The organism is Alicycliphilus denitrificans (genome assembly GCF_044792555.1).
Lineage (GTDB): Bacteria > Pseudomonadota > Gammaproteobacteria > Burkholderiales > Burkholderiaceae_C > Alicycliphilus > Alicycliphilus denitrificans_A.
Window position 1 is genome coordinate 225,199 of record NZ_CP126238.1, and the last position, 113,205, is coordinate 338,403.

Consider the following 113,205-nt stretch of genomic DNA (forward strand, 5'->3'; position numbering starts at 1 on the left):
GCAGCCTGGCCCACGCGCCCGATCACCTTCGTCGTGCCCGGCGCGGCTGGCGGCACCACCGACACGCCCGTGCGCTTCATGGCGCAAAGGCTTAGCGAGCGCCTGGGCCAGCCCATCATCGTGGACAACAAGCCGGGCGCCGGCGGCTCGCTGGGCAGCAACCTGGTGGCGCGCGCTCAAGCCGACGGCTACACCGTGCTGGTGGGCAACACCGGCTCCAACGCCATCAACTACACCGCCTACCAGAAGCTTCCGTACAAGGCCGAGGACTTCGTCGCGCTGACCGACATGATCTCGTTCGCCAACGTGCTGGTGGTGCCGGTGAAGTCGCCCATCAAGAGCCTGGGCGATCTCGTCGCCGCCGCCAAGCGCGAGCCCGGCAAGCTGGCGTTCTCGTCCGCGGGCGTGGGCCAGACCACGCACCTGATGGGCGAGCTGCTGCGCCAGCGCGCCGGCGTGGATGTGGTGCATGTGCCCTACAAGGGCTCCGCGCCCGCCACCCTGGCCATCGTGGCGGGCGAGACGCAGTTCATGTTCGACAACCTCACGGGCTCGCTCGGCCATGTCAAGGACGGCAAGCTGCGCGCCCTGGCCGTGACCGGCGCCACGCGCGAGCCCGAGCTGCCCGACGTGCCCACCATGACCGAGCTGGGCATGAAAGACTTCGACAAGGTGGGCTGGATGGGCTTCTTCCTGCCCGCCAAGACGCCGCCTGCCGTCGTGAAGAAACTGACCGACAACCTGATCGCGGTGCTCAAGGACCCGGCCGTGGTCCAGCGCTACCGCGAACTGGGCGGCCGCCCCGGCGGCATGCCGAGCGCGCAGTTCACGCAGATGGTGGAGCGCGACCGCCAGGACTGGGGCGAGCTGATCCGCAGCCAGAAGCTGCAGCTCGATTGACGGCCCATGCAGACTTACCTGACCCAAGGCCTGCACCGCGCGCTGCAGCAACACCCGCAGCGCACCGCCACCATCTGTGGAACGCGCCGCCAGGACTGGCGCACGCTGGTGCACCGCGTGGCGCGCCTGGCCGCCGTGCTGCGTGCCCAGGGCGTACAGCGGGGAGACAGGGTGGCGCTGCTGGCGCACAACAGCGACCATTGCGTCGAGGCCTTCCTCGCCACCTGGTGGGCCGGCGGCGTGGTCTGCCCGCTCAACACCCGCTGGAGCCGCGCCGAGATGCAGCACGCGCTGCAGGACGTGCAGCCCCGGCTGCTGCTGGTGGATGCCGCCATGGCGCCAGCGGCCCAGGCCCTGGCACCGCAACGGCCGGGGCTGACCGCCCTGTGGCTGGGCGCGGGCCAGGCCCCGGACGACATGCCACGCACCGAGGCGCTGCTGGCCGTAGCCCAGCCGATGGAGGACTGCCGCCAGGGCGGCGACACGCTGGCCATCGTGCTGTTCACCGGCGGCACCACCGGTTTTCCCAAGGGCGTGATGCTCTCGCACGCCAACCTGTGGTCGGCCAGCGTGGCGCGGCAGGCGCAGCTGCCCGGCACCGGCACCTCGCTGCTGGCCACGCCGCTGTTCCATGTGGCTGGCCTGGGCCGGCTGGTGGGGCAGATCGTGCAGGGCAGTACCTGCGTGATCGAAACCCAGTTCCGCCCCGCGCAGGTGCTGGCCGCGATTGCCGAGCATGGGGTGAGCGAGATCATGCTGGTGCCCAGCATGCTGCAGATGCTGCTGGACGACCCCGTGTTTGACGCCGCGCGCCTGCCCTCGCTCAAGCGCATCGTGCATGGCGCCGCGCCCATGCCCCAGGCGCTGCTGCTGCGCGCCATGCAGGCCTTGCCGCAGGTGGAATTTGCCGCCGCCTACGGCATGACCGAAACCGCCGCCAGCGCCAGCCTGAACGGCCCGTACACCCTGGCCAGCCATGGCGCGCACCTGGCGCACCTGGCCTCGGTGGGCCGCGCCAGCTGGGGCAGCGAGCTGCGCATCACCGGGCCTGGCGGGCAGGCCCTGCCCCTGGGCGAGGTGGGCGAGATCTGCGTGCGCGGCCCCAGCGTGATGCAGGGCTACTGGCGCCAGCCCGAGGCCACGGCCGAGGTGCTCAAGGACGGCTGGATGCATACCGGCGACGGCGGCTTTATGGATGAGGGTGGTCATGTGCACCTGGTCGATCGCCTCAAGGACATGATCATCAGCGGCGGCGAGAACGTGTACTCGCTGGAGGTGGAGTCCGTGCTGATGCGCCATCCCGCGGTCGCGCTGTGCGCCGTGGTCGGCGTGCCGGATGCGCAATGGGGCGAGGCGGTGCACGCCGCCGTGGTGCTGCGCCCGCAGCAGGCCTGCACCCCCGAGGCGCTGCGCGAACATGCCCGCACGCAGCTGTCGGGCTTCAAATGCCCGCGCGTGGTGCATGTGCTGGACGCGCTGCCGCTGTCGCCCACCGGCAAGATTTTGAAGAACCGCCTGCGCGAGCAGCTCGCCAGCCTCACACCCTAGCTTTCAGGAGTCTCCCATGCGCCCAATGCAGCGTGCCGTCCATGTCGTCGGTGTCGGCATGATCCCCTTCACCAAACCCGGTGCCAGCGAACCCTACCCCGTGATGGGTGCGCGCGCCGCACAGCTCGCGCTGCAGGACGCGGGCGTTGACTACGCCGAGGTACAGCAGGCCTATGTCGGCTACGTCTATGGCGACTCCACCTCGGGCCAGGCGGCGATCTACGGCGTGGGCCTGACCGGCATTCCGGTGTTCAACGTCAACAACAACTGCGCCACCGGCTCCAGCGCGCTGTACCTGGCGCGCCAGGCGGTGGAAAGCGGCATGGTGGAATGCGCCATCGCGCTGGGCTTTGAGCAGATGCAGCCCGGCGCGCTCAAGGGCGCCTGGGACGACCGCCCCACGCCCATGGCGCAGTTCGTCGACGTCATGGCCGCGTACCAGGGGCGGGACCCGGCAGCGCCGCGCGCCGCGCAGTTCTTCGGCGGCGCCGGGCTGGACTACATGCGGCAGTACGGCATCCGTGCCGACACCTTCGGCCGCATCTCGGTGAAGGCGCGCCAGCATGCGGCGCGCAACCCGCTGGCGGTGTTCCGCCAGACGCTGACGCTGGATGAAGTCATGGCCTCGCCCCAGGTGTTCGGCCCGCTCACGCGCTACCAGTGCTGCCCGCCCACCTGCGGTGCGGCGGCGGCCGTGCTGTGCTCGGCGGACTTCGCGAAGAAGCACGGCCTGGACCAGCGCGTCACCATCGCCGCCCAGGCCATGACCACGGACACCGCCAGCACCTTCGACAGCGGCGACATGCGCCGCGTGGTCGGCTACGACATGTCGGCCGCGGCGGCGCGCCAGGTGTACGAGTCTGCAGGCGTCGGCCCCGAGGACGTGCAGGTGGTCGAGTTGCACGACTGCTTCACCGCCAACGAACTGATCACCTACGAGGCCCTGGGCCTGGCCCCCGAGGGCGGGGCCGAGAAGTTCATCCTCGACGGCGACAACACCTACGGCGGGCGCGTGGTCACCAACCCCTCGGGTGGCCTGCTGTCCAAGGGCCACCCGCTGGGCGCCACGGGCCTCGCGCAATGCGCCGAGCTGACCTGGCAGCTGCGCGGCCAGGCGGGCGAACGCCAGGTCGAGGGCGCGCGCCTGGCGCTGCAGCACAACCTGGGCCTGGGCGGCGCCTGCGTGGTCACGCTGTACCAGGCGGCCTGATACGGCAGGGCACAGCATGAGCACCTTGCACACCGGCGCCACGGTGGCCGAAGTCTTTCAAACGGCGCTGCAGTCCTTCCCCGAACGCGTGGCCCTGGTGCTGCCCGATGGCAGCCACTGGACCTACGCCGAGCTGCAGCGGCGCGTGCATGCCATGGCGCGCTACCTGCGCGCACGCGGGCTCAAGCACCAGGACGGCCTGGCGGTGCTGGCCGGCAACCAGCCCGAGGCCCTGGTGGTCATCATGGCCTGTGCCTGGCTGGGCCTGCGCCAGACCTCGCTGCACCCCCTGAGTGCGCTCGATGACCAGGCCTTCGTGCTGCAGGATGCGGACATCAGCGCGCTGGTGGTGGGCGCGCAGCATGTGGAGCGCGGCCAGGCGCTGAAGGAGCGCGGCGTCGTGCCCCTGGTGCTGGGCCTGGGCTTGTCGGCGCTGGGCGAAGACGCCATTGCCGCCAGCCTGGCTTTTGATGGCGGCGAGCTGCCCATCGCCGCACGGCCCGATGACATCTACCGCATCACCTACACCGGCGGCACCACCGGGCGGCCCAAGGGCGTGATCCATCGCAGCCGCACCACGCTGACCATGCTGCTGCAGCAGCTGGCCTGCTGGGAATGGCCCGAGGAGCTGCGCTTTCTCATCGCCACCCCGATATCGCACGCCGGTGGCGCCATGGTGCTGCCCACGCTGCTGCGCGGCGGCACGCTGGTGCTGCTGGACAAATACTCGCCCGACGCGTTCCTGCAGGCCGCGCAGCAGCACCGCATCAGCGCCACCTTTCTGGTGCCCACGCAGATCTATGGCCTGCTGGACCACCCTGGCCTGGACCAGTGGGACCGCTCCAGCCTGCGGTACGTGCTGTATGGCGCCTCGCCCATGGCGCCGGCGCGGCTGGCCGAGGCGCTGCAGCGCTTCGGGCCCATTTTTGGCCAGCTCTACGGCCAGGCCGAGGCGCCCATGACCATCGCCTACCTGCGCAAGGATGCGCATGATCTGGCGCACCCCGAGCGGCTGCAGTCCTGCGGTCAGGCCTTGCCGGGCAACCAGGTGCGGCTGCTGGATGCGCAGGGCCGGGAGGTGGCCGCTGGCGAGGTGGGCGAGCTGTGCGTGCGCAGCCCGCTGGTGATGGAGGGCTACCGCAACCGCCCCGACGCCACCGAAGAAGCCTTTGCCGGTGACTGGCTGCATACCGGCGACATGGCGCGCCGCGACGAGGGTGGCTACCTGTACCTGGTGGACCGCGCCAAGGACATGGTCATCACCGGCGGCTTCAACGTCTATTCCAGCGAGGTCGAGGGCTGCCTGGCGCTGCATCCGGCCGTCGCGCAATCCGCCGTCATCGGCATGCCCGATGCCAAATGGGGTGAGGCGGTCGTGGCCCTGGTGGTGCTCAAGCCCGGCGCCAGCGCCGAGCCCCAGGCGCTGATGGACTTCGTGCATCAGCGCAAGGGCGCATTGCACACGCCCAAGCAGCTGTGGCTGGAGCCGGAACTGCCCGTGACCCCGCTGGGCAAGATCGACAAGAAAGCCCTGCGCGCCCGCTTCTGGGACGGGCAGGCGCGGCAGGTGGGCTGACGAGGTGTGCCGCGGGTTGATCAATGCCCCAAGCCCATCAGCGAAAAACCCCAACCACAACCGCTGCAAGAGGCGGCGTAGAAAGAAACCACCCATGTCTGAATCTCCCTCCTTCATCGGCCGCCATGTGTTTGTCGCCGGCGGCACCAGCGGCATCAATCTGGGCATCGCCCGGGCATTTGCGCGCGCGGGCGCCCATGTCACCGTGATCAGCCGCTCGCCCGACAAGGTGCAGCAGGCCGCCGAAGGTCTGCGCGCGCTGGGCGCGCAGGCGCTGGGCATCAGCGCCGATGTGCGCGACCCGGCCGCCGTGGAGGCGGCGCTGCGCCAGGCGCATGAGCGCTTTGGCGACATCGATGTGCTGGTCTCCGGCGCAGCGGGCAACTTCATCGCGCCCGCGGCCGATCTGTCGCCCAACGGTTTCAAGACCGTGATCGACATCGACCTGAACGGCACCTTCCATGTGTTGCGCCTGGCCTACCCGATGCTCAAAAAACCTGGTGCCAGCGTCATCAACATCTCGGCGCCGCAGGGCGTGAACCCGACCATGTACCAGGTGCATGCCTGCGCGGCCAAGGCCGGCATCGACATGATGACGCGCGTGCTGGCCATGGAGTGGGGCGAGGTGGGGGTGCGTGTGAACGCCATTGCTCCCGGCCCGATCGGCGACACCGAGGGCATGCGCCGCCTGGCGCCCTCGGCCGAGGCGCTGGCCAATGCGGTCGCCAGCGTGCCGCTGCAGCGCATGGGCACGCTCGACGACATTGCCAACATGGCGCTGTTTTTGTCGTCGCCGCAGGCGGGTTACGTGACGGGTGCCGTCATTCCCGTGGATGGCGGCTCCTCGCTGCGCGGCGGGCGCGACATGCGCGCCTCTTACACGCCCCGGAGCGCGGCATGACCCGCAGCTACGAACGCATCGTTTTCGACGTGCAGGACGGCGTGGCCACGCTGACCTTGAGCCACCCCGAAAAGCGCAACGTCTTCGACCCCGTCATGCGCGTGGAAATGGGCGAGGTGGTGCGCCAGGTGCAGGCCGACCCGGCCATACGCGCGCTGGTGCTCACCGGCGCGGGCACGCATTTCTGCTCGGGCGGCGACCTGGGCAACATCGCGGCCAGCGGCCTGGACAACGGCGGCTGGCGCCGGCGCCTGACCAGCCTGCACGACTGGCTGAAAGACCTGATGCTGCTGGACAAGCCGGTGGTCGCGGCCGTCGATGGCGCGGCCTATGGCGCGGGCTTCAGCCTGGCGCTGGCGGCGGACTTCATCATCGCCAGCACGCGCGCGCGCTTTGCCATGTCCTTCATCCGCGTCGGCGTGGTGCCCGACTGCGCGGCGTTCTACACCCTGCCGCGTATCGTCGGCGTGCAGCGTGCGCGCGAGCTGATGCTGTCGGGGCGCGAGGTCTCGGCCGAGGAGGCGCTGCGCCTGGGCATTGCCACCGAGCTGGTGGCGCCCGAGGCGCTGCAGGCGCGCGCCCAGGCCATCGCCCGCAGCTTTGTCGGCGCCTCGCCGGTGGCGCTGAGCCTGATCAAGCGTTCGCTGGCCCTGGCCGCCAGCGACCTGCCATCGCTCCTGGAGCAGGAGGCCAACGCCCAGGCCCTGGCCATGGGCACGCCCGAGCACCGGGAGGCGGTGCGCTGCTTCCTGGAGAAAAGGCCCGCGCCCTTCCAGTGGCCGCAGGCCTGACGCTGAAACCAGCGAAAATCTCCGGTTTTTTCGAGGCCCATGTGAACGTGAATGCAGATCCGGACGGCAAACTGGTCAGCGCCCTGGTGCGGGGTATTTCCATCCTGCGCTGCTTCTCCAACAAGTGCCAGGAGCTCAGCGCCAAGGAACTGATGGATCTGACGGGACTGCCCAAGCCCACGCTGTTCCGCCTGACCGAGACGCTGTGCGAGCTCGGCCTGCTGCGCTATTCGGAGCGCCTGTCCAAATACGTGCCGGGCCTGGGCCTGCTGCAGCTGTCCTCGCCGGTGCTCACGCGCATGGCGCTGCGCCAATTTGCGCGAGGGCACATGCAGGCCCTGGCCGATCTGACCGAGGGCCAGGTGCAGTTGGCCGTGGGCCACCGGCGCGATCTGTGCCTGGTGGAGCTGGCCAATGGCATGGGCAACACGGTGTTCCGCCAGGAGGTCGGCGTGACCATCTCGCTGTCGCGCACGGCCACGGGCCGCGCCTACCTGCTGGGCATGGCCGAGGAGGCGCGCGCGGCCTATCTGCGCGATCTGCAGGCGCGCAACCCGCAGCGCGCAGACTGGCTGGAGCAGCGCCTGGTGACCGCGCGCGAAGACCTGGCGCGCCATGGCTTTTGCCGCAGCCATGGTGACCTGCACAGCGATATCGAATCCATCGCCGTGCCCATGAGCCAGGCGCAGGACGGCGAGCTGTGGATCTTCGCGGTCTCGGTGCCGGTGTTCAGCCCGCATTACAGCAAGCTGGAAACCGACCTGGGGCCGCGGCTGCGCACGCTGGTGCGCTCGGTAGAAACCGTGGTGGGCGGGGGCCTGCCCTGAGATGAAGCAACGTACCCCATGAAAAGATCATGAACATGCTCTGAGACGTTGCGCGCCTCGCTTGGGGCGTGCCAGTTTCATGCGATGTGGGTGGCGTGCAGCGCAATGGATGATTGATACGACAAGGAGAATTGCAATGAAAGTGCTGGATAGCGTGCGTGTGCTGGAGATAGGTGGCCTTGGACCGGGGCCGTTTTGTGCGATGCACCTGGCCGACCTGGGCGCCGATGTGATTTCCGTCGTGCGCAAGGGCCAGGGCGATACCCCGACCGGCAGCCTGCTCAACCGCGGCAAGCGCTCGGTGTTCGCCGACCTCAAGACCGAGGAGGGCCGCCAGCTGGTGCTGGCGCTGGTGGCCGAGGCCGACGCGCTCATCGAGGGCATGCGCCCCGGCGTCATGGAGCGCCTGGGCCTGGGCCCCGAGGAGTGCTTGGGCGCCAACCCGCGCCTGGTCTACGGCCGCATGACCGGCTGGGGCCAGAGTGGTCCCCTGGCGCCGCGCGCCGGGCACGACACCAACTATGCCGCCCTGTCGGGGGCGCTGTGGGGCTGCAGCCCGGCCGATGCGCGTCCCGTGTCGCCCTTTGCCGTGCTGGGCGACATCGGCGGCGGCGCCCTGTACCTGATGACGGGGCTGCTGTCGGGCATCGTGCAGGCGCGGGTCACGGGCCGCGGCACGGTGGTGGACGCGGCCATCGTGGATGGCGCGGCCCACATGCTGAACCTGAACCTGAGCGCGCGCCAGCGCGGCGTGGTGGCCGACGAGCGTGGCCACAGCATGTACGACAGCTCTCCCTTTTATGAGACCTATGTCTGCGCCGACGGCAAGCACATCACCCTGGGCGCGATCGAGCCGCAGTTCTATGCACTGCTGCTGGAGACGCTGGGTCTGCAGGGCGATGCCGATTTCGTGACCGATCAGTGGGACAAGGCCGCCTGGCCACGGCGCCGCGCGCGCCTGGCGGCGTTGTTCCTCGGTCAGCCCTGCGCCCATTGGCAGGCGCTGCTGGAGCCCACCGACGTGTGCTTTGGCGCCGTACTCAGCCCGCCCGAGGCGGCAGAGCATCCGCACATGCGCGCGCGCAGTGTCTATGTCGAGCAAGGCGGCACGCTGCAGGCCGTGCCTGCGCCGCGCTTCGATGGGGCCGCGTATGCGCCGGGTGAGGCATGCGCAGCGGGCGCGCACACGCAGCAGGTGCAGGCGCAACTGGCCGCACAAGGCGCCAGGGCCGTGTGGCGCAAGTGAGCCGTGCCCGCAAGCGGGTGCGGCTGGGCTCGGTGCAAGAAAATGGCCCACGGCGTTCGCCGTGGGCCATGGCTGCGCCCCGCGCCGGGCGCCTCAGTTCGAGATGTTCTTCTCTTTGATGATGCGTGACCACAGCGCCAGGTCGGCCTGCATCAGCCGGGCTGCGTCCTTGGGGCTGGAGCTTCGGGGCTCGACGTTCTGGGCGCGCATGGCCTGCACCAGCTCCGGCTTGGCCAATACGCGGGCAAGGGCTTTGGCCATCGTGGCAGTCTGCGCCTCGCTCATGCCCGCAGGGCCTGCCAGTACCACCCAGGGTACCCCGGCGACTTCCTTGAAGCCCTGTTCCTGGATGGTGGGTACGTCCGGCAGCGCAGGCATGCGCTGGGGGTAATTCACGGCGATGGCGCGCACCTTGTCGGACTTCAAATGGGGGGCGACGACGGTGGAGTCGGCGATGAGCACGCCGATGTGCCCGCCCAGCAGGTCGGCCATGGCCGGCGAGCCGCCCTTGTAGGGCACGGCCTGCATCTTCACGCCGGCCAGGCTGTTGAGCCACTCCATGGTCAGGTGCCCCGTGCTTCCCACGCCCATCGGGCCGTAGGTCATGCCCGGCTTGGCCTTGGCCACCTGCAGCAGATCCTGCAGCGAACGCACATTTTCCAGGCCGGGAACCTGGGGGTTGATGACCACGAGGGTGAACTGTTCGTAGAGCAGGGAGATGGGCGTGATCTTGTCCAGGTCGGGGTTCTGGCCCGCGAGCACCTTGCCCAGCATGGTCATCGTCGGATACAGCACATAAGAGGGTTGCTGGGGTGCGCTGCGCTCCACTGCCTTGGCGGCCAGCATGCCCGAGGCGCCGGGCAGGTTCTCCACGATGAAGCTTTGCCCCAGTTCGCTCGACAGGGCGGGCGCGATCAGGCGTGCAAGGGTGTCGGTGGCGCCACCGGCGGCGAACCCCACATACAGCTTGCTCACCTCACTGCCGTAGGCGGGCAGGGTGCCCGCGGCAAGCACGGTGGCCGCGCCCAGCAGCAGGGCGCGGCGCGAGGACTGGTGAATCTTCTTCAGTGCTCCTGGCATGGCGTTGTCTCCTTTTGTCGTTGATAAACGGGTTGCCGCTCGGGGGCTTGCGGGTCCTACGCGCTGCCGCGCGAGGCCAGCATGCTGCGTAGTCACTCCAGCAGTGCGAACTGCGGCAGCGCCAGCTCTTCGGATACGGGCTCGAAGAGGACCTTCACGCGCCTGCCGATGGCTGCGTCGAGGGCGCCTTCGCCCTGTATGTTGGCCATGAGTCGCGGCCCCTCATCCAGCTCGACGATGGCCACCACGTAGGGCAGGCGCAACTTCATGAAGGCATTGGGTGCGCGGTGGTTGATGGTGTAGGTGTAGATGCGCCCCAGGCCGGAGACCGCGCGCCACTGCAAGGTCTCGGCCTCGCAATGGATGCAAAACGGCCGCGGGTAGAACTGCCACTGGCCGCAGGCACCGCAGTGCTGCATGTGCAATTCCCCTTGGGCTGCGGCCTGCCAGTAGGGGCGGGTGAGGTCGGTGGGTTGCGGCAGGGGGCGTGCCGGTGCTTCGCTCATCTCAGACTCCCAGAATCATGGTGGTGTTGCATGAAAAGACCAGGCCGGGGGCGTGGCACAGCGCGAGCTCCGCCTTGGGCAGCTGGCGCTCGCCACATTCCCCGCGCAGCTGGCGCACGGCTTCGATGGCCACGAACATGCCGAACATGCCCGGGTGGCCATAGGACAGGCCACCGCCCGAGGTATTGATCGGGAACCGCCCGCCTGGGCCGAGCGCACCGTCCGCGACGAAGGCGCCTCCCTCACCGCGTGGGCAAAAGCCCAGCTCCTCCAGCGACTGCAGCACGCCAATGGTGAAATGGTCATAGATTTGCACCACATCGATGTCGGCGCGACTCACCCCCGCCATCCGGAAGGCCTGGTCTGCGGTGGCCGCCACGCCGGTATCCAGCCAATCGGCGGTATTGAAGGGCGTGTAATGGTGGGCATGGGTCTCTGCCGCCCCCAGCACATAGACCGGCTTGCGGCGCAGATCCCGCGCGCGCTCGGCAGACACCACGACCATCGCCCCCCCGCCGTCGGTCACCAGACAGCAATCGCGCTGGCGCAGCGGCGAAGCCACCACGGGAGAGGCCATCACCTCGTCGATGCTCGTGGGTTCGCGCCGGTAGGCCTTGGGGTTGAGCTGCGCCCAGCGCCGCGCCGCCACCGCGACCTCCGCCAGGTCCTTGTGCGTCGTGCCATAGCGGTGCATGTGCAGCTGCGCCACCATGGCGTAATAGCCGATCGGGCTCAGGTGGCCGTAGGGCAGGATGAACTGGCCACGCGGCGTGTGCGAGCCGTCCGCCGCCACCGCACCGCCCTTGCGCGAGCCATCGGACAGCTGCGTGCTGCCGTAGGTGATCAAGGCCACCTCGCACATGCCCGCGTGGATCGCGGCCATCGCGCGCTGCACGTGCAGCAGGTTGGACATGCCGCCGACGTTGGTCGAATCGACGAACGCCGGCCGGATGTTCAGGAATTCCGACAGCTGCAGGCTGGAAAAGCGGTCGTCCGTGTGCGCAAAGACCGCGTCCACGTCGCGCAGCTTCAGCCCCGCATCCTCCAGTGCCAGCCTGGCGGCCTGGGCCTGCAATTCCAACGCCGACTTGCCCGGTACCTTGCCCAGGTCCGACTCGGCCACACCGGCGATTGCCACCGATCGGGACAACGAAGACTTCATGCCCGCCTCTCCTTTTGATTGCTTACAAGCTGCGCGCGATCACTTCGCGCATGATTTCCGATGAACCGCCGTAAATCCGGTTCGGACGCACGTCCGCATAGGCGCGGGCGATGGGGTATTCGCGCATATAGCCGTAGCCGCCGAAGAACTGCATCAAGTCGTCGATGGCGCGCGTCGCCTCGCTGGCCCACAGCTTGGCCATGGCGGCCCCATCGGCCGTGAGCGTGCCCTGCAGATACTGCGCCAGGCAACTGTCCACAAACGCGCGGGTGGCGCAGGCCTGGGTCTTGATGTCCGCCAGCCGGAAGCGGATGAACTGGTTGTCGATCAGCGCTTGGCCGAAGGCCTGGCGCTGCTTCACATAGTCCACGGTCCAGTCCAGCGCCACCTCCAGCGCCACGGCGCAGCGCAGCGCGATCAGCAGGCGCTCGCGGATCAGCCCGCTCATCGCGTAGCCAAAACCCGCATTGAGCTCGCCGATCACCATGTCGGCCGGCACGAAGACCTTGTCGAAGAACAGCTCCGCCGTGTCCTGTGCCAGCTGTCCGATCTTGTCCAGCACCCGGCCGCGCGAAAAGCCGGGGCTGCGGGCATCGACCCAGAACAGGCTGATGCCGCGCGCGCCGGCCTCGGGGTTGGTCTTGGCAAAGACGATCACGCGGTCCGCATGGTGGCCGTTGGTGATGAAGGTTTTCTGGCCCGTCAGCTCGAACCCGCCCTCCACCGCCCTGGCCGTGGTGCGAATGGCCTTGAGGTCGCTGCCCGCGCCCGGCTCCGTCATCGCGAGCGATCCCACCACCTCGCCGCTGGCCATCTTCGGCAGGAACTCGCGCTTTTGCGCCTCGCTGCCAAATTCCAGCAGATAGGGCGCAACGTTTTCCGAATGCGTGGTGAAGCCGGTCACGCCCGTCGCCAGTGCCCGGGCGATTTCCTCGACCACGATGGCGCTGAACAAGAAGTCGCCGCCTCCACCGCCGTACTCCTCGGAAATGCCGGGTAGCAGCAGCCCCGCGGTTCCGGCATCACGCCACAGTTGACGGGGCACCAGCCCCTGGCGCTCCCACTCGGCGTGCGACGGAGTGATCTTGTCGGCGATGAAGCGGGCGACGCTGCTGCGGTAGAGCTCATGGTCTGCGCCGAACATCGGGCGGGCGCTGCCGGCGTGCGATTGGGTCGAAGTCATGCCTTGCTGTCCTTGGAATTCATTGGGGGTCTGTGTGCTCGCCTGCCATCAGTGGGCGATGCGCTGCGCGCCAGCCCAGTACTGGGCCTTGACCAGGCGCTTGAGCAGCTTGCCGGATTCGGCGCGGGGTAGCGCGGCCACAAAGTCCACGCTGCGCGGGCATTTGAGGGCCGAGATCCGGTCGCGGCAATACGCGATCAATTCGGCCTGCAACGCCGCACTGGCCTGGTGTGGCGGCTGCAACTGCACCACCGCCTTCACCTCTTCGCCGAATTCGGCGTTGGGCACGCCAATCACGGCCACGTCCGCCACCGCGGGATGGGTGTGCAGCACGTTCTCCGCTTCCTGCGGGTAGATGTTGACGCCACCGGAGACGATGGTGTTGGCCAGTCGGTCGGTCAGGTAGAGATAGCCTTCCGCGTCCAGGTAGCCGATGTCGCCGTACGTGGCCCAACCGTTTTCGTTGTACGCCTGCGCGGTCTTTTGCGGATCGTTGTGGTATTCGAACCGTGGGCCGCCAGAGAAGTAGACCACGCCGTTGTCTCCCGGTCCGAGCTCCTGGCCGTCCGCGCCGACGATATGCACCCGGCCGATTTCGGCCCTGCCGACCGAGCCCTTGTGCGTGAGCCACTCGTGCGAATCCAGCGAGGTGCGTCCCACCAGCTCGGTGCCGCTGTAGTACTCGTACAGGATGGGGCCCCACCAGGCGATCATCTGCTCCTTGACCTCGACCGGGCAGGGCGCCGCCGCATGGATCGCGTAGCGCATGCTGGACAGGTCATGGCGTGCCCGCACCGCGTCGGGCAGGCGCAGCAGGCGGATGAACATGGTGGGCACCCACTGGCCATGCGTGACCCGGTAGCGCTCGATGGTCTGCAGCGCCAGCTCGGCATCGAACTTCTCCATCATCACGCACTGCCCGCCGGCGCGCATCACCGCCATGTTCCAGCGCACCGGGGCCGTGTGATAGAAGGGCGCGGTCGAGAGATAGACGGAGGCCTCGTCGAAGTCCTTCCAGTGCGTGCGCGCATTGCCCTTGCTCGCGAAATGCTTGCCGGCCTCCGCCAGCGGACGCTTGATGCCCTTGGGCAGGCCGGTGGTTCCCGAGGAATAGCAGAAATCCAGCCCTTCCATGCGTTGATCGATCACCACGTCGTCGCTCTGGGCGCCGATCAGCGATTCATATTCGATGAAGCCTTCGTGCGGGCCATCGAGCACGACGCATTGCGTTGGCAGCTGGCGCAGCGCCTCGGCATCCAGCTCGGCCAGGGTCTGCACCGAGCACAGCAACATCTTCGCCCCGCAGTCGCGCACGATATGGCTCACCTCCTCGGTCTTGAGGTGGCGGCTGATCGGCGTGTAGTACAGGCCGCTGCGCTGCGCGGCCCACAGGATCTCGAAGTAGCGCAGATGGTTTTCCAGCATCACCGCGATGCCGTCGCCCGCGCGCAGCCCGGCGCCGTGCATCGCCGCTGCCAGCTTGCGCGAGCGCAGCTCCAGCTCGCGCCAGGTGACGGTGCGGTCTGAGGGAATCAAGCGATAGGCCACGCCATCCGGTGTGCGTCGGGCATGGATTTCCAGGGGAGACATCGTGGGGCTCATCGGACAGGTCAGGGGCGTTGGGGGCGTAAATGGGTAAAAAACTCAGGCGTTCAGGATGTCCGCCAGGCCATGGCTGAGCACCATGCGCCGGCGCTCCTTGGCCCAGACCGCAAAGCGCACCTGACCCTCTTCATGCCAGAGCTGGGCCGTCAAGGTATCGCCAGGCACCACCGGCGCCGAAAAGCGCGCGGCGATGCTGCCCAGCCGGCCGGCGTCGTTGCCGCAGGCCAGGCGCACGATGGCGCGCGCCGCCATGCCGTAGGTGCACAGGCCATGGAGGATGGGCTGCTCGAATCCGGCCTTTCTGGCCGCGGCAGGCGAGGCGTGGATGGGGTTGCGGTCGCCGTTGAGGCGGTACAGCAAGGCGGCGCTGGGCAAGGTGGGCATGTCCCAACTGGCGTCCGGCTCACGCTGTGGGACGGCGGGCAAGGCGGGCAGGGGCGCGTCGCCCGGGTGCTGCGCCGTAGCAAAACCACCGTCGGCGCGGCAAAAGGACACATGCTCCACCGTCGCCAGCAGCTGACCGGTGGCCGCATCGCTGGCGCTGCGCCGCGTGACCACCAGCGCCCCCTTGCCCGCGCCCTTGTCCACGACGTGGCTCACGGAAGTCTGGCTCAGCACCTGCGCGCGGGGCGCCAGCGGCGCGTGAAAGCGCATGCGGTGCTCACCGTGCAGGATCTGCATCCAGTCGATGCCCGTGCCGGGGGCCGTCGCCCAGGCGCCCGGCGCGCCCACCACCGACAGCAGCGTGGGCATGACGGCCATCGGCGCGCTGCCATCGCCTTCAAAGACGTAGCGCAGGTCCGCTTCATCCATCGGATCTGCTCCCATGCCCAGGCTGAGTGCGTAGCGGATGCAGTCGGTTTCGTCATAGTGATTGCGCTGGTCGGCGATCTGCCATTGGCGCAGGCTGGGGTAGTGGATGGCCATGGCGGATCAGACGGGGTCCCAGTTGAACACTTCAGGGGAGCGCTCCAGCGGTGTGAAGGCGCGCTGGAGCGCAGGCATGGCGCGATCGGCCAGCGACTGTGCGTCCCAACCCACGCCGCTGTGCACCGAGGCCACCGGGCGTGGTTGGCTCATGACCATGACCTCGTTGCCGCGCACAGCAAAGATTTGCCCGCTGACGTTCCGGGCCGCGTCGCCGAGCAAGAACGCCGCGACCTGCGCCACCTGTTCGGGCTTCATCGACTGCATGCGCTCCAGGCGTTTTCTCTCGGCCTCGGTCTCGCTGGGCAGGGTGCCGATCAGACGGCTCCACGCAAAGGGCGCAATGCAGTTGGAACGCACGTGAAAGCGCGCCATGTCCAGCGCTATCGACTTGGACAGCGCGGCAATCCCCAGTTTGGCCGCGGCGTAATTGGCCTGGCCGAAATTGCCGACCAGGCCCGAGGTGGACGTCATGTGCACGTAGGCGCCGCCTTCCTGATCCTTGAAATACGGCGCCGCGGCGCGGCTGACGTAGTAGCTGCCGTTGAGGTGCACATCGATCACGGCCTGCCATTCCTCACGGTTCATCTTGTGAAAAATCCGGTCGCGCAGGATGCCGGCGTTGTTCACCACGCCGTCGATGCGGCCGAAGCGTGTGATCGCCGTCCCGATGATGGCGTTGGCCCCCTCGGGTGTGGCCACGCTGTCGGTGTTGGCCACCGCCACCCCCCCGGCCGCCGTGATTTCATCGACCACTTTCTGCGCCGGCCCGGCATCGCTGCCCTCGCCGCTGCCACTGGCTCCCAGGTCATTGACCACGACGCTGGCGCCTTGCGCCGCCAGCAGCAGGGCGGTGGCCCGGCCGATGCCATTGCCAGCTCCCGTGACCACCACCACCTTGCCCTGCATGGGGCGTGCTTGTGTATTCATCTTCAGTCCTTCTGTGCGCTCAGGGTTTGATGTTGCCGGCGCGAATCACCTCGGCCCAGCGCGTGGTTTCATTGCGTACAAAATCGGCAAATTCCTTGCTGCTGCCGCCAGTCGCCGTGCCGCCTTGCTGTGCTATGGTTTTTTGCACCTGGGGATCGGACAGCGCCTTGTTGAGCGCCGTGTTCAAGGCCTGCACCGTGGCCGCCGGCGTCTTGGACGATACGAACAGGCCCAGCCATACCGACACGTCGAAATCCTTGTAGCCCAGCTCCATCAGCGTGGGGGTGTCGGGCAACTCCACGCTGCGCTCACGCGTCGTGACCGCAATGGCGCGCAGCTTGCCTGCGCGCACCAGGGGCAGGGCGGTGATGAGGTTGTCCACCATGTAATCCACCTGCCCTCCGACCAGATCGGTGAGTGCCGGCGATGCGCCTCGGTACACCACCTCGACCGCCTTGATGCCGGCGCGCTGATTCAGCATCGCGCCCGCCAAGTGCCCGGACGAACCGCTGGTGGACACCGCCATGGACACGCCATTGGGGTTGTTTTGTGCGTAGGCCTTGAGCTCGGCAATGCTTTTCACCGGCAGCTTGGGGTTGACCACGACCACGTCGGGCATGGACAGCACGCGGATCACCGCCGTCATGTCGGCGGCCGTGTAGGGCAGTTTTTCCTGCAATGTGTAGTTGGCGGCATTGGGCCCCAGGCTGCCCATCACCAGGGTATGCCCATCGGGCTCGGCGCGCAGCATGGTCTGGATGCCGATGGTGCCGCCGGCCCCCGGGTGGTTATCGACGATGACCGGCTGGCCGACGATGTCGGTGAGCGCCTTGGCCACCAGCCGGCTGGTCTGGTCCAGGATGCCGCCCGGTGAACTGGGCGCCACGATGTGCATGGCCTTGGTGGCCTTGAAAACCTCGCCCTGGCTGTGAGCGGACAGTGGCAAGGCCAACGACACGGCCGCAATCACCGGCGCACCCAGCTGAAAAATCCTGGTCCACATGGTTTTGTCTCCTTGTTTGTTGCTGTACGATTCGGTTTGTCCGCTAAGCGGATTTATAAATTCGCTTAACGGTCATTACAGGCCGAAAAAAACATCATGTCAACCATAAAACCCCCTTCTTTCAGCCCCTGGGGGCTTCGTTTCCCATGAACCCCCTCTCTCAGATCGCAGCAAATGCGCCATGCTTGCGCTGCACGCCTTCCTTGAGGAAAAGAAAGAAACACCACCATGGCCACTCCCGACAGTGAGGGTTTTGTTCGCTCGTTTGCACGCGGCCTGCGCGTGATCGAAGCCATGGGGCACACCGGTGCGCACACGGTCAGCTCGATCGCGCAGGACACGCAGCTGCCGCGCACCGTGGCGCGGCGCATCTTGTTGACGCTGTGCGAACTGGGCTACGCCTGCCCGACGCCCGACAAGGGCTTTCGGCTCACCCCCAAGGTGCTCAGCCTGGGCTTGACCTACCTGACATCGCAGCCCTTTTGGGGGCACGCCCAACGGGTGCTGGAAACCGTGTGCCTGCAGCTGCGCGAGTCCTGCGTGCTGGCCGTGATGCAGGGCAACGAGGTGGTGTTCGTGCTGCGCATTCCATCGACCAAGGTGATGTCGCCGCACCTGGGAATGGGCAGCCGGCTACCGGCCTATGCCACGGCGCCCGGTCGCGTATTGCTCGCCTATCAGAGTGCCGACTACCAAGATCAGTATTTCAGCCAGACGGCTCTGCGCCCACTCACCGGGCAGACGCAGACGGACCCCGCCGGGCTGCGCCATGAGTTGGGACTCATTGCCCAGCAAGGCTATGCCTGGGTCGAGGGGGAATATGACGCGCATGTCAGCGGGCTGTCGCTGCCCGTTTACGATGAGCGCCGCAAGGTGGTGGCTGCGCTGGGCGTGAGTCTGTTGATGTCTGATTTCGACCGCGCACGCGCCGAGCGGGAGATACTGCCCACCCTGCGCTCCGCGGCCGAGCAACTGTCCGGTTTGGCGCCGAGCTTCCTGGCGCCGGTGCTGTGACCCCTGGGCCAACCGCGGTGCAGGGCTGGCCTGCACGCTGCCGCTCAACGCCGTAACAGGGGCGAAGAGGGCAGAAACCTGAACGCCAGCGAGGCCAGCGCCAGCCAGGCGGCAATCGCCAGCAGCACCGCGCGGTAGGGCTCCAGATCCAGTACCGCGGCCCAGCCCGCCACGACGCCGGTCAGCGATTGCATCAGCGCCACGCCCAGGAACATGGCCATGGTGAACAGCGACAGGGCGCGCCCGGTCAGCTCGCTGGGGTAGGAGCTGCGCACGTCGGTGTATTGCAGCACGCTGTAGCCCGACAGCAGCGCCATGGCGATCATCAGCCCCACCGTGGCGCTGGCATGGTGCAGCAGGGCCATGAGCACGAACAGCAGCGCCATCAGCAGCGAGCCATTGGCCACCCAGGCGCGCCGCCGCAGGGGGCCGGGGTCCACGCGGCCAAACGCGCCGGGCGTGAACAGAGCGATGAAGGACAGCACCAGGGCCACGTTGCCCGTGTCCACGAGGGAAAAGCCATAGCGCTCGATGAGCAGCGGCCCCAGCCACAGGCCGCGCAGCGACAGAAAGGCCGCGTAGCTGGACATGCCCAGCGCCAGGATGCCCCAGGTGTGGGGCAGGGTGAACAGCGCGGCAAAGCCGCGCAGGGCCTGGCCCCAGCTTTCCTGCGCACGCGGCGGCGCATCGGGCGATGCGGGCTCGTGCACCAGCGCAAAGATCAGCAGCCACGACAGCGCGCTCAGGGCCGCCAGCAGGCCAAAGCCCGTGCGCCAGCCCCAGTGCTGCACCACCCAGGCCATGGGTGTGCCCGTGAACAGCAGGCCCAGCCCGCCCATGCCAAGGCACAGGCCTGAGAAGAACGCAAAGCGCTCCGCCGGGAAATGCCGCGCAATGAACAGCGTGCAGGCCAGAAAGGCCGGTGAGCAGCCCACGCCGATCAGCAACTGCCCCACCATGAGCCAGCCGTGGCCGGGCGCCAGCGCCGACAGCGCGGCACCGGCGATGGACAGCGGGGCGGACGCCAGCACCACGGCGCGCAGGCCGTAGCGGTCGAGCGCAATGCCCATGAGCAGCTGCGCCACGCCGAACGACAGGCCGAACAGGCCGGCAAACGCGCCCAGCGATGAGGCCGACAGGCCGAAATCCTGCTGCAAACCCTGGGCCACTATGGCGGTGATGGTGCGGTAGGACTGGCTCAGGGCAAAGCCCGACAGCAGCGCCAGCAGCATCACCCACAGCGGGTGCGTACGGGAGGGAACGGGTGGGGGAGGCGTAGGAGATGCGGTCACGGGAAATTGTGGCGCGCGCCCGGCGCGTTCCGGGCGCGTGAGACTGTCTGGGCTTCAGTGGCCGGACTGGCGCCGCAGCGCCCGTGCGTGGCGCTCCAGGGTCTGGCGCGCCTGCGCCAGCACGGGCGCGTCCACCATGCGGCCATCGAGCACGCAGACGCCGCCGCCGGCCTCCTGCAGGGCCTGCTGCACGCGGCGCGCGTGGGCCACGCTGGCTTCGTCGGGGTCGAAGGCGGCGTGCAGCACCGGCACCTGCGCCGGGTGTATGCACAGCTTGCCGCCAAAGCCCATGCGGCGCGCGCGCGCCGCATCAACGGCCATGCGCTCGGGATTGCGCGTGTCCACCGTCACGCCGTCCAGCGGCGCGGCCATGCCGGCGCGCCGCGCCGCCAGGACCACGGCCATGCGCATGGGCAGCAGCTCGGCCTCGTCCGCGCCGCAGGCCATGCCGGCATCGACCTGGAAGTCCAGATGGCCAAAGGCCAGGCGCGCCACCTGCGGCGCGGTCGCCAGCGCGTCCACGGCGTACAGCCCGGGCACGGACTCCACCAGCGCCAGCAGCGCTGCCTGCGGGCCTGCGGCCTGGGCCACGGTCTGCAGGGTGGCGATGCTCTCGGCCTTCGGCACCACGGCGCCGGCCAGGCCCTGCGCCATGAGTTGCGCCAGGGCCTGCAGGTCATCGGCAAACCAGGGCGTGCCCTCGGCGTTGATGCGCACCAGCACGCGCGCGCGCTGCGCGCCGTCGAGCGCGGCCACGGCCTGTATCAGGGCGGCGCGCGCCGCCGGCTTGTCGGCCGGCGCCACGGCGTCCTCCCAGTCGGCGATCACCATGTCGGCGCCGCTGGCCAGGGCCTTCGGTAAACGCTCGGGCTGCGTGGCGGGAACGAAAAGAAAGGAGCAGGCCTGGGCCAGCAGATTGGACATGGATGCTTTCCTTCAGTCGGCGCTCACGCCTGCCGCCTTGATGACCCTGTCCCAGCGCGCCACCTCGGCCTCCAGGTGCTTGCGCAGGCCCTCGGGCGTGGCCTTGTCGGCAGAGGCCAGGTCGGAGCTCAGCTCGGCAATGCGTTTTTTCACGGTCTCGTCCTTGATGGCCGCGTTCAGCGCCTTGTTGAGCTGGTCGATCACTTCCTTGGGCGTGCCCTTGGGGGCGTACATGCCGTGCCACACCTTCACGTCAAAGCCCTTGAGGCCCTGCTCATCGAGCGTGGGGATGCTGGGCATGGACGATAGGCGCTGCGGCGTGGTCACGCCGAACACCTTGGCGCGCTTGCCGTCCTGGATCACGGGGGCGGTCTGCGTGGTTTGGTCGCACAGCAGATCCACCTGGCCGCCCATCAGGTCGTTCATGGCCGGGCCCGAGCCCTTGTAGGGCACGGTGGTCAGCTTCACGCCGATCTGGTGCATGAGCAGCATGCCGCACAGCTGCGACACGGCGCCTATGCCCGCGTTGGCCAGCGACACCTTGTCCTGGTTCTTCTTCACGTAGTCCAGCAGCTCGGGGAAGGTGCTTACGGGGAAGTCCTTGCGCGACAGCAGCGTCATGGGCACGTCCAGCACCTGGCCGATGTACTCGAAGTCCTTGAGCGGGTCGTAGGGCAGCTTCTTGTACAGCGCCGGCGCCGTGGCCATGCCCATGTGGTGGATCAGGATGGTGTAGCCGTCGTTCTTCGCCTTGGCCACGCGGTTGGGCGCGATGGTGCCGCCCGCGCCCACGGTGTTTTCCACCACCACCGTCTGCCCCAGGGACTGGCCCATGGGCACGGCCAGCAGGCGCGCGACCACGTCGGTGGGGCCGCCTGCGCTGTAGGGCACGACCAGGGTGACGGGCTTGTCGGGCCAGGCGGCCTGGGCCGCGCCGGCCAGGCCCAGGGACAGCAGGGCACAGGCGCTGGCGATGGTGCGCCGGGAAATCAGGGGGCGGGGGGCAGTCATGCGGTATCTCCTCGTTGCTTGTGACGAATGGGGCGCAGCTTGCGCCCCCAGTGGGTTGCCGATCGTGGCGGCACCCGTCACGACCGTGGATCAGGCCAGCAGGTTCTCCACCCGCGGCCACGCTTGCACTTGCCACAGACGCTGCACGGCCGCCTCGGCCTGCGCAGCTTGCACCGCGCCGCCATAGGCCGCCAGGCGCAGCGCCTTGGCAGTGATCTCGTCGCGCGAGAGGGTGTTGCCGGGGTCGCCCTTGGGCTCATCGACTCTGCCATGCAGCTGGCGGCCGTCCGTGGTCTGCACGGTGACCTTGCCGATCCAGCGCTGCGGGTAGGCGGCGTCCACTTCGGCGTCCAGCTCCATGCGCACCTTCTCGCGCAACATCACAGTGTCCGGGGCCAGGTACTCGGCGTCGAATTCGGTCAAACCCGCATGGCCAAAACGTGCGGCCAATGCCAGCACCGTGCCCATGGAGAACTTGCTCTGGTGCACCGTGGCGGGCGAGACCACGGGGCCCAGCACGTCGATGGCGCCCTGGTGCACATGGCAGGTCACCTGGGCGATGTCGGCGGGCGCCAGGCCATGCTCGCGCATCACCTGCTGCAGCGCATCGGCCGCCGGGTGCGTGTGGCGGCACGAGGCATGCCACTTGAAGCTGGTCTCGGCCGTGGCCCAGCGCGTGCCCAGGCCGTCGGTCAGCTTGGCCGGGTTGGAGTCTGTGGACATGCCGGCCGCCAGGCCCTGCGGCCCGGTGAAGATGTCCTGTGCGCCCGTGAAGCCGTCCTGGGCCAGGTGGGCCGCCATCAGGCCGGCGGTGGCGGCGTGCGCCGTGTGCAGCTGCTTGCTGTCGGCGGCGGTGCGCAAAAACTCCCACAGCCCGGCCGACTGCGTGCCGGCCGAGCCGAAGGCATGCTGCATCTGCGCGGGCGTGAGCTTGAGCAGGCGCCCCACGGCGGCGGCGGCGGCCAGCGTGCCGGCCGTGGCCGTGGTGTGGAAGATACGGTAGTGGCTGCGGCCCAGGAATTCGCCCACGCGTATGCCGACCTCGTAGCCCGCCACGCAGGCCGCCATGAGCTCGGCGCCGCTGGCGCCGATCTGCTGCGCCACGGCCAGCGCGGGCGGGAAGACCACGGCGGCAGGGTGGAACACCGAGCCGTTGTGCACGTCGTCCTGTTCGGCAAAGTGGCTGGCCGCGGCGTTGGCCAGCGCCGCCATCATGGGCGAGCTGCTGGCGCCATGCGCGATGACCTCGCTGGGGCCTTGCGCCGGCCCTTGCGACAGCGCAAAGCGCGTGATGCTGGCCACGGGCCGCGCCTTGCAGCCGGCGAGCACGGAGCCGAACCAGTCCACCCACAGGTCTTCGGTGCGGCGCTGTACGGCTTCGGGCACATCGCTCCATTGCAGCTGGGCGGCGAACTGGGCCAGGGGGTGGATGGCAACGGCGGTTTCTTGCTTCATTTTGGGCTCCAAGGCAGACGGGGTAAGCGTTACCAGCTATGTTTATTAATCAAATGGCTTGTGGGGTCTGCAGCGCGTCGATCTGCTCGGCGCTCCAGCCCAGCTCGGCCAGGATGGCGCTGTTGTGCTGGCCCACGGCGGGCACGGCATCCATGCGGTAGTCGAAGGCGCTGTTCACGCCCGGCGGCAGCAGGGCCGGAATGCGGCCCACGGGGGAGTCCACTTCGCTCCAGCGCTGGCGCGCCTGGAGTTGCGGGTGCGCCCACAGGTCGGCCATGTCGTTGACGCGGGCGTTGGCAATGCCGGCCACCTCCAGCCGCTCGACCACCTGGGCCGCGGTCAGATCGGCAAAGACTTGCAGGATCAGCGCCTGCAGCGCGTCGCGGTTGGCATTGCGCTTGGCGTTGGAACAGAAGCGCGCATCGGTGGCCACCTCGGGGCGCTGCAGCACGGCCTCGCAGAAGGCCTGCCACTCGCGCTCGTTCTGCAGGCCCAGCATCACCGTGCCGCCGTCGCCGGCCGCAAACGGCCCATAGGGGTAGATGCTGGCGTGCGAGGCGCCGGTGCGCGGCGGCGGCGGGGCGCCGTCGAAGGCGTAGTACATCGGGTAGCCCATCCACTCGCCCATGGCTTCGAGCATGGACACGTCGATATGGCTGCCCTCGCCGGTCTTGCCGCGCAGCAGCAGGGCCGAGAGGATGTTGCTGTAGGCATACATGCCGGCGGCGATGTCGGCCACCGAGATGCCGGACTTGGACGGCGTCTCGGGCGTGCCCGTCACCGACAGGAAGCCCGCCTCGCTCTGGATCAAGAGGTCATAGGCCTTCTTGTCGCGGTACGGGCCGTCGGCGCCATAGCCGCTGATGTCGCAGACGATGAGCTTCGGGTTGTGCGCCTTCAAGGCCTCATATGACAGCCCCATGCGCGCGGCGGCGCCGGGCGCCAGGTTCTGCACCAGCACGTCGGCGGTCTTCAGCAGTTGCAGCAGCGCGGCCTTGGCCTGGGGGTGCTTCACGTCCAGCGCCAGGCTTTCCTTGCTGCGGTTGATCCAGGTGAAGTGCGACGACTGGCCGCGCACGCGCTGGTCATAGCCGCGCGCGAAGTCGCCGCTGCCGGGGCGCTCCACCTTGATGACGCGCGCGCCCAGGTCGGCGAGCTGGCGCGTGGCAAACGGCGCGGCGACGGCGTGTTCGAGCGAGATGACGGTGATGCCGTCGAGGGGGCGGGTCATGGCGTGCACCTCAGAACGAGCGGGGCAGACCCAGGATGTGCTCGGCCACGTACGAATAGATCAGGTTGGTCGAGATCGGCGCCACCTGGTACAGGCGCGTCTCGCGGAACTTGCGCTCCACGTCGTATTCGCAGGCGAAGCCGAAGCCGCCGTGGAACTGCAGGCAGGCGTTGGCCGCCTCCCACGACGCCTTGGCCGCCAGGTACTTGGCCATGTTGGCCTGGGCGCCCATGGGCTCGTGCTTGTCGAACAGCTCGCAGGCCTTCCAGCGCATCAGGTTGGCGGCCTCGACCTCGATGAAGGCGTCGGCGATCGGGAACTGCACGCCCTGGTTCTGGCCGATGGGGCGGCCGAACACCTGGCGGTCGCGCACATAGTTGGTCACGCGGTCCAGGAACCAGTAGCCGTCGCCGATGCACTCGGCGGCGATCAGCGTGCGCTCGGCATTCAGGCCATCGAGGATGTACTTGAAGCCCTTGCCCTCCTCGCCGATCAGGTTCTCCTCGGGGATCTCCAGATCCTCGAAGAACAGCTCGTTGGTCTCGTGGTTCACCATGTTGGGAATGGGGCGCACGGTGAGGCCCTTCTTCTGCGCCTCGGCCAGATCCACCATGAAGATGGACATGCCCTCGCTCTTCTTCTTCACCTCGGCCAGCGGCGTGGTGCGCGCCAGCAGGATCATGAAGTCGCTGTGCTGCACGCGGCTGATCCAGACCTTCTGGCCGTTGACCACGTAGCGCCCGTCCTTCTTCACGGCGCTGGTCTTGATCTTGGTGGTGTCGGTGCCGGTGGTGGGTTCGGTCACGCCCATGGACTGCAGGCGCCATTCACCGCTGGCGATCTTCGGCAGGTACTTCTCCTTCTGCGCCTTCGATCCATGGCGCAGCAGCGTGCCCATGTTGTACATCTGGCCGTGGCAGGCGCCGGAGTTGCCGCCGCAGCGGTTGATCTCCTCCATGATCACGCTGGCCTCGGTCAGGCCCAGGCCCGAGCCGCCGTACTCGTGCGGGATCAGCGCGGCCATCCAGCCGGCCTTGGTGAGCGCGTCGACGAACTCCGCCGGGTAGGCGCGCTGCTCGTCCACCTTGCGGAAGTATTCGTCGGGGAACTCGGCGCACAGCGCGCGGATCGCGTCGCGGATCTCGTGGTGGTTGTCGGAGCCGGTGTGTTGGATCATTGTGTTTCCAGTGTTTTATGGTTCCAGCGCCCGTCCATCAAGCGCTGTTAGCTATTAATTAAGGAGTGATCAGGCCAGTGTGGCCGTGCCCTGCATGGTGAGGAAGCCCTCGTGGTCCTGGGCCCACAGCTCGATGGTTTTGCCGTCGGCGGAGGGCTTGCCATGCACGCTGAACGGGTGCAGGTCGAAGGTGGGACGCACGGCGCGGAAGTCGAAGCGCGCCACTTGGGCCTGGGGCAGCTCGCGGCGCAGCAGGTCCAGCAGCAGCGTGGCGATCAGCGGGCCATGCACGATCAGGCCGGGGTAGCCCTCGACCTCGGTCACGTACTTGCGGTCGTAGTGGATGCGGTGGCCGTTAAAGGTCAGCGCCGAATAGCGGAACAGCAGCACGTCATCGGGCACGATGCTGCGCGACCAGGCCTGCTGGCCGGCCAGCGGGGGCTGCTGTGGCGCCGGCGCCGGGTCGCCGGGCTGGGCGGCGGAGCGGTAGACGATGTCGTGCTCCTCGGTCAGCGCCAGGCCGCGGGCATTGTGGTACTGGTGCTCGACCTGCACGAACAGCAGCTCGCCCGAACGGCCGGCCTTGTGCTTGACGGACTGGATGGTCGAGCGGCGCTGCACCTGCTGGCCCACGCACAGCGGGTTGGCCGGCTCCCAGGAGAGGCGCCCGCCGGCCCACATGCGGCGCGGCAGCGGCACGGGCGGCAGGAAGCCGCCGCGCCTGGGGTGCCCGTCGGGCCCGATCTCGCTGGCGCGTGCCAGCGGCAAAAAGTACAGCCAGTGCCACAGCGGCGGCACCACGGTGCCGATGGCGGGCCGTGGGTCGTCGCGGTCCAGCGTGGCCGACAGCGCGGCCACGGGCATGACCGTGAAACTGTCGCACAAGGCCTCGCTCTTGCCCTGCCAGGTCTGCAGGTGGGCCAGCAGGGTGGCGTCTATGGTGGTGGTGTCTGTCATGGCCGCCATCGTCGGGGCTGGCGCGCGCTCGCGCAATCCACGTTTCTGAAAGCGTGTCTTTGGAGCCCATGAAGCCCCCGGCCTGCTTTCATGCAGCGAAAGCCCGGCCTAGCGATTGCCGAATGGCGCCGGCGCATCTTTGGGTTCATGCTTGCGCGCTTATCGACAACGAAACCGAAGGATGACGGACATGGCGCAGAAGATGGTGCAGGACAAGGTGGTGGTGGTCACGGGCGCGGGCGGCGGCATTGGGCGCGACATGGCCCTGGCCCTGGCGGCGGCGGGCGCCAAGGTGGTGGTCAACGACATCGGCACCTCGACCACGGGCGAGGGCACGGACGCCGGCCCCGCGCAGAAGGTGGTCGAAGAGATCAAGGCCGCCGGCGGCCAGGCCGTGGCCAACATGGACAGCGTGGCTGAAGGCCCGGCCGCCGGCCGCATCGTGCAATGCGCGCTGGACCATTTCGGCCGCATCGACGGCGTGGTGAACAATGCCGGCATCCTGCGCGACCGGTTCTTTCACAAGATGAGCCTGGACGAGTGGGACGCCGTGCTCAAGGTGCACCTGTACGGCAGCTACTACATGGCGCGCGCGGCCGCCAACCATTTCAAGGAGCAGGAGAGCGGCGCCTTCGTGCACATGACCTCCACCTCGGGCCTGATCGGCAACTTCGGCCAGGCCAACTACAGCGCGGCCAAGCTGGGCCTGGTGGCGCTGTCCAAGTCCATCGCGCTGGACATGCAGAAGTTCCACGTGCGCTCCAACTGCATCGCGCCCTTTGCCTGGAGCCGCATGATCGGCTCCATTCCCACCGACACGCCCGAGCAGCAGGCGCGCGTGGCCAAGATCCAGCAGATGACGCCCAACAAGATCGCTCCGCTGGCCGTGTACCTGCTGTCCGACCAGGCCAAGGACGTGAACGCCCAGGTGTTTGCCGTGCGCAACAACGAGATCTTCCTGATGAGCCAGCCGCGCCCGCTGCGCTCGGTGCACCGCAGCGAGGGCTGGACGCCCGAGTTCATCGCCGAGCACGGCATGCCCGCGCTCAAGGCCTCGTTCGTGCCCATGGAGCGCTCGGGCGACGTGTTCAGCTGGGATCCCGTCTAAGGACCGGCGCATGGCCATCGACTACCAGCATCTGAAGAACCGGGCCTTCGCGCCCGTGCACCAGCACTACACCGAGCGCGACACCATGCTGTATGCGCTCAGCCTGGGCCTGGGCAACGACCCGCTCGACGCGACGGCGCTGCCCTTCGTCTACGAGGGCCTGGAAGGCGGCCTGCGCGCCCTGCCCACGCAGGCCGTGGTGCTGGGCTACCCCGGCTTCTGGGCGCGCGAGCCGGACACGGGCATCGACTGGGTGAAGCTCTTGCATGGCGAACAGCGCGTGCGCTGGCACCAGCCGCTGCCCGCCGACTGCGAGGTGGTGGGCAAGAGCCGCATCACCCACCTGATCGACAAGGGCGAGGGCAAGGGCGCCATCCTGATCACCGAGCGGCGCCTGGAAACCCAGGCCGGCGAGCTGCTGGCCACGCTGCAGCAGGTGACCTTTCTGCGCGGCGACGGCGGCTACAGCCAGCGGGGGGGCGGCCAGCCCAGCGACGCGCCGCTGCCCGCGCTGCAGCCCACGCCGCAGGATCGCGCGCCCGACTTCAGCGACACCCAGGCCATCCGCCCCGAGGCGGCGCTGCTCTACCGCCTGATGGGCGACTACAACCCGCTGCACGCCGACCCGGCCGTGGCGGCCAAGGCGGGCTTCGAGCGCCCCATCCTGCACGGGCTGGCGAGCTACGGCCTGGTGGCCCATGCGCTCTTGCGCCAGTGCGCGGGCGGCGACCCGGCGCGGCTCAAGGCGCTGGACATCCGCTTTGCCTCGCCGGTCTACCCCGGCGAGACCCTGGTCACCGAGATCTGGCGCGTACCCGGCCAGCCGGGGCAGCTGCAGCTGCGCGCCCGCGTGGCCGAGCGCGGCATCGTGGTGCTGAGCCACGGCTACGCCGAGCTGGTTTGAGCTATTAAAAAATGAGCTTTTGGCGCTTTATAGGTAAGCGCTAAAGCTCATTTTTGTTATAAATATTCCCTGGAGTACGCCATGAGCGAATCCCCCGTGTTGACCGCCGTGCAGGACGGCATAGGCACCATCACCCTGAACCGCCCCGAGGCGCGCAACGCGCTCAACCAGGCCATGCGCCCGGCCCTGGCCGCGGCCATTGCGCAGATGCGTGACGATGCCAGCGTGCATGCCGTGATCCTCACCGGCGCGGGCGGTGCGTTCTGCTCGGGCGGCGACATCTCGGCCATGCTCGACACCAGCCGCACCGGCCTGACCTTTCGCAAAGGCATGCGCGAGCTGCACCAGTGGTTTCCTGAACTGGTGGACCTGGAAAAGCCCGTCATCGCCGCCGTGGACGGCCCGGCCTTTGGCGCCGGCCTGGGCCTGGCGCTGGCGGCCGACTTTGTGCTGGCCACGCGCCGCGCCAAGTTCTGCGCCGTGTTCGGCCGCATCGGCCTGGTGCCCGACCTGGGCGTGATGCGTCTGCTGCCGCGCATCGTGGGCCAGCAGCGGGCCAAGGAGCTGGTCTTTACCGCCCGCACCGTGGATGCGCAAGAAGCCAGGCAGCTGGGTATGGTGTTCGACATCGTGGAAGACGCCGCCGCACTGACCGCGGCCGCACAGGCCCTGGCGCGCCGCTTTGGCGCGGCCTCCACTGCCGCCATCGGCATGGCCAAGACCGTGATGAACCAGGCCTTCGAGCTGGACGCCCACGCCATGGCCGAACTGGAGTCCTACGCCCAGTCCCTGTGCCGTGGCTCCGACTACCACCAGGACGCGGTGCGCCGGTTCAAGGACAAAGAGCCGCTGCGCTTCGACTGGGACAAGCCGGCATGAGCGAACACGATCTGGCCCGCCAGCTGCAGGACCTGATCCGTCCCGGCGACACCCTGTGGTGGGGCCAGGCCACGGCCGAGCCGCTCACGCTCACGCGCGCCGTGGTGCAGCACCGCCATGCGCTGGCGCAGGGTGGGCGGCTGCGCGTGTTCGTGGGCATGGGCGCATCGGACACGCTCGCGCCCGAGCAGGCCGACGTGCTCGACTTTTTTGGCTACGCCGCGGGCGGGCCGCACCGCAGCCTGGCCGATGCCGGCGTGCTGGACATCCTGCCCAGCCACTATTCGCACCTGCCGGGCCTGATCGGCACGGGCGTACTGCCCGCCGACGTGGTGCTGCTGCAGGTATCCCCGCCCGATGAACAAGGCCGCTACAGCCTGGGCCAGGTGCAGGAATACCTGCCTGCCGCGATCGGGCGGGCGCGCGTGGTGATCGGCGAGGTCCACCCGGACGTGCCCTGGACGCACGGCGGCCTGCACCTGCAGGCCAGCGACTTTGCATTGCTGATAGCCGCCCAACACCCGCCGCTGGAGCAAAGCCGCGGCGCCCCCGGTCCGGCCGAGCAGGCCATTGCGCGCCACATCGCCGCCCTGATCGAAGACGGCGCCACGCTGCAGCTGGGCGTGGGCAACCTGCCCGAGGCCGTGCTGGCCGCGCTGCACAGCCACCGTGACCTGGGCCTGCACAGTGGCGCGGTGGGCGACGGCGTGGCGGCCCTGGCCGAGGCCGGCGTGCTGACCAATGCGAAGAAGAGCCTGGACACCGGCGTGGGCATTGGCGGCATCCTGATGGGCAGCGGCAAGCTGCGCCGCTGGGCGCACCGCAACCCGGCGCTGCAACTGCGCGGCACCGACTACACGCACAACCCCGAGGTGCTGGCCGCCAGCCACAAGCTGGCCGCCATCAACGCCGCCATCGAGGTGGATCTGACCGGCCAGATCAACGCCGAGGTGGCCGCTGGCGTGTATGTGGGTGCCGTGGGCGGCGCGGTGGACTTCCTGCGCGGCGCGGCCCGCAGCAAAGGCGGCCTGCCCATCGTCGCGCTGCCCGCCACGGCCAAGGGCAAGACGCGCATCGTGGCGCAGCTGGCCGGCCCGGTCAGCACGCCGCGCAGCGACGCGGGCCTGATCGTCACCGAGCACGGCGTGGCCGATCTGCGCGGCCAGACCCTGTCGCGCCGCGTGCGCCGGCTGATCGACATCGCCGCCCCCGAACACCGCGAGGACCTGGAGCGCCAGGCCCATGAACTGCTACGCCGCTGTGGCGCCGCATTTGGGCATGCCTGATGGCGCCATGCCTGAAATTTCCGTCATTCCGGCGAAGGCCGGAATGACACCGAAAAACGATAGCTGTTAACGTTTGTCAGATAAGCGTTTGAAGCCTTTTTTATCTATATCCCAAGGAGAACCAGCATGCGCAGAGCCGCCATCGTCACCCCTGTTCGCACCCCCGTCGGCACCTTTGGCGGCAGCCTGCGCCCCGTGCCTGTGGAAGAGCTGGCCGCCACCACCGTGCGCGCCGTGGTCGAGCGCAGTGGCATCGACCCCGCACGCATCGACGACGTGGTCATGGCCCAGTCCTACGCCAACAGCGAGGTGCCTTGTGTGGGCCGATGGGCCGCGCTGCAGGCGGGCCTGCCGGTGTCGGTGCCGGGCATGCAGCTGGACCGGCGCTGCGGCGGCGGCCTGCAGGCCATCGTCACCGCGTCGATGATGGTGCAAAGCGGCGCTGCCGACGTGGTCATCGCCGGCGGTGTGGAGAGCATGAGCAACATCGAGTACTACAGCACCGACATGCGCTGGGGCGCGCGCTCGGGCAATGTGCGCTTCTTCGACCGCCTGGACCGCGGCCGCGAGCGCTCGCAGCCGGTGGAGCGCTTCGGCAAGATCAGCGGCATGATCGAAACCGCCGAAAACCTGGCGCGTGACTACGGCATCACCCGCGACGAGGCCGACGCCTTCGCCGTGCGCAGCCACCAGCGCGCCGCCGCCGCCTGGGCCGCCGGCCGCTTCGCCGACGAGATCGTCCCTGTCACGGTACCCCAGCGCAAGGGCGACCCCGTTGTTTTCAGCAAGGACGAAGGCTTTCGCGCCGACGCCACGGCCGACAGCATGGGCAAGCTGCGCGTGCTGATGCCCAACGGCACCGTCACGGCCGGCAATGCCAGCCAGCAAAACGACGCATCGGCCGCCTGCCTGATCGTGGCCGAGGACAAGCTGGCCGAGCTGGGCCTGACCCCCATGGCCACGCTGGTGGGCTGGGCCGCCGCGGGCTGCGAGCCCTCGCACATGGGCATAGGCCCGGTGCCCGCCACGCAAAAGCTGCTGGCGCGGTTGGGCCTGAAGATCGACGACATGGATCTGGTGGAGTTGAACGAGGCCTTTGCCTGCCAGGTGCTGTCCGTGCTCAAGGGCTGGGAATGGCAGGACCAGGGCGCGATTGAGCACAAGCTCAACGTCAACGGCTCGGGTATCTCGCTGGGCCACCCCATCGGCGCCACCGGCGTGCGCATCCTGGCCACGCTCTTGCACGAGCTGCAGCGCCGCCAGGGCCGCTATGGCCTGGAAACCATGTGCATCGGCGGCGGGCAGGGGATTGCGGCGGTGTTCGAGCGCGTGTGATGCCGTTGCGCGACATGCGCCGCCGCATCACGGCGCATCGTGCAGGTCCCACTGCGGCGCCATGGCGCGGATGGATGTGGTCAGCAAATCGATGAAAGCCACCGTGGCGGCCGAGGGCTGGCGGTTTGATGCCCGCACGACGTACAGCGCATTGCCCACCCCCTTGACCGCATGCCGCGGCAGCACGCGCACCAGGCTGCCGCGCCCGACCGCTTCGCATACGGCATAACTGGGCAGCAATGCGATGCCCAAGCCCTGCGACGCGGCGTTGAACAGGAACTGGTAGTCGCCCGACTGAATGGCGGCGCTGTGCTGTACCAGCACCGTGCCTGGGCCGTCCGGTCCGGTGAACTCAAGCCTTTGGCCCAGCGCCAATGGCGTGATCAGCCGGGCATGCTTCAGGTCCGCCGGCTGGTGCACGTGCAGTGCGTGCTGCTGCAGGTACTCCGGCGTGCATACCAGGCACCAGCGGATGTCGCACACCTTGGTCGCAACATGATCGTTCAAGGGCGCGGAGGTGATGTGGATCGCCAGGTCGACCTTGGATGCCACCAGATCGTGGATCTGGTCGTTGATGACCAGGCGCAGTTGGAGCTCCGGGTAGTTTCTGCAGAACTGCAGGATCAGGGGCTTGAGATGGAAATGCCCGAGCCCGGTGGGGATGCGCACCCGTATCTCGCCGCTCACGGTCTGGTGCATCTGCTCGATCTTGCGCCGCGCATCCTGTAGCTCGTTCATGGCCTGCTGGCAGTGTCCGTAAAGGAGGCGTCCGGCCTGCGTCAACTCCGCGTGCTTCGTCGTGCGGCGCAGCAGCTGTGCGCCGTACTCCCTCTCCAGCGCCTTGAGGCGGCGCGAGACATTGGAGCGCGTCATGCCTGAGCGCTCCGCGGCGTCGGTGAGGTTCCTGGACTCCGCGATCGCAATGAACATGCGCACCAGATTCAGATCCATACGAGCTTTCGGGGCTTGCTGTAGCCCATGCGTTGAAAACGCTGATTGTTGAGCGCAAATCAACATCGCTGGCTATTTCTTGTGAATTCCCAGCGCCCACTCCGCCGCCTACCATGCCCTCACACATGACGTGGAAGGCGGTTGCGGCGCGGCGCCGCAGTCTTCCCAACAAAAGGAGACAAAGGGTGACTGAAACGCCATTGCAAGGCGCCATGCCGCTGCAGGGATTTACTGTGCTGGACCTGAGCCAGGGTATCGCCGGCCCCTACTGCGCGCAGCTACTGGCCGACCAGGGCGCAAGGGTGATCAAGGTCGAACCGCCTCAGGGGGACTGGGGGCGCCATGTCGGTGTCGCTAGAAACGGGCACAGCACCATCTCCAGTACCTACAACGGCGGCAAGCAAAGCTTGGCCATTGATGCCAAGCACCCGCAAGGCAGGGCAGTGATCCTGCAATTGGCGGAGCAGGCCGACATCGTCGTCCAGAACTTCCGCCCACAGGTCGTGCAGCGTCTGGGGCTGGATTACGAGAGCCTTCGGGCGCGCGGACTCGCGCCCGTGTACGTGTCCATCAGCGGCTATGGGCCGGACGGACCCTTCGCGGACTATCCGGCCACCGATTCCGTCATGCAGGCGGACTCAGGCCTGATGTCCACCAACCGGGATGCCGAGGGAACGCCGCAGCGCATCGGGCTGCTGCTGGCGGACATAGCCGCTGGCGTGTACGCGGCACAGGCCTGTACCGCAGCGCTGTTGCATAAAGTGCGAACCGCAGAGGGGCGCCACGTGCAGATCAATCTGTTCAACGTCTGCTGTGCCTTGCAGTCCACGGTCCTTTCCGAGGAGGTCACAGGCATGCAGACCACCCGGCAGGCCGTCAGCGCACCCAACGGGGTTTTTGACGCGGCGGATGGCAAGCTGACCATACTGGCTTTGAACAATGAGCAGTTCTTGAGGATCTGCAGGGCCTTCGAGCTTGGGCATTGGGAAACCGACCCGCGCTTCGCCAGCAACGAGCTGCGCCTGAAGCACAAGGCGCAGCTGCATGCCGAGCTGTCCCAGAAGGTTGCGCACCAATCGCTGGAGCAACTGGAGGCATTGCTGGGGCGCCACCAGGTCCTGCATGCCCGCGTTCGCGCGGGCCGGGACGTGGTCGAGCATCCCCAGGCCAGGCATCTGCGCACGTTCCAGTCCATCGATCAGCCGGACTTCGGGCCGCTGGTCTGGGCAGCGGCGCCATGGGCATGCCATGCGGACGCTGCGCGGCCGGCGCCCCGCATAGGCGAGCACAGTCAGGCTCTCCTGCACAGCCTTGGCCTGGACGTACAGGACATCAACGCCCTCGTCGCGCAGCAGGTCGTGGCGATGGGACCCGACGCCAAAGGATGAACACCATGAAAGCTCTTGTCTGCCGGGAATTCGGCCCACCACAGGACGTGCTTGCGCTGCAGGAGGTCGCGCCGGCCTCGCAAATCGGCATGGATGAAGTGTTGATCGAGGTACATCACGCGACGGTGAGCCACGCCACCGGGCTGCTGATCGAAGGCCGCTACCAGAAGACCCCGCCGCTTCCGTTCGTGCCTGGCACAGAAGGCGTGGGCCGGGTGCTTGCCTGCGGAAGCAACATCGACCACGTCAAGCCGGGGGATTCGGTGGCCTTCATCTGCGACTGGGGGGCCTATGGCGAGCAGCTGGCGGTGCATGGCGCCACCATATATCCCATTACGGACGGCATGGATGCACTGCAGGCGCTCGCCGTGCCGATCTCCTACGGAACGGCCTACGCCGCGCTGCACTGGCGGGCACGGCTGCAGGAGGGCGACACCGTGCTGGTGCTCGGCGCGGGCTCGGGGGTCGGCGCCGCGGCGGTCGAGCTGGCGCGGCTGGTCCCGGGTGTCACGGTCATCGCCTGTGCCAGTAGCGAGCAAAAGCGCCAGGCCACGCTGCACCGCGGCGCGCACCACGCCGTCGCGCCGACAGGCCTGGTCGAGCAGGTCAAGCAACTCACGCGGGGGCGCGGGGCGAATCTGGTGTTTGATCCCGTCGGTGGCGATTTGCTATTGCAAGCGCTGCGTTGCACGGCGCAAAACGGAAAAATCGTCAGCATAGGCTTTGCCAGTGGAACGATTCCCCAGGTGCCCATGAACATCCTGCTGGTCAAGAACCTTACGGTGTTTGGCTTTTTCTATGGCCAATACATCGGCTGGACGCCCGCCAACGAACGCGTGAAATATGCGCCGCAGATGCAGGCCATGATGGCCGAGCTGTTTGCGCTCGCTCGGCGTGGAGCCATCCATCCGGCCGTCACCCAGGTTTTCCCCATGGACCAACTCTGCCAGGCATTGAGTGCTCTGCATGGCCGTGACGTGGTCGGAAAAGTCGCACTCGCAATCAAAGGAGACAAACCATGAAGCAGCCCTTTCCCAACTCCGGTACCGCGCCGCATGGCGGCAGACGCGCGGCCCTGCGGACCCTGGCCTCCGTGGCCTGCATGGCAGCCATGGGCGCCACGGCGCTGGTGCCCGCGGTGGCGCATTCGGCGACGGACTACCCCAAGGGGCCGATCAGACTGGTGGTGCCCTATCCCCCGGGAGGCCCCACGGATCTGGTGGGGCGCGTGGTCGCGGTCGCCATGGGCGACATACTCAAGCAGAGCTTTTTCGTCGACAACAAGCCAGGGGCCAGCGGCATGGTGGGCGGGGCCATGGTGGCCAAGGCGCCGGCGGACGGGTACACGCTGTTGAGCAACGCCTCGTTGCACGTCATCAATCCCGCGGTGTACGAAAAAGTGCCGTATGACGCCTTCAACGACTTTGCGCCCATCACCCAGATCGTCGATGTGCCTCTGGTGCTGGTCGTCAAAAGCGATCTGCCCGTCTCCAACGTGCAGGAGCTGATCGCCTACCTGAAACAGAGCAAGGCAGCGGTGAACTTCGCCTCGGCGGGCAATGCGTCGTCGCAACATCTCTCGGGGGAACTGTTCAAGATACGGACGGGTATTGCGATGCAGCACGTGCCCTACAAGGGCAGCTCGCCCGCGCTCACCGACCTGATGGGCGGGCAGGTGCAGCTGATGTTTGACTCCATGCCCTCGGCCATGCCGTTCATCGCATCGGGAAAGCTCAAGGCCCTGGCCGTCACGACCCGAAAGCGCTCCCGCTCGCTGCCGCAGACGCCGACCATGCAGGAGGCCGGGGTTACGGGTTTTGAAACCAGCACCTGGTACGGTCTGTGGGCTCCTAAGAATACGCCCGCAGACGTGGTGGGAATCCTGGCAAAAGCCGCGCAAGAGGCCCTCAGGAAGCCCGAGATCGCGGCGCAGTACCACCGCATGGGCGCAGAGCCTGTCGGCTCAAGCCCGCAGGAGTTTGAGGCCTACATGAAATCCGAAGAGAAGAAGTGGGCCGAAATCGTGCGGCTGTCCGGCGCCAAGGCCGACTGAATGTGCGCATGTGTGCGCGCATGCCCTCAAGGCAGCGGCTTGCGGTCCTGAGGCGCTGCGGCGGTGTTCGAGCGGGTGTGAGTGCGCCGCAGTCGCCCGCAGGGCAGGCATCACGACGCAGCCGCCAGCGCCTCCCCGAAGTGGCTCCATGCGTTGAAGGGCGCCACATCCGGCCGGCGTGCCGCAATCAGCACGATGCGCGAGCGGCGGTTGTTCTGTGGCGTGCCGGGGTTCCCGATGCTCCAGCGCCGGCCGCACAGCTGTAGCACGCGCGGAGCGTCCTCGCCCTCCAGGAACACCATGCCCTTGGCGCGCAGCACATGCGCGGGCAGGGCGTTCAGCGCCCCCTCCAGGGCCTGGCGCTGCAGGGGGTAGGGCGTGGCAAAGGTATGGCTCACGAACCGGGCCGCGTGGTCGATCACCGGCCCTGCAGGTGCTGGCGCGTCCCCGTCCTCCTCGGGCGCCGCGCCAATGGCCGGGCCCAGGATCAGGCGCGGATCCACTTCGGCCTGGCGGCTTTCCAGCACCGGCACGCCGGGGGCCTGCGCGCCCAGCCAGGCGTGCAGCCCGGCGAGGTCTTCGGGCGTGACGAGGTCGGTCTTGTTGACCAGCAGCAGGTCGGCGGCGCGCAGCTGCGCCTGCACGGTCTCGCCGACATAGCGATCCTGGGCCAGTGACCGTACCGCCTGGGCATCGACGACGGTGATGACGCCATCGCCGCGAAACCGCCCCCCCGATCGGCCCATGGCCGCGATGCGCGCGGGGTCGCCCACGCCACTGGCCTCCACCACGACACGGTCGGGCAGTTCGGGCAGTGACAAGACTTTCAGGAAGGCCTGCATCAGATCGCCACCGATGGCACAGCAGGCACAGCCGTTGGCCAGGTTGATGATGCCGTCGGGCAGGTCGGGGGTGCTTTGCGCGATCAACTGCGCGTCGATATTGATCGCTCCGAAGTCATTCACCATCACCAGCACGCGCTCGCGGTGCTGGGTGCGCAGCAGGTGGTTGAGCAGCGTGGTCTTGCCGGCCCCCAGGAAGCCGCCCAGCACCGTCAGGGCGATGGGATGCTGCGGTTTCAGCATGGGTGCGCGGGCGCCTGGAAGACCTGGCCGCCAAGCACGGTGCCCCACACCGGCACGTCGCGCAAGGCCTGGGCCGGTACCTCCAGCGGGTCTTGTTTGAGCACCGCAAAGTCGGCGAACTTACCCACCTCGATGCTGCCGATGCAATGGTCCAGGCGCAGGGTATGTGCGGCGCCCAGGGTGACCGCATGCAGGGCGTCATAAACCGAAATGCGTTCGTTGGCGCCCAGTACACGGCCGCTCGCCGTCTGCCGGTTCACCGCACACCAGGCGGTGAACAGCGGAGAGATGGGGGTGATGGGCGCGTCGGAATGCAGGGAGAAGGGCACGCCGTGGCGCAGGGCCGTGCCGGCCGCATTCATCCGGTTGGCGCGGTCCGGGCCGACGGTGATGCTGTAGTGGGCATCGCCCCAGTAATACAGATGGTTGGCGAACAGGTTGACCGACATGCCCAGCGTCGCCATGCGCTTGAATTGCGCGGCATCGGCCAGCTGGCAATGCTGCAAGGTATGGCGGTGGTCCCAGCGCGGGTGCTGGCGCAGCACGGTTTCCACCGCGTCCAGCACCATGTCCGTGGCCTCGTCGCCATTCGTGTGGATGTGGATGGTGAAACCGGCGCGGTGGTATTCATCGACCAGTTCCAGTGTTTTCTGCGGCGGGATCACCCAGATGCCATTGGCGCTGCCGTTGTAGTAGTGCGGCCAGCGCAGGCGTGCGGTAAAGCCCTGGATGGAGCCGTCCACCACCATCTTGATGAGACCGAAGTGCAGCTTGTCGCTGTTGTGCCGCATCGCCTGGCGCACATGCTCCGGCCCACCCTGGGCCGGGCCGCGCATCGGGTTGAAGGCCGGGACCAGGCGCAGCGGAAACTGCGATTCAGAGGTGATCTTCACCAGGTTGGCGACGGTATTGTCGGCAAGGCTGTTGGACAGGTCGGCCGCCGTGGTCACGCCGGCCAACTGGGCCAGGCGGCCGAAGTTGCGTATGCCTTCCTCGGTCTGGCCGGCTTCGAAATACACGTTGCCAATGGTGGCAAAGACCGGAAACATGGCCGCCATTTCCTGCAGCTCGCCGGTGGGCTCGCCGCGGTCGTCCTTGGCCACGCCCTCGGTCTCGGTGGCGGCATCGATGCCCGCCAGCCGGAGCATGGCGCTGTTGACGTTGAGCAGGTGCACGCTGGCATGCAGCACCACCACCGGGCGGCTGGTGGAGACCTGGTCCAGCTCCCGGACCGTCATGCGGGCGGTGCCGAAATGGATGGGGTCGAAGCCCCAGGCCAGCAGTGGCTGCGCCGGGTCGGGCAGCTGGGCCTCGGCCTCGCGCAGGCGGGCGATCAGCGCCTCGAAGCTTTGCACCCCAGGCCACAGGGTGCCATCCGGGCCACGGCGGTCATGAAAGCCGGTGTAGACAAAATTCCACATGCCGCCATCGAGCAAATGCGCATGGCCCTCCACCAGCCCGGGCATCAGCACCTTGTCGGCAAACCGGTAGTCGATGGTGGCCGGTCCCCAGCCCTGGAGGTCCGCGGCGCTGCCCACGCCCAGGATGCGGCCAGCGCGCACGGCGACATGCGTGGCTTCGGGCTGCATGGGGTTCATGGTGATGATTTTTCGAGACTCGAAAATCGTCGTCGCGGTGGATGCCTGTGTCATGTCGCTGTCTGGGGATGTTTTTACGAATGGATCTGGCAATTCATTGCCAGGGGGTAGGAGGTATAAAAACACCTCCGGGTAGATGGAGTTGAATTTCCAAGAATTCGGGAGTGGTAATCATCAAAACCCCATCTTGGCATTGGCAAAAATGCCGAGATGGGTTGGCCATATTCACGAAAGATTATTGTGTTGCCCGGAAGCCCGATTTTTCAACAATGGGCCGCATCGCCTCGCGCTGGGTCTTGGCCAGCGATGCGACATCGGCGCCGGGCCTGCCCGTGGTGACGATACCCATCTGGGCCATTTTTGCGGAAAAATCGGGATCGCGGACGATGTTGATCATCGCCTTTTCCAGCTTGCTCACCACGGATGGAGGTGTGCCGGCCGGAACGAAGGCCGCATACCAACTGGCGGCATTTTCAAACCCTGGAACCCCCTGCTCGAGAAAGGTGGGGACATGGGGAATGAGTTTGGAGCGTTCCAGGCCAGGAACCCCTAGGTACTTGATTTTCCCAGCCTTCACCAGTTCGCCCGCAGAAGCCACCGTATCCATGCCGACGGGAAGCACGCCGCCGATTTCATCGGTCAGCATGGGCGGCGCGCCCTTGTAGGCGATGGGCGTCAAGTTCAACCCTAATTGCTGATTCAACTGCAGCAGGCCGAAGTGGAATATCCCGCCCAAGGTCACCATGCCCACGCCGGTGTCCTTGGGGTTCTTTTTCACCCAGTCCAGATATTCCCGCATCGAGGCAAAGGGGCTGTTGGCCGAGGTTGTCGCCACCAGGGGCGTGTCGGCCAGGTGTGCCACCGGGATCAGGTCCTTGTCGGGATCGAATGGCAGCTTGTCGTATGTCAGGGGTTGCGAGACAAATGCTGGGGCCGGGCTGATCAGGATGGTGTTGCCATCGGCCGGCGAGCGTTTCACCGTCATCAAGGCAATCTGGGTGCTGGCCCCGGGCTTGTTGTCCACGATGACCGTCTTGCCCAGGTCGGTGCGCAGCTTTTCGGCCATGGCACGCGACATGTTGTCCAAGGCCCCGCCCGCAGGAAAGCCGATGACGATCTTGAGGGCGGAACCAGGCTGGTCTTGTGCGCTGGCAGTGCCGCCCAGCAACGAGGCGGCGCAGGCCATGGCGGCAATTTTGGCAATGGATGAGTTCAACATGTCTCCTGACTCCTTGGGTGTGGAGGTTTTGTAATGGTGTTATTTGATTTGGAGGAAAAATGGTTAATTTCTAATGCATGGAATTTTTATTGTTTATTGAATTAATTGCGCGAGATACGTGCAGCATGGATATGGCAGCGCCCCCGCATATCGCCATGCCAGGACGTGGGGCGCTGCCAGGATTATTGCGTTGCCCGGAAGCCAGATTTTTCAATGATGGGCCGCAGCGCCTCGCGCTGCGTCTTGGTCATCTTGCTGACTTCGGCGCCCGGCTTGCCTGTGGTAACCATGCCGATCTGGGCCATTTTTGCCGCAAATTCGGGATCCCGGACGATGTTGATCATCGCCTTTTCGAGCTTGCTCACTACTGATTGAGGTGTGCCGGCGGGAGCGAATGCCGCATACCAGGCGGGTGCGTTTTCAAATCCAGGTACTCCCTGTTCGTGGAATGTGGGAATATTGGGAACGAGTTTCGAGCGTTCCATGCCAGGAACACCCAGGTATTTGATTTTTCCACCCTTCACCAATTCGCTCGCAGAAGCCACAACGTCCATGCCGATGGGAAGCACGCCGCCAATTTCATCCGTCAGCATGGCTGGTGCACCCTTGTAGGCGATGGGTGTCAAATTCAATCCCATTTGCTGATTCAACTGCAACAAACCGAAATGGAATACTCCGCCCAAGGTCACCATGCCCACGGCGGTGTCATTGGGGTTCTTTTTCACCCAGTCCACATACTCGCGCATCGTGGAAAAGGGGCTGTTGACAGCGGTCGTGGCTACCAAGGGCGTGTCGGCCAGGTGTGCCACCGGAATCAGATCCTTGTCGGGGTCGTATTGCAGTTTGTCGTAGGTCAGGGGGGCTAAGACCAACGGTGAGGCGGGGCTGATGAGAATGGTGTTGCCATCAGCCGGCGAGCGCTTCACCGTCATTAAGGCAATCTGGGTGCCGGCCCCGGGCTTGTTGTCCACGATGACCGTCTTGCCCAGGTCGGTGCGCAGCTTTTCGGCCAAGGCCCGCGACAAGTTGTCCATTGCACCGCCCGCAGAAAAGCCGATGATGATTTTGAGGGGGGTGCTGGATGGGTCTTGTGCGCTGGCAGCGCCGCTCAGCAGGGTGGCGGCGCAGGCCACGGCGGCAAATTTGGTGATGGCTGAATGCAACATGTCTCCTGACTCCTTGGGTGTGGAGGTTTTTGTGGTGGGAGACGCAGTCTAAAAACGGGTCAATTTAATGTCTAATATATAAAAAGTATTTCGTTATATATAAAATATATGAACTATCATTGCCTGAAATGCGTGATGGGGTGTGGGCATGGGCAAGGTGCGGAGTCTCCTGTTGTCGCCATGCCTGGCCGCGGCGGGAGGCTGTCGGCGTTGCGTTGATTCGCGTTCTTAACGACACCCAAACCGGTACTTTGGGAAAAGCAGATTCACACGCTGCAAGGGGGCATCCATCATCGTGTCAACGGCCTGCATGCAGCAGCCGCCATGACACATACCGGAGATACCCATGCCCATGACTTCCCGCCGCCTGGCCATTGCCGCCCTGGCTTTGGCGCCGCTCACCCTGGCCGTCACCCCCGCCGCCGCGCAAGACGGCCAGCCGGTGCGCCTTATCGTCGGCTATGCCGCCGGCGGCCCGGTGGACCAGGGTGCGCGCCTGTTCGCGCCGGTTCTGTCCAAGGAGTTGGGCCAGCCCGTCATGGTGGAAAACAAGACTGGCGCCAACGCCACCATTGCCGGCAACGAAGTGGTGCGCGCCAAGCCCGATGGCCTGACGTTGTGGTTTGCCGCCAGCCCCACCATCACCATCAGCCCCAACGTGATGACCAAGATGCCGTTCGACCCGGCCAAGGACCTGACGCCCGTGGCGCCCATCCTGAGCTACTACAACGTGCTGGTGGTCAACAACAACGAGCCCTACAAGAACGTGCGCGAGCTGGTGGCGACCGCCAAGGCCAACCCCGGCAAGCTGGCCTATGGCTCGGCCGGCGTGGGCGGCTCCAACCATCTGGGCGCGCTGCTTTTTGCCACGCGCAGCGGCATCGAGATGAACCACATTCCCTACAAGGGCAACGCGCCGGCGATGACCGACGTCATCGGCGGCCAGCTCAACATGATGCTGGACATCATCAGCACCGCCAGCACCTACATCCACAGTGGCAAGGTGCGCGCCATCGCCGTCACCTCGCCGCAGCGCAATGCCTCGCTGCCCGACGTGCCCACCTTTGCCGAGTCGGGCATCGAAGGCCTCAAGGGTTTTGACGTGGGCGGCTGGTACGGCGTTTATGGCCCCAAGGGCATGGCGCCTGAGCTGGTGGCCAAGCTCAACAAGGCCGTGAATGCGGCACTGCAGCAGCCCGAGCTGAAGAAGCGCTACAAAGAACTGGGCTACGACGAGTGGACCGGCAGCCCCCAGAAGCTGGCTGAACGCGGCGCCAAGGAACGCGCCATGTGGGCCACGGTGACCCAGGGCATCACCGTCGATTGACATGGAAGATCGCATCCACCAGCTGCTGGACCGTTGGCTGGCCGAGGCGCCCGGGCAGCCGTTCATGCACCTGCCGGGTGGCCGCAGCCTGAGCTTTGCCGACCTGGGCGCGCTCACCGATGCGGCCGAGGCCGAGCTGCGTGCCCTGGGCGTACGCGCCGGCGACCGCGTGCTGGCCGTGGCCGAGAACTGCCCCGAGCATGCTGCGCTGATCCTGGCCTGCAGTCGCGTGGGCGCCTGGTCCTGCGGCGTGAACGCGCGCATGGCGCCGGGCGAGGTCGATGCCTTTGCAGAGAAGGCCGATGCCCGCGTGCTGTACTTCACCGCCAGCAGCTCGCGTGCCGCCGCTGCCCATGCCGCACGCCATGCGGCCGTGGACAGCGTCCTCTCCGGTATGCAGCATGGTGCGGTGCGCGTGGATGCAACCGTGGAGCCGCCGCCGCTGCAGGGCGACGTGGCGGCGCTGATCTTCACCTCCGGCACCACCGGCGCCCCCAAGGGCGTGATGGTGACGCACGAGGCGCTGCTGCACTTCGCGCGCGTGTCCGCGCAATCGCGCAGCCTGGGCCCGCAGGATCGCTGCTACGCCTTCGTGCCCATGACGCATATCTTCGGCCTGGCCACGGTGCTGCTGACCTCGCTGCACGCGGGTGCGCAACTGGTGCTGCGCCCGCAGTTCGACCCGGCGGACCTGCTCGACGCGCTGGCGCACCATGGCGTGACGCAGCTGCAGGGGCCGCCGGCGCTGTTCTCGCGCCTGCTGGCCCACCTGCAGGAGAGAAGCATCGCCCACCTCGAGGCGCCGCTGCTGCGCTATGTCTATACCGGCGCGGGCCCGCTGGATCTGACGCTGAAACAACGCGTGGAGGCCGCCTTCGGCCAGGTGCTGCACCACGGCTACGGCCTGTCGGAATACGCCGGCTCGATACACCTCACGCGCCTGGGCGAACAGCGCCCCGACACCAGCGTGGGCTATGTGGTCGAGGACGCCGAGGTCCAGGTCACCGACCCGGCCAGCGGTCGGCCCCTGCCCACGGGCGAGCGTGGCGAGCTGTGGATGCGCGGGCGCGGCCTGATGCGCGGCTACTTCCGCGACCCGCAGGCGACCAGCGCTGTGATGCGCCCGGGAGGCTGGTACGCCAGCGGCGATCTGGGCGAGCTGCATGCCGATGGCGCGCTGTTCGTCGTCGGGCGCCTGAAGGAAATGATCATCCGCTCGGGCTTCAACGTCTATCCGGCCGAGGTCGAACTGGCGCTGAACCAGTTGCCCGGTGTGCAGCGCAGCGCCGTCGTCGGCCGTCCCGAGAAGGACGGCAACGAGGAGGTCATCGCCTTCGTCGAGCTTGAGCCCGGCGCCAGCTTCGACGAAGCCGCCGCACGCGCGCGGCTGCGCGAGCAGCTCGCGCCCTACAAACAGCCCAGCCACATCGTCACCGTGGCCGAGCTGCCCACCAGCACCAACGGCAAGGTGCTCAAGCGCAAGCTGCAAGAGCAGGCCGCCCAACTTCAAGGAGACATCACATGACCATTCACCTGACGCGCCGCAGCCTGGTCGCCGGCAGCCTGCTGGCCGCCGCCACGCAGCCCTTTGCCGCACTGGCCGCGGACGACTGGCCCACCAAGCCCGTGCGCTTCATCGTGCCCTTCCCGCCCGGCGGCCCCGTGGATACCACGGCGCGCGCGGCGAGCCAGAAACTGGCCGAAATCTGGAAGACGCCCACCGTCATCGACAACCGCGCCGGCGCCGGCGGCGTGGTCGGCGCCCAGGCCGCGGCGCGCGAGGCGCCCGACGGCTACACCCTGTTCATGGGCGCCATCCACCATTCGGTCAACCCCTCGTTGATGGGCAAGCTGCCTTACGACATCGAGAAGGACTTCGCGCCCATCAGCTTCGCCGCCATGTTTCCGGTGTTCGTTGTGGCCCACCCGTCGGTGCCTGCCAACAACCTCAAGGAACTCATCGCCCTGGCCAAGAAGCCCGGCAGCAACCTGAGCTATGGCTCCTCGGGCAATGGCGGCGGCACCCACTTGGCGGGCGAGCTGTTCAATATGGAAGCTGGTACCAAGCTGCAGCATGTGCCCTACAAGGGCAGCGCCCCGGCGATGAACGACCTGCTGGGTGGCCAGGTGCAGCTGATGTTCAGCGACGCGCCCACGGCGCTGCCGCAGATCAAGGCCGGCCGCGTGAAGGTGCTGGCCGTGGCCAGCAACAAGCGCTCGGCCATGCTGCCCGACGTGCCCACGGCGGCCGAGGCGGGCCTTCCCGGCTACGAGGCCTATTCCTGGGCCGCGCTGTTCGCCCCCGCCAAGACGCCCCAGGCCGTGCTCGACAAGATCAATGCCGACTTCAACACCGCCTTCAAGGACCCCGCCGTGCACCAGCGCCTGCTGGACGCCGGCGCCGAGGCAGCACCGGGCACACAGCAGGAAATGCGTCAGTTCCTGCGCGCCGAGCTGGCCAAATGGGCCAAGGTGATCAAGACGGCGGGGATTACGACGGGGTGAGGGGTTCGCCGGTTTTATCACCGGCAATTTGTAGCAAAAAGAGCTGCTAACGCTTTTTGTATATGCGTTAGGAGCTCTTTTTTTGGAAGCAATGAGGCGGCAGGGTCAGAGCGCCAGGTTCTTGCGCCCGAGCGCCTTCAACAGTGAGGCGACGCTGTCGATCATTTCCTTGAACGCCGCGTCCGCCTGCGCCTGGCTCTCCGTGGGCTGGGCCACCTTGCGCCCCTCGGCTTCCAGGCGGCCGCGGATCTCGGGCTTGAGCACGGCCTCGCCGATGGCCTTGCGCAGGGCGGCCACGCGGTCGGCGGGCGTGCCCTTGCGCATGAAGTAGCCGCCGCCAATTTCATGTACGAAATCGGGTATCTGCTTGCTGCGGGTGATGGGCGCAATGTGTTTCAGGCCAGGGGCCATGTCCTTGGAGAAGCTGGAGACGATCTTCAAGCGGCCCTGTTCCTGCATGCCCTCGAAGCTCGTCTGGTACGCGAGGATGGCAAAGTCCACCTGCCCACCGGCCAGATCCTGCAGCGCGGGCGCGGCACCCTTGTAGGGTATGTGCAGGAACGGTAGGTTCAGCCGTGCCGCCAGCGCGTCGCCCATCAGGTTGTAGAGCGAATCGATGCCGACCGATGCATAGGTCAGCGGCTTGTCCTTGCGTTGGCGCGCATAGTCAAGGAATTCGTCCATGGTGCTTGCGGGAATGCCGTTGCGCACCATGAGCACGATGGACGCCGCCGTAATGGGAGCCGCGAAGACAAAGTCCCAGGGCTTGTAGCGTGCCGCCGGGTTGAGCATGGGCGGCAGGACCACCTCGTTGGGCGAGCCGTGCAGGAAGGTATAGCCATCGGCCGGTGCGCTCAGCACCTTGTTGGCGCCGATCAGCCCGGTGCCGCCGCCGTAGTTCTCCACGATCACCTGCTGCTTGAAGCTTTGCGAGAAGGATTCGGCAAAGATGCGCGCCGATGCGTCGCTGGCGCCTCCGGCGGGGTAGGGTACGACCAGGGTCAGCGGCTTGGTGGGGAAGGCATCGGCCGCCCAGGCGGGCAGGCCGCCGAGTGCGCAGGCGGCACTAGTGGATTGCAGGAAATGGCGGCGGTTCAGGGCGTGCATAGACAAGTTGCTCCATTTAAGAATGAGTTGGGCGGGGGCGCTTTCCAGATGCCCCTGGATGGATGCTTGTCGGTGGACTGGTGCAGCCCGCCCACCGTCTTCCGCCCAGTGAGCCCCCAGTTGGGGGCACGCGTCAACGGGCGCGGGGTTTCAGCAGTTCCAACACCTGATCCGATAGGACCTGGTGACCGCGCGGCGTGGGGTGGGAGGCATCCGACCAGAAGTAGGTCTGATCCGCGTTGGGTGTCGCCATGGTGGCGCGGGTGCAGAACGTGGCGCTGGTGGTGAGCTTGGTGTTGGTGCAGGCCTTGTCGATGAGGTTGGTGAACCCGTAGCTTGCCGGATTGGCCAGCACGTTGCCCCACGTGGCTTGGGCGTCCACGTACACCACCTCGGGCATGCTGGCTATGCCGTCCCGGACTATCTTGTTGAATTGAGCCCGCCAGGCATCGGTCTGCGCCGCCGGAACGGGTGTATAGCAGCCCTTGGCTTGATATTCGGGCGAGCTGTAGTAACGATAGAAGGGGCTGACGATGGGGTTGCCCTGAGAGATCAACACGATCAGCTGCGCGCCCTTGCTGCGTATTTGCCGCAGCATGTCTACCAGGGCCTGAGCCGATTCAGCGATCTTGGTGCTGGCGATGTCGATGGTGGTGTTGCCCGCGCCGAGACCGTTGTCGTCGGTGTGCCAGCAGACCGCGCTGAACTGTGCGTAAACGTCATTGCCGCCAGCGCTGATCAGAACCAGTTCGTTGTCGGGGAAGCGGTCGTGGGTCTGCAGGTAGCGGTTCACCTGCGCGCGCACTGGCGCCACCAGTTGATTGTTGCCTATGCCGCTCACGCTGGGCAGCATGGCCACGCGCGCACCGCCTTCGGCATAGCCGTTGCCACCGATGACCGTCGCCGTGCCTGTCGCGTTAGTGGCGCCGGAGCTGGCGTCCTTGTCCAGGGTGAGAGAGCGGTTGGGTGTCACCGTCAGGCCGTAGTGGGCCGCCACGTTCTCCACCCATACGTTGCCGGGGTTGACCGTGAACTTGCCCGGATTGGCGGGATCGCCCGTGGCTGCGCGATAGCTGCCGACATCGCTCAGGCTATCGCCGAAGACGGTGATCGATTTCACCGGAATCCGGTCATCACCGCCGCCGCAGCCGCTCACTGCAGCCAGTACGGCCGATGCCATGCATGCCCTCACTATCCATTGCTTCATGCTTGTTTCCTTGATTTTGGTTCTGTGGGTGTATGAACAATTCGCGGTGCAGCCCACCCGACGAGGCTACCGGCATCCGTAAACGTTGACCGTGTCCGAAAGGTAATCGGGGATCAGCTCAGGCAGCTTTGCGCCAGATGTGCCCAGAAGGCGGCGCCTATGGGCAGGGCCTGGTCGTTGAAGTCGTATTTTGGGTTATGCACCATGCAGCCGCCGTCCTCGCCCGTGCCATTGCCCAGGCGGATATAGGCGCCTGGCCGGTGCTCCAGCATGTAGGCGAAGTCCTCGCTGCCCATGACCGGCGGGCGCTCCAGCACGTTCTCGGCGCCCAGCAGCCGGATGGCGGCCTGGCGTGCGGTCTCGGTTTGCGCGGCATGGTTGACCAGCACCGGGTACTTGCGCTCGTAGACCACCTCGGCCTGCAGCTGGTAGCTCTGCGCCTGTGCGGCGATGAACTCGCGTATGCGCTGCTCCACCAGCGTGCGCACCTTGGGGTCGAGCGTGCGCACGCCAATCTTGAGCTGCGCGGTTTCGGGCACCACGTTGTAGGCCTCGCCGGCCTGTATCGAGCCCACGGTGATCACGGCCGACTTGAGCGCGTCGATCTCGCGCGAGACGATGGACTGCAGCCCCAGCGTGATGCTGGCCGCGCACTGCATCGGGTCCACACCATGGTGCGGCATGGCGCCATGGGCGCCGCGCCCGCGCAAGGTCACCGTGGCGCGGTCGAACGAGGCCATCAGGGGCCCCGCGCTGATGGTCATCTGGCCCACGGGCAGACCCGGCGAGTTGTGCAACGCATAGACCTCGTCGCAGGGAAACAGCGTGAACAGGCCCTCATCCACCATGCGCAGTGCGCCGCCCTCGTTCTCCTCTGCGGGCTGGAAGATCAGGTTTAGCGTGCCGTTGAAATCGGCCGACTCGGCCAGGTAGCGGGCGGCGCACAACAGCACGGCCGTGTGCCCGTCATGGCCACAGGCGTGCATCTTGCCCGCGTGGCGACTGGCGTAGTCCAGCCCGGTCGCTTCCTGGATGGGCAGCGCATCCATGTCGGCACGTATGCCCAGTGAGCGGCCGCCGCTGCCCTTGCGCAGCGTGCCGACGACGCCGGTGCCGCCCAGGCCGCGGTGCACCTGGTAGCCCCAGGCGGCCAGCCGCTCGGCGACCAGGTCGCTGGTGCGTTGCTCTTCAAACGCGAGCTCCGGGTGGGCGTGAATGTCCTGCCGGATGGCGACAAACTCGGGCGACAGGGTGCACATGGCATCCAGGAGTACTTGGGGTGTGGGAGCGGGCATGGCAGGGCAGGTCGAGGGGGATGTACGGCGCGACACAACTGTGCCGCCCAGGGATGGTAAGAACATGCCCCGGCTCCACCCATTCGTCTTTGCTGAACATGGAGTTTCTCGAGGGCGAAGCTGGCGAGGGTTTCATTGCCAATTTGCACCGGGATTCATGCATCAGCTGGTGATCTCAACAGGCCTGCAGATCCTTGATGTTGTTTCCGATGCCGCACACCAGACGACGCACGCCGCCATCCTGTGCTGTCTTGGGTTTGGCGGCATCAATCTCAGCTTGCCGCTATGCGCAAACATGTGCCTGAGCGGCGCACATTGCAGCCGCTTGGCGACGACCTGCTAGGCGGCCAGGTGCACCTGATGTTCGCCGACGCGCCCACGGCTTCGCCTCAGATCAAAGCCGGCCTACCCGGCTATGAGGCCTATTCGTGGACGGCCCTGTTCGCCCTCGCCAAGACGCTCCAGACCGTGCTGGACAAGATCAACGCCGACTTCAACACCGCCTTCAAGGACCCCGCCGTGCGCCAGCGCCTGCTGGAAGCCGGCGCCGAGGCGGCACCGGACACGCAGGAACAGCTGCGCCAGTTCCTGCGCGCCGAGATTGCCAAATGAGCGAAGGTGATCAAGACGGCGGGGGTTACGACGGGTTGAGCTGTGTTTGGGGGATGGCGGTTGCTTGAGGTTGATTGCAGGCACTGGGCTGGCAGCTCGGCCATTTGCCTATCGACCCATTCCCGCTATTGCAGATCACGCAAGCCCACTTCATAGATCTTGCTGGCTGCGTTGTAGTCGATGGTGTAGCTGGATGGGTATGTGCCCTGCTTGTTGTAACGGGCCGGCCTGATCACTGGAGCGGAGAAGTTCGGCTTTGATTTTAAAAATTCCAGCGACGCCATCGGCTCAAGGAAGGTCAGTCGCTGGTTGTAATAGCCGTATATGAAGGTCGCATTGAACGGTTGTCCCTGAAACTCCGCGCTTGCGGTGTTGATGGCATGTACGCCCATTTCAGGTACGGCAGTACCGGGGGGGATGACATATCCCTCCGGCAGCAATTCCCGTGGTGGCTGCTGACTTGGCTCACCGGATTCGTTCTCGCTAGTGAATCGAATGGATGCGCGCTCTGCCGGGTCGATCAGGTAAAAATGGAAATCGAAGTGTGGCACGTCGTACACCTTGGGTGGGGGATGGCCACCAGGCTCCCAGTTGATGACTGCGTGATCCACCACCGTTTTCGGCCCCTTCACAGGCATGGGCAGTACGTAGGGGACATCGCTGTGGCCGGCATCTCCTGCTGCGGGCAACCCCTCCAGGGCGTCTGACGTAAACACAATCCCGATCGCGTGGGGCTTGCCGCTGGCGTCGGTGTGGACGACAGTGTGTGCCGATCCATTGCCGATGCGAACAGCCTTGCCCTTATAGGTCACAGCCTTGTTTTCGGCTTGCGCCGCCCCATTGAGCGCCGCGAGGGCCGCGAACGCGGCGATCACCGCTGATGTTCGCAGACTCGCCACTGATTTCGATGTCATTTTGGGTTCTCCTTGATTCGCGTGCGACGTTTTCCCGGTACCGAATCATTTCAGCGGATGTCGGACGTGCCTAGCTAGGCGACGCCGCCACCCCACGGGTATCCAGCCTGGAATCCCCGTCGTACGCACACTTTGCGCAGCAGCGCCATGTGCCGTCAATCCCCTATCCTGAGCACCCGCGCACCCGCTGAAGACGGTCTTAAAAATTGCCAAATTGAAGCGCGCCGCCCTTGCAGGCATGCTGCATTCCACAAAGCCATAGACCGTCAAGAGGCCTGAGCCGAATACACCATGCACCTGACTGCACAAACCCATTACCAGGCCGAGCTTGACGCTGGCCGCTTCTGCATACAGCACTGCCCGCAGTGCCAACACCATGTGTTCACCCCGCGCGAGCTGTGCCCGCATTGCGGCGCTGGCGGCCTGCGCTGGGTGCGTCCCAGCGGCCTGGGCACGGTTTATTCCACGAGCACGATTGCGCGCAAGCAGGACGCCGGCGGCAACTACAACGTGGCCTTGATCGACCTTCATGAAGGCGTGCGCATGATGAGCCGCGTCGAGGGCCTGGCGCCTGAGGACGTGCGCATCGGCCTGCGTGTGCAGGCCCATGTGGCGCACAAGGACGGGCGCGGCCTGGTGCTGTTCACCCCGGCGCAAACGCAAGGAGGTGCAGCATGAGCCGCATTCCCCAATCCCAGCTCGACGCCGCCGCCGTGAACCGCCCGCTGCGTGGCCGCGTGGCCATTGCCGGCGCCGCCACCTATGGCTGCGGCGAGTCGCCCGGCATGGACGACATGACGCTCTTGGTGCGCGCCGCGCAGGCTGCCGTGCAGGACGCGGGCCTGACCATGCGGGACATCGACGGCCTGGCCACCTGCAGCGTCAATGCCAGCATGTGGACCATGCCGGTGATCGAGCATCTGGGCATCAATCCGACCTACGTGGACGGCACCATGATCGGCGGCAGCAGCTTCATCGCCCACCTGCTGCCCGCCATCCGCGCGCTGGAGGCCGGCCAGTGCAAGGCCGTGCTGGTGTGCTATGGCAGCGCGCAGCGCTCGGCCACCTTCGGGCGCAAGGAAAGCGTCGCCGCGCGGCGCTTCCTGGACCCGCAGCCTTACGAGTTTCCCTACGACCCCGTGCTGCCCGTCACCGCCTACGCGCTGGCCGCGGCGCGCCACATGCACGAGTTCGGCACCACGCGCGCGCAACTGGCCGAGGTGGCCGTGGCCGCGCGCGCCTGGGCGCAGCAGAACCCCGAGGCCTTCATGCGCGACCCGCTGACCATCGAGGACGTGCTTTCGGCCCGCAGCATCGCCAGCCCGCTCACTGTGCGCGATTGCTGCCTGGTGACGGACGGCGGCGGCGCCATCGTGCTCACGCGTGCCGAGCGTACGCGTGACTGCCCCAAGCCCCCGGTCTACGTGCTGGGCAATGCCACGGCGATCTGGAACCGCCAGATCTCGTGCATGCCCGACCTGACGACGACCAGTGCGGCGCAGTCCGGCGCCCAGGCCTTCGCGATGGCGGGCCTGAAGGCGGCCGACATGGACATGGCCCAGGTCTACGACGCCTTCACCATCAACACCATCTTGTTCCTGGAGGACCTGGGCTTTTGCGCCAAGGGCGAGGGCGGCGCCTTCGTGGAGAACGGCGGCATCGCGCCCGGCGGGCGCCTGGCCGTGAACACCAATGGCGGCGGCCTGTCCTGCGTGCATCCGGGCATGTACGGCATCTTTGCGCTCATCGAGGCCGTGCGCCAGCTGCGCGGCGAGGCCGGCCAGCGCCAGCTGAAGCAGCACCGCACGGCCGTGGTGCACGGCAACGGCGGTACGCTGTCGAGCCAGTCCACGGCAGTGCTTGGCACGGCCGAAACTCTGTAAATATTGAAAGAAACCAGACCATGATCCGCGATCCAGAAATTTTGGAAGCCCTGCTCGACAGCGTGCGCCGCTTTGTGCGCGAGCGCCTGGTGCCGGCCGAGAACGAGGTGGCCGAGACCGACGAGATCCCCGAGGCGATCATGCAGGAGATGCGCGAGCTGGGCCTGTTCGGCATGACCATCCCCGAGAAGTTCGGCGGCCTGGAGCTGACCATGGAGGAGGAATGCCGCGTGCTGCTGGAGCTGTGCCAGACCGCGCCGGCCTTTCGTTCGGTGATCGGCACCACGGTGGGCATCGGCTCGCAGGGCATCCTGATGGACGGCACGCCCGAGCAGCAGGCCGAGTGGCTGCCGAAGCTGGCCACGGGCGAGGTCATCGCCTCGTTCGCGCTGACCGAGCCCGAGGCGGGCTCGGACGCGGCTTCGCTGCGCACCACCGCCATCCTGCAGGGCGACCATTACGTGGTCAACGGCACCAAGCGTTTCATCACCAACGCGCCGCACGCTGGCATGTTCACGCTGATGGCGCGCACCAACCCCGAGGACAAGGGCGCGGGCGGCGTGTCGTCCTTCATCGTGGACGCCAAGTCGCCAGGCATCAGCTTCGGCAAGTACGACAAGAAGATGGGCCAGCGCGGCGCGCACACCTGCGATGTGATCTTCGACAACGTCAAGGTGCCGGCCGCCAACCTGATCGGCCTGCAGGAGGGCCGCGGCTTCAAGACCGCGATGAAGGTGCTGGAGAAGGGACGCATCCACATCGCCGCCGTGGCCGTGGGCGTGGCCAAGCGCATCCTGCGCGACGCGCTCGCGTATTCGCTGGAGCGCAAGCAGTTCGGCCAGCCGATCTGCGAGTTCCAGCTGGTGCAGGCCATGCTGGCCGACAGCCAGGCCGAGCTGTACGCGGCCGAGTGCATGACGCTGGATGCCGCGCGCCGGCGCGATGACGGGCACAACGTCTCCACCGAGGCCTCGTGCGCCAAGATGTTCGCCACCGAGATGTGCGGCCGCGTGGCCGACCGCGCGGTGCAGATCCTGGGTGGCGCGGGCTACATGGCTGAATACGGCATCGAGCGTTTCTACCGCGACGTGCGCCTGTTCCGCCTGTACGAGGGCACGACGCAGATCCAGCAGATCATCATCGCCCGCAACATGGTGCGCGAGGCGCGCGCCGCATGAGCGAAGCCGCACTGCCACCCGACCGCAGTTCCTTCATGCGCCTCATCGGCGCCACCCAGGTGCCGGCGCCCCCGGGCAAGGTGCATGTGCGCCTGCCGCAGATGCGCGAGGAATTGCTCAACCAGCTGCCGGCCGCGCATGGCGGCGTGGTCATGACGCTGCTGGACTCGGTGATGTCGCGCGCCGCGGGCGAGCTGCCGGACGCCCCCTCGCAGACCGCCGTGACGGTGGAGATGTCGAGCCGCTTCCACCGCCCGGCGCGCGGCCCGCTGCTGGCCGAGGGCTGGGTGGTGCATGCCACGCGCAGCCTGTGCAGCTGCGCGGGCCAGCTGATCGACGAGCAGGGCCAGGTGGTGGCCACGGCCAGCGGTACCTTCAAGTACTGGCTGGCGCCGACGACACTGGACTCGGCAGAGTAGTCCGATTGCCAAAACCGAAGCATTGATTCCGCGGACCCTTTGTAATACAAGGGGCGGTCGATTGCGCCGATGCTGGTGAAGTGGGCCACAAGCGTCGCGTGCAACACGCGTGAGGTTCGGAGCCCGTGTTGTGAAGCCGGATCTCTCGTTCCAACTTGGTGCAGTAATGCAGACAAGGAGCAGGAATCATGGCGACACAGAAACCGCGTTCACGTTCCGGTAAAGCCAATCCCAAGGGGGCCGGCGGCAAATCGCCGGCGTCCGAGTCCGTCAGCCCCTTTGTTGCGCTTGCCCTTGCCGCAGACGCTCCGAAGACGGCATTCCCGTCCCTGTTGAGCAAGGAAGGAAGCGCACCGGAAGTTGGCACCGTGGTCTATATCCACGGCATTGGCAATAAGCCGGTGGCTTCGGTCCTGAAGTGCCAGTGGGATACGGCCCTGTTTGGCGTCTCGATGGGCGACCGCACCCGCATGAGCTACTGGGTCGACCGCAGCCGCTATCCCAGGCCAGAGGAGGGCAGCTGTGCCGATGGCGACAGGCTCCTGGACGGCGCCGATGGCGTCGGCGCGCAGGCGTTGGCAGAGGTCGGTCTGGAGCCCGAAGTCGAACTCGATGCCGCCGCGCGCAAGATCATGGCGGCTCTGGAGGCGCGCCTGCGCGGCGGCGAAAAGCAAGCCGCTGGCGTGGATGCGAAGCTGCTGCCCTTGCCGGAAGGCATGCGGCTGTGGGTTACGCGCCGCATCACTAAGCTGTTCCTCAAGGATGTGCGGGACTTCTTCTTCGATGCCAACAAGCGTCGGCTGATGGAGCAGTCACTGCGCGAGCGCCTGGATGCCGGTGGCGGTCCCTTCATCGTCATCGCACACAGCCAAGGCTCGATGATTGCCTACCATGTCCTGCGCCAGCTGCAGAAGGCCGATTGCGACGTGCGCCTGTTCGTGACCATAGGCTCGCCCCTGGGCCTCCAGGAGGTGAAGGATGCGCTTGGCAAGATCGGTCCGGGCAAGCCGCTGGCCGTGCCGGAGTGTGTCGAGCGCTGGCTGAACGTGGCTGAACGCCTCGATCCCGTGGCGCTCGATGCGCGTCTTGCAAGCGACTACCAGGCCAACAGCCGCGGTGTGAAGGCGGAGGATCACCACGGCCTGATGATCAACCCCGATTGGAAGTCCAACCCACATTCCGGTACCGGCTACCTCTCGCTCGATGTCGTGCGCCAGACCGTGCGCGAGACCGCCGGCCCATCCTTCAGCAACCCAGTGGGGCGCAATGTGCTGATGAAGGACCTGGTCGCAGATATCGAAGATGGCCACCGCGAGCAACGCCACCCCACCTTGATCCAGCTGGTGTCGGACGGCAGCGATGAAACACCGCTTGCAGAGGTGCGCAGCCGCCTTGAAACCCTGATCAGGCAAGTGCTGCAGTTCAACGGCGTCAAGCCCGAGGATGGCCGCATCCAGCTCATGCAACGCTTTATCGCCGCCGACCTCACGCGTGGCGAGATCGAGCATCTGCGCTCCCACTGCAGCACGCTGAAGATAGACCGCGTCTGGCGCAACGCCGTCAAGCGCGCCTTGCTCAATCAGTCCACGCACACGCTGCAGGTGCGCCCGGCGAATCTGGGCTACGGCGCCTGCGGCAAGGACATAGGCTGGGCCGTGCTCGACACTGGGATCGCCGCCGGGCACCCGCATTTCAAGGCCTACGGCAATGTGGTCGCGCAATGGGACTGCACCGACAACGCCAGGCTGCTGAAACCCGGCGACCCCGGCTTTGGCACGCTGGACGGCAACGGCCATGGCACGCATGTCGCGGCCACCATCGCCGGCGGCATGACACTGGCGCACGATGAAAACGATGCAAGCACCATCAACATGCAGGGCATGGCCCCCGAGGCGCGGCTCTACGGCTTCAAGGTGCTCAGGGACAGCGGCAGCGGAGAAGACGCCTTCATCATCAAGGCCCTCGACACCATTGCCGAACTCAATGAGCGCGCCGGCAAGCTGGTGATCCATGGCGTGAACCTCAGCCTGGGCGGCAGCTTCGACCCCAGCGTCTTCGGCTGCGGCCATACCCCGCTGTGCCAGGAGCTGCGCCGGCTCTGGCGCCAGGGCGTGCTGGTGTGCCTTGCCGCGGGCAACGAAGGCTATGCGATGCTCGATTCCGCCGGCGGGCCGATTCCGGCCAACATGGATCTGTCGATTGGCGACCCCGCCAACCTGGAGGAGGCGATCGCCGTGGGCTCGGTACACAAGACCAATCCGCATACCTACGGCGTGTCCTATTTTTCCTCGCGCGGTCCGACGGCCGACGGGCGCATGAAGCCCGACCTGGTAGCGCCCGGCGAGAACATCCTCTCGGCACGCCACCAATGGCCCAAGAGCAAGGTCACCGTGCGCAATGCCTATGTGCAAATGAGCGGCACCAGCATGGCCACGCCCCATGTCTCGGGACTGCTGGCGGCCTTTCTTTCGGCGCGCCGGGAATTCATCGGCTATCCGGAACGTGTCAAGGCGCTGCTGCTGGCGCATTGCACCGATCTGGGCCGCGACCCCTACATCCAGGGCAAGGGCATGCCCAATCTGGTGCGCATGATCATGAATACGTGATGCTGTGCGGGGCGGCGCACCACACTAGGCCGTTCAGTCGAACGCGAGCCGTCCCTGCGCATCGGCCACCAGCAGCTGCACCAGCTCCTGCGCAAAGCTGGGTAGCGCCTCCAGGCTGCGCACGCAGATCTGCATCTCGCGCACCGACCAGGCGTCGGTCAGCGGCACGATGGCGATTTCCATGGACTTGGCATGGCGGCTGGCGGCGGACTCGGGCAGCACGCCCACGCCCACGCCGGCCTCGATCATGCGGCAGGCGGTCTCGAAGTTGCCCACCTGTATGCGCAGCTTGATGGGGCGGTGCAGCTGGTCGCTGGCCTGGCGCAGGAAGACGTAGATGGCGGTCGATTCCTGCAGGCCCACGTAGTCCAGTTCCAGAGTGTCGGAAAAATCGATCTGCGTCTGGCCATCGAGTGCATGGCCGCGCGGCACCACCAGCACCAGCCGGTCGCGGCGGTAGGGCAGGGTCTCCAGATTCTCGGTGCGCACCAGGCCGGCGACGATGCCGATGTCGGTCTGCCCTTCGGTCACGGCGCGCACGATGTCGTGCGAGGGGCGTTCGCGCAGGTCGATGTTCACGTCGGGGTTGCGGCGCAGGTAGTAGCGCAGCACCGGCGGCAGGAATTCGCCCAGTGAGGTGGTGTTGGCGAACACCCGCACATGCCCCTTGATGCCGCGCACATACTCCTGCATGTCACCGCGCAGGTGCTCTATCTGACCCAGCACCATGCGTGCATGGCTCACGAAGGCCTGGCCCGGTGGCGTCAGCGTCACGCCCTGGCTGGTGCGGTACAGCAGCTTGGTGCCTATGCTCTCCTCCAGGTTCTTGATGCGCGTGCTCGCCGCGGGCAGCGAAATAAAGGACAGTTCGGCGCCGCGCGTCATGCTGTTGGCGTCGGCGATATGCACCATCAGGCGCAGGTCCACAAGATCAAAATGCATGGCCATGGCCGGCATTGTAGAAAACGCGGCAAACGCCCGCTTTCATAAATCCGAACCCGCGCCATCGCAGTGCGCGTAGGATGCGCCGGCCGAATTTCAACTACCAAGCCTTCATGACCGCTGCCGACCATTCCCCTAGCGCCGCCACCGGCGCCCTGAGCCACCTGCGCGTGCTCGACCTCTCCCGCGTGCTCGCCGGCCCCTGGTGCACCCAGAACCTGGCCGACATGGGCGCCGACGTGATCAAGATCGAAAAACCCGGCGACGGCGACGACACGCGCCACTGGGGCCCGCCCTTCTTCCCCGACGCCGAAGGCCAGCCGACGGACAACGCCTGCTACTTCGCGGCCTGCAACCGCAACAAGCGCTCGGTCACCGTGGACATGGCGACGCCCGAGGGCCAGCGGCTGATCCGCGAGCTGGCGGCGCAAAGCGACGTGGTGGTGGAAAATTTCAAGACTGGCGGCCTGAAGCGCTATGGCCTGGACTATGCAAGCCTGTCTGCGCTGAACCCGCGCCTGATCTACTGCTCGGTCACCGGCTTCGGCCACACCGGGCCGTATGCGCCGCGCGCCGGCTACGACCTGTTGATCCAGGCCATGAGCGGCCTGATGAGCATCACCGGCCATGCCGACGGCGAGCCCGGCGGCGGCCCGATGCGTGTGGGCGTGGCCGTGATCGACCTGTTCACTGGCATGTACGCCACCACCGCCATCCTCGGCGCGCTGGAGGCGCGCCACCGCACGGGCCGCGGCCAGCATATCGACATGGCCCTGCTGGACGTGGCCATGGCCGTGCTGGCCAACCAGGGCGCGGGCTTTCTCAACGCCGGCAACATCCCCAGGCGCCAGGGCAACACCCACCCCAGCGTCGTGCCCTACCAGGACTTTCCCACGCAGGACGGCGACATGCTGCTGGCGATCGGCAACGACGGCCAGTTCGCGCGCTTTTGCGAGGCCGCGGGCGTGGACTGGGCGAGCGACGAGCGCTTCACGCTGAACGCGGGCCGTGTCATCCACCGCGAGACGCTGATCCCGATGATGGCCACGCTCACGCGCACGCGCAGCACCGCCGCCTGGATCAAGCTGCTGGAGGACAAGGCCGTGCCCTGCGGCCCCATCAACCATGTCGGCCAGGCCTTCGACGATGAGCAGGTGCGCGCGCGCGGCCTGCGCGTGGAGCAAGAGCGCTACCCTGGCGGCAGCATGCCGGCCGGCGAGGTCGTCAACCGCGTGGTCACCACGGCCAGCCCGCTGCGCCTGTCCGACACCCCCGTGACGCTGCGCCACGCCCCGCCGGCCCTGGGCCAGCACACCGAGGAAGTGCTGCGCGAACGCCTGGGGCTGGACGCGGCGCAGCTGCAGGAGCTGCGCGGCAAGGGCGTGCTGTGAAATGAAAAAGCGGCCCCCGGGCTAATGCCAGTCAGTTAAGAGCTTGCTGGCATTTTCTTTGTGGGGAACTTGCTGCGAGATCGCTTGACCTCACGCGGGAAGCTTCGCCCGCTACGGCGTGCAGGAAGTACGAAGTAGCGTGCCTGTTCAAGCAGCAGTTGCAGGTGTCTCGGCAATGCTCCCGCGCGAGCCAGATGCACGGTGTTGAGTGCGCCAATGATGGCATGCTTGGCTGTGTGGAAGCTGATGCGTACCGGCTCAACCTTCACATGCTGGGCCATCAAGCGCATCCAGCGCCTGAGCAAGGTATGCGCAATCAATACGCCCCAGACCTCCTGTTTGACCAACTCCGGCGGCTGCTTGCTTGCTGCGCAGCACGCCTGCGCCCTGTTGCAGCGACTGCTTGATCTCACGAAAGCCAAGTTCAATCTCCCAGCGCTGGCAATACATCTGTGCCAGTTGCGATGCGCCAAAGCGTTCGGAGTCGAGCATCGAGGTGATGAAGCGCCTGCTCTTGCCTTGCACCTCGGTCTGGATCAGGCGCGCTTGCCAGTGGCTTGGCAGTTCGGGGCAAAGTTTCCTGGCACGCTGCGAGATGGGCATGCGGATCAACCAGTCGCCCGCGCCCAGACATTGCACGACTTCATGGCGCAAGTTGTCTCTGGCCCGCATGAGCCAGTGGCGTTGCTCGCCTGCGCCCTGCCAGTCGAGCAGGAATGCCGCAGAGAAGTACGCCCGGTCAAACAAAGTGATGGAGTGATCCAGGCCACGCAGCCCAGCAGCAAGCGTCAGCTCCCCTTGGGTGTAGTCACCCAGTTGTGCATCGAGTAGTTCGTGGCTATCGGTGTCCAGCAGGCACACAGCCCGCACCATGGGCCAGGGCTGGGGACCGTACTGCGTCTGACCACTTCCCAGCACTTGGCGGTTGTCTGCGCTGTTGGGCGCAGACCAGACAACGCCATCGACGGCCAGCACGCGCAAGCGCTCTTCGTGCACGGGATGCGATCTGCCCCAGGCCTGCGTGAGCAGCGCAAACAAGTGCTCCAAGGGTTGCGAGCCCAGCCGCTGGCGAACCTGCACGCTGCTGCTGGGAGCTGGTAACTCTTGCCCCTCAAGGGTCAAGGCCATCTCCTGCACCACCTGCCACATGGGCATGTGGCGAAACAAGGCCAGTCCAATGACCAGCCAGATGGCGTGATCTGCAGGCAGCTTGCGCCGACGTATGGATGCCTTGCCGCTGGCATGCAGTGCTTGCTCGATCCACAGTGGATCAATCAGCGCGCCCAACTCAGTCATCGCGTGAGCGGGCAACCCTGCCCAGCTCTCATCCAAGGAGTTTTGCAGTACGGAAGTCAAACGAAAAAGGGAGCATGACGAACATGCTCCCTTTTTACCCGCCTGTGGCGATCTGCTGTCTTAACTGACTGGCATTAGCCCCCGGGCCGCTTTTTGATGCCGCGCGCTATCAGGGATACAGGCCGCGCATCTCGCGCGCATGCAGGATGCGCTTGCAGGCCACGATGAAGGTGGCGGTGCGCAGGCTGACCTTGTTCTCCTGCGCCACATGCCAGACGCCCGCGAAGGCTTCTTTCATGATGCGCACCAGGCGGGCGTTGATCTCGTCCTCGGTCCAGAAGAAGCTGGAGAAGTCCTGCACCCACTCGAAGTAGCTCACCGTCACGCCGCCGGCGTTGGCGATCACGTCGGGCAGCACCAGCACGCCCTTGTCGTGCAGGATGTCGTCGGCCTCGGGGGTGGTGGGGCCGTTGGCGCCCTCGATGACCATCTTGGCCTGGATCCTGCCGGCGTTGTCCTTGGTGATCTGGCTCTCGAGCGCGGCGGGGATCAGGATGTCGCAGGCCACGCCCCAGAAGTCGTCGTTGGCCATGGCTTCAGCGCCGGCAAAGCCGCCCACGCCGCCGGTCTGCTGCACGTGCTGCAGCAGCGCGGGCACGTCCAGGCCCTTGGCGTTCTGGATGCTGCCCGTGTGGTCCTGCACCGCCACCACCTTGGCGCCGGCCTCGGCGAACAGCTTGCCGGCCGTGCCGCCCACGTTGCCAAAGCCCTGCACGGCCACGCGCGCGCCCTCGATGGGCATGCCGGTCAGGCGCGCAGCCTCCACGCCCACGGTGAACACGCCGCGGCCCGTGGCCTCGACGCGGCCCAGCGAACCGCCCAGGTCCACGGGCTTGCCCGTGACCACGCCGGTGGATGTGGCACCCACGTTCTGCGAGTAGGTGTCCATCATCCAGGCCATGACCTGTGCGTTGGTGTTCACGTCGGGGGCGGGAATGTCCTTCGACGGGCCGATGATGATGCCGATCTCGCTGGTATAGCGGCGTGTCAGGCGCTCCAGCTCGCCGCGCGACAGCGTCTTGGGATCGACGCGGATGCCGCCCTTGGCGCCGCCGTAGGGCACGTTCACGGCCGCGTTCTTGATCGACATCCAGGCCGACAGGGCCATCACCTCGGACAGGGTCACGTCCTGGTGGAAGCGCACGCCGCCCTTGCCGGGGCCGCGGCTCAGGTTGTGCTGCACGCGGTAGCCCTCGAAGTGGGCGATGGTGCCGTTGTCCAGCTCGATGGGAATGTCCACGATCAGCGCCCGTTTGGGGCGCTTCAGGGTTTCCACCCAGCGCGCCAGGCTGCCCAGGTAAGGCGTGACGCGATCGACCTGCTGCAGGTACACGCCCCAGGGGCCGAGGTGGTTGGGGTCGAGGTAGGAGGGCAGGGAATGGGTGCCGACGGGAGACGTCATGGCTTTGTCCTTGTGAAACAAATCAAGAGGCGAGAGCTTATGCCTGCGCTAGTGCGCTGTCCAACACGCATCTGTTTGGCTGTAATGCAACGGATGCATAGACCATGCTGGCTGCTCAGGCAATTCCATGCTTCCTTCAAGTCCCCAGGGGAGCACGGAACGGGCACGGTATCTATACTGCCGGCCCATGTCCTCTCCGTCCCCCGCCACCGGCCTGCAAGGCCCGGTGCGCCGTTTCGTCTTTGTCTCGCTTTACGAGCTGATCGCCATCCTGGTCTCCAGCCTGCTGTTCATGGCCATAGGCCAGGGGGCTGGCGCCTCGGGGATCATGGCGGTGGTGGCGTCTACGCTGGCCATTGCCTGGAACGTGACCTTCAACCACCTGTTCGAGAAGTGGGAGGCGCGCCAGGCGGTCAAGGGCCGTTCGGTGCTGCGCCGCGTGGTGCATGCCGTGGGCTTCGAGGGCGGGCTGGCGCTGTTGTTGATCCCGCTGATGGCCTGGTGGTTCGACGTGAGCCTGTGGCAAGCCACGCTGATGGAGGCGGGGCTGCTGCTGTTCTTCCTGGTCTACACCTATGCCTTCAACTGGGCTTTTGACCGCATCTTCGGCCTGCCGGCGTCGGCGCAGGCGCTGAGTCCCGCGGTATAAAGAAAATCGGCCCGTAACGCTTATCCATCAAGCGTTTGTAGCTACCATTAGTATGGTAATCAGGCCAGCGTATAGGCCGTTTTCACCGTGGTGTAGAACTCCTGCGCATAGCGCCCCTGCTCGCGCGGCCCGTAGCTGCTGCCCTTGCGCCCGCCGAACGGCACGTGGTAGTCGACGCCCGCCGTGGGCAGGTTGACCATCACCATGCCGGCCTGGCTGTGGCGCTTGAAATGCGTGGCGAGCTTGAGACTCGTGGTGGCGATGCCGGCCGACAGGCCGAACGGCGTGTCGTTGGCGACGTGAAGCGCCTCCTCGTAGTCCTTCACGCGGATCACGCTGGCCACGGGGCCGAACACCTCCTCGCGGTTGATGCGCATCGCGGGGGTGCTGTCCACGAACAGCGTGGGCGCCATGAAGAAGCCCGCCTTGCCGCTGCCGGTGTGGCAGGCCACGCGGCTGCCGCCCGCGGCCAATTGGGCGCCCTCGGCCTTGGCGATCTCCACGTAGCAGAGGTCCTGCTCCAGCTGCGCCTGGCTGACCACCGGGCCCATGTCGGTGCCGGCGGTGCGTGCGTCGCCCACCTTGATGCGGGCCATGCGCTCCTGCAGCGCCGCTATGAAGGCCGGGTAGATCCTGTCGGTGACGATCAGGCGGCTCGACGCCGTGCAGCGCTGGCCCGTGGAGTAGAAGCCGCTTTGCGCCGACAGCTCCACCGCCTGCGGCAAATCGGCATCGTCCAGCACCACCTGCGGGTTCTTGCCGCCCATCTCCAGCTGCACCTTCTTGCCGGACTTCACGCAGGCCTCGGCAATGCCGCGGCCCACGCCCACCGAGCCGGTGAAGCTGATGGCCGCCACGCCGGGGTGGTTCACCAGCGCCTCGCCGATCACGCGCCCGCGCCCCATCACCAGGTTGAACACCCCGGCCGGGATGCCGCTCTTGTGGATGATCTCGGCCAGCGCCCAGGCGCTGGCGGGCACCAGGTCGGCGGGCTTCAGCACCACGCAGTTGCCAAAGGCCAGGGCCGGGGCGATCTTCCAGGCCGGAATGGCGATGGGGAAGTTCCAGGGCGTGATCAGGCCGACCACGCCGATGGGCTCGCGCGTGATCTCCACGCCAATGCCGGGGCGCACGGAGGGCAGGGCCTCTCCGCCCAAGCGCAGGCATTCGCCGGCGAAGAACTTGAAGATCTGGCCCGCGCGGGCGACCTCGCCGATGGCCTCGGGCCGGGTCTTGCCCTCCTCGCGCGCCAGCAGGTCGCCGAGCTCCTCCTTGCGCGCCAGGATCTCGTTGCCGATCCTGTCCAGCGCGTCGTGGCGCGCCTGGATGCCCGAGGTGCTCCAGACCGGGAAGGCGGCGGTGGCGGCGGCCACGGCGGCCTGCACGTCGGCGGCATCGCCCTGGGCGTATTCGCCGATCACGTCGGACAGGTCGCTGGGGTTGGTGTTGGGGGCGCAGGACGCGCCGGGGGTCCATTGGCCGTTGATGAGGTTGTGGTGTGGGGTCATTTTGCTACTCCATCAATAGCTGTCAGCGCTTACTGCATAAGCGCTGGAGGTCTGTTTGGCTTGAAGATTTTTTACTTTCCCCAGCGCAGCACCAGCGGATCAAGCCGGCGCGCGATGTCCAGCAGCTGGCGCCGCACCTCGGGGTGCATGGGCGGCCAGGGCGCGCGCGGGGCGTCGCAGGCGATCACGCCGCCCGCCTTCATCAGCGCCTTGGCGGCGAGGAAGCCGGCCTGGCGGTTCTCGTGGTTGATCAGCGGCAACCAGCGCTGGTACTGCTCAAAGGCCCGGTCCTTGTCGCCGGCGCGGTGCGCCTCGATGATGGGGCGGATGCCGTCGGCAAAGCCGCCGCCGGTCATGGCGCCCGTGGCGCCGGCCTCCAGGTCGGCCAGCAGGGTGATGGCCTCCTCGCCGTCCCAGGGGCCCTCGATGGCCTCGCCGCCCAGCGCGATCAGCTCGCGCAGCTTGCCCGCGGCGCCGGCGGTCTCCATCTTGAAATAGCTGACCTGCTCGATCTCCCGCGCCATCCGGGCCAGGAAGGCGGGCGGCAGCGGCGTGCCGGCGGCCGGTGCGTCCTGGATCATGATGGGGATGTCGATCGCGTCGGACACGCCCTGGAAGAAGCTCTGGACCTGCGCCTCGCCGAAGCGGAAGGTGGCGCCGTGGTAGGGCGGCATGACCATGACCATGGCCGCGCCCATGTCCTGCGCGCGGCGGCTGCGCTCGGCACAGATCTTGGTACTGGTGTGGGTGGTGGTCACGATCACCGGCACGCGGCCGGCCACATGTTCCAGGCAGGTGCGCGTAAGTGTTTCGCGCTCCTCGTCGGCAAGCAAAAACTGCTCGGAGTAGTTGGCCAGCAGGCACAGACCATGAACGCCCGAGTCGATCATGAAGTCCAGGCAGCGCCTCTGGCTGGCCAGGTCCAGCCGGCCGTCCTCGTGGAAGGTGGTGGGCACGACGGGAAAGATGCCGCGATAGCGCGGGTTGGAAAGTCCGGGCATGGTGCGACTCCTTACTCGACGATGTGGAAGTGCTGGAGGTACTCGGTCTTGAGCGACAGGCCCAGGCCCGGCACGTCGTCCCTGAGCTGCAGAAAGCCGTTGTCGGCGATTGGCTCGCCGTCGAAGATGTACCAGAACAGCTCGTTGCCCACCTCCACGTCGAAGATCGGGAAGTACTCGGCCATGGGCGAGGCCAGGGTGCTCATGGTCAGGTGGTAGTTGTGCATCTGGCCGGCGTGCGGGATCACCGGCACGCTGTAGGCCTCGCACAGGGCGTTGATCTTGTGCGCGGCCGTGATGCCACCGACGCGGTTGGTGTCGTACTGCACCACGCTCACGGCCTTCTTGTCCAAGAGCTGCTTGAAGCCGTAGAGCGAAAACTCATGCTCGCCGCCCGAGATCGGGATGATGTTCATGGCATTGAGTTCGGCGTAGCCGTCGATGTCGTCGGCGATCACCGGCTCTTCCAGCCAGCGCGGCTCGTACTTGGCCAGCTTGGGCAGCATGCGCTTGGCGTACTCCAGGTTCCAGCCCATGTAGCACTCGAGCATCAGGTCGGTGTCGTAGCCTATGACTTCGCGCACGGCCGCCACCGACTTCAGGTTCTCGCTCACGCCCTGCTGCAGGTGCACCGGGCCGTAGCCGAAGCGCATCTTGAAGGCCTTGAAGCCCTGATCCAGGAACTTCTGCGCTTCCTGCTGCATGTCCTTCAGGTCGGTGCGGTAGAGCTTGCTGTAGTAGCAGGGGATCTTTTCCTTGGTGCGCCCGCCCAGCAGCTTGAACACCGGCTTGCCCACGCTCTTGCCCAGGATGTCCCAGATCGCCAGGTCCACGGCCGATATCGCCGCCATAGTCACGCCCTTGCGGCCCCAGGCGTGGGTGCTGCGGTACATGCGCTGCCACAGGTATTCGTAGTCCCATGGGTCCTGGCCTATGACCAGCGGCGCCAGGTACTCGTCGATGATGGCCTTGGCGATGCGCGGCGCCAGCGCCACGTTGCCCAGGCCCACGATGCCGTCATCGGTCTCGATCTCGACCACCGTCCACGAGTGGAAGCGGAAGGTGCTCATGCTCTCGGTGTTGGAATAGACGAGATCCATGGCGTTGGAGCAGAAATTGCCCTGGGGCGGAACGGTCTTGCCCTTCCATTCATAGACGCGGGCGCGGACGGATTTGATCTTCATGGTGGTGCGTAGGTGAGGGGTTGTGTTTCAGACGTCATTCCCGCGTACGCGGGAATCCATGGCTGTGAGGCGTCGACGATTCAGGGGCTGGATCCCTGCTTGCGCGGGAATGACGGGGGCTTGGCGGAGGTTGCTGTTATTTGAGGCGCGAAGCCCCCATGCGGCAGGCGATGAGGAACGCCTGCCAGGTCGCCTCGGCATTCGCGCGACCCTGGCCGGCAATGTCGTAGGCCGTGCCGTGGGCCGGCGTGGTGATGGGGATCGGCAGGCCGCCCTGCACCGTGACGCCGCGCGAGAAGCCCAGCAGCTTGATCGCGATCTGGCCCTGGTCGTGGTACATGGTGACGATGGCCTGGTACTCGCCGGCCTGGGCCTTCAGGAAGATGGTGTCGGCCGGGAAGGGGCCGTGGAACGGTGCCTCGCTGGGCCAGTCGCGCGCCTGCAGCGCGGCCACGGCGGGGGCGATGATGTCGATCTCCTCGCGGCCGCAGGTGCCGCCGTCGCCGTTGTGCGGGTTGAAGCCGGCGATCGCCACTTTCGGGTGGGCCATGCCGCTGGCGCGCAGCGCGTGGTAGATCAGCTCGGCCGCCTGGGTAATGCGTTCCCGGCTCAGGTAGCTGGCCACGTCCCTGAGCGGCACATGCGAGGAGATGCGCGAGGTCCACAGCTCGCCCAGGGTGTTGAACTCGCAGAAGTAGCCGCTCACGCCCAGGTATTCGGCGAAGTGGTGCAGCTCGTCCTCATGGCGCAGGCCGCCGAGCTTCATGGCTTGCTTGTTCAATGGCGCGAAGCAGATGGCGTCGATGGCGCCGGCCAGGGCCGCGTCCAGGCACAGGTTCAGCACCTGCAGCACGGACTGGCCGCCGGCCGCGCCCACCTGGCCCTGCCGCACATCGGCGGCGGCAATGCTGTCCACGGCGACGAAGGCCGGGCGCTGCCGGTCGGCGCGCGCGCGCACCGCGGCCAGGCCGTCCACGGCGTCGGTCGCCACCTGCACGCCGGCGATGGTCTGGCCCTGCTGCCAGAGCCAGGGGTCGCCGACCAGCACGATGTTGGCGTGGCGTGTGGCCTCGGGCCTGGACAGCAGGCGCGCCATCAGCTCGGGGCCTATGCCGGCGGGGTCGCCCAGGGTCAGGGCGACGACGGGAAGGGGGGCGGGAGGCATGGCTTACTGGTCCAGCTTGATGTTGTTCTTGCGGATGATGTTGCCGAAGCGCTGGTATTCGGCGAGGTGGAAGGCCTCGAAATCGGCCTGGGACATGGGGCGCAGCTCGGCGCCCACGGCCTCCAGGCGGGTCTTGGTCTCGGCCATGGCGATGACCTTGTTGACCTCGTCGTGCAGCTTCTGCACCACGGCCTTGGGCGTCGCGGCCGGCATGTAGATGCCGTACCAGGCACTGATCTCCACGCCGGGCAGGCCGGACTCGGCCATGGTGGGCACCTGGGGCAGCTGAGGGTTGCGCTCGCGCGTGGTCACGGCCAGGGGGCGCAGCTTGCCGGCCTTGATCTGGCCGATCACCGAGGGCATGGTGTCGAAGCTCATCTGCACCTGGCCGCTGACCAGATCGACCTGGGCGGCGGCGCTGCCCTTGTAGGGCACATGGGTGATGGAGATGCCGGCGGCGTCCTTGAACACCTCGGCCGCGATGTGCTGCGTGCTGCCGGTGCCGCTGCTGGCGAAATTGATCAGGCTGGGGTTCTTCCTGGCCAGGGCCACCAGCTCCGCCACCGAGTTGGCGGGCACCGAGTTGCCCACCACCAGCACATTGGGCACCGAACCGACGAAGGCCACGGGCACCAGGTCCTTGTTGTTGTCGTAGCCCAGCTTGAGCAGGTGCGGCGCGATGGCATGGGCCGTGACCACGCCCATGACCATGGTGTGGCCGTCGGTGGACTTGGCCGTGACGTCCACCGCCAGGGTGTTGGAGACGCCAGGGCGATTTTCCACCACCACCGGTTGCTTGAGCAGCGGGGCCAGGCGATCCGCCACGGCCCGGGCCATGGCATCGGTGCCGCCGCCGGGCGCGGAGCCGACCAGCATGCGCAGGGGTTTGCTGGGCCAGCTGCCCGCATCCTGGGCGCTGGCCTGCCAGGGCAGCAGGCTGGCGCCGATTGCGCTCGTCAGGGCCAGAAATAGCGTGCGTCGTTGCATAGGTGTCTCCTGGGTAATGGTGAGCGCATCGTAGGCAGGCTATTGATACGTGTAAACTGAAAGTTATTGATGAATCAATAACCTGAGGTAATCAAAACGGCCATGGGATCCATTGACCGGAGCGACAGCACGCCGCAGTTGCTGAACCGCCTGCGCATGCGCCAGGTGGCGCTGATGCTGGCCATCGATGAACGCCAGACGCTGCGTGGCGCCGCCCATCAGCTGGGCTTGACCCAGCCGGCGGCGACAAAGATGCTGCATGAGTTGGAAGGGGCCCTGGGCCAGTCGCTGTTCGACCGCGTGGGCCGGCGCCTGCGGCTCAACGCCGCGGGTGAGCGGGTGATGGCCTACTTTCGCAACCTGCGCGGCAGCATCGAGGCGCTGAACCGGGAGCTGGACGAGCTGCGCCAGGGCAGCGCCGGGCGCCTGGCCGTGGGCAGCATCATGGCGGCCTCGCCGGGGCGGCTGACACGGGCGCTGCTGGACTTGAAGCGTCAGCTGCCGCTGCTGGAGGTGGAGGTGGCGGTGGACACCAGCGACCGCCTGCTGGCGCAGCTGCACGAAGGCGTGCTGGAGGTGGTGATAGGGCGCATGACCGGGGGCACGGACAGCGACTACCGCTTTCGCGCCATCGATGACGAGGCCCTGGCCATCGTGGCGGCCAACAACCACCCGCTGCTGCAGTCGCGCAGCGTGACCTTCGAGGCCCTGCAGGCCTATGGCTGGGTGCTGCAGCCGCCGGGCAGCCCCATGCGCGCGCTGATCGAGCAGGAGTTCCGCGCCCATGGCCTGGGCCTGCCGCGCGGCCTCATCGAGACTGGCTCCATCCTTACCACCATGAACCTGGTGCGCGGCTCGGACATGGTGGGCGTCATTCCCCAGGCCGTCGCCGACATCAATGCCGGGCACGGCATGCTGCGCATCCTGCCCTACCGCATGAGCAGGAAGCTGGAGGCCTACGGCAGCCTGGTACGCCAGGACCGGCCCATGAGCCGGCCGGCCGAGATGTTTCTGGAACTGCTGCACCGCAAAGACTGAGGGCGGCGCATCACGCCCCGCCCGCATCAAGCGGGAGCGTGTGTGCCATCGATTAATGCATCAAATCGGCCTTCTAGGCATGTGGAGTAAGCGTGTCATGCTCCTTAAATTGAAGCAAAACGGCATCATCGTGCATCGCTTTCACCATGGCGCTTCAGCCTTCGTCGGGTGCGCTGGCCTGGTCCAGCGCCGTAATGTCGTCCGCAGTCAGCTGTAGCCGCGTGGCGTGGATCATGTGCTTACTCCTGTATCAATAGCTGCTTGCGCTTGTTGGGTAAGGGCTTCAGTCGAAACGGATCGCGGAAATGTCCACCGCCATGACGCGGTCGGTGAATACCTTGGCGCCCCGGCTGTCGCCGGCCGCGCCGGCCACCACGTGCAGCGGCAGCAGATGCTCCTCGGCGCGCGGCGGGTGCGACAGGCGGCCGGCGGGGCCGCTTGCCTGGGCCCAGTCGGCCAGGCGCGCATTGCGCTCAGGCGCAGGCAGGGCCACCGTCTCGCCCAGCCAGCGGTCGAACTCGGCGCCGATGGCGGTCGAGCGCGGGTCGCCGTAGCCGCGCATGTTGTGATAGCTCATGCCGCTGCCGATGATCAGCACGCCTTCGCCCCGCAGGGGCTCCAGCGCCTGCCCCAGGCGGATGTGCTCGGCCGCATCCAGGCTCTTCAGCAGCGACAGCTGCAGCACCGGGATGTCGGCGTCGGGGAAGGCCAGCATCAAAGGGATGAAGGTGCCGTGGTCGTAGCCGCGCGCGCCGTCCTGCGCCGGGGCGAAGCCGGCGCCGGCCAGCAGGCCGGCCACGCGCTCGGCGAGCAGGGGCGCGCCGGGCGCGGGGTAGCTCAGCTCGTAGGTGTGGGGCGGGAAGCCGTAGTAGTCGAACAGCATGCCGGGCCGCTCGGCGCTGCTCATGCTGGGCTGCGCGGCCAGCCAGTGCGCCGTGACCAGAGCGATGGCCTTGGGCCGGGCCGGCAGGCTGGCGGCAATGCCGCGCAGGTAGGCGGCGGTCTTGTCCCAGGCGCCGGCCGGGCTCCAGTCCATGAAGAAGCAGGGGCCGGCGCCGTGCGGGATGAACAGCGTGGGCATGCGGGAGGTGGGGTGGGTGGTATTTGTCATGGATGTTAGTTTGAGTTTTGACGGAGGATTTTTAAAGCCTCAAAATCCCCAGACAGTTAATACCCAGAGTGTTGAATGGACCGTATCACCAGCCTGCGCGTATTCGCCCGCGCCGCCACGGCGGGCAGCCTGTCGGCCGCGGCGCGCCAGTTCGACATGTCGCCCGCCATGGCCGCCAAGCATGTCAATGCGCTGGAGGCGCGCCTGGGCGTCAAGCTGCTGCACCGCTCCACGCGCCGGCTGGCGCTGACCGATGCCGGCGCCAGCTACCTCGATGCCGTGCAGCGCATCCTGGCGGAGCTGGACGAGGCCGATGCGGCGGCCGCCTCGCAGCGCCGGCTGGCCACCGGCCTGCTGCGGCTGAACGCACCGCTGGTCTACGGCCTGCGCCACATTGCGCCGCTGATGCCGGCGTTCAGCCAAACGCACCCGGCCGTCACGGTGGAGCTGGGCCTCTCGGACGCCGTGGTGGATCTGGTGGAGCAGCGCTGGGACCTGGCCGTGCGCATCGGTGCGCTGCACGACGACAGCCTGCAGGCGCGCCGCCTGGGCGATTGCCAGCTGGTGCTGTGCGCCGCGCCCGCCTACCTGGACCAGCATGGCGTGCCGCGCCGCGTGGCCGACTTGGCCCGGCACAACTGCCTGGGCTACACCTTGTCCAGCACCAACAGCCCGGCGCAGTGGTGCTTTGGCGAAGGCGGCCGCGTGCGGCAGAAGGTGCGTGGCAACCTGCGCGCCAACAGCGGCGACGCGTTGCTGGCCGCCGCGCTGGGTGGCCAGGGCCTGATCTACGAGCCCAGCTTCATCGTCGGCGAGGCCCTGGCGCGCGGTGCGCTGCTGGCGCTCACGCTGGACCAGCCCACGCACGACCTGGGCGGTATCCACATCGTCTGGCCCGCGGCGCGGCACGCGCCGGCCAAGGTGCGGGCGATGATCGACTTCCTGGTGCAGCGGCTGGGCGCGCGGCCGTGACTGCGGCTCACGCCAGCACAACCACGCTGGAAAATAGCGGTCGCATCCATGCCCTTTGGCATCTGCCCCATCCCTTCCATGCCTTCCGTTGATTCACCATCCTCCGGCACGGCGCCGGGCCACTCGGCCTACGACGGCGTGGCCGCCGGCCGCATGTCGCAGCGGCTGAACTGGCTGCGCGCCGCCGTGCTGGGCGCCAACGATGGCATCGTGTCCACGGCGGGCCTGTTGCTGGGCGTGGCGGGGGCCAGCCCGAGCTTCGCGGCGCTGCTCACGGCGGGCGTGGCGGGGCTGGTCTCGGGGGCGCTGTCGATGGCGGCGGGCGAGTATGTCTCGGTCAGCACCCAGCGCGACACGGAGCGCGCCGCCGTGCGCCTGGAGCATGAGGAGCTGACCCAGCTGCCCGAGGTGGAGCTCAAGGAGCTGGCGGCCCTGCTGCAGAAAAAGGGCCTGAGCCATGCCACCGCCTTGCAGGCGGCCCAAGAGCTGACGCAGCACGATGCGCTGGCGGCCCACACGGAGATCGAACTGGGCATCAAACCCGGCCAATACACCAATCCCTGGCATGCCGCGGGCGCGTCCGCCGTGGCGTTTGCCGTGGGGGCGCTGGTGCCCCTGCTCGCGGTCTTGCTGGCGCCCGCGCCATGGCTGGTGCCGGTGGCCATGGGGGCGGTGACGCTGGCGCTGCTGCTCACCGGCGTGACCTCGGCCCATCTGGGCGGCGCGCCCAGGCTGCGCGCCGCACTGCGCAACGCCGGTGGCGGCCTGCTGGCCATGGGCGTGACCTATGCGGTGGGGCGGCTGGTCGGCACGCAGCTGTAGCCGCTGCGCGCGGCGGTTCGATCCGAATAGGCCTTGACGGCCACCCGGCGTGGAGCTGGCCGTAAAATCCCAGGCTCTGCCCCAAGGAGCGCTGCAGCAGCGCGGGTGCCATCCGGCACGCGCTGTCAGGCTTGGGGCGGCGGCGGGGGAACGATCCGCCCACCGGATGCAACGGCGCTCACCTGTTTTTTCTGCCTTGGGTTTTTTTACAGGTGAGCGAGATGTCTGCGACCCCCACTACCGCCATTCCCCCCATGCGTCTTTCGGGCCTGGAGCCCGTCTTCATCGGCGAGGGCGCGCTCTTCGTCAACGTCGGCGAGCGCACCAACGTCACCGGCTCCAAGGCCTTTGCGCGCCTGATCTTGAACGAGCAGTATGAGCAGGCCCTAGCCGTGGCGCGCCAGCAGGTGGAAAACGGCGCCCAGATCATCGACGTGAACATGGACGAGGCCATGCTGGACAGCAAGGCCGCGATGGTGCGTTTTCTGAACCTGATCGCCTCCGAGCCCGACATCGCCAAGGTGCCGGTGATGGTGGACTCTTCCAAGTGGGAGGTGATCGAGGCCGGCCTGCGCTGCCTGCAGGGCAAGGGCATCGTCAACTCCATCAGCATGAAAGAGGGCGTGGAGGAGTTCAAGCGCCAGGCCAAACTGATCCGCCGCTACGGCGCCGCCGCTGTTGTGATGGCGTTTGATGAAAAAGGCCAGGCCGACACCTTTGCGCGCAAGACCGAGATCTGCGCGCGCGCCTATCGCATCCTGGTCGACGAGGTGGGCTTTGCGCCCGAGGACATCATCTTCGACCCCAACATCTTCGCCATCGCCACCGGCATCGAGGAGCACGCCAACTACGCCGTGGACTTCATCGAGGCCACGCGCTGGATCAAGCAGCACCTGCCCGGCGCCAAGGTCTCGGGCGGCGTGTCCAACGTGTCCTTCAGTTTCCGCGGCAACGACCCGGTGCGCGAGGCCATCCACACCGTGTTCCTGTACCACGCTATTTCAGCCGGCATGGACATGGGCATCGTCAACGCCGGCATGGTCGGCGTGTATGACGACCTGGAACCCGAGTTGCGCGAGCGCGTGGAGGACGTGGTGCTGAACCGCCGCCCGGATGCGGCTGAGCGCCTGCTGGAGATCGCCGAGGCCGCCAAGGGCGCGGCCAAGGACGACAGCAAGAAGCTGGAGTGGCGCGGCACGCCCGAGGCGCCAAAAACCGTGGGCGAGCGCCTGTCGCACGCGCTGGTGCACGGCATCACCGATTTCATCGTCGAAGACACCGAGGAGGCCTACCAGGACATCGTGGTGGCCAAGGGCGGGCGCCCGCTGCACGTCATCGAAGGCCCGCTGATGGACGGCATGAACATCGTCGGCGACCTGTTCGGCGCCGGCAAGATGTTCCTGCCCCAGGTGGTGAAAAGCGCGCGTGTGATGAAGCAGGCCGTGGCCCACCTGATTCCCTACATCGAGGAAGAGAAGCGCCAGCAGGAAGCGGCGGGCCTGGACGTGTCGAGCAAGGGCAAGATCGTGATCGCCACCGTCAAGGGCGACGTGCACGACATCGGCAAGAACATCGTCACCGTGGTCCTGCAGTGCAACAACTTCGAGGTCATCAACATGGGCGTGATGGTGCCCTGCCACGAGATCCTGGCGCGCGCCAAGGCCGAGGGGGCGGACATCGTCGGCCTGTCGGGCCTGATCACCCCCAGCCTGGAGGAGATGCAGTACGTGGCCGCGGAAATGCACAAGGATGACCATTTCCGCATCAAGAAGATACCGCTCTTGATCGGCGGCGCCACCTGCTCGCGCGTGCACACCGCCGTGAAGATCGCGCCGCAGTACGACGGCCCCGTGGTCTACGTGCCCGACGCGTCCCGCAGCGTGAGCGTGGCGCAAAGCCTGCTGGGCGAGGGCAAGGACAACTACCTGGCCGAGGTGCAGGCCGACTACGACCATGTGCGCGAGCTGCACGCCAAAAAGAAGAAGGTGCCGCTGTGGCCCATCGCCAAGGCGCGCGCCAATGCCACGCAACTGACTTACGCCCCCGTGGCCCCGCGCGCCCTGGGCCGGCGCGTGTTCAAGAACTTCGACCTGGCCGAGCTCGTGCCTTTCCTCGACTGGGGCCCGTTCTTCCAGACCTGGGACCTGGCCGGCGCCTTTCCCGCCATCCTCGACGACGAGGTGGTGGGCCAGGAGGCGCGCAAGGTCTATGCTGACGGCCAGGCCATGCTGAAGAAAATCGTGGAAGGCCGCTGGCTCACGGCCAATGGCGTGATGGGCCTGTTCCCCGCGAATCGCGTCGGCGATGACATCGAGTTCTATACCGACGAAACGCGCAGCCGGGTGGCGATGACCTGGTACGGCCTGCGCCAGCAGACCGAAAAACAGCTGGACGCCGAGGGCCGGATGCGCCCCAGCCGCTGCCTGGCCGACTTCGTCGCGCCCAAGGAGTCGGGCATTGCCGACTACGCCGGCCTGTTCGCCGTGACGGCCGGCATCGGCAGCGAGAAGAAGGAAAAGGAATTCCTCGACGCCCTGGACGACTACAGCAGCATCATGTTCAAGGGCCTGGCCGACCGCCTGGCCGAGGCCTTTGCCGAATGCCTGCACCACCGCGTGCGCACCGACCTGTGGGGCTATGGCGCGCATGAGAACCTCAGCAACGAGGAACTGATCGCCGAGAAATACCAGGGCATACGCCCTGCCCCCGGCTACCCTGCCTGCCCGGACCACACGGCAAAAATAGCCCTGTTCGACACCCTGCAGGCACGCGAGATTGGCATGCAGCTCACCGAGAGCATGGCCATGTTCCCGGCGTCCAGCGTCAGCGGCTTCTACCTGGCGCACCCGCAGGCCACCTACTTCGTGGTCGGGCAGATCGGCGAAGACCAGGTAGAGGACATGGCGCTGCGGCGCGGCATGGATGTCGAGGAATTGCGCCGCAGGCTGGCGCCGAACCTGGGGTGATTACTCCTCTCCCGGCGCGTCGCGGGCCGGGAGGCAGGCGATGGCGGGTGCGCGCCTTATTTGTCGGACCAGGGCGTGGTCTTCCACAGGTTCACAAAATCGGCCGTCGCCTTGTCCAGGCGGGCCTTCCAGGCCGTGCCTTCGACGTAGTCCATTTCGGTGAACTGCGAGGCCATTTGTTTCTTGAACTCGGGGTCGGCGGCGATGGCGCGCAGCGCCTCTGTCAGGCGGCGCTGCACGTCGGCGGGAATGCCAGCGGGCGCGACGATGCCGCGCTCGGAGTTGAACACCAGACCCACGCTCTGCTCGACAAAGCTGGGCACGTCCTTCGCCAGGGCCGAGCGCCCGTTGCTGGCCTGTGCCAGCACGCGCACCTTTTCCTGGAAGGGGGCAACCTCTCCCAGGTTCATGCCGCCGACCACGACATGGCCTCCGAGAACGGCGGTGCGCAGCGGGCCGGCGCCGTTGTAGGGGACATGGTTCAGGCGGGTGCCGGTCAGGCGCTCGAACAGCACCATGGCCAGGTGGTCGTCGGTGCCCACGCCGGTGGAGCCATAGCTGATCTCGCCGGGATGGGCCTTGGCGTCGGTGACCAGGTCGTTCAGCGTTTTGTACTTGCTGTTGGCCAGCACGCTGAAGGCGCTGGGATCGCGTACCAGATTGGCGATATAGGAGAAGTCGCTGGCCTTGAACTGCGTCTTGCGCTCGATGGGCAGAGTCACCAGGCCCGGCATATTGGTCATGCCGATCACGTAGCCATCGGGCGCTGCCTTGGCCACGTAGGCCAGGCCGATTTCGCCGGATGCGCCCACCTTGTTGGTCACCACGACCGAGGTGCCCAGGTGCTTGCCCAGGAACAGCGCCAGGGTGCGCGCCGTGATGTCGGTGCCGCCGCCGGCGGCGAAGCCCACCACCAGCTCGATGGGTTTCTCGGGCCAGGCGGCCCATGCTGGGGCGGCGCCGATGGCCAGGGCGCCGATGGCCAGGGTCAGGGTGCGGCGGGTGCGGGCGAAGAGGGAGGGGAGGCGGATGTTCATGTGTCTCTCACAATGAGGTTTGTCAATGGAATCGAGGGGCGGGAATCAGGCCGGATGCCTGGTGGGCACGGCGGGGCAGCCCCAGTCGGCCCAGAGCTTGGCCACTGCGGCATAGTCGTCGCGGCCGTAGCCTGCCGCGGCCGCCATGTCGTACACGCTGTGCGAGCCCTGGATGGCGAACAGCGGCACGCCCAGTGTCTGCGCGAGCTGCAGCGCCAGCACCGAGTCCTTGCGCGCGGCCTCCAGCGGCATGCCGCCGGCATAGTTGCCGTTGACGATGCGCTCGGCGTAACGGTGGGTGAGCGGGCGCTGCAGGCCCATCTGCGCATCCGACAGCAGGGCGATGAGCTTGTCGCAGCTCACGCCGGCGGCGGTGGCCATGGCGCCGGCCTCGGCCACGACGATCATCACGGCGTGGGCCACGGCGTTGTTGATGACCTTGGCTGCGGCGCCAGCGCCCTGGGCGCCGAAATACACCTGTTTGGTGGTGATGGCGTCCAGCACCGGCTGGGCACGCGCGATCGCCGCAGTGTCGCCGCCCAGGGCCAGCGAGGCAGTGCCAGCCACCATCTGGCCCACGCCGGCCATGATGGAGGCGTCCACCACGTCGATGCCATACGAGGCGAGCAGCTTTTGTTCGGCATGGATGTGCTCGGGGTTCACGGTGCTGGTCTCCAGCACCACGGCGCCGCGCGGCAGCTGCGGCGCGATCTGCTGCAGCACGCTGAGTGAAATGGCCGGATTGGGCAGGCACAGCACGACGATCTGTGTGGCCTTCAGGTCTTCGGGTGCGGTGATCGCCGTGGCGTTGAAGCTGTCCTTGGCGCGCTGCAGCGCCGCCGCGTCCAGATCGAACACCAGGGTCGGGAAATGGCGCCCCACGCGCTCGGCGAGCGGGTAGCCCATGTTGCCAAGGCCATAGATGGCCACGGGAGTTGCTTGGCTCATTGTGTGTCTCTCTTGCAAAAAAGAAATGGATTACTTGGCCACGGGCAGCGGCTGGGCGTGCAGGCCGAAGTACATGCTCTTGACCTGGGCGTATAGCTTCAGGCCGTCAATGCCTTTTTCGCGACCGACACCGCTGTTCTTGAAGCCGCCGAAAGGCGTGCTCGTGACCGACTGCTTGTAGGTGTTGATCCAGACCGAGCCGGCCTCCAGGGCGCGGCCAACGCGCCAGGCGCGCTTGAAGCTCTCGGTCCAGATGCCGCAGGCCAGGCCGAAGGCCGTGCCGTTGGCCTGGGCGATCAGGTCTGCCTCATCCTTGAAGGGCAGGGCCACGAGCACGGGGCCGAAGGCCTCTTCCTGGCAAGAGGCGGCCGTGGCCGGCAGGCCGTCGATCACGGTGGGCAGGTAGAACGCGCCCTTGTCATATTCGCCTCCGGTGGGAATGGCGCCACCGCACAGGATGCGCCCGCCCTCGGCGCGCGCGCGCTCCACGAAGGCGGTCACACGATCGCGATGGTGAAACGAGGCCAGGGGCCCCATTTCCACGCCTTCGGCATCGGGCAGGGCCACCCGCAGGCTCTTGGCGCGCGCGACCACCTGGGCCAGCACCTCCTCATAGATGCTGGCTTCAATGAACAGGCGCGACCCGGCCACGCAGGATTGGCCGGCGGAGCCGAAGATGCCCGCGATCACGGCGGCCACGGCATGTTCGCGGTCGGCATCGGCAAACACCACATGCGGCGACTTGCCGCCCAGCTCCAGCGCCGTGGGCACCAGGCGGTCGCCGGCCACGCGGGCAATGGCGCGCCCCGTGACGGTGCCGCCAGTGAACGAGATCATGCGCACGCCAGGGTGGGCCACCAGGGCCGCGCCTACATCGCAGCCGCGGCCCTGCACCACCTGCAGCAGGTCTTTGGGCAGGCCGGCGGCCAGTGCGATGCGAGCCAGTTCGGGGGCCAGCAGCGGCGAGTCTTCCGAGGGCTTGAGGATCACGGCGTTACCTGCGGCCAGCGCGGGCGCGACCTTGGTCGCGTCGTTCATGATCGGCGAGTTCCAGGGCGTGATGGCAGCGACCACGCCGAAGGGCTCGAGCACGGTGAACGACACATAGTCGCCGCGCGCCGGCGTCACATCGGTCTCCAGCGTTTCGCACACGCCGGCGTAGTAGCGAAATGTTCCTATGGCCGAGTCCACCATGCCGCGGCACTCGCCCAGTGGTTTGCCGTTGTCCTGCATCTGCAGCTGGGCCAGCGACTCCTTCTCGGCGGCCAGCCCGTCGGCAATGGCGTGCAGCACCAGGGCGCGCTTATGCGGCAGCAGGGACTTCCAGCCGCAATGGTGAAAGGCTTGCCAGGCGCGCTCGATGGCGGCATTGAGTTCGGTTGCCGAGGTGACGGCGACGCGAGCGATTTCCTCGCCGTTGGCGGGGTTGGTGCTGATGAGCTCGCTAGAGTCGGGGGACGGGGCCATGATGAGGGTCCAAAGTTGAAATTCGTGCGGCAGTCTAGAAAGCTCCTTGCGCAAGTTCAACAGGCACGTTGTCGCCGATTCGGGCGATGGGAATATTGATAAAAATAGGGGGCGCAGGCGCTCGGTACAGCGCCTGCGCCAGAGTCATCGGGTAATCCAAAATGAGCAAAAACCGGCAGTCAGCCATGGACGCGGGAGTCTTCCCTCAGGCCGAACTTTCCCCGCAAGTCGCCGCGGTCATTGAAGCCATAGAGACCGACATCATTCGCGGCATCATCCTGCCGCGCACCCGGCTTATCGAAGACCACCTGATGGAGGACTACAACGCCAAACGCCATGTGGTGCGTGCCGCGTTGACCGAGTTGCAGCGCCTGGGCGTGGTGGTCAAGCCGCCGCATCTGGGCGCGCGCATCCGGCGCTTTGACGCGCAGAGCCTGGAGGACCTATACCATTTCCGCGCTGTGCTGCATCGCGCCGCCGTCGAGGCTTTGCTGTTGCCGGTGGAGGAGCATCGCCTTGAGCCCGTGCGTGCCGCCGCACAGGCCCATGCGCAGGCGGCCGCCTCGGGAGATCTGATCGCCATCCATCGGACGAACATGGCCTTTCACCGCCTGTTCTACGGCTTGTGCCTCAACCCCTATATCGCCGAATCCATCCGCCTGCATGACTGGCTCAGCTTTCCGGCGCGCGCCTATGCCATCGCCGACCGCCAGGCGCTGGAGCGTGCCTGCGCGGAGCATGCGCAAATGGTGCAGGCGCTTGTCGATGCGGACCGCCCGCGGCTGGTGGAGCTGGTGCTCGGTCACATGCGTCCGGCGTGGCAGATCTACGCTGAGAAATACCTTTCGCGCTGAGTCCGCCACGCCAGCGCCGCCACCAGATCGGAGCCGGCCCAGCCCGGCAGGTGGAGGGCGGCCACGCGCACCCCGGCCAGCCGCGCGGCCACGGCCGGCGAGTATTCGGCCAGGGCCAGGCCCACACACTTGAACGCCGCCTCGTGCGCCGCCCAGTGGCGTGCAAATACTTCAAAAAAAGGAGCTGTTAACGCTTGCCTGTCAAGCGTTTCAAGCTGATTTTGTCCAAAGAACAGGGCCGCCGTGCGCCATAGCTCGGCGCGCCCGGCCGTGCGCGGCACGGCCTGCACGTCCACGCCCACCGCGCCATGCGGGCACCAGGCAGCGAGCGACAGGCCGGGCGCATGGCTGATCGACAGGCCGATCGCGTCCAGTGCCGCGGCGCCGCCAGCGGTCCAGGCCAGGCGCGGCGGCATACCGCGCACCTCGCTCACGCTGAGCGCCTGCGGCGTGCAACCGAGGTGCACGGCCAGCGCCCGTGTCAGCGCGGCGCGGGCCAGGGCGCGCGCATGGTCGCGTTCCTGTGCCGGCGTGGCGGCATGGGGCAGGCGGGTAGCGACTGCCAGCACGCGCGGGGGTATTGCTCCTTCCCCAGAGGGGGAGGAAGTAAAACGCGATGGCCTCAGCGCCACGGCGCCGCCGGCAGGCCATGCCAGCGCGTGCCGGCCGGTATCTGCTCGCCCTTCATGACCAGCGTCAGCGGCCCCAGCTGCGCATCGTCGCCCACCTGCGCGCCGTACAGCACGGTGCAGCGCGGCCCCAGCGTGACGCGGCGGCCGATGCGCACATGGTCGATCTTCATCACCCGATCCTCGAACAAATGTGTCTGCGGGCAGCAGCGCGCGTTGAGCTCGCTGTGCGCGCCGATGTGCACGCAGTCGAACTCGGTGAGGTCGGTGGTGTCCAGGTACACGCCGCGGCCGATGTCGGCGCCCAGCAGCCTGAGCGCGTCGTTCAGCCAGGGCGTGCCGCGCAGGTAGCGCAGGAACCAGGGCACGGCCACGCCCTCGTACAGGTTGGTGGCGGCCTCGGAGAGCCAGACGAAGGGCGTCCACATGGGCATGGCGCGGCGCTCGTAGCGGCGCATGACGAGCCACTTGAACAGCACCACGAAGCCCAGCGTGGCCATGCCGAACAGCACGCCGCTGAGCGCCAGGTCCAGCGCCACGGCGGCCCAGCGGCCCTCCTCGGCCAGCGGCATGGCGTCCAGCACGATGGCATAGCCGGCGGCGATGACCAGTGCGTGCGGCACGGCGATGCGAAACGCCTCCACCGTACCGCGCGCCAGCTTGCGCCAGCGCGAGGGCGCGAACGTGAGGTGCTCGGCAAAGCCCGTCACCTGCTCGCGCGCGGGCAGGTGCAGGGGCGGCGCGCCCAGCCAGGTGTCGCCCGGCCGCATGGCGGCATTGCGCGGCACGGTGCTCAGCACGCCGATGAGCATGTCCTCGGGGATGGTGGTGCCGTCGGGCACGTAGGCGCCGTTGCCGACGAAGCTGCGGCGCGAGACCACCGTGGGCCGCACGCTCATCCAGCCGCCGTCGATCTGCTCGTCGCCCAGCATCACGGCGTCGGCGATGAAGCAGCCGTCGCCCAGCGTCAGCATGTCGGGCACCACGCCCAGCGCCGTGGACAGCTCGGTCTCCTTGCCCACCTGGGCGCCCAGCAGGCGGTACCAGCTGGCCGAATACACGGTGGCGTAGATGCCGTGCAGCACCGCCAGGCTGGCCTCCTGGATCTGGTTCACCAGCCACTTGGCGAGGTAGCGGTTGCTGTGGACCGGCCAGCTGCCCGCGCGCATGCGCGGCAGGAAGGCCCAGCGGATCAGCGCCGACAGCAGCACGGTGGCCAGGATGAACACCAGGCTGGCCGGCAGCGCCAGCAGGAAGAATTTGGCCAGGCGCAGGCCGAAGGCCTGCCAGGCGGTGATGTCGCCCTCGTCGAGCAGCGGGCGCACGGACAGCTGCGGCAGGTCCAGCCAGTCGATGAACATGAAGGTGGGGAACACCGGCATGAAGAACAGCACCGCCACGGCCACGGCGGCCAGGGCGAAGAACGCGGCCTCGGCCGCGCGGCGCTGGCTGCTCACGGGCGGGCGCGCCGGCAGGCTGGCCGGGTCGAAGTCGCCGCGCTCGCGCGCCGGCGAGCCGTGCCAGACCTTGCGCGCCGGTATGTGCTGGCCGGCGGCCAGCGCCGACTGGCCCTCCAGGTGGCCGAAGTCGCCGATGCGGGTGTCGCCCTCGATCACGGTGTAGGAGCCTATGCAGGCCTGGGCGCCGATGGCGATGCGGCTCAGGTGCAGCCGCCCGCCCTCGACCCGGGCGTTCTCCAGATAGGCGCCGTTGCCCATGCTGGTGCCCGCGCCAATGGTCACCAGGTGCGGCACGCGCAGCGTGGTCGAGCCCAGCACCACCTCCGGCCCGATGCGCGCGCCCAGCAGGCGCAGCCAGGCCGGGTACAGCGGCGAGCCGTTGATCAGGTACACGGGCACGGCGTCGAGCAGGCGGTCCACCAGCCACCAGCGGTAATAGATCCAGCCCCACAGCGGGTAGCTGCCCGGCGCCAGGCGAGCGGCGATGAGCCATTTGCCGGCCCAGGCCAGGGCGAAGTTGGCCAGCAGGGCGCCGAGGAAGGCCAGCACCGAGATGGCGATGGCGCGCGTGACCGAGTCGCCCGGGTCGCCGGTGTAGAAGTGGTAGGTGAAGAACGGCGCCAGCCACTGCGCCATGTTGAGCAGCACCAGGAACGGAATCGCCAGGCCCTGGGCGATGCCGCAGCGCCAGCGGCGCCAGCGGCCGTGCAGCAGAAAGGGCCGGGCCGTGCCTGCGGCGCCTGTATCGACCATGCCGGCTGCCAGCGCCTGGGCGATGGCGCCGATGCGGCGCTGGCCGTAGATGTCGCTCACCGTGGCCTGGGCAAAGCGCGCGTCCTGCCGCAGCGCCGAGGTCAGGCGCGCGGCCAGCAGCGAATGGCCGCCCAGGTCGTTGAAGAAGTCCAGCTCGCGGCGAATGGGCTGGCCCGGAAAGAGTTTTGCGAGCGCGGCAAACAGCACGGCCTCGGCGGGCGTCTCGGGCGCATCGCTGCCCGCGTCGGGCTCGGCGGCTGTCAGGGCCTGGCTCTTGAGCCGCTTGCGGTCGATCTTGCCCGAGGACAGGCGCGGCATGGCGGGCAGGGCCTCGAAGCGCGCCGGCACCATATACGGCGGCAGCTTGTCGGCCAGCGCCTGGCGCAGTGCCTGGCGCAGTGCCCTGGCTTCGGGCGGCTGGCCGCTGGCGACGTAGAAGGCCACCAGCTGATCCATGCCGCCGTCGTCGCGCAGCAGCACGGCGGTGGTGCCCACGCCCGGCTGCGCGGCCAGCACGGCCTCGATCTCGCCGAGCTCGACGCGAAAGCCGCGCACCTTGACCTGGTCGTCGGCGCGGCCCAGGCATTGCATCTGCGGCCGGCCGTCGGCCCTCAATTCCACGCGCGCCAGGTCGCCGGTGCGGTACAGGCGGGCTTCGCCCGCGTTGCGCGCCCAGGGATTGGGCAGGAATTTTTCCGCCGTGAGCTCGGGCCGGCCCAGGTAGCCGGCGGCCACGCCGGGCCCGGTGATGCACAGCTCGCCGGTTTCGCCAAAGGGCAGCAGCGTGAGGGGCGGCACGACGCCATCGACGATGCTTTCGGGCGCGATGACGGCGATCACCATCAGGCCGTAGTTGGGCAGGGCCTCGCCTATGGTCACGGGCTCGCCCGCGTGCAGCTCGGCCAGGCTCGCCGAAACCGTGGCCTCGGTGGGGCCGTAGGTGTTGAACATGCGCCGTGCGGGGGTGGCCCACTGGTCCACCAGCGCCTGCGGGCACATTTCGCCGCCCAGGTTGATCAGGCGCAGGTTCGGCACGTCCTGCGCGAACAGCGCCAGCAGCGTGGGCACGGCGTGCAGCACGCTGATGTCGTTCTCGATCAGCGCGCGCGGCAGCGCCTCGGGGTCGCCCGCGACCTCCTGGGGTGCGAGCCACAGCGTGGCGCCCACCAGGTAGCTGATCCAGATCTCCTCGAAGCTCATGTCGAAGGCGACCGAGAAGCCCTGGTACACGCGATCCTGAGCGCGCACGCCCAGGCGTTCGTTCTCGCTGCGCAAAAAGTGGCAGATGCTGGCCTGTGTGACGGCGATGCCCTTGGGCTTGCCGGTCGAGCCGCTGGTGTAGATGACGTAGGCCGGGTGCCCGGGCAGCGCGTCCTGGCGCCGGCGCAGTACCGTATCCGCCAGCGGCGCGAGCAGCGCCTGTGCCGTCAGGATTTGTGCCGAAATCCCATCCTGGCCTTGTATGGCGGGCGCAAGCTGCTCCGAAACCAATAGTGCCTTGGCGCCCGCGTCGGCCAGGCACACCGCGATGCGCTCGGTCGGCACCTGGGCGTCGAAGGGCAGCCAGGCGGCGCCGGTCTTGGCGATGGCGAGCTGGCAGATGAGCAGCTCCATGCCGCGCGGCAGCCACAGGCCAACCATGTCGCCGGGGCGCACGCCCGCCGCGATGAGCCGGTGCGCGGCGCGGTCGGCCGCGGCGTCGAGCGCGGCGTAGCTCAGGTGCTCGGCGCCGGCGATCAGGGCGGTCTTGTCCGGCAGGCGCGCCGCCGTGGCCTCGAACAGGTCGGCCAGGATTTCATGGCGCAGCAACTCGGGCCGCTCGGGGCCGTACAGGATGGGCAGGGAGGATGGCATGGACGCTGCGCCCGGTGTCAACCGTCCGGTGTCATCTCCAGCTGCATCATGATCATGTTCACCAGCGTGTGCACCGTGGGCCGGCCGGTCTCGATGATGTAGTGCGCGGCCTCGCGGTACAGCGGGTCGCGCGCGCGGTAGAGCTCGCGCAGGCGCTCCAGCGGGTCTGCCACCTGCAGCAGCGGGCGTGTGCGGTCGTGGCGCAGGCGCTTGAAGATGTCGTCGGCCGAGGCGCGCAGGTACATCACATGGGAAAAGCCCTGGCGCAGGGTGGCGCGGTTGTCCGGGCGCAGCACGACGCCGCCGCCGGTGGACAGCACCATGGCGCCGGGCTCGGCCGCCAGTTCGGCCAGCAGGGCGGCCTCGTGCGCGCGAAAGGCGGCCTCGCCATGCTGCTCGAAGTAGCTGCGTATGCTGCAGCCCAGCTGCTGCTCCAGCCGCTGGTCCATGTCGACGAAGGGCAGGTCCAGACGGCGCGCGAGCTGCCGGCCGACGGTGGATTTGCCGCAGCCGGGCATGCCGACCAGGGCGCAACGCGTTTGCATGCTTGAGGGTTCGTAAGTTGGGTGGTGACTGGCGAGTGTAAGAGCCGGCGCATGCCGCCCGCCGGCTTGCGCACAATTGCCCCATGCCTGACACCCAACACAAGCTGCGCTCGCTGGCAGCACGCCTGACCCGCCCCCTGGCGCCGCTGCTGCGCGCCGTGCAGCTGTGGCTGGACGCGGACGGCCTGCGCATGAGCGCCGCCATGTCGTTCTACGGCATGCTGAGCCTGGCGCCGCTGCTCTTGCTGCTGGTGGGCCTGCTGGGCTGGTGGATAGACAAGGCCTACCTGGAGAGCAGCCTCATCGCCCAGGTGCAGGGCGTGATGGGCGCGCGCGGCGCCGAGGTGGTGCGCATGGCGCTGGCCAGCGCCCAGGCGCCGGCGCAGGGCCGGCTGGCCTCGGTGGCCGGTTTCGTGCTGCTGCTGCTGGGCGCGACAGGGGTGTTTGCCGAGCTGCAGAAGGCGCTGCAGCGGCTGTGGCTGCATGGCCAGAGCGCCCCCGTGCGCCAGGCCTGGTGGCGCATGGCCACGCTGCGGCTGCGCGGCCTGGCCTATGTGCTGGCCCTGGGTTTCCTGCTGCTGGTGTCGCTGGTGCTGTCCACGGCCATCAAGATGCTGGCCACCTGGGCCAGTGCCCTGCTGCCGTTCGGTACGGGCCTGCTGCTGCAGCTGCTCAACGAGGCCGTGTCCTTGGCGGTGCTGCTGCTGCTGTTCCTGGGGCTGATGCGCATGGGCAGCGGCCCCAAGCCGCCGCTGCCCTGCCTGCTGTTCGGCGCCGCGGTGGGGGCGGTGCTGTTCACCGTGGGTAAGCAGCTGCTGGCGCTGTACCTGACGCGGGCGGCCGTGGTCTCGGCCTATGGGGCGGCGGGCTCGCTGGTGGTGTTGCTGATGTGGATCTACTTTTCATCGGCGGTGCTGCTGTTTGGTGCCAGCTGCGCACGGGCGCTGGAGGAGGCGCGCGCGGGAGGCGCGCCAGGGTGACCGCTGTTTACGACCGTTACAGCCGCCGCGCAATTGTGAAGCCGGGGCCAGGGTAGCCTCGCCAGCTTCCGCATGGCCCGGCGTCCGGGCATGCGCGCCTCGTACCAACAACACAGGAGGGCTTCATGAACCCCGCAACCACCCCCGCCGCCGCGGCCCAGCCCGCGGCCAGCGTGAAATGGCTCTGGGCCGCCGTGGGCGCGCTCGGCGTCAGCGTGCTGGCCCTGGGCGGCACGCTGCTGGCGCAGAGCCCGCGCGGCGACGCGCCGCCCGCGGCCCAGGCCGCCGCACCGCGCACGCCGGAGTCCGAGATCATCAATGAAAAAACGCCTCAGGCGCCCATGCAGCAAGCGTTGACAGCTCCTGATTCGAGAGCGATGCGCAGTGCCCCGCCGCAGGCCTACGCGCAGCCGCCGCTGCCGCCCGAGCGCGCACCCGTGCGCCAGGCCGATCCCTACCTGCAGCCCGCCGCCCAGGGCCGGCCCGCGGCGCCGGCCTGCGCCAGCTGCGGGCGCGTGGAGTCGGTACGGGCCATCGAGCAGGCGGCCCCCGCCACGGGCCTGGGCGCGGTGGCCGGGGGCGTGCTCGGCGGCGTGCTGGGCAACCAGGTCGGCAAGGGCTCGGGCCGCACGGCCGCCACGGTGCTGGGCGCCGTGGGCGGCGGCTATGTGGGCCACAAGGTGGAGGAGCGCGCCCGCAGCACCACCGTCTACCAGATGCGCGTGCGCATGCAGGACGGCTCGGTGCGCAGCTTCACGCGCGCCCAGCCCCTGGCCGAGGGCACGCCGGTGCGCGTGCAGGGCAAGAGCTGGCGTGTGGACGATGGCAGTGGCGATGCGGGGGGCGCCGGCACCCAGCAGCCCGTGCGGGTGGTGGACAGGGGGTATTGAGGCCCCGCTGCGCTCCCTCCCCCTCTGGGGGAGGGCTGGGGAGGGGGCCAGCGACGCGTGAACTGGGATGCCGGCAAGATGCCGGCGCTCCTGCCCCCATCCCCACCTTCCCCCAGGGGGGGAAGGAGTAAGAGCGGCCTTATTTTTCGACGAAGGCGCGTTCGATGACGAAATCGCCCGGCCGCGTGGTGTTGCCTTCCTCGAAGTCGCGATGCTCCAGCAGGGTCTTGAGCGAGGCCAGCATCTCCGGGCTGCCGCAGAGCATCACGCGGTCTTCCAGCGGGTTGAGCGCGGGCAGGCCCAGGTCGGCGGCCAGCTTGCCGTTTTCGATCAGGTCGGTGATGCGGCCCTGGTGCTTGAAGGGCTCGCGCGTGACCGTGGGGTAGTACTTGAGCTGCTTGGTCACCAGTTCGCCCAGGAACTCGTGCTGCGGCAGTTCCTTGGTGAGGTAGTCGTGGTAGGCCAGCTCCGCCACCTGGCGCACGCCGTGGATCAGGATCACCTGCTCGAACTTGTCATAGGTCTCGGGGTCGCGGATCACGCTCAGAAACGGCGCCAGGCCGGTGCCCGTGGACATCAGATACAGGCGCTTGGCCGGCAGCAGGTAGTCGATGAGCAGCGTGCCCGTGGGCTTCTTGCCGACGATGATGTGGTCGCCCACCTGGATGTGCTGCAGGCGCGAGGTCAGCGGGCCGTCGGGCACCTTGATGGACAGGAACTCCAGGTGCTCCTCGTAGTTCGCGCTCACGATGCTGTAGGCGCGCAACAGCGGCTTGTCGTTCACCCTCAGCCCGATCATGGTGAAGTGGCCGTTGGAGAACCGCAGCGCCGGGTCGCGCGTGGTGGTGAAGGAAAACAGGCGATCGGTCCAGTGGTGCACCGACAGGACTCGCTCTTCGTGGAATGCGCTCATGGATGGACAGGAAGGTTTGAAAACAGGGACAACGCGGTTCTGGCAAGTTTCGCCGTTTTGTTATTTCTATCGGGCATAAGCCGAAATGTGCGGCGCGCTCGTCGTGCGGGCAAACCCGTATATTGTCGGGCAAACTCGGCCCGGCGGTACAGTCGCCTTCCCCGGCGACTGACTTGCGGCAAAGGATCCATCATGCACAAACGCTTTACCGCCCTGGTGGCGGCACTGGCCTGGGGCCTGGGCGCGGCCCAGGCCGAGGACGTCTACACCATCGGCGAGATCAACAGCTACAAGGCCCAGCCGGCGTTCCTGGAGCCCTACAAAAAGGGCATGGAGCTGGCCCTGGCGCAGATCAACCTGACCGGCGGCGTGGGCGGCCGCAAGCTGGTGCTCGTCACGCGCGACGACAACGGCAACCCGGCGGACGCCGTGCGCGCGGCCGAGGAACTGATCGCGCGCGAGAAGGTGGACGTGCTCATGGGCAGCTTCCTGTCGCACGTGGGCCTGGCGCTGACCGACTATGCGCAGCAGAAGAAGCGCTTCTTCCTCGCGGCCGAGCCGCTCACCGACAAGATCGTCTGGGAGCACGGCAACCGCTACACCTTCCGCCTGCGCCCCTCGACCTACATGCAGGTGGCCATGCTGGTGCCCGAGGCCGTGGCCATGAAGAAGAAGCGCTGGGCCATCGTCTACCCCAACTACGAGTACGGCCAGTCGGCCGTGGCCACGTTCAAGCGGCTGCTCAAGGAAGCGCAGCCCGACGTGGAGTTCGTCGCCGAGCAGGCCGCGCCGCTCGGTAAGGTGGACGCGGGCAGCGTGGTGCAGGCGCTGCAGGATGCCAAGCCCGACGCCATCTTCAACGTGCTGTTCGCGGCCGACCTGGCGAAGTTCGTGCGCGAGGGCAACACGCGCGGCCTGTTCCAGGGCAAGGGCGTGGTCAGCCTGCTGACGGGCGAGCCCGAGTACCTGGACCCGCTCAAGGGCGAGGTGCCGCTGGGCTGGGTGGTCACCGGTTACCCCTGGTACGCCATCTTCACGCCCGACCACGACGCCTTTGCCACCGCCTATCGCAAGCGCTTCAAGGACTACCCGCGCGCCGGCTCGGTGGTGGGCTACAACGCCATCCAGTCGATCGCCGCGGGGCTGAAGAAGGCCGGCAGCGCCGACACCGAGAAGCTCATCGCCGCCTTCCGCGGCCTGGAGGTGCGCACGCCCTTCGGCCCCATCACCTACCGCGCGCAGGACCACCAGTCCACCATGGGCGCCTATGTGGGCAAGACCGGCCTGTATGGCGGCAAGGGGGTGATGGTGAACTTCAAGTACATGGATGGCGCGAAGTTCCAGCCGTCCGATGCCGAGGTGAAGAAGCTGCGGCCGGCCGCACCCTGACCTGCACCGATGGATTTTTCCGGGCTTCTGGCCCAGCTGCTCAACGGCCTGGCGGGCGCGTCCACGCTGTTCCTGGTGGCGGCGGGGCTGTCGCTGATCTTCGGCGTGACGCGCATCGTCAACTTTGCCCATGGCTCGTTCTACATGCTGGGGCTGTTCGTGGCCTATTCCTGCGTCGAGCATCTGGCGGGTTCCATAGGCTTCTGGCCCGCGTTGCTGCTGGCGCCGCTGGCCGTGGGGCTGCTGGGCGCGCTGGTCGAGCTGCTGCTGCTGCGCCGCATCTACTGCGCGCCAGAGCTGCTGCAGCTGCTGGCCACCTTCGCGCTGGTGCTGGTTATCAAGGATGCGGCGCTGTGGCTCTGGGGGCCGCAGGAGCTGCTGGGCCCGCGCGCGCCGGGGCTCGACGGCGCGGTCGACCTGCTGGGCCGGCGCTTTCCGGCCTATGACCTGTTCCTGATCGCCGTCGGCCCGCTGGTGCTGCTGCTGCTCACGCTGCTGCTCACGCGCACGCGCTGGGGCCGGCTGGTGCGTGCCGCCACGCAGGATCGCGAGATGGTCGGCGCCCTGGGCGTGAACCAGGCCTGGCTGTTCACGGGCGTGTTCGCGCTGGGCGCGCTGCTCGCGGGCCTGGCCGGCGCGCTGCAGCTGCCGCGCGAGCCCGCCAGCCTGGAGCTGGACATGCTCACCATAGGCGCGGCCTTCGTCGTCGTCGTCGTGGGCGGCATGGGCTCGCTGCCCGGCGCCTTCGTCGCGGCGCTGCTGATCGCGGAGTTGAAGGCCGTGTGCATCTGGCTCGGCGTGGTGCAGCTTGGCGGCGTGGCGGTCGCCTTCCCCAAGCTCACGCTGGTGGTGGAGTTCCTGGTCATGGCCGCCGTGCTCGTCTGGCGCCCCTGGGGCCTGCTGGGCCGGGCGCAGGCGGCAGTGCGCGGCGTGGGCGCCAGCGAGGCGCCGCTGCAGGGCGCAGGCCCGCGCGCCGCGGCCGCCTGGCTGGCGCTGCTGCTCCTGCTGGCGCTGCTGCCGGTGGTGCTGGGCCAGGGCAGCTACGCCACCGTGCTGCTGACCGACATCGCCATCGCCGCGCTGTTCGCCGCCAGCCTGCACTTCATCCTGGGGCCGGGCGGGCTGCATTCCTTCGGCCACGCGGCCTATTTCGGCCTGGGCGCCTATGGCGCGGCGCTGCTCACGCGCGCGCTGGGCCTGCCCATGGGCGCCGTGCTGCTGCTCGCGCCCCTGCTGGCGGCCGCGGGGGCGCTGGTCTACGGCTGGTTCTGCGTGCGCCTGTCGGGCGTATCCCTGGCCATGCTCACGCTGGCCTTCGCGCAGATCACCTGGGCCATCGCCTTCCAGTGGGACGCGCTCACGGGCGGCAGCAACGGCCTCACCGGCGTCTGGCCGCCCGCCTGGGCCGCGCAGGGCGCGGCGTTCTACTGGCTGGCGCTGGCGCTGGGCGCCGCGGGCCTGTACCTGCTGCGGCGCATGCTGTTCGCGCCCCTGGGCTGGTCGCTGCGCGCCGCGCGCGATTCCAGCCTGCGCGCCGAGGCCATAGGCATCCACACGCGCCGCGTGCAGTGGGCGGCCTTCGCCGTCGCCGGGCTGCTGGCCGGGCTGGCGGGCGCGCTGTCCGCGTTCTCCAAGGGCGGCGTATCGCCCGAAGCGCTCGCTGTCGGCAAGTCGGTGGACGGCCTGGCCATGGTGCTGCTGGGCGGCGTGCAGCAGCTGGCCGGCCCGCTGGCGGGCGCGGCGGCGTTCACCTGGCTGCACGACAGCCTGGCGCGCGCCACCGACTACTGGCGCGCGCTGCTGGGTGGCACCATGCTGCTGCTGGTGCTGCTGTTTCCGCAGGGAATTACGGGTTTTACGCAGAACTGGCGGGCGCTGATAGCTATTAAAAATAAAGCATCAAAGGGGCCGGCATGAGCCTGCTGAGCGTGCAGGGGCTCTCCAAGTCCTTCGGCGGCGTGCAGGCCGTGCAGGGCGTGTCGTTCCAGCTTGCGGCGGGCGAGCTGCTGGCCCTGATCGGCCCCAACGGCGCGGGCAAGAGCACTACCTTCAACCTGCTGGACGGCCAGCTCGCGCCCGACGGCGGGCGCGTGCTGCTCGATGGCCGGGACATCACCGGCCTGGCGCCGCGCCGCATCTGGCGCCTGGGTGTGGGCCGCACCTTCCAGATCGCCCAGACCTTCGCCAGCTTCACGGTGCTGCAGAACGTGCAGCTGGCCCTGCTGTCGCACGATAAAAAAACCTGGGGCTGGTGGCGCGCCGCGGACCGGCACCGCGCGCGGGACGCGCTGGCCCTGCTGGCGCAGGTGGGCATGGAGCCCCAGGCGCAGCGCCCCTGCAGCGAGCTGGCCTACGGCGACGTCAAGCGCGTGGAGCTGGCCATGGCCCTGGCGCACGCGCCGCGCCTGCTGCTGATGGACGAGCCCACGGCCGGCATGGCGCCTGCCGAGCGCCTGGCGCTGATGCGGCTGGTGCAGCGTCTGGCGCGCGAGCGGCGCATGGGCGTGCTGTTCACCGAGCACAGCATGGACGTGGTCTTCGGCCAGGCCGACCGCGTGGCCGTGCTGGTGCGCGGCCAGCTGCTGGCCGAGGGGACGCCACAGCAGATCCGGGGCGATGCGCGGGTGCAGGCGGCTTACCTGGGCGCCGAAAGCTCAGAAAACGATAGCTGTCAGCGCTTGCCAGAAAAGCGCGAGAGCCCAATATCACCTTTGCTCGCAGTGGAGGGGCTGAACGCCTGGTACGGCGCCGCCCATATCCTGCACGGCGTGTCCCTGACCGTGGGCCGCGGCGAGGTCGTGGCCCTGATGGGGCGCAACGGCGCGGGCAAGAGCAGCACGCTCAAAAGCATTGCCGGCCTGATGCCGCGCGCCGAGGGCAGCATCCGCTTCCAGGGCCGGCGCATCGACGGCCTGCAGCCCCATCGCATCGCCCGCGCCGGCCTGGGCTATGTGCCCGAGGACCGGCGCATCTTCACCGGCCTCACCGTGCTGGAAAACCTGGAGGTCGGCCGCCAGGGCCCGCGCCGCTGGCAGGACGGCCGGCCCGCGCCGCACTGGACGCCCGAGCAGCTCTTCACCCTGTTCCCCAACCTGGGCGAGATGCCCCGGCGCCTGGGCGGACGCATGAGCGGCGGCGAGCAGCAGATGCTCAGCGTGGCGCGCACCCTCATGGGCCAGCCCTTGCTGGTGCTGCTGGACGAGCCCTCCGAGGGCGTGGCCCCGCTCATCGTGGAGCAGATGGCGCGCACCATCCTGGCGCTCAAGGCCCAGGGCATGGGCATATTGCTGAGCGAGCAAAACCTGGCCCTGGCCGAGGCCGTGGCCGACCGGGCCTATGTGCTGGAGCAGGGGCGCATCGTGCATAGCGCCAGTATGGCCGAACTGGCGCAGGATGCGCGGGCGCGCCAGGCCTATCTGGGTTTGTAAAGGAAAAATGCGCCGTCACGCCCGCATGGCCATAATCCGACCGCCCTGCCTGGAGCAGTGGGGGCGGCAATCCGTGGCGCCGTTTGTGCTGACCATCGGGGATGAGATCTACATGGAAAACTCGGCTGCGGCCGATGCCGTGCTCCCGGCCGGAGGCAATGCGGCGTGACCTGCGGCTTGACCCCGACAGATAGCATCTTGCTGTTGGGCTAGCGTCGCGACATAAGAAGACGAAAAAAAGATACAAGCTCGCAAAAATACCGTGACACGAACAAAAACCACGCTGGACCAGTCAGCGCAAACTCTTCGGCCTTCCGGACTCCAGTGGGTCGTTCGTGTATTGCTGGTGGCGGCAGGGTATTTCGCACTGGCGCTCCTCAGTCGCCTTTTCGCGCTGCCGGATGGCTCGGCCACAGCCATCTGGTTCCCGGCCGGTTTCGCGCTGGCTGTCCTGCTCACCATGGGCCCACGCCATTGGCCCAGCATCTGGCTGGGTGCGACCCTCAGCAATGCATGGGCGGGAATGGGCTGGCTGTCAATCGTGGTCGGCGCAGCTTCGGTAATGCAGGCCCTCGTTGGCTGGTGGTTGACCCGGCAGCTGGCCCGCCGGCTTGGGCGCCGGCATCTCGCAGGCCCCGCAAAACTACCGAGGGATACGGATCTGCTGAGTGGTCTGGTGCTGGGGGGGCCGGTCGCCTGCCTGGTGTCTGCTTCTCTTGCCGCACTGGTGCTGCATGGCCTCGGTGAATTGCCCCAGGAGCGATGGTTCGGCCAATGGCTCACCTGGTATTGCGGCGACGTGCTGGGCGTATTGCTGATTGCGCCACTGAGTTACCTGGCCTGGCAGGGCAAGGTCCGGTCGGCCGCCGGAGTCTGGCTGCGGATAGGGTTGCCGCTGTTGCTGATTGTGGTGCTGATAGGGCTGAACTCCCTCTCGCACGATAGAGAGCAGGCCAGCGTGGCGCGCGACCAGGCCGTGGCGCAGATGCAAGGCCTTTATGACCGGAACATCAGACTGCTGCGGACGAGCCGCCCCGATTTGGAGGCCCTTGGGCGCTTCTTCGTCGCCAGCCAGGACGTGACCCCGCGAGAATTCGCGCTGTTCACTGAATCCCTGCTGGACGGCCCCGGGCTGGTCGCCCTGGACTGGCTGCCGCGGATCACGCACGCAGAGCGTCCGGCGTTTGAAGCCACCCTGAGGCAACGCGGCGGCACCGGCCTGCTGGAACCGGATGACCAAGGCCATGCGGTACCGGCCCGCAAGCGAAAGAACTATTTCCCTGTCGCTTTCTCGGCGTCGTCGGCTGCGGCGCAATCAATTCCTGGCCTGTTGGGACTGGATCGGTCATCGAGTCCCTTGCACCAGCCGGCCATGGAGCAGGCCCGGGATCTGGGCAAATCCGTAACCACAGGCCCGTTTGTCCTGCTGCGCGGCGGGCGGCCGGGCGTTGTGATCTATCAACCCGTTTATCGGACCGGCTTCCAGCCGGCATCCGCCAATGTGGCCGCGCGGCGTGCGGCATTGCGCGGCTTTGTCGCGGTCGTGCTGAACGTCGAGGGACTGTTCGCCCCCTTCATCGAGGACGCGCGCGAGCGGCGCATCGATTTTCGCGCCCAGGATGTCGGTGCGGACGGTATGGTGCCTCTGATCGGCAGCCTGGCCGGTGACGCCCAATGGACGCACGAGATCAATATGGGCGGGCGCTGGTGGCGGCTGGAAATGCGGGCGGTCGACGCGCTGTGGTACAGCGGAGCCACCGGCGCTGACCGCCTGTTTCTTGTCGGCACCATGCTGGCGGCTCTGCTGGCCTCATTTGCCACCTTGTCGGCAGCCAGCCACGCGGCGGCCCGGGAGGCCAAGCGACGGCAGCTGCAGAAATTGGCCGCGCGGCTGGAGCGTGAAGTCCAGGGCCGCACCCGGGAACTCGTCCAACGCGATAAAGAGAGCCGCGCCCTGGTGGCCCATCTGGTGGACGGCGTGATCCAGATTGACCGCCAAGGCACGGTCCAGTCCGCCAACCCGGCCATCGAGCGCATCCTCGGCTGGCAACCCGAGCAGCTCGTTGGCCACAACGTCTCACGGATTGTCCCGGAGCCGCACCGCAGCGCCCACGATGGCTACATTGAGCGCTATCTGCGCACCGGCGAGGCACGCATCATCGGCATAGGCCGTGAGGTGGTGGGCCTGCACCGGGACGGGCGGCAGGTACCGCTGGAGCTGGCAATCGGCCAGTATGAGGTCCACGGCGAGGTTTATTTCACCGGCATCCTGCGCGACATCAGCGAGCGCCAGCGTGCCATCGCGGCGCTGGAAGAGGCGCAGCGCGCGGCCGAAGCCGCCAACCAGGCCAAATCGGCCTTTCTCGCGGCCATGAGCCACGAGATCCGCACGCCCATGAACGGGGTGATGGGAAGCGTGGATCTGCTGCGCCAGGCCAGCCTGACACCGCACCAAATGGACCTGGCCAACACCATCCGGGATTCCGCACTGAACCTGCTGACGATCATTGACGACATCCTGGATTTTTCCAAGATCGAGGCCGGACACATGGGGCTGGAGCGCGCCCCCATGTCTGCGGCCGATGTCGCCGAAAGCGCCTGCGACGCGCTGCGGCCGCTGGCCGTGCGCAAAGGGGTGACCCTGACGGTATTCGTCGACCCGCGCCTGCCGAGCGCCGTGATCGGGGATGCGCTGCGCTTGCGCCAGGTCATGAACAATCTGCTGTCCAACGCCATCAAATTCTCCAGCGGCCAAGCGCGACCGGGGCGCGTGCGCCTGCGCATGTGCCTGGAGTCGGCAGACCGACTGCGTTTGACGGTCAGCGACAACGGTATCGGCATGGACGCCGCCACCCAGGCCAAACTGTTCCAAGCCTTCGCCCAGGCCGATCTCTCCACCACCCGGCGCTTTGGCGGCACCGGCCTGGGCCTGCCCATCTGCAAACATCTGGTGGAACTGATGGGAGGCAGCATCGACGTCATCAGCGAACCCGGTGCCGGGGCCATGTTCAGCGTCAGCCTGCCCCTGCAGAGGGATCCGGCCTGGACGGCGCCAGCGCCGCAGACGCTTCTTGCCGGCCTCGACATCGCCATCGTCGCCGAGGATGCCGCCGATGGCCGGGACTGGGCGGCATACCTCGAACATGCCGGAGCGCGTACCCAGGGCTATGCCGACGCCGAGAGCGCACGCAGCGCGTATGCGGGCCGGCCGGGCGCACTGCTTGTGCTGGAGATCGGCGAGCACATCCAGCCAAGCAGGTTGCACCTGGAGGGAGACGAGGGCTTGCCCGCCGTCCTGCTGGGCCGTGGCCGCCGCCGGCAGCCGCGCCTGGTATCGACCGGCGTGGTCGTGTTGGACCGTGACGCCCTGCACCGCGCCAGACTGCTGCGGGCCGTGCTGCTGGCCGCTGGCCGGGCCCAATCCGAAGCCGAGACATGGGGATCGCCTGAGGGGGCGCAAGACGGGCCGGCGCTGCCGCTGGCAGACGGCCCGCGCATCTTGGTGGCGGAAGACCATGACATCAACCGCAAGGTCATCGCCTTGCAATTGGCCCAGCTAGGCTATGCGGCGGACATGGCCGCCGACGGCCAGGCAGCGCTGGAGCGGTGGCGCAGCAGGCACTATGACTTGCTGCTCACCGATGTGCACATGCCCGAGCTGGATGGCTATGCATTGACCGAGGCCATCCGCCGCGAGGAGGCGGAAGGCGCACGCCGCCCCATCATCGCGCTGACGGCCAACGCCTTGAAAGGCGAGGAAGACCGCTGCCTGACAGCTGGCATGGACGCTTTCTTGAGCAAGCCGGTGCCGCTGGACGTGCTGCAGGCCACACTGGAGGAATGGTTACCGCCCGCCGCCCCGCAGCCCTGGACGGGCGCCAGCACGGCCCGCGCGGCCAACACCGCATCGACCGTACTGGATCGAACGGTGCTGGCAGGCGTACTGGGCAGCGACGAGCCGACCTTGCTCCGCGAATTCCTGCAGGACTTCGGGCAAGCCGCTGAGACGGCTGCGCTGGCGCTGCGCGCTGCCCGTGAACGCCAGGACTGGGCAGAGGCAGGAGGCATCGCGCACAAACTCAAATCCTCGTCCCGCTCGGTCGGCGCACTGGCGCTGGGCGACATCTGTGCCAGCATCGAAGCAGCGGCCCAGGCCGGCCAAGGCCCTCAAGTGCTGGAGCATCTGGCAGAGTTCGAGCGCCGGCTGAAAGTGGTTCAGGCTGAGCTCGCAAAAGTCCAAGAAGAAGTCCAGGGAGACTCCTGACCATGATCCCCCCACGCGTTTTCGTACTCGATGACGATCCCTTTGCGCTCAAGCTGCTTGCCCGCCAGCTTGCCGGACTGGGTGTGCCCCAAGTCGAAACCTTCCCCACGGGCGAGGCGGCCCTATCCGCACTGGAGCAGGATCGCGCGGCCGACCTGGTCCTGGCCGATCTCAATATGCCCGGCATGGACGGCGTGGAATTCCTGCGCCATCTGGGCGAGCGCGGCTACACCGGTTCGCTGGCGCTGGTGAGCGGCGAGGATGTGCGCATCCTGGAAACCGCCGAGCGTTTGGCGGGCGCGCACGGGCTTCGCGTGCTGGGACATCTGACCAAGCCCGTCGCGCTGCAAGCATTGGAAGAACTGCTGGAGCGCTGGAAAAGCCGGGCGCTTCCCCGACCGGTACAGCGCAAGAAGACCTATGGGACGCAAGAGGTGCGGCGCGCGATCGAGCTCGGCGAGCTGCTTAATTACTACCAACCCAAGGTCGAGCTGGCGACAGGAGCGTTGCGCGGTGTGGAAGCCCTGGTCCGCTGGCTTCACCCCGAAGATGGGCTGGTGTTCCCCGAGCAGTTCATCGGCGTGGCTGAAGAACATGGGCTGATCGATGCGCTGACCAGAGTGGTGCTGAGCCAGGCGCTGTCCCAGGCACAGCGCTGGCGCGCCGAGGGTCTGACGCCGCGCATCGCGGTGAATGTATCCATGGAAAACCTGCGGCGCCTGGACTTTGCCGATTTCGTTGCCAGTGAGGTCGAGAGGCACGGTTTGATGCCTTCCGATCTGATCCTTGAAGTCACCGAGTCGCGCTTGATGCAGGACGCTCCAAACGCCTTGGACGTTCTCACACGCCTGCGGCTCAAGCGATTCAGCCTGTCGATCGACGATTTCGGCACCGGCCATTCGTCTCTCGTCCAGTTGCGCAACATCCCCTTCGACGAGCTCAAGATCGACCAAGGTTTTGTTCACGGGGCGGGACAGGACAACACGCGCGGCGCCATCTTCGAAGCGAGCCTCAACATCGCCCGGCAGCTGGGCATGACGTCAGTGGCGGAGGGCGTGGAGGATGCGGCCGACTGGGCCTACCTGCTGGCGGCAGGCTGCGATCTGGCCCAAGGGTATTTCATTGCTCGACCCATGCCGGGCCATGCCTTGCCGGCCTGGCAGGCCGACTGGCAAGGCCGCCATGTGACACTGGTCTGATGCCTGGGGCGGGGCGTCTGGCTGCCAGCGCTGCGACAAGAGTCGCCTTGTTTTGTAAAAGAAAATTGGCTTTAACGCTTGCCGGGTAAGCGCGGATAGCTATTTAAAAAGTAGCGCGCAGTACGCGCCGGTACTGCACCGCCTCGGCCACATGGGCTGCGGTGACATGCTCCGACGCCGCCAGGTCGGCGATCGTGCGCGCCACCTTGACTGCGCGGTGTGTGCCGCGCGCCGACCAGGCCAGGCGCGCGGCGGCGGTCTGCAGGAAGCGCGCCGCGGCCTCGTCCAGCGCGGCCATGCGGTCCAGCTGCTGGCCCTGCAAGGACTGGTTGGGCGCACCCTGGCGCTTCAATGCACGTTCGTGCGCCAGGGCCACGCGTTCGCGCACCGCGCCGCTCGCCTCGCCGGCGGGGGCGTTCAAGAGTTCCTCGGCGGGCAGTTGTGGCACCTCCACATGCAGGTCGATGCGGTCCAGCAGCGGGCCGGACAGCTTGCCCTGGTAGCGCGCCACCTGGTCCGGCGTGCAGCGGCAGGCGCGCTGGCCCGAGCCCGCGAAGCCGCAGGGGCAGGGGTTCATGGCGGCGACGAGCTGGAAGCGCGCCGGGAATTCGGCGCGCTGCGCCGCGCGCGCGATGGTGATGCGCCCGCTCTCCAGCGGCTCGCGCAGGGCCTCCAGCGCGCTGCGCGCGAACTCGGGGAATTCGTCGAGGAATAGCACGCCCTCGTGCGCCAGCGAGATCTCGCCCGGCCGCGGCGGCGAGCCCCCGCCCACCAGGGCCACGGCGCTGCAGCTGTGGTGCGGGCTGGCCGTGGTGCGCCGCATCCACTGCGCGCTCGTGAAGCGCCCGGCCAGGCTGGCGATGGCCGCGCTCTCCAGCGCCTGCTCCACGCTCATGGGCGGCAGCAGGCCGGCAAAGCGCTGCGCCAGCATGGACTTGCCCGAGCCCGGCGGGCCGACCAGCAAGAGGCCATGGCCCCCGGCGGCGGCGATCTCCAGCGCGCGCTTGGCCGCGGCCTGGCCCTTCACGTCGGCCAGATCCGGGCCATCGGTGGGCGCGGCGGGCGTGGTCGGCGCCAGGCGCTGCCAGCCGTCGTCGTCTGCGGGTTCGGGCGTGCTGCCCGCGGGCAGGAACCGGTGCACCACGTCCAGCAGGTGGCGCGCGCGCCAGATCTCGGCGCCGGGCACCAGGGCGGCCTCCTCGGCGCTGCCCGGCGGCAACACCATGCGCAGATCCTGCGCGCGCAGCGCCAGGCTGGTGGCCAGCGCGCCGCGCACGGGCCGCAGCAGGCCCGACAGCGACAGCTCGCCGGCGAATTCCCAGCCGGCCAGGCGCTCCGCAGAGATCTGCCCGCTGGCGGCCAGGATGCCCAGGGCAATCGGCAGGTCGAAGCGCCCCGAGTCCTTGGGCAGGTCGGCCGGCGCCAGGTTCACGGTGATCTTCTTGTTGCTCGGGAACTCCAGCCCCGCGTTCTGCAGCGCCGAGCGCACGCGCTCGCGCGCCTCCTTCACCTCGACATCGGCCAGGCCCACGAGCGCAAAGCTCGGCAGGCCATTGGCCAGATGCACCTCCACGGTGACGGTAGGCGCCTGCAGGCCCAGCAGGGCGCGGCTTTGCACCAAAGCAAGACTCATCGTGTGAACCCTCCCCAATTTGGTGCATGGCCCAGCGGCGGGGCGGCACCCTGACTGCCAAATGTACCTGCATGGTGGTTGGCACGATCCGTGCATAGAGGCCTGTGTCCGCTTTCCACACCTACCGGAGGAACCATGTCCCCTGCATCGCTGAAGTCCCTGAGCCTAGCCCTTGTGGCCGCGGCCCTGCCCGCAATGGCCAGCGCCGAGTTGACGGCGAATATCTCGCTGACCAGCAACTACAAGTTCCGCGGCCAGGACCAGGACGTGCACCGCATCAAGGCCGTGAGCCCGGCCATCCAGGGCGGCTTCGACTACGCCTTCGAGGGCAGCGGCTTCTACCTGGGCAACTGGAACTCCAGCGTGGACTGGCTGGCGGGCAACTCCATCGAGTCCGACCTGTACGGCGGCTACAAGCTCAAGGCCGGTGCGCTGGACCTGGACCTGGGCGCGCTGGCCTATGTCTATCCCGGCAACAGCAGCGGCAACACCGTCGAGCTGTATGGCGCGGCCGGCTGGGGCCCGTTCACGGCCAAATATTCGCACACCGTGTCCAAGGACTATTTCGGCTGGGCCGGCGCCAAGACGTCGAGCCAGCGCGGCCGCAACACGGGCTACCTGAACCTGGCGTTCGCCCAGCAGGTGGCGCCCGCAACCACGCTCAAGGCGGCCCTGGGCTATACGCGCTTTGCCGGCGACATCCGGGACCTGGGCGTGCCGAACTACGTGGATTACAGCCTGGGCGGCGCCTATGACTTCGGCGGCGGCCTGTCCTTGACCGCGGCCGTGGCCGGCGCCAACAAGAAGGGCTTTTTTGGCGACGCCAACAAGGCGCGTCTGATCGTCACGCTCACCAAGACCCTGTAATTCTCGAAAAGGAGCCGATCATGAAAATGGTCACCGCCGTCATCAAACCCTTCAAGCTCGACGAGGTGCGCGAGGCGCTGTCGGACATCGGCGTGCAGGGCGTCACCGTCACCGAGGTCAAGGGCTTCGGCCGCCAGAAGGGCCATACCGAGCTGTACCGCGGCGCCGAGTACGTGGTGGACTTCCTGCCCAAGGTGAAGATCGAGGCCGCCGTGCCCGACGCGCTGGTCGAGCGCGTCATCGAGGCCATCGAGGGCGCCGCGCGCACCGGCAAGATCGGCGACGGCAAGATCTTCGTGAGCGAGCTGGAGCAGGTGGTGCGCATCCGCACCGGCGAGACCGGCGAGCAGGCCCTGTAACCCCAGCCACGGAGAAACACCATGAAAAAACTGCTTGCCTCCCTGGTATTGGGCCTGGGTCTGCTGGCCGGTGGCAGCGCCGCACTGGCACAGGCGCAGGCCGCGCCCGAGCCGGTCGCCGAGGCCACCACCGCCGCGCCCGCACCCGCCGCAGCACCTGCCGCGGCGCCCGCGCCCAAGATCGATTCCGGCGACACCGCCTGGATGCTGACCTCGACCCTGCTGGTGATCCTCATGACCATCCCCGGCCTGGCGCTGTTCTACGGCGGCCTGGGGCGCGCCAAGAACATGCTGTCGGTGCTGATGCAGGTGTTCGTGGTCTTTGCCCTGGTGTCGCTGCTGTGGGCCATCTACGGCTACAGCCTGGCGTTCTCGGGCGAGGGCCGGTTCGTGGGCGATCTGTCCAAGATCTTCCTCAAGGGCGTGGGCCTGGAGACCTTTGGCGCCCTCGCGACCATCCCGGAATACGTGTTCTTCGCCTTCCAGGGCACGTTCGCGGCCATCACAGTGGCCCTGGTCGTGGGCTCGTTCGCCGAGCGCATGCGCTTCTCGGCCGTGCTCATCTTCGCGCTGCTGTGGTTCAGCTTCAGCTACGTGCCCATGGCGCACATCGTCTGGGGCGGCGGGCTGCTGGCGGCCGACGGCGCGCTGGACTTCGCGGGCGGCACCGTGGTGCACATCAACGCCGGTATTGCCGGCCTGGTGGGCGCCTACATGGTGGGCAAGCGCATAGGCTTCGGCCGCGAGGCGTTCACGCCGCACTCGCTCACGCTGACCATGGTGGGCGCGTCGCTGCTGTGGGTGGGCTGGTTCGGCTTCAACGCCGGCTCCGCCGGCGCCGCCAACGCCGCCGCCGGCCTGGCCTTCGTCAACACCGTGCTGGCCACCGCCGCCGCCACGCTGTCGTGGAGCGCGGGCGAGGCCCTGCACAAGGGCAAGGCCTCGATGCTGGGCGCGGCCTCGGGCGCCGTCGCCGGCCTGGTGGCTGTCACGCCGGCCGCCGGCTTCGTCGGGCCCATGGGCGCCATCGCCATCGGCCTGGTCGCCGGCCTGGTGTGCCTGTGGGGCGTGGGCGGCCTGAAACGCATGCTGAAGGTGGACGACGCCTTCGACGTCTTCGGCGTGCATGGCGTGGGCGGCATCGTTGGCGCCATCCTCACCGGCGTGTTCGCGGCCCAGGGCCTGGGCGGCACGGGCGGCGCCACGCCCGAGACCTTCAGCATGGGCGCGCAGGTGTGGATACAGACCAAGAGCGTGCTGTTCACCATCGTCTGGTCCGGCGTGGTGTCGGTCGTCGCGTACAAGATTGCCGACCTGCTGGTGGGCCTGCGCGTGGACGAAGAGTCCGAGCGCCAGGGGCTGGACATCAGCGCGCATGGGGAGACGGCGTACCACCGTTGAGCACGAAACGGGCAACCGTTATTCCAAGGACTTTGGCCCGTCGCGCGCGGGCCTTTTCCATTTTGCGTTGACTCGAGCCCGACTCTTGAAATCCTTAGAAGAACTCCTTGCGAGCCGCCAGCAGAATCTCCACGTTCGCGGCCAGGCTCTTCTCCATCCGCCGCGTGGGGCCGACGACCGACAGTGCCGTGAGGCGGCCGCTGACGTCCCCCGCAATGCCCAACGCCATCACACCTTCGGCGCCTTCGTCCCTGGCCAGGAACCAGCCTTTCTCGATGCCAGCCGAGATCTCGCGCCGCAGCGCCTCGCGGTCCTGCAAGGTGGCGTCGGTGATCGGCTCCATGGCAAGCTGATCGATTAGTGCCTCGCGCTCTTGCGCGGGCATCGCGCCCAGGATGGCCTTGCCAAGCGCCGTTGAATGCACGGTGACCATGGTGCCCGGGCGCAGCACGTAGCGCAGCGCGCGCTGGCTCTCCTGGCAGGCGAAGATCTTGACCCCATTGCCGTCCAGGTGGCCGCACATGGAGCTCTCGCCTGTGCGCTTGGTCAGCAGTTCGAGCGCCTCGGACGTGAAGGCTTGCATCGGATCTTTTGCCGCGATCCGCTGGGACAGGTCGTGCAGGCGGGTCGTTGGATAGAAGAAGCGCGATTTGGGCATCCGCACGAGATAGCCTGCCTCGCGCAGGGTGAACAGCAGGTCCGAGCAACTGCTGTCGGCAAGTTCCAGGTGGCGTGCCAGCTCCGAGTTAGTCAAGGGCCTTCCCTCGCGAGCGAAGTATTCGAATACCTGGAGGGCGCGCTGTGCTGCGGGAACGGTCTGTGGCATGGGGTGGGATTCTCTTCCTGATGAGGATGCGGACGGCGCTCAGCGCAGCGCGGACAGGCCGAGGGCCGTCTGGGCGACCAGCATCGACTGGATCTGGTTCGTGCCTTCCGCGATGCTCAAGTGCCGTGCGTCGCGATAGTAGCGCTCCACGGGAAAGAGCGAGGTGTATCCCGCGCCGCCGTGCACCTGTAGGGACAGCTCCGCGACACGCAGCACCGCCTCCGTGGCATGGCGCTTGGCCATCGAGCAATACAGTGCGGCATCGGGCGCGTGCCGGTCCAGCGCGTCCGCGGCGCGATAGCACAGCAGACGCGAGGTCTCGACCAGCGCCATCATGTCCGCCACCATCTGCTGCACCATCTGGAAGGCGCCGATGGGCCGGCCGAACTGCCTGCGGTCCTTGGCGTACTGCACGGCGGCCTCAAGCGCTGCTTCCGCGATGCCGAGCGCGGAAAAGGCCACCACGCAGCGACCGACGTTGAGGTGCTTCTTGGCAAGCGAGAAGGCTTGGCCGGGCGCGCCAAGTAGGTGCCCCGTGGGCACCTCGACACCATCGAACAGCAGTTCGCCGAGCGGGCAGCTGTGCATGCCCATTTTGGACAGCGGTGTTACGGAAAAGCCCTGCCTGGACGATTCGAACAGCACGCAGGAAACCCCCTGCCTGCCATCGGGCAACGGCGTGCGGGCAAAGACCACGCCCACGTCCGCGATCGGACCGTTGCTGATGTAGAGCTTGCGTCCCGTGATGCGCCAGCCTTGTGGCAGGGGCTCGGCCCGGGTTTCCACATGGGCCGCGTCGGAGCCGATGTTGGGCTCGCTTAGCGCGAAGCAGGCCACGGTTTTGCCTTCGAGGATGCCCGGCAGGAACGCATCGCGCAGTTCGGGGCTGGCGGCATCGGCGATGACCGAGGCCGCCAGGTTGCTCGTGCTGGTGACGCTGCGCAGCGACGGCCACACGCGGGCGACTTCGCAGATCAGCGTTCCGTAGGTGGTCATGGGCAGCGCGAAGCCGCCCACGTCCTCCGGCAGCAGGCCGCCCAGCAGGCCATATTCGCGCATGGCGGCGATCACTCCGGCTGGCACGGGCTTGTGTTCGGCCTCGTGGCGATCCACCAGCGGTGCCACTTCGGCCTGCAGGTAGCGCCGCAGCGCATCGCGCGCGGCGATCTGGGTTTCATCAAGGGAGAAGTCCATCTCAGTGCGCCTTTGCCTCTTCTTTCAGCACCACGTCCCAGATCTCGGGTCCGTTGGGCCGGACGGCTTCTTCCATGATGTGGCCCACGAGCCCGGCCGTGCGGCCCACGAGCGCCAAGCCGCGCGCAATGCGCGGATCGAGGCCCAGGTCGGCGGCTATGGCGCCCATTGCGCCTGCGCCGTTGATCGGCAGCTTGCGGCCGAACTCCTGGGCCTGGATCTTCTCGACGGCGTCCAGCAGCCGCCAGCACGCGCGGTAGTAGCCGTTCTCCTTCGAGATGGCGCGCAGCGCCGGCACGCGCGGATCTCCCTCGACGTGGATCGGGTGGCCGACGCCCTGGATGCGCTTCTTGTCGCTGCGGTAGGCCTGCAGCAGTTCGCGGGCGCGGCCGTCGAACTGCGCCTGTGGCGCATCGGCCGCGATGCCCTTGCTCCAGGTTACGAGCATTTCGGCCACGTTCTGCGTTGCGCCAAGATAGCGGTCGCCCGCGCCCAGCAGGCCGGCGGCAACGGCGCCCTGCAGCGACTCGGGCGCCCCCAGGAAGGTCAGGCGGCTGGAGATCGAGCTGGGCGTGAAGCCGTGGTCGCAGGAAGTGACCAGCAGCAGGTTGATCATGCGCTTGAAGTTCGGCTCGGGCGTACGCCCTAGGATGCACAGGCAGGCCATCTCCGCGAAGTCGGCGTTCGGGATGATGTCGGTGGAGAGGTTGCGGCCGCGCACGAAGATGTCATGGACGGTGGCGTAGCCGATGTCGGTATGGATGCTCATGTTGGGAATTACCTGGTTCGAAATCTGGGAAAGATGGGTCAGTGGGCAGGGTCGAGCACGACCAGCGCGTCGAGCGGCACGGCGCCCTCGCCATCGCGGCCGACCCACACGGGGTTCAGGTCCAGCTCGCGCAGGCGCGGCCCCTGCGCGGTGGCAAAGCGTGAAACGCGCAGCAGCAGATCCTCCAGCGCGGCGATGTCCGCCGGTGCCTGCCCGCGCACGCCTTCGAGCAGCGCATAGCCCTTGAGCTCGCGCAGCATCTCGCTCGCGTCCTGCGGCTTGATGGGCAGCGCACGATGCGCGACATCCTTGAGCATTTCCACGAAGATGCCGCCAAGGCCGACGGTCAGTACCAGGCCAAAGGCGTCGTCGCGGTGCACGCCGATCAGGATTTCACGCCCGCCGGCGGGGAACATCTTCTCCACCAGCACGCCGTCGATGACGGCGTCCGGCTGCCGCTGGGATACCGTGTCCAGGATGGACTGGTAGGCCGACCTTACCGCCTGCTCGTCCGCGAGGTTCAGGCGCACGCCGCCCGCCTCGGTCTTGTGCGGGATTTGCGCGCTCACGATCTTCATTGCCACCGGAAAGCCCACCGCCTTTGCCAGTTCCACGGCCTGGCTGTCGTTGCCGGCAACGCCGCCCTCGGGCACCGCGATGCCCGCCTTGCGCAGCAAGGCCTTGCCATCACTCTCGCTCAGCGCGGCAGAAGACGCCTCGCCGGATGGCGCGTGATGCGCATCGGCGGCGGCTGGCGCTTTGGCTTCGGCGGACGCGGTCGCAGCTGGCGCTGCCGCTGGCCACAGGTGGCGCAGCGCGGCGACGCAGTCGGTGAGCGACAGGAAGGGCAGCAGGCCGGCTTCTTCCATCGCCTTGAAACCTTCGCCCATGCGGCGGCTCATCCAGACAGGGACGATCGGCTTGGCCTGCGCGCTGGCCGCTTCGATGATGGCGCCGGCCATCGTCGCGGTGATGCCGGCGTAGTCCATGGGAATCGGGAACATCACTGCGCCGACGTTCGGGTCATCGCACACGAGGCGCAGGCAACGCGTGACAAGGGCCGGTTCTCGGATGATGTCCGCCGTGGTGTCCAGCGGATTGGCGATGTTGGCAAACGCGGGCAGCAGTTCGCGCAACGCCGCGCTGGTCGAAGGCGAGAAGCTTGCGATCGGCAGCCCCGCCGCGCCGGCGATGTCGGCAGCGAGGGCCGCGGTGCCGCCCGAAAAGGTGACGATCGCCAGGCCGGCTCCTGCCGCGGGCCGGGGGGCAGCGAGCAGCCGCGCCACCGCCGAGAGTTCGTCCAGATCCTGCACCTCGACCGCGCCGTGCTGGCGGAAGACGGCGCTGTTGACGCGCGCCGAGCCGGCGATCGAGGCCGTGTGCGATTGCGCCGCCTTCACGCCCTGCTCCGACCGTCCGACCTTGAGGATGACGACGGGTTTGTCGTTCGCACGCGCCAGGGCCAGCGCGCTGCGCAGGCGGTCGCCGTCCTTCACGCCCTCCATCAGCACGGCGATCACACGGATATGCGGATCCACGGCCATGTGGGCGATGAAGTCGGGCAGGCCCAGGTCGCACTCGTTGCCGCCGGAGCACCACAGCCCGACGCCGTCGCCGAAGGACAGGGCCTGCAGCACCGTGCGGCCGAGGCCGCCGCCCTGCGTGGCCAGGCCGATGGCGCCTGAGTTCAAGTCGTCCTTGAACGCTGGCGAGAAGGTCATGCCAAGGCCCAGCCGGAGGTTGACGAGGCCGGGGCAGTTGGGACCGTACACGCGCAGGCCCGTGCGCCTGCACAGCGCGGCGATCGCCTGCTCCATGTGGCGGCCCTCGTCGCCGGTTTCGGCAAAGCCCGCGCTCATGACGATCGCGAAGGCGATGCCCTTGGCTGCGCATTGCTCCAGGGCCGGCAGGACATGCACCGCGCTGACGATGACCAGCGCCACGTCGATGCCGGAAGCCGGAACATCCGCCACGGACGGATAGCAGGGATGGCCCAGGATCTCCTTGGAGCCTGGGTTGACCAGGTACACCTCGCCGTCGAAGCCGGAATGCACCAGCACGTTGTCCACCAGCCGGCGGCCCTGGCTGCCCTCGCGCGCCGAGGCGCCCACGATCACCATGCTGCGCGGCGCGACCAGCCGCGTGAGGTCGCTGAAGCCCGTCATGCCGGCACCTCGTCGCGGACCATCATCTTGAAATCGGCCTGCACGACGACCTCGCCGCGCTGGTTCACCGCTTCGCGGCGGAACACGACGATGCTGCGTCCGGGACGGCTGGATGGCGTGCGCTCCGCGACTGTTACCTGCACGTGAACCGTGTCACCGATGAAGGTGGGCTTGGGAAAGCGGCAGCTCACATCCAGCAGCGCGAGGATCCAGGGCTCGAGCGCTCGGTAGCCGCTCGACTGCGTGGTGAGCCCCGACAGGACGGACAGCACCAGCAGGCCGTGGGCGATGCGCTGGCCGAAGTTCGTGCCGGCGGCGTACTCGGCATCAACGTGCAGCCGGTTGAAATCGCCCGACAGGCAGGCGAAGTTGACGACGTCGGCCTCCGTGATGGTGCGGCCGGCCGTGCGGAAGGAGTCACCGGGCCGCAGCGCGGGCTGCGGCTGATCCTGGGCGATCTGGGTTTCGGACATGCTGTTGGCCCTCAAGATGAATAGCGTCCGCCGGTGACGTGCAGCGTGTCGCCGGTGATGTAGCCCGCGCAGTCCGATGCCAGGAACAGGATGGCGTTGGCGATGTCGTCGGGCCGGCCCAGGCGCGGGACCGGGTTCCTGGCCAGCGCGGCCTCGCGCAGCTTCTCGTAGGTCGGCAGGGATTTCACGAGTTCCGTCTCGATGAACCCGGGCGCGATGGCGTTGGCGGTGATGTTGAATTTGCCCTGCTCCATGGCCAGCGCGCGGGTGAAGCCGATCAGGCCGGCCTTCGCCGCCGAGTAGTTGGTCTGGCCGGGATTGCCCAGGTGGGCCCTCGAGGAAATGTTGATGATGCGTCCCCAGCGCTGCTCGATCATGGAAGGCAGAACCGCCTTCGTGCACAGATAGGCACCCTTCAGGATGGTGTCGACGACCGCGTCCCAGTCCTCGACCGGCATCTTGGTCAGGTATTTGTCGCGGGTGAAGCCGGCGTTGTTGACCAGGATGTCCACCTTGCCGAAGGCCTCGATGGCCCGGCTGGCTAGCGCAGCCACCTGCTCTTCGTTGCAGACGTCGGCTGCGTGGCCGATGGCCTCGCAGCCCTGCGCGCGCAGCTCCGCACACGCCTGCTCCACCGCTGTGGCGTCGATGTCCGTGATGACGATGCGGGCACCTTCGCGTCCCAGGGCCAGCGCGGCGGCCTTGCCGATGCCGCGGCCGGAGCCGGTGATCAGGGCCACGCGGCCGTTCAAGTTGAGCTCCATTTAATCTCCGATATGCCAAATAATGTTTCGGTGATTCGTATTATCTTTTGTTTTTTCCGATTTGTCGATATGATCTACGAGTCGTCGGAATACTTCATAGGAGGCTACTTTGAAACTCGTCAAGCTGCTTGGCTCTTTGGTATTGGCTTGCGCCATGGCGCCAGGATTCGCCCAGACCGATCACTACCCGACCCGCGCCATCAAGCTCTATGTGGGGTTCGCGCCCGGCGGCGCGACGGACCAGTTGGCCAGGCTCTATGCCACTCGGCTCACCGAGCGCCTGGGCCAGCCCGTGGTAGTGGAAAACCGCCCCGGCAGCGGCGGCAACGTCGCTGTGCAGCAACTGGCGCAAGCCAGCCCCGACGGCTATTCGCTGGTCATGGCGGCCAACTACGTGGCCATCAATGCGGCCCTCAAGCGCAACGTCTACAACTGGGAGCGCGACCTGGCCCCGATTGCGCTGATCGCGTCCACGCCCAATCTGCTGGTCGTCCCCGCCAACTCTAGTTTCAAGACCATCGACGACATCGCGCGGGCCGGCAGGAAACCGGACGCCCAGGTGACCTTCGGCTCGCCGGGCATGGGCTCGTCGGTCCATCTGTCGGGCGAGCTGTTCAAGCTGACCGCTGCGTCGCCCGGCCTGACGCACGTACCCTACAAGGGCATATCACCGGCTGAATTGGACCTGGTAGCGGGCACCATCGACCTGATGTTCGGCAGCATTTCCACGGCCGTGCCGCTGGTGGAGTCGGGCAAGCTGCGCGCCATCGCGGTCACGGGCACGCAACGCCTGAAGGCGCTTCCGAATGTGCCCACCCTGGACGAGCTGGGAATGAAGGGCTTCAACGTCGAGGCCACCTATATGGTGATCGCCCCCGCCAAAACGCCCGCGCCGATCGTGCAGAAGCTGAGCGCGGAAATCGCGGAGGTCTCCCGCCAGCCGGAAGTCCAGCGCGCCATCGAGAACCTCTATGCCCAGCCCCTGACAGGCGGTCCGGCGCAGACCCGGACGTTCCTGAAGACCGAGGAGGCCAAGTGGGCCGAACTGGTGAAAGCCAGCGGCCTCAAGATCGACTGACATCTGCGTCCCGAAAGGAACATGCCCATGGGACCGCTGCACGGTATCAAGGTCATCGAACTGGCGGGTATCGGTCCTGGACCGATGGCCTGCATGCTGCTGGCTGATCTCGGCGCCTCTGTATTGCGCATCGACCGCCCCGAGGCCGCCGACCTCGGGGTGCAAAGGCCGGTTCGCTTCAATCCGCTCCTGCGCAATCGCAGGTTGGCACATGCGAACCTCAAGGACCCTGCTGCCGTGGAGGAAGTCCTCGCCCTGGCGGAGTACGCGGACGTGCTGGTCGAGGGCTATCGCCCTGGTGTCGCGGAGGGCCTGGGGCTGGGCCCGCAGGCATGCCATGCGCGCAACCCGCGCCTGGTCTACGGACGCATGACCGGCTGGGGCCAGGATGGCCCGCTCGCCCAGGCCGCGGGTCATGACATCAACTACCTGTCCCTGACGGGCGTTCTCCATGCCATCGGGCGGGCGGGGCAGGCGCCCGCCGTTCCCCTGGCGGTGGCCGGCGACATGGGTGGCGGTGCGCTGTACCTTGCCATGGGCATCCTGGCGGCATTGCTCGAACGGACCCGCTCAGGCAAAGGCCAGGTCGTGGATGCCGCCATCGTCGACGGCGCCGCCTCGCTTGCGGCGCTGTTTTACGGCCTGCACGGCGCGGGCCAGTGGCAAAACCAGCGCGGCAGCAATGTGCTGGATTCGGGCGCGCCGTTCTACGACGTTTACGAATGCCAGGATGGCCAATGGATTGCCATCGGACCCATCGAGGCGCGCTTCTACCGGCAGTTGCTGGATAAGTTGGACCTCGACGCTGCGGTCCTCGGCGCACAGAACGATCGCGCCACCTGGCCGGCTGCAAAGGCGCAGATCGCGCAGCGCTTTCGTACGCGGACACGCGAACAGTGGTGCGAACTGCTGGAGGGATCCGACGTGTGCTTCTCGCCCGTTCTATCGTTCGCGGAAGCGCCGCAGCATCCGCACATGAAAGCGCGCAAGACCTTTATCGAAGTGGACGGAGTGGTGCAGCCTGCACCCGCACCTCGCTTCAGCCGCAGTGTCACCGGGCAGCCGATGCCGCCATTGGCACATCCGGATACGGACTTCGCAACCATTCTGAAGAGCTGGAGTGCCTGAGGGCGATTTCCATGAGGGCGACTGCGGGACAATCGCCGTATGGACACGCCTTGGACGCCCCTTTCCACCCCAACCGCGCAACTGGGTGAATCGCCGTTCCGGTACCCCTATGGCGCGCACCCGTGCTGGATGGACATCGCCGGCTGCGCGCCCGCGTCGGCCAGGGGACCGGCGCTGCCCACGCGGGGCGACGTGCCCGGCCTGCCCGTGGCTTGGTGCGGGATCGGAGGCGCGCTATGAAAGTGCCGCCGCTCAACCCCCTCAAGGTCTTCGAGGTCGTCGCGCGCACCGGCAACCTCACGCTGGCGGCCAGCGAGTTGAACGTGAGCCAGTCGGCCGTGAGCCGGCAGGTGGCGGTGCTGGAGGAGTATCTGGGCGTGCAGCTCTTCACGCGCGAGCGCGTGGGCGTGCGCCTGACCGAGGTGGGCGAGGCCTATGCCCGCCGCATCGGCCCGGCGTTCTGCGAGATCGCGGCCGCCACCGAGGCCATCACGCGCAAGTACTCGAACAACGTCATCCGCCTGCGCACCTACACTACGCTCACCGCGCGCTGGCTGATCCCGCGCCTGCCGCACTTCAAGGCACGGCACCCGGAGGTGGAGGTGGCCATCACCAACAGTTCCGCGCCGCTCGATTTCGGTGCCGAGCAATGCGACCTGGCCATCGTGCTCGGCGACGGCCACTGGCCCGGCGCCGAGGCCACGCTGCTGCTGCAGGACGTGGTGGAACCCGTCTGCGCCCCCGGTTTCATCGCGGCGGGCGCGCCGCCCGAGGCGCTGCGTGGCAAGCGCCTGCTAATCTCCAAATACCGCAAGGACGACTGGCCGCGCTGGCTCGCGTACGCCGGGCTGCCCGAGCTGTTCGAGACGGCCGAGACCATGGTCTTCAGCAGCTCCATCCTCACCTGGCAGGCGGCCATGGACGGGCTGGGCATCGCCATCGGCCAGCAGCACATGCTGGAGGCCGACTTCCAGGCCGGCCGCCTCGTGCGCCCGTTCGCGCGCCCGCTGCGCACGGGCCAGGGGCACTACATTGTCACGCCGGCGCTGCAGCGGTACTCCAGCAAGATCGCGGCGTTCAAGGATTGGCTGATGGCAGAGGCTATGGAAAAGTGAGCTTTTGACGCTCGCCAGCAAAGTATTTCATGCTAAAAATATCTGAAACCATCTTTTGATAAGCGCAGGCAGCTATTCTTTTCGAAGCAGCCGGTAGATCACCGGGTAGTAGTTCATCGCATAGCCGCGCGCGCAGGCGGCATCCAATAGCGTGGCCGTGGCCTGCGCCACCGTGGCGGTGATGCCCGAGGCCTGCGCGAGGCCTAGCGCCAGCTTCAGGTCCTTGAGCGCGTAGGCGGCGGGGAAGAGCTTTTCGGGGAACACGTCCGTCGCCAGCCGCTCGCCCGTGAGCTTGAGCGCGAACGAGTCGGCCGAACCCAGGCGCAGCACGCTGGCGAGCAGCGCCTTGTCCACGCCTGCCGCCTCGGCGATCGCCATCGCCTCGGCCAGCGCATTGACGGTGGAGAGCAGCACCATGTTGTTCATGATCTTGACCACCTGCCCCGCGCCCACGTCGCCGCAGTGCATCACGTCGGAGCCCATGCAGCGCAGCCACGGCGCCACGGACTCGAACAGGTCGGCCGGGCCGCCCACGGTGATGAGCAGCGTGCCGTTGTTGGCGGCCTCGCGGCTGCGAGCCACGGGCGCGTCGAGGAAGCGCACGCCCAGCGCGGCCAGCCGCTCGGCCAGCGCGCGGGTGCGCGGCACGTCGCTGGTGCTCATGTCCACCACGGTCTTGACGGTGCCGCCGGGCGCCACGAGCGGGTCGGCGCCTAGGCACACCTCCTCCACCTGGTCGATGGAGGGCAGCGAGAGGAACACCGTGTGCGCCGTCTCGCGCAGCGCGCGCACGCTGGAGGCCACCGCGCCCTGCGCGGCGAGGCGCGCCACGTTCTCGGCCTGCACGTCGGCCACGTGCACCGGCAGCCCGCATTTCTGCAGCAGGTTGCGGCACATGCCCTCGCCCATCACGCCGACGCCGACGAAGCCCAATACCGTGCTCATGCCTGCACCCCCTGGCGCACGCACTTCACGCGCAGGAACTCCATCAGGCCCTCGACGCCGCCCTCCGATCCCAGACCACTGTCCTTGTGGCCGCCGAAGGGCGTCTCGGGCAGCGAGGCCTGCCATTCGTTGATGCAGACCACGCCGCTGTCGATCTCCCCCGCGAGGCGGTGGGCGCGCTGCACGTCGTTGGTGAACGCGTAGGACGCGAGGCCGAAGGGCAGGCGGTTGGCCTCGGCGATGGCTTCACTCAGTTCGCCAAACGGGCTGATGAGCGCCACCGGGCCGAAGGGTTCGATATTGGCCGCGTCGCAATCGAGCGATGACCGCAAGATCACCGTGGGCCGGTAGTAGAAGCCCTCGGTGCCGATGTGCTCGCCGCCCGTGGCGATGGTGAGGCCCCGTTCGCGCGCGTCCTGCACGAGACGGTCGATGGAATGCAGGCGGCGCTGGTTCTTCAGCGGCCCCATCTGCGTGGCCGCGTCGAACGGGTCGCCCACCTTGAGCGTCTGCGCGGCCTGCACGAAGCTTTCGAGGAACGCGTCGAACACGCCCGCCTGCACCAGAAAGCGCGTGGGCGAGGTGCAGACTTGGCCCGCGTTGCGGTACTTGGTCGCCACGGCCGCGCGCGCCACGCGGTCGGCATCGGCGTCGTCGCAGACGATGACGGGCGCATGGCCGCCCAGCTCCAGCGTGGCGCGCTTCATGGTCAGCGCGGCCTTGGCGCCGATTTGCTTGCCGACCGAGGTGGCGCCCGTGAAGGTGACCATGTGCACCTGTGGCGAGGCGCAGAGCTGGTCGGCGATGGCGCCGGGTTCGCCGAACACCATGTTGACCACGCCATCGGGCACGCCCGCGTCCTGCACGGCCTTTGCGATGTGCAGCGCCACGCCAGCCGTTTCT

At 67.5% G+C, this 113,205-nt stretch carries 96 protein-coding genes, 1 pseudogene and 1 riboswitch (2 of these 98 cut by a window edge); of the genes and pseudogenes, 47 read left to right on the forward strand and 50 right to left on the reverse strand.

The genetic code is table 11. The annotated features are described in order from the left end of the window. The 8 genes from P7644_RS01045 to P7644_RS01080 form a co-directional block, all read left to right on the forward strand. Positions 1-900, forward strand: the 3' portion of a protein-coding gene (locus P7644_RS01045) for a Bug family tripartite tricarboxylate transporter substrate binding protein (RefSeq protein ID WP_404301163.1). The gene continues 96 nt to the left of window position 1, outside the view; the window shows 900 of its 996 coding nt (coding positions 97-996); its start codon lies off the left edge, out of view; the stop codon is at positions 898-900. Positions 901-906: 6 nt separating this feature from the next. Beyond that, positions 907-2,448, forward strand: coding sequence for a class I adenylate-forming enzyme family protein (locus P7644_RS01050; RefSeq protein WP_404301164.1), 1,542 nt, complete (start codon positions 907-909; stop codon positions 2,446-2,448). Between the two features lie 25 nt (positions 2,449-2,473). Next, positions 2,474-3,658, forward strand: coding sequence for a lipid-transfer protein (locus P7644_RS01055; RefSeq protein ID WP_404303267.1), 1,185 nt, complete (start codon positions 2,474-2,476; stop codon positions 3,656-3,658). A 16-nt stretch (positions 3,659-3,674) separates the two neighbouring features. Beyond that, positions 3,675-5,234 carry an AMP-binding protein gene (locus tag P7644_RS01060; protein ID WP_404301165.1) on the forward strand — a complete coding sequence of 520 codons (1,560 nt, stop codon included), beginning with the start codon at positions 3,675-3,677 and terminating at the stop codon, positions 5,232-5,234. 94 nt (positions 5,235-5,328) lie between these two features. Continuing rightward, entirely contained in the window at positions 5,329-6,135 is an 807-nt protein-coding gene (locus P7644_RS01065) for an SDR family oxidoreductase (RefSeq protein ID WP_404301166.1), read from the forward strand. After that, positions 6,132-6,926: an enoyl-CoA hydratase/isomerase family protein gene (locus tag P7644_RS01070; RefSeq protein WP_404301167.1), complete on the forward strand. Its 795-nt coding sequence runs from the start codon at positions 6,132-6,134 to the stop codon at positions 6,924-6,926. Before P7644_RS01065 ends, P7644_RS01070 begins: the two co-directional genes overlap by 4 nt. 41 nt (positions 6,927-6,967) lie before the next feature. After that, complete coding sequence (locus tag P7644_RS01075; RefSeq protein WP_404303268.1) at positions 6,968-7,753, forward strand: IclR family transcriptional regulator; 786 nt, start codon at positions 6,968-6,970, stop codon at positions 7,751-7,753. A gap of 136 nt (positions 7,754-7,889) precedes the next feature. Next, on the forward strand, positions 7,890-8,999 hold the full coding sequence (locus P7644_RS01080; protein ID WP_404301168.1) for a CaiB/BaiF CoA transferase family protein: 1,110 nt from the start codon (positions 7,890-7,892) through the stop codon (positions 8,997-8,999). Between the two features lie 93 nt (positions 9,000-9,092). Here the strand turns inward: P7644_RS01080 and P7644_RS01085 are convergent, their stop codons facing one another. From P7644_RS01085 to P7644_RS01120, 8 genes are all read right to left on the reverse strand, one after another. Then, positions 9,093-10,079, reverse strand: a complete 987-nt coding sequence (locus P7644_RS01085) for a Bug family tripartite tricarboxylate transporter substrate binding protein (RefSeq protein ID WP_404301169.1) — start codon at positions 10,077-10,079, stop codon at positions 9,093-9,095. Positions 10,080-10,171: 92 nt separating this feature from the next. Continuing rightward, positions 10,172-10,585, reverse strand: coding sequence for a Zn-ribbon domain-containing OB-fold protein (locus P7644_RS01090; protein ID WP_404301170.1), 414 nt, complete (start codon positions 10,583-10,585; stop codon positions 10,172-10,174). Position 10,586: 1 nt separating this feature from the next. Then, positions 10,587-11,747 carry an acetyl-CoA acetyltransferase gene (locus P7644_RS01095; protein ID WP_404301171.1) on the reverse strand — a complete coding sequence of 387 codons (1,161 nt, stop codon included), beginning with the start codon at positions 11,745-11,747 and terminating at the stop codon, positions 10,587-10,589. Between the two features lie 22 nt (positions 11,748-11,769). Continuing rightward, on the reverse strand, positions 11,770-12,930 hold the full coding sequence (locus tag P7644_RS01100; protein WP_404301172.1) for an acyl-CoA dehydrogenase family protein: 1,161 nt from the start codon (positions 12,928-12,930) through the stop codon (positions 11,770-11,772). A gap of 48 nt (positions 12,931-12,978) precedes the next feature. Beyond that, on the reverse strand, positions 12,979-14,520 hold the full coding sequence (locus P7644_RS01105) for an acyl-CoA synthetase (protein ID WP_404301173.1): 1,542 nt from the start codon (positions 14,518-14,520) through the stop codon (positions 12,979-12,981). 54 nt (positions 14,521-14,574) lie between these two features. Beyond that, positions 14,575-15,462, reverse strand: a complete 888-nt coding sequence (locus P7644_RS01110; protein WP_404301174.1) for a MaoC/PaaZ C-terminal domain-containing protein — start codon at positions 15,460-15,462, stop codon at positions 14,575-14,577. A gap of 6 nt (positions 15,463-15,468) precedes the next feature. Further along, positions 15,469-16,392, reverse strand: coding sequence for an SDR family oxidoreductase (locus P7644_RS01115; RefSeq protein ID WP_404301175.1), 924 nt, complete (start codon positions 16,390-16,392; stop codon positions 15,469-15,471). A 19-nt stretch (positions 16,393-16,411) separates the two neighbouring features. Further along, entirely contained in the window at positions 16,412-17,395 is a 984-nt protein-coding gene (locus tag P7644_RS01120; RefSeq protein ID WP_404301176.1) for a Bug family tripartite tricarboxylate transporter substrate binding protein, read from the reverse strand. Positions 17,396-17,623: 228 nt separating this feature from the next. Here P7644_RS01120 and P7644_RS01125 point away from each other — a divergent pair, with 228 nt between their 5' ends. Next, positions 17,624-18,409 carry an IclR family transcriptional regulator C-terminal domain-containing protein gene (locus P7644_RS01125; protein ID WP_404301177.1) on the forward strand — a complete coding sequence of 262 codons (786 nt, stop codon included), beginning with the start codon at positions 17,624-17,626 and terminating at the stop codon, positions 18,407-18,409. Positions 18,410-18,453: 44 nt separating this feature from the next. On the opposite strand, the gene P7644_RS01130 is transcribed toward P7644_RS01125, so the two are convergent. The 7 genes from P7644_RS01130 to P7644_RS01160 all read right to left on the reverse strand — a co-directional run bounded on the left by P7644_RS01130 (position 18,454) and on the right by P7644_RS01160 (position 26,465). After that, positions 18,454-19,641 carry an MFS transporter gene (locus P7644_RS01130; protein WP_404303270.1) on the reverse strand — a complete coding sequence of 396 codons (1,188 nt, stop codon included), beginning with the start codon at positions 19,639-19,641 and terminating at the stop codon, positions 18,454-18,456. 114 nt (positions 19,642-19,755) lie between these two features. After that, positions 19,756-20,625, reverse strand: coding sequence for an HpcH/HpaI aldolase/citrate lyase family protein (locus tag P7644_RS01135; RefSeq protein WP_404301178.1), 870 nt, complete (start codon positions 20,623-20,625; stop codon positions 19,756-19,758). Between the two features lie 12 nt (positions 20,626-20,637). Beyond that, positions 20,638-21,636 carry a tripartite tricarboxylate transporter substrate binding protein BugD gene (locus P7644_RS01140; RefSeq protein ID WP_404301179.1) on the reverse strand — a complete coding sequence of 333 codons (999 nt, stop codon included), beginning with the start codon at positions 21,634-21,636 and terminating at the stop codon, positions 20,638-20,640. 90 nt (positions 21,637-21,726) lie between these two features. Further along, positions 21,727-23,091, reverse strand: coding sequence for an MmgE/PrpD family protein (locus P7644_RS01145; RefSeq protein ID WP_404301180.1), 1,365 nt, complete (start codon positions 23,089-23,091; stop codon positions 21,727-21,729). 49 nt (positions 23,092-23,140) lie between these two features. Continuing rightward, positions 23,141-24,322, reverse strand: coding sequence for a CaiB/BaiF CoA transferase family protein (locus tag P7644_RS01150; protein ID WP_404301181.1), 1,182 nt, complete (start codon positions 24,320-24,322; stop codon positions 23,141-23,143). Positions 24,323-24,332: 10 nt separating this feature from the next. After that, positions 24,333-25,499 carry an acyl-CoA dehydrogenase family protein gene (locus tag P7644_RS01155; RefSeq protein ID WP_404301182.1) on the reverse strand — a complete coding sequence of 389 codons (1,167 nt, stop codon included), beginning with the start codon at positions 25,497-25,499 and terminating at the stop codon, positions 24,333-24,335. 69 nt (positions 25,500-25,568) lie between these two features. Next, positions 25,569-26,465, reverse strand: a complete 897-nt coding sequence (locus P7644_RS01160) for a MaoC family dehydratase N-terminal domain-containing protein (protein WP_404301183.1) — start codon at positions 26,463-26,465, stop codon at positions 25,569-25,571. Positions 26,466-26,646: 181 nt separating this feature from the next. On the opposite strand from P7644_RS01160, the gene P7644_RS01165 reads away from it, so the two are divergent. From P7644_RS01165 to P7644_RS01185, 5 genes are all read left to right on the forward strand, one after another. After that, the gene (locus P7644_RS01165) at positions 26,647-27,564 is read left to right on the forward strand and encodes an SDR family NAD(P)-dependent oxidoreductase (RefSeq protein ID WP_404301184.1); all 918 of its coding nucleotides are present in this window, start codon (positions 26,647-26,649) and stop codon (positions 27,562-27,564) included. Positions 27,565-27,574: 10 nt separating this feature from the next. Further along, complete coding sequence (locus P7644_RS01170; protein ID WP_404301185.1) at positions 27,575-28,468, forward strand: MaoC/PaaZ C-terminal domain-containing protein; 894 nt, start codon at positions 27,575-27,577, stop codon at positions 28,466-28,468. A gap of 81 nt (positions 28,469-28,549) precedes the next feature. After that, positions 28,550-29,347 carry an enoyl-CoA hydratase/isomerase family protein gene (locus tag P7644_RS01175; RefSeq protein ID WP_404301186.1) on the forward strand — a complete coding sequence of 266 codons (798 nt, stop codon included), beginning with the start codon at positions 28,550-28,552 and terminating at the stop codon, positions 29,345-29,347. Then, positions 29,344-30,633, forward strand: a complete 1,290-nt coding sequence (locus tag P7644_RS01180; RefSeq protein ID WP_404301187.1) for an acetyl-CoA hydrolase/transferase family protein — start codon at positions 29,344-29,346, stop codon at positions 30,631-30,633. The genes P7644_RS01175 and P7644_RS01180 overlap by 4 nt, the downstream gene beginning before the upstream one ends. Before the next feature lie 126 nt (positions 30,634-30,759). Further along, positions 30,760-31,968 (forward strand): acetyl-CoA C-acetyltransferase, encoded by a 1,209-nt coding sequence (locus P7644_RS01185; protein ID WP_404301188.1) that lies wholly within the window; start codon positions 30,760-30,762, stop codon positions 31,966-31,968. 27 nt (positions 31,969-31,995) lie between these two features. On the opposite strand, the gene P7644_RS01190 is transcribed toward P7644_RS01185, so the two are convergent. Then, the gene (locus P7644_RS01190; protein WP_404301189.1) at positions 31,996-32,919 is read right to left on the reverse strand and encodes a LysR family transcriptional regulator; all 924 of its coding nucleotides are present in this window, start codon (positions 32,917-32,919) and stop codon (positions 31,996-31,998) included. 212 nt (positions 32,920-33,131) lie between these two features. On the opposite strand from P7644_RS01190, the gene P7644_RS01195 reads away from it, so the two are divergent. The 3 genes from P7644_RS01195 to P7644_RS01205 are packed head-to-tail and all read left to right on the forward strand — an operon-like array spanning position 33,132 to position 36,360. Beyond that, positions 33,132-34,307 carry a CaiB/BaiF CoA transferase family protein gene (locus tag P7644_RS01195; protein ID WP_404301190.1) on the forward strand — a complete coding sequence of 392 codons (1,176 nt, stop codon included), beginning with the start codon at positions 33,132-33,134 and terminating at the stop codon, positions 34,305-34,307. Then, complete coding sequence (locus P7644_RS01200) at positions 34,304-35,329, forward strand: NADPH:quinone oxidoreductase family protein (protein ID WP_404301191.1); 1,026 nt, start codon at positions 34,304-34,306, stop codon at positions 35,327-35,329. The genes P7644_RS01195 and P7644_RS01200 overlap by 4 nt, the downstream gene beginning before the upstream one ends. Further along, positions 35,326-36,360: a Bug family tripartite tricarboxylate transporter substrate binding protein gene (locus tag P7644_RS01205; protein WP_404301192.1), complete on the forward strand. Its 1,035-nt coding sequence runs from the start codon at positions 35,326-35,328 to the stop codon at positions 36,358-36,360. Before P7644_RS01200 ends, P7644_RS01205 begins: the two co-directional genes overlap by 4 nt. Before the next feature lie 110 nt (positions 36,361-36,470). On the opposite strand, the gene P7644_RS01210 is transcribed toward P7644_RS01205, so the two are convergent. From P7644_RS01210 to P7644_RS01225, 4 genes are all read right to left on the reverse strand, one after another. Further along, a complete protein-coding gene (locus P7644_RS01210; RefSeq protein ID WP_404301193.1) occupies positions 36,471-37,445 on the reverse strand; it encodes a CobW family GTP-binding protein in 975 nt (324 codons plus the stop codon). After that, positions 37,439-39,097, reverse strand: coding sequence for an amidohydrolase (locus tag P7644_RS01215; RefSeq protein WP_404301194.1), 1,659 nt, complete (start codon positions 39,095-39,097; stop codon positions 37,439-37,441). The genes P7644_RS01210 and P7644_RS01215 overlap by 7 nt, the downstream gene beginning before the upstream one ends. 181 nt (positions 39,098-39,278) lie before the next feature. After that, positions 39,279-40,262 carry a Bug family tripartite tricarboxylate transporter substrate binding protein gene (locus tag P7644_RS01220; RefSeq protein ID WP_404301195.1) on the reverse strand — a complete coding sequence of 328 codons (984 nt, stop codon included), beginning with the start codon at positions 40,260-40,262 and terminating at the stop codon, positions 39,279-39,281. Positions 40,263-40,444: 182 nt separating this feature from the next. Next, positions 40,445-41,428: a Bug family tripartite tricarboxylate transporter substrate binding protein gene (locus tag P7644_RS01225; protein ID WP_404301196.1), complete on the reverse strand. Its 984-nt coding sequence runs from the start codon at positions 41,426-41,428 to the stop codon at positions 40,445-40,447. A gap of 346 nt (positions 41,429-41,774) precedes the next feature. On the opposite strand from P7644_RS01225, the gene P7644_RS01230 reads away from it, so the two are divergent. The 3 genes from P7644_RS01230 to P7644_RS01240 are packed head-to-tail and all read left to right on the forward strand — an operon-like array spanning position 41,775 to position 45,260. Further along, on the forward strand, positions 41,775-42,755 hold the full coding sequence (locus tag P7644_RS01230; protein ID WP_404301197.1) for a Bug family tripartite tricarboxylate transporter substrate binding protein: 981 nt from the start codon (positions 41,775-41,777) through the stop codon (positions 42,753-42,755). Between the two features lies 1 nt (position 42,756). After that, positions 42,757-44,280, forward strand: a complete 1,524-nt coding sequence (locus P7644_RS01235; protein WP_404301198.1) for a class I adenylate-forming enzyme family protein — start codon at positions 42,757-42,759, stop codon at positions 44,278-44,280. Next, a complete protein-coding gene (locus P7644_RS01240) occupies positions 44,277-45,260 on the forward strand; it encodes a Bug family tripartite tricarboxylate transporter substrate binding protein (RefSeq protein ID WP_404301199.1) in 984 nt (327 codons plus the stop codon). The genes P7644_RS01235 and P7644_RS01240 overlap by 4 nt, the downstream gene beginning before the upstream one ends. A 105-nt stretch (positions 45,261-45,365) precedes the next feature. Here P7644_RS01240 and P7644_RS01245 read toward each other — a convergent pair whose 3' ends face one another. From P7644_RS01245 to P7644_RS01255, 3 genes are all read right to left on the reverse strand, one after another. Further along, positions 45,366-46,367, reverse strand: a complete 1,002-nt coding sequence (locus tag P7644_RS01245; RefSeq protein WP_404301201.1) for a Bug family tripartite tricarboxylate transporter substrate binding protein — start codon at positions 46,365-46,367, stop codon at positions 45,366-45,368. A gap of 133 nt (positions 46,368-46,500) precedes the next feature. Continuing rightward, the gene (locus P7644_RS01250) at positions 46,501-47,547 is read right to left on the reverse strand and encodes an SGNH/GDSL hydrolase family protein (protein WP_404301202.1); all 1,047 of its coding nucleotides are present in this window, start codon (positions 47,545-47,547) and stop codon (positions 46,501-46,503) included. A gap of 140 nt (positions 47,548-47,687) precedes the next feature. Next, positions 47,688-48,869: a M20 aminoacylase family protein gene (locus P7644_RS01255; protein WP_404301203.1), complete on the reverse strand. Its 1,182-nt coding sequence runs from the start codon at positions 48,867-48,869 to the stop codon at positions 47,688-47,690. 291 nt (positions 48,870-49,160) lie between these two features. On the opposite strand from P7644_RS01255, the pseudogene P7644_RS01260 reads away from it, so the two are divergent. Then, a pseudogene (locus P7644_RS01260) lies at positions 49,161-49,481 on the forward strand (tripartite tricarboxylate transporter substrate-binding protein); the annotation flags it as partial. 125 nt (positions 49,482-49,606) lie between these two features. Here the strand turns inward: P7644_RS01260 and P7644_RS01265 are convergent. Beyond that, entirely contained in the window at positions 49,607-50,395 is a 789-nt protein-coding gene (locus tag P7644_RS01265) for a DUF5602 domain-containing protein (RefSeq protein ID WP_404301204.1), read from the reverse strand. Between the two features lie 291 nt (positions 50,396-50,686). Here P7644_RS01265 and P7644_RS01270 point away from each other — a divergent pair, with 291 nt between their 5' ends. The 5 genes from P7644_RS01270 to P7644_RS01290 all read left to right on the forward strand — a co-directional run bounded on the left by P7644_RS01270 (position 50,687) and on the right by P7644_RS01290 (position 56,481). Further along, on the forward strand, positions 50,687-51,073 hold the full coding sequence (locus tag P7644_RS01270; RefSeq protein ID WP_404301205.1) for a Zn-ribbon domain-containing OB-fold protein: 387 nt from the start codon (positions 50,687-50,689) through the stop codon (positions 51,071-51,073). After that, positions 51,070-52,278, forward strand: coding sequence for a thiolase (locus P7644_RS01275; RefSeq protein ID WP_404301206.1), 1,209 nt, complete (start codon positions 51,070-51,072; stop codon positions 52,276-52,278). The genes P7644_RS01270 and P7644_RS01275 overlap by 4 nt, the downstream gene beginning before the upstream one ends. Positions 52,279-52,298: 20 nt before the next feature. Next, positions 52,299-53,456: an acyl-CoA dehydrogenase family protein gene (locus P7644_RS01280; protein WP_404301208.1), complete on the forward strand. Its 1,158-nt coding sequence runs from the start codon at positions 52,299-52,301 to the stop codon at positions 53,454-53,456. Continuing rightward, positions 53,453-53,875, forward strand: coding sequence for a PaaI family thioesterase (locus P7644_RS01285; RefSeq protein WP_404301209.1), 423 nt, complete (start codon positions 53,453-53,455; stop codon positions 53,873-53,875). Before P7644_RS01280 ends, P7644_RS01285 begins: the two co-directional genes overlap by 4 nt. A gap of 188 nt (positions 53,876-54,063) precedes the next feature. Next, the gene (locus P7644_RS01290) at positions 54,064-56,481 is read left to right on the forward strand and encodes a S8 family serine peptidase (protein ID WP_404301210.1); all 2,418 of its coding nucleotides are present in this window, start codon (positions 54,064-54,066) and stop codon (positions 56,479-56,481) included. Positions 56,482-56,514: 33 nt separating this feature from the next. On the opposite strand, the gene P7644_RS01295 is transcribed toward P7644_RS01290, so the two are convergent. Further along, positions 56,515-57,429 (reverse strand): LysR substrate-binding domain-containing protein, encoded by a 915-nt coding sequence (locus P7644_RS01295; RefSeq protein ID WP_404301211.1) that lies wholly within the window; start codon positions 57,427-57,429, stop codon positions 56,515-56,517. Between the two features lie 107 nt (positions 57,430-57,536). Here P7644_RS01295 and P7644_RS01300 point away from each other — a divergent pair, with 107 nt between their 5' ends. Then, entirely contained in the window at positions 57,537-58,814 is a 1,278-nt protein-coding gene (locus tag P7644_RS01300) for a CaiB/BaiF CoA transferase family protein (protein WP_404301212.1), read from the forward strand. A 35-nt stretch (positions 58,815-58,849) separates the two neighbouring features. Here P7644_RS01300 and P7644_RS01305 read toward each other — a convergent pair whose 3' ends face one another. The 3 genes from P7644_RS01305 to P7644_RS01315 form a co-directional block, all read right to left on the reverse strand. Next, positions 58,850-59,095, reverse strand: a complete 246-nt coding sequence (locus P7644_RS01305) for a hypothetical protein (RefSeq protein WP_404301213.1) — start codon at positions 59,093-59,095, stop codon at positions 58,850-58,852. Further along, on the reverse strand, positions 59,073-60,110 hold the full coding sequence (locus P7644_RS01310; RefSeq protein WP_404301214.1) for an IS4 family transposase: 1,038 nt from the start codon (positions 60,108-60,110) through the stop codon (positions 59,073-59,075). Before P7644_RS01310 ends, P7644_RS01305 begins: the two co-directional genes overlap by 23 nt. Positions 60,111-60,279: 169 nt before the next feature. Further along, a complete protein-coding gene (locus tag P7644_RS01315) occupies positions 60,280-61,572 on the reverse strand; it encodes a Glu/Leu/Phe/Val dehydrogenase (protein WP_404301215.1) in 1,293 nt (430 codons plus the stop codon). A gap of 187 nt (positions 61,573-61,759) precedes the next feature. On the opposite strand from P7644_RS01315, the gene P7644_RS01320 reads away from it, so the two are divergent. After that, positions 61,760-62,221: a PACE efflux transporter gene (locus P7644_RS01320; RefSeq protein ID WP_404301216.1), complete on the forward strand. Its 462-nt coding sequence runs from the start codon at positions 61,760-61,762 to the stop codon at positions 62,219-62,221. 59 nt (positions 62,222-62,280) lie between these two features. Here P7644_RS01320 and P7644_RS01325 read toward each other — a convergent pair whose 3' ends face one another. The 5 genes from P7644_RS01325 to P7644_RS01345 form a co-directional block, all read right to left on the reverse strand. Then, positions 62,281-63,729 carry an aldehyde dehydrogenase family protein gene (locus P7644_RS01325; protein ID WP_404301217.1) on the reverse strand — a complete coding sequence of 483 codons (1,449 nt, stop codon included), beginning with the start codon at positions 63,727-63,729 and terminating at the stop codon, positions 62,281-62,283. A gap of 71 nt (positions 63,730-63,800) precedes the next feature. After that, positions 63,801-64,730, reverse strand: a complete 930-nt coding sequence (locus P7644_RS01330) for a dihydrodipicolinate synthase family protein (protein WP_404301218.1) — start codon at positions 64,728-64,730, stop codon at positions 63,801-63,803. 11 nt (positions 64,731-64,741) lie between these two features. Further along, positions 64,742-65,914, reverse strand: a complete 1,173-nt coding sequence (locus P7644_RS01335; RefSeq protein ID WP_404301219.1) for an L-rhamnonate dehydratase — start codon at positions 65,912-65,914, stop codon at positions 64,742-64,744. 136 nt (positions 65,915-66,050) lie between these two features. Next, positions 66,051-67,079 carry a 4-hydroxythreonine-4-phosphate dehydrogenase PdxA gene (locus P7644_RS01340; RefSeq protein WP_404301220.1) on the reverse strand — a complete coding sequence of 343 codons (1,029 nt, stop codon included), beginning with the start codon at positions 67,077-67,079 and terminating at the stop codon, positions 66,051-66,053. Positions 67,080-67,082: 3 nt separating this feature from the next. Further along, positions 67,083-68,066 carry a Bug family tripartite tricarboxylate transporter substrate binding protein gene (locus P7644_RS01345; protein ID WP_404301221.1) on the reverse strand — a complete coding sequence of 328 codons (984 nt, stop codon included), beginning with the start codon at positions 68,064-68,066 and terminating at the stop codon, positions 67,083-67,085. A 102-nt stretch (positions 68,067-68,168) separates the two neighbouring features. On the opposite strand from P7644_RS01345, the gene P7644_RS01350 reads away from it, so the two are divergent. Beyond that, positions 68,169-69,104 carry a LysR family transcriptional regulator gene (locus P7644_RS01350; protein ID WP_404301222.1) on the forward strand — a complete coding sequence of 312 codons (936 nt, stop codon included), beginning with the start codon at positions 68,169-68,171 and terminating at the stop codon, positions 69,102-69,104. Positions 69,105-69,387: 283 nt separating this feature from the next. Here P7644_RS01350 and P7644_RS01355 read toward each other — a convergent pair whose 3' ends face one another. Continuing rightward, complete coding sequence (locus P7644_RS01355) at positions 69,388-70,215, reverse strand: DODA-type extradiol aromatic ring-opening family dioxygenase (protein WP_404301223.1); 828 nt, start codon at positions 70,213-70,215, stop codon at positions 69,388-69,390. A 75-nt stretch (positions 70,216-70,290) separates the two neighbouring features. Between P7644_RS01355 and P7644_RS01360 the strand changes: the two genes are divergently transcribed. The 3 genes from P7644_RS01360 to metH all read left to right on the forward strand — a co-directional run bounded on the left by P7644_RS01360 (position 70,291) and on the right by metH (position 74,975). Continuing rightward, the gene (locus tag P7644_RS01360; RefSeq protein WP_404301224.1) at positions 70,291-71,187 is read left to right on the forward strand and encodes a LysR family transcriptional regulator; all 897 of its coding nucleotides are present in this window, start codon (positions 70,291-70,293) and stop codon (positions 71,185-71,187) included. Positions 71,188-71,265: 78 nt separating this feature from the next. After that, a complete protein-coding gene (locus P7644_RS01365) occupies positions 71,266-72,009 on the forward strand; it encodes a VIT family protein (protein ID WP_404301225.1) in 744 nt (247 codons plus the stop codon). 77 nt (positions 72,010-72,086) lie between these two features. Continuing rightward, a riboswitch (S-adenosyl-L-homocysteine riboswitch) is annotated at positions 72,087-72,196 on the forward strand. 34 nt (positions 72,197-72,230) lie between these two features. Next, positions 72,231-74,975, forward strand: a complete 2,745-nt coding sequence (metH, locus tag P7644_RS01370; RefSeq protein ID WP_404301226.1) for a methionine synthase — start codon at positions 72,231-72,233, stop codon at positions 74,973-74,975. 56 nt (positions 74,976-75,031) lie between these two features. Here metH and P7644_RS01375 read toward each other — a convergent pair whose 3' ends face one another. The 3 genes from P7644_RS01375 to P7644_RS01385 are packed head-to-tail and all read right to left on the reverse strand — an operon-like array spanning position 75,032 to position 78,427. Next, on the reverse strand, positions 75,032-76,012 hold the full coding sequence (locus P7644_RS01375) for a tripartite tricarboxylate transporter substrate binding protein (protein WP_404301227.1): 981 nt from the start codon (positions 76,010-76,012) through the stop codon (positions 75,032-75,034). Between the two features lie 45 nt (positions 76,013-76,057). Further along, complete coding sequence (locus P7644_RS01380) at positions 76,058-76,960, reverse strand: NAD(P)-dependent oxidoreductase (protein ID WP_404301228.1); 903 nt, start codon at positions 76,958-76,960, stop codon at positions 76,058-76,060. 30 nt (positions 76,961-76,990) lie between these two features. Then, on the reverse strand, positions 76,991-78,427 hold the full coding sequence (locus P7644_RS01385; protein ID WP_404301229.1) for an aldehyde dehydrogenase: 1,437 nt from the start codon (positions 78,425-78,427) through the stop codon (positions 76,991-76,993). 185 nt (positions 78,428-78,612) lie between these two features. Here P7644_RS01385 and P7644_RS01390 point away from each other — a divergent pair, with 185 nt between their 5' ends. Beyond that, positions 78,613-79,281 carry a GntR family transcriptional regulator gene (locus P7644_RS01390; RefSeq protein ID WP_404301230.1) on the forward strand — a complete coding sequence of 223 codons (669 nt, stop codon included), beginning with the start codon at positions 78,613-78,615 and terminating at the stop codon, positions 79,279-79,281. Here P7644_RS01390 and P7644_RS01395 read toward each other — a convergent pair. From P7644_RS01395 to P7644_RS01405, 3 genes are read right to left on the reverse strand one after another with little or no spacing between them, the layout of a single operon-like run. Then, positions 79,254-79,850: a 4'-phosphopantetheinyl transferase superfamily protein gene (locus tag P7644_RS01395; protein WP_404301231.1), complete on the reverse strand. Its 597-nt coding sequence runs from the start codon at positions 79,848-79,850 to the stop codon at positions 79,254-79,256. The two genes, P7644_RS01390 and P7644_RS01395, sit on opposite strands and share 28 nt — an antisense overlap. Before the next feature lie 53 nt (positions 79,851-79,903). After that, positions 79,904-83,977, reverse strand: coding sequence for a Pls/PosA family non-ribosomal peptide synthetase (locus P7644_RS01400; protein ID WP_404301232.1), 4,074 nt, complete (start codon positions 83,975-83,977; stop codon positions 79,904-79,906). 17 nt (positions 83,978-83,994) lie between these two features. Continuing rightward, the gene (locus tag P7644_RS01405; RefSeq protein ID WP_404301233.1) at positions 83,995-84,522 is read right to left on the reverse strand and encodes a shikimate kinase; all 528 of its coding nucleotides are present in this window, start codon (positions 84,520-84,522) and stop codon (positions 83,995-83,997) included. A gap of 83 nt (positions 84,523-84,605) precedes the next feature. Between P7644_RS01405 and P7644_RS01410 the strand changes: the two genes are divergently transcribed. Both P7644_RS01410 and P7644_RS01415 read left to right on the forward strand, forming a co-directional pair. Beyond that, positions 84,606-85,502, forward strand: a complete 897-nt coding sequence (locus P7644_RS01410; protein WP_404301234.1) for a YihY/virulence factor BrkB family protein — start codon at positions 84,606-84,608, stop codon at positions 85,500-85,502. Positions 85,503-85,627: 125 nt separating this feature from the next. Further along, positions 85,628-86,392 (forward strand): glycine zipper 2TM domain-containing protein, encoded by a 765-nt coding sequence (locus tag P7644_RS01415; RefSeq protein ID WP_404301235.1) that lies wholly within the window; start codon positions 85,628-85,630, stop codon positions 86,390-86,392. Between the two features lie 139 nt (positions 86,393-86,531). Here P7644_RS01415 and P7644_RS01420 read toward each other — a convergent pair whose 3' ends face one another. Further along, positions 86,532-87,305, reverse strand: coding sequence for a ferredoxin--NADP reductase (locus P7644_RS01420; RefSeq protein ID WP_404301236.1), 774 nt, complete (start codon positions 87,303-87,305; stop codon positions 86,532-86,534). A gap of 192 nt (positions 87,306-87,497) precedes the next feature. Here P7644_RS01420 and P7644_RS01425 point away from each other — a divergent pair, with 192 nt between their 5' ends. The 6 genes from P7644_RS01425 to P7644_RS01450 all read left to right on the forward strand — a co-directional run bounded on the left by P7644_RS01425 (position 87,498) and on the right by P7644_RS01450 (position 97,585). Next, positions 87,498-88,694, forward strand: a complete 1,197-nt coding sequence (locus P7644_RS01425) for an ABC transporter substrate-binding protein (protein ID WP_404301237.1) — start codon at positions 87,498-87,500, stop codon at positions 88,692-88,694. A 9-nt stretch (positions 88,695-88,703) separates the two neighbouring features. Further along, positions 88,704-90,611 carry an ABC transporter permease gene (locus tag P7644_RS01430; protein ID WP_404301238.1) on the forward strand — a complete coding sequence of 636 codons (1,908 nt, stop codon included), beginning with the start codon at positions 88,704-88,706 and terminating at the stop codon, positions 90,609-90,611. Beyond that, positions 90,608-92,122: an ATP-binding cassette domain-containing protein gene (locus P7644_RS01435; RefSeq protein WP_404301239.1), complete on the forward strand. Its 1,515-nt coding sequence runs from the start codon at positions 90,608-90,610 to the stop codon at positions 92,120-92,122. Before P7644_RS01430 ends, P7644_RS01435 begins: the two co-directional genes overlap by 4 nt. 25 nt (positions 92,123-92,147) lie before the next feature. Next, complete coding sequence (locus tag P7644_RS01440) at positions 92,148-92,291, forward strand: hypothetical protein (RefSeq protein WP_404301240.1); 144 nt, start codon at positions 92,148-92,150, stop codon at positions 92,289-92,291. A gap of 93 nt (positions 92,292-92,384) precedes the next feature. Further along, positions 92,385-96,386, forward strand: coding sequence for a CHASE domain-containing protein (locus tag P7644_RS01445; protein WP_404301241.1), 4,002 nt, complete (start codon positions 92,385-92,387; stop codon positions 96,384-96,386). A 2-nt stretch (positions 96,387-96,388) separates the two neighbouring features. Continuing rightward, positions 96,389-97,585: an EAL domain-containing protein gene (locus P7644_RS01450; protein ID WP_404301242.1), complete on the forward strand. Its 1,197-nt coding sequence runs from the start codon at positions 96,389-96,391 to the stop codon at positions 97,583-97,585. A 103-nt stretch (positions 97,586-97,688) separates the two neighbouring features. On the opposite strand, the gene P7644_RS01455 is transcribed toward P7644_RS01450, so the two are convergent. Further along, positions 97,689-99,218: a YifB family Mg chelatase-like AAA ATPase gene (locus P7644_RS01455; protein ID WP_404301243.1), complete on the reverse strand. Its 1,530-nt coding sequence runs from the start codon at positions 99,216-99,218 to the stop codon at positions 97,689-97,691. A 135-nt stretch (positions 99,219-99,353) separates the two neighbouring features. Here P7644_RS01455 and P7644_RS01460 point away from each other — a divergent pair, with 135 nt between their 5' ends. Genes P7644_RS01460 through P7644_RS01470 form a run of 3 tightly spaced genes read left to right on the forward strand, consistent with a single transcriptional unit; the run spans position 99,354 to position 101,845 of the window. Beyond that, a complete protein-coding gene (locus P7644_RS01460) occupies positions 99,354-100,085 on the forward strand; it encodes a TorF family putative porin (protein ID WP_404301244.1) in 732 nt (243 codons plus the stop codon). Between the two features lie 20 nt (positions 100,086-100,105). Further along, complete coding sequence (gene glnK, locus P7644_RS01465) at positions 100,106-100,444, forward strand: P-II family nitrogen regulator (protein ID WP_404301245.1); 339 nt, start codon at positions 100,106-100,108, stop codon at positions 100,442-100,444. A gap of 21 nt (positions 100,445-100,465) precedes the next feature. Beyond that, positions 100,466-101,845, forward strand: coding sequence for an ammonium transporter (locus P7644_RS01470; protein ID WP_404301246.1), 1,380 nt, complete (start codon positions 100,466-100,468; stop codon positions 101,843-101,845). A 94-nt stretch (positions 101,846-101,939) separates the two neighbouring features. On the opposite strand, the gene P7644_RS01475 is transcribed toward P7644_RS01470, so the two are convergent. The 6 genes from P7644_RS01475 to P7644_RS01500 are packed head-to-tail and all read right to left on the reverse strand — an operon-like array spanning position 101,940 to position 108,036. Further along, complete coding sequence (locus P7644_RS01475) at positions 101,940-102,671, reverse strand: IclR family transcriptional regulator (RefSeq protein ID WP_404301247.1); 732 nt, start codon at positions 102,669-102,671, stop codon at positions 101,940-101,942. A gap of 39 nt (positions 102,672-102,710) precedes the next feature. Further along, complete coding sequence (locus tag P7644_RS01480; RefSeq protein WP_404301248.1) at positions 102,711-103,865, reverse strand: acyl-CoA dehydrogenase family protein; 1,155 nt, start codon at positions 103,863-103,865, stop codon at positions 102,711-102,713. Between the two features lies 1 nt (position 103,866). Further along, positions 103,867-104,634, reverse strand: a complete 768-nt coding sequence (locus P7644_RS01485; RefSeq protein WP_404301249.1) for a citryl-CoA lyase — start codon at positions 104,632-104,634, stop codon at positions 103,867-103,869. 38 nt (positions 104,635-104,672) lie between these two features. Next, complete coding sequence (locus tag P7644_RS01490) at positions 104,673-106,799, reverse strand: acetate--CoA ligase family protein (RefSeq protein ID WP_404301250.1); 2,127 nt, start codon at positions 106,797-106,799, stop codon at positions 104,673-104,675. After that, complete coding sequence (locus tag P7644_RS01495) at positions 106,796-107,272, reverse strand: MaoC/PaaZ C-terminal domain-containing protein (RefSeq protein ID WP_404301251.1); 477 nt, start codon at positions 107,270-107,272, stop codon at positions 106,796-106,798. The genes P7644_RS01490 and P7644_RS01495 overlap by 4 nt, the downstream gene beginning before the upstream one ends. A gap of 11 nt (positions 107,273-107,283) precedes the next feature. Continuing rightward, positions 107,284-108,036: a beta-ketoacyl-ACP reductase gene (locus tag P7644_RS01500; protein ID WP_404301252.1), complete on the reverse strand. Its 753-nt coding sequence runs from the start codon at positions 108,034-108,036 to the stop codon at positions 107,284-107,286. Positions 108,037-108,190: 154 nt separating this feature from the next. Here P7644_RS01500 and P7644_RS01505 point away from each other — a divergent pair, with 154 nt between their 5' ends. The 3 genes from P7644_RS01505 to P7644_RS01515 all read left to right on the forward strand — a co-directional run bounded on the left by P7644_RS01505 (position 108,191) and on the right by P7644_RS01515 (position 111,357). Then, positions 108,191-109,114 (forward strand): tripartite tricarboxylate transporter substrate binding protein, encoded by a 924-nt coding sequence (locus P7644_RS01505; RefSeq protein WP_404301253.1) that lies wholly within the window; start codon positions 108,191-108,193, stop codon positions 109,112-109,114. Between the two features lie 27 nt (positions 109,115-109,141). Beyond that, positions 109,142-110,242: a CaiB/BaiF CoA transferase family protein gene (locus tag P7644_RS01510; RefSeq protein ID WP_404301254.1), complete on the forward strand. Its 1,101-nt coding sequence runs from the start codon at positions 109,142-109,144 to the stop codon at positions 110,240-110,242. 236 nt (positions 110,243-110,478) lie between these two features. Then, positions 110,479-111,357, forward strand: a complete 879-nt coding sequence (locus P7644_RS01515) for a LysR substrate-binding domain-containing protein (RefSeq protein ID WP_404301255.1) — start codon at positions 110,479-110,481, stop codon at positions 111,355-111,357. Positions 111,358-111,429: 72 nt separating this feature from the next. Here P7644_RS01515 and P7644_RS01520 read toward each other — a convergent pair whose 3' ends face one another. Both P7644_RS01520 and P7644_RS01525 read right to left on the reverse strand, forming a co-directional pair. Continuing rightward, entirely contained in the window at positions 111,430-112,302 is an 873-nt protein-coding gene (locus P7644_RS01520; RefSeq protein ID WP_404301256.1) for an NAD(P)-dependent oxidoreductase, read from the reverse strand. Beyond that, positions 112,299-113,205, reverse strand: the 3' portion of a protein-coding gene (locus P7644_RS01525; RefSeq protein ID WP_404301257.1) for an NAD-dependent succinate-semialdehyde dehydrogenase. It continues 524 nt past the right edge of the window; only the last 907 of its 1,431 coding nucleotides appear in the window; its start codon lies beyond the right edge, outside the window; its stop codon occupies positions 112,299-112,301. The genes P7644_RS01520 and P7644_RS01525 overlap by 4 nt, the downstream gene beginning before the upstream one ends.

Excerpts from the sequence above, each read along its gene's own strand:
- P7644_RS01050 (WP_404301164.1), top strand. The coding sequence starts at position 907 with ATGCAGACTTACCTGACCCAAGGCCTGCACCGCGCGCTGCAGCAACAC.
- P7644_RS01055 (WP_404303267.1), top strand. The coding sequence starts at position 2,474 with ATGCAGCGTGCCGTCCATGTCGTCGGTGTCGGCATGATCCCCTTCACC.
- P7644_RS01060 (WP_404301165.1), top strand. The coding sequence starts at position 3,675 with ATGAGCACCTTGCACACCGGCGCCACGGTGGCCGAAGTCTTTCAAACG.
- P7644_RS01065 (WP_404301166.1), top strand. The coding sequence starts at position 5,329 with ATGTCTGAATCTCCCTCCTTCATCGGCCGCCATGTGTTTGTCGCCGGC.
- P7644_RS01070 (WP_404301167.1), top strand. The coding sequence starts at position 6,132 with ATGACCCGCAGCTACGAACGCATCGTTTTCGACGTGCAGGACGGCGTG.
- P7644_RS01080 (WP_404301168.1), top strand. The coding sequence starts at position 7,890 with ATGAAAGTGCTGGATAGCGTGCGTGTGCTGGAGATAGGTGGCCTTGGA.
- P7644_RS01085 (WP_404301169.1), bottom strand. The coding sequence starts at position 10,079 with ATGCCAGGAGCACTGAAGAAGATTCACCAGTCCTCGCGCCGCGCCCTG.
- P7644_RS01090 (WP_404301170.1), bottom strand. The coding sequence starts at position 10,585 with ATGAGCGAAGCACCGGCACGCCCCCTGCCGCAACCCACCGACCTCACC.
- P7644_RS01095 (WP_404301171.1), bottom strand. The coding sequence starts at position 11,747 with ATGAAGTCTTCGTTGTCCCGATCGGTGGCAATCGCCGGTGTGGCCGAG.
- P7644_RS01100 (WP_404301172.1), bottom strand. The coding sequence starts at position 12,930 with ATGACTTCGACCCAATCGCACGCCGGCAGCGCCCGCCCGATGTTCGGC.
- P7644_RS01105 (WP_404301173.1), bottom strand. The coding sequence starts at position 14,520 with ATGTCTCCCCTGGAAATCCATGCCCGACGCACACCGGATGGCGTGGCC.
- P7644_RS01110 (WP_404301174.1), bottom strand. The coding sequence starts at position 15,462 with ATGGCCATCCACTACCCCAGCCTGCGCCAATGGCAGATCGCCGACCAG.
- P7644_RS01115 (WP_404301175.1), bottom strand. The coding sequence starts at position 16,392 with ATGAATACACAAGCACGCCCCATGCAGGGCAAGGTGGTGGTGGTCACG.
- P7644_RS01120 (WP_404301176.1), bottom strand. The coding sequence starts at position 17,395 with ATGTGGACCAGGATTTTTCAGCTGGGTGCGCCGGTGATTGCGGCCGTG.
- P7644_RS01125 (WP_404301177.1), top strand. The coding sequence starts at position 17,624 with ATGGCCACTCCCGACAGTGAGGGTTTTGTTCGCTCGTTTGCACGCGGC.
- P7644_RS01130 (WP_404303270.1), bottom strand. The coding sequence starts at position 19,641 with ATGCTGCTGGCGCTGCTGTCGGGCTTTGCCCTGAGCCAGTCCTACCGC.
- P7644_RS01135 (WP_404301178.1), bottom strand. The coding sequence starts at position 20,625 with ATGTCCAATCTGCTGGCCCAGGCCTGCTCCTTTCTTTTCGTTCCCGCC.
- P7644_RS01140 (WP_404301179.1), bottom strand. The coding sequence starts at position 21,636 with ATGACTGCCCCCCGCCCCCTGATTTCCCGGCGCACCATCGCCAGCGCC.
- P7644_RS01145 (WP_404301180.1), bottom strand. The coding sequence starts at position 23,091 with ATGAAGCAAGAAACCGCCGTTGCCATCCACCCCCTGGCCCAGTTCGCC.
- P7644_RS01150 (WP_404301181.1), bottom strand. The coding sequence starts at position 24,322 with ATGACCCGCCCCCTCGACGGCATCACCGTCATCTCGCTCGAACACGCC.
- P7644_RS01155 (WP_404301182.1), bottom strand. The coding sequence starts at position 25,499 with ATGATCCAACACACCGGCTCCGACAACCACCACGAGATCCGCGACGCG.
- P7644_RS01160 (WP_404301183.1), bottom strand. The coding sequence starts at position 26,465 with ATGGCGGCCATGACAGACACCACCACCATAGACGCCACCCTGCTGGCC.
- P7644_RS01165 (WP_404301184.1), top strand. The coding sequence starts at position 26,647 with ATGGCGCAGAAGATGGTGCAGGACAAGGTGGTGGTGGTCACGGGCGCG.
- P7644_RS01170 (WP_404301185.1), top strand. The coding sequence starts at position 27,575 with ATGGCCATCGACTACCAGCATCTGAAGAACCGGGCCTTCGCGCCCGTG.
- P7644_RS01175 (WP_404301186.1), top strand. The coding sequence starts at position 28,550 with ATGAGCGAATCCCCCGTGTTGACCGCCGTGCAGGACGGCATAGGCACC.
- P7644_RS01180 (WP_404301187.1), top strand. The coding sequence starts at position 29,344 with ATGAGCGAACACGATCTGGCCCGCCAGCTGCAGGACCTGATCCGTCCC.
- P7644_RS01185 (WP_404301188.1), top strand. The coding sequence starts at position 30,760 with ATGCGCAGAGCCGCCATCGTCACCCCTGTTCGCACCCCCGTCGGCACC.
- P7644_RS01190 (WP_404301189.1), bottom strand. The coding sequence starts at position 32,919 with ATGGATCTGAATCTGGTGCGCATGTTCATTGCGATCGCGGAGTCCAGG.
- P7644_RS01195 (WP_404301190.1), top strand. The coding sequence starts at position 33,132 with ATGCCGCTGCAGGGATTTACTGTGCTGGACCTGAGCCAGGGTATCGCC.
- P7644_RS01200 (WP_404301191.1), top strand. The coding sequence starts at position 34,304 with ATGAACACCATGAAAGCTCTTGTCTGCCGGGAATTCGGCCCACCACAG.
- P7644_RS01205 (WP_404301192.1), top strand. The coding sequence starts at position 35,326 with ATGAAGCAGCCCTTTCCCAACTCCGGTACCGCGCCGCATGGCGGCAGA.
- P7644_RS01210 (WP_404301193.1), bottom strand. The coding sequence starts at position 37,445 with ATGCTGAAACCGCAGCATCCCATCGCCCTGACGGTGCTGGGCGGCTTC.
- P7644_RS01215 (WP_404301194.1), bottom strand. The coding sequence starts at position 39,097 with ATGACACAGGCATCCACCGCGACGACGATTTTCGAGTCTCGAAAAATC.
- P7644_RS01220 (WP_404301195.1), bottom strand. The coding sequence starts at position 40,262 with ATGTTGAACTCATCCATTGCCAAAATTGCCGCCATGGCCTGCGCCGCC.
- P7644_RS01225 (WP_404301196.1), bottom strand. The coding sequence starts at position 41,428 with ATGTTGCATTCAGCCATCACCAAATTTGCCGCCGTGGCCTGCGCCGCC.
- P7644_RS01230 (WP_404301197.1), top strand. The coding sequence starts at position 41,775 with ATGCCCATGACTTCCCGCCGCCTGGCCATTGCCGCCCTGGCTTTGGCG.
- P7644_RS01235 (WP_404301198.1), top strand. The coding sequence starts at position 42,757 with ATGGAAGATCGCATCCACCAGCTGCTGGACCGTTGGCTGGCCGAGGCG.
- P7644_RS01240 (WP_404301199.1), top strand. The coding sequence starts at position 44,277 with ATGACCATTCACCTGACGCGCCGCAGCCTGGTCGCCGGCAGCCTGCTG.
- P7644_RS01245 (WP_404301201.1), bottom strand. The coding sequence starts at position 46,367 with ATGCACGCCCTGAACCGCCGCCATTTCCTGCAATCCACTAGTGCCGCC.
- P7644_RS01250 (WP_404301202.1), bottom strand. The coding sequence starts at position 47,547 with ATGGCATCGGCCGTACTGGCTGCAGTGAGCGGCTGCGGCGGCGGTGAT.
- P7644_RS01255 (WP_404301203.1), bottom strand. The coding sequence starts at position 48,869 with ATGCCCGCTCCCACACCCCAAGTACTCCTGGATGCCATGTGCACCCTG.
- P7644_RS01265 (WP_404301204.1), bottom strand. The coding sequence starts at position 50,395 with ATGACATCGAAATCAGTGGCGAGTCTGCGAACATCAGCGGTGATCGCC.
- P7644_RS01270 (WP_404301205.1), top strand. The coding sequence starts at position 50,687 with ATGCACCTGACTGCACAAACCCATTACCAGGCCGAGCTTGACGCTGGC.
- P7644_RS01275 (WP_404301206.1), top strand. The coding sequence starts at position 51,070 with ATGAGCCGCATTCCCCAATCCCAGCTCGACGCCGCCGCCGTGAACCGC.
- P7644_RS01280 (WP_404301208.1), top strand. The coding sequence starts at position 52,299 with ATGATCCGCGATCCAGAAATTTTGGAAGCCCTGCTCGACAGCGTGCGC.
- P7644_RS01285 (WP_404301209.1), top strand. The coding sequence starts at position 53,453 with ATGAGCGAAGCCGCACTGCCACCCGACCGCAGTTCCTTCATGCGCCTC.
- P7644_RS01290 (WP_404301210.1), top strand. The coding sequence starts at position 54,064 with ATGGCGACACAGAAACCGCGTTCACGTTCCGGTAAAGCCAATCCCAAG.
- P7644_RS01295 (WP_404301211.1), bottom strand. The coding sequence starts at position 57,429 with ATGGCCATGCATTTTGATCTTGTGGACCTGCGCCTGATGGTGCATATC.
- P7644_RS01300 (WP_404301212.1), top strand. The coding sequence starts at position 57,537 with ATGACCGCTGCCGACCATTCCCCTAGCGCCGCCACCGGCGCCCTGAGC.
- P7644_RS01305 (WP_404301213.1), bottom strand. The coding sequence starts at position 59,095 with ATGGCCCAGCATGTGAAGGTTGAGCCGGTACGCATCAGCTTCCACACA.
- P7644_RS01310 (WP_404301214.1), bottom strand. The coding sequence starts at position 60,110 with ATGACTGAGTTGGGCGCGCTGATTGATCCACTGTGGATCGAGCAAGCA.
- P7644_RS01315 (WP_404301215.1), bottom strand. The coding sequence starts at position 61,572 with ATGACGTCTCCCGTCGGCACCCATTCCCTGCCCTCCTACCTCGACCCC.
- P7644_RS01320 (WP_404301216.1), top strand. The coding sequence starts at position 61,760 with ATGTCCTCTCCGTCCCCCGCCACCGGCCTGCAAGGCCCGGTGCGCCGT.
- P7644_RS01325 (WP_404301217.1), bottom strand. The coding sequence starts at position 63,729 with ATGACCCCACACCACAACCTCATCAACGGCCAATGGACCCCCGGCGCG.
- P7644_RS01330 (WP_404301218.1), bottom strand. The coding sequence starts at position 64,730 with ATGCCCGGACTTTCCAACCCGCGCTATCGCGGCATCTTTCCCGTCGTG.
- P7644_RS01335 (WP_404301219.1), bottom strand. The coding sequence starts at position 65,914 with ATGAAGATCAAATCCGTCCGCGCCCGCGTCTATGAATGGAAGGGCAAG.
- P7644_RS01340 (WP_404301220.1), bottom strand. The coding sequence starts at position 67,079 with ATGCCTCCCGCCCCCCTTCCCGTCGTCGCCCTGACCCTGGGCGACCCC.
- P7644_RS01345 (WP_404301221.1), bottom strand. The coding sequence starts at position 68,066 with ATGCAACGACGCACGCTATTTCTGGCCCTGACGAGCGCAATCGGCGCC.
- P7644_RS01350 (WP_404301222.1), top strand. The coding sequence starts at position 68,169 with ATGGGATCCATTGACCGGAGCGACAGCACGCCGCAGTTGCTGAACCGC.
- P7644_RS01355 (WP_404301223.1), bottom strand. The coding sequence starts at position 70,215 with ATGACAAATACCACCCACCCCACCTCCCGCATGCCCACGCTGTTCATC.
- P7644_RS01360 (WP_404301224.1), top strand. The coding sequence starts at position 70,291 with ATGGACCGTATCACCAGCCTGCGCGTATTCGCCCGCGCCGCCACGGCG.
- P7644_RS01365 (WP_404301225.1), top strand. The coding sequence starts at position 71,266 with ATGCCTTCCGTTGATTCACCATCCTCCGGCACGGCGCCGGGCCACTCG.
- metH (WP_404301226.1), top strand. The coding sequence starts at position 72,231 with ATGTCTGCGACCCCCACTACCGCCATTCCCCCCATGCGTCTTTCGGGC.
- P7644_RS01375 (WP_404301227.1), bottom strand. The coding sequence starts at position 76,012 with ATGAACATCCGCCTCCCCTCCCTCTTCGCCCGCACCCGCCGCACCCTG.
- P7644_RS01380 (WP_404301228.1), bottom strand. The coding sequence starts at position 76,960 with ATGAGCCAAGCAACTCCCGTGGCCATCTATGGCCTTGGCAACATGGGC.
- P7644_RS01385 (WP_404301229.1), bottom strand. The coding sequence starts at position 78,427 with ATGGCCCCGTCCCCCGACTCTAGCGAGCTCATCAGCACCAACCCCGCC.
- P7644_RS01390 (WP_404301230.1), top strand. The coding sequence starts at position 78,613 with ATGGACGCGGGAGTCTTCCCTCAGGCCGAACTTTCCCCGCAAGTCGCC.
- P7644_RS01400 (WP_404301232.1), bottom strand. The coding sequence starts at position 83,977 with ATGCCATCCTCCCTGCCCATCCTGTACGGCCCCGAGCGGCCCGAGTTG.
- P7644_RS01405 (WP_404301233.1), bottom strand. The coding sequence starts at position 84,522 with ATGCAAACGCGTTGCGCCCTGGTCGGCATGCCCGGCTGCGGCAAATCC.
- P7644_RS01410 (WP_404301234.1), top strand. The coding sequence starts at position 84,606 with ATGCCTGACACCCAACACAAGCTGCGCTCGCTGGCAGCACGCCTGACC.
- P7644_RS01415 (WP_404301235.1), top strand. The coding sequence starts at position 85,628 with ATGAACCCCGCAACCACCCCCGCCGCCGCGGCCCAGCCCGCGGCCAGC.
- P7644_RS01420 (WP_404301236.1), bottom strand. The coding sequence starts at position 87,305 with ATGAGCGCATTCCACGAAGAGCGAGTCCTGTCGGTGCACCACTGGACC.
- P7644_RS01425 (WP_404301237.1), top strand. The coding sequence starts at position 87,498 with ATGCACAAACGCTTTACCGCCCTGGTGGCGGCACTGGCCTGGGGCCTG.
- P7644_RS01430 (WP_404301238.1), top strand. The coding sequence starts at position 88,704 with ATGGATTTTTCCGGGCTTCTGGCCCAGCTGCTCAACGGCCTGGCGGGC.
- P7644_RS01435 (WP_404301239.1), top strand. The coding sequence starts at position 90,608 with ATGAGCCTGCTGAGCGTGCAGGGGCTCTCCAAGTCCTTCGGCGGCGTG.
- P7644_RS01440 (WP_404301240.1), top strand. The coding sequence starts at position 92,148 with ATGGCCATAATCCGACCGCCCTGCCTGGAGCAGTGGGGGCGGCAATCC.
- P7644_RS01450 (WP_404301242.1), top strand. The coding sequence starts at position 96,389 with ATGATCCCCCCACGCGTTTTCGTACTCGATGACGATCCCTTTGCGCTC.
- P7644_RS01455 (WP_404301243.1), bottom strand. The coding sequence starts at position 99,218 with ATGAGTCTTGCTTTGGTGCAAAGCCGCGCCCTGCTGGGCCTGCAGGCG.
- P7644_RS01460 (WP_404301244.1), top strand. The coding sequence starts at position 99,354 with ATGTCCCCTGCATCGCTGAAGTCCCTGAGCCTAGCCCTTGTGGCCGCG.
- glnK (WP_404301245.1), top strand. The coding sequence starts at position 100,106 with ATGAAAATGGTCACCGCCGTCATCAAACCCTTCAAGCTCGACGAGGTG.
- P7644_RS01470 (WP_404301246.1), top strand. The coding sequence starts at position 100,466 with ATGAAAAAACTGCTTGCCTCCCTGGTATTGGGCCTGGGTCTGCTGGCC.
- P7644_RS01475 (WP_404301247.1), bottom strand. The coding sequence starts at position 102,671 with ATGCCACAGACCGTTCCCGCAGCACAGCGCGCCCTCCAGGTATTCGAA.
- P7644_RS01480 (WP_404301248.1), bottom strand. The coding sequence starts at position 103,865 with ATGGACTTCTCCCTTGATGAAACCCAGATCGCCGCGCGCGATGCGCTG.
- P7644_RS01485 (WP_404301249.1), bottom strand. The coding sequence starts at position 104,634 with ATGAGCATCCATACCGACATCGGCTACGCCACCGTCCATGACATCTTC.
- P7644_RS01490 (WP_404301250.1), bottom strand. The coding sequence starts at position 106,799 with ATGACGGGCTTCAGCGACCTCACGCGGCTGGTCGCGCCGCGCAGCATG.
- P7644_RS01495 (WP_404301251.1), bottom strand. The coding sequence starts at position 107,272 with ATGTCCGAAACCCAGATCGCCCAGGATCAGCCGCAGCCCGCGCTGCGG.
- P7644_RS01500 (WP_404301252.1), bottom strand. The coding sequence starts at position 108,036 with ATGGAGCTCAACTTGAACGGCCGCGTGGCCCTGATCACCGGCTCCGGC.
- P7644_RS01505 (WP_404301253.1), top strand. The coding sequence starts at position 108,191 with ATGGCGCCAGGATTCGCCCAGACCGATCACTACCCGACCCGCGCCATC.
- P7644_RS01510 (WP_404301254.1), top strand. The coding sequence starts at position 109,142 with ATGGGACCGCTGCACGGTATCAAGGTCATCGAACTGGCGGGTATCGGT.
- P7644_RS01515 (WP_404301255.1), top strand. The coding sequence starts at position 110,479 with ATGAAAGTGCCGCCGCTCAACCCCCTCAAGGTCTTCGAGGTCGTCGCG.
- P7644_RS01520 (WP_404301256.1), bottom strand. The coding sequence starts at position 112,302 with ATGAGCACGGTATTGGGCTTCGTCGGCGTCGGCGTGATGGGCGAGGGC.